109 protein-coding genes, 2 tRNA genes, 2 pseudogenes and 1 riboswitch (1 of these 114 running past the window's edge) are annotated in these 112,999 nt (G+C 68.8%); of the genes and pseudogenes, 74 read left to right on the top strand and 39 right to left on the bottom strand.

What is annotated here, in order from left to right; translation table 11 throughout:
- Window positions 1–39: 39 nt before the first annotated feature.
- Genes ACIRG5_RS18855 through ACIRG5_RS18835 form a run of 5 tightly spaced genes read right to left on the bottom strand, consistent with a single transcriptional unit; the run spans window position 40 to window position 4,523 of the window.
- Window positions 40–1,287, bottom strand: coding sequence for a glycosyltransferase family 4 protein (locus tag ACIRG5_RS18855; protein WP_402906103.1), 1,248 nt, complete (start codon window positions 1,285–1,287; stop codon window positions 40–42).
- A gap of 4 nt (window positions 1,288–1,291) precedes the next feature.
- Entirely contained in the window at window positions 1,292–2,767 is a 1,476-nt protein-coding gene (locus ACIRG5_RS18850; RefSeq protein WP_402906101.1) for a 1,4-alpha-glucan branching protein domain-containing protein, read from the bottom strand.
- Window positions 2,764–3,492 carry a class I SAM-dependent methyltransferase gene (locus ACIRG5_RS18845; RefSeq protein ID WP_402906099.1) on the bottom strand — a complete coding sequence of 243 codons (729 nt, stop codon included), beginning with the start codon at window positions 3,490–3,492 and terminating at the stop codon, window positions 2,764–2,766. The genes ACIRG5_RS18850 and ACIRG5_RS18845 overlap by 4 nt, the downstream gene beginning before the upstream one ends.
- 10 nt (window positions 3,493–3,502) lie before the next feature.
- A complete protein-coding gene (locus tag ACIRG5_RS18840) occupies window positions 3,503–3,850 on the bottom strand; it encodes a hypothetical protein (RefSeq protein ID WP_402906098.1) in 348 nt (115 codons plus the stop codon).
- 34 nt (window positions 3,851–3,884) lie between these two features.
- Window positions 3,885–4,523, bottom strand: coding sequence for an SRPBCC family protein (locus ACIRG5_RS18835; RefSeq protein ID WP_402906096.1), 639 nt, complete (start codon window positions 4,521–4,523; stop codon window positions 3,885–3,887).
- Between the two features lie 122 nt (window positions 4,524–4,645).
- Between ACIRG5_RS18835 and ACIRG5_RS18830 the strand changes: the two genes are divergently transcribed.
- A complete protein-coding gene (locus ACIRG5_RS18830) occupies window positions 4,646–5,281 on the top strand; it encodes a TetR/AcrR family transcriptional regulator (RefSeq protein ID WP_402906094.1) in 636 nt (211 codons plus the stop codon).
- On the opposite strand, the gene ACIRG5_RS18825 is transcribed toward ACIRG5_RS18830, so the two are convergent.
- Window positions 5,282–6,124 (bottom strand): DegV family protein, encoded by an 843-nt coding sequence (locus tag ACIRG5_RS18825; protein WP_402906092.1) that lies wholly within the window; start codon window positions 6,122–6,124, stop codon window positions 5,282–5,284.
- Between the two features lie 315 nt (window positions 6,125–6,439).
- Here ACIRG5_RS18825 and ACIRG5_RS18820 point away from each other — a divergent pair, with 315 nt between their 5' ends.
- From ACIRG5_RS18820 to ACIRG5_RS18805, 4 genes are all read left to right on the top strand, one after another.
- Entirely contained in the window at window positions 6,440–7,390 is a 951-nt protein-coding gene (locus tag ACIRG5_RS18820; protein ID WP_402906090.1) for a hypothetical protein, read from the top strand.
- The gene (locus ACIRG5_RS18815) at window positions 7,387–7,941 is read left to right on the top strand and encodes a hypothetical protein (RefSeq protein ID WP_402906088.1); all 555 of its coding nucleotides are present in this window, start codon (window positions 7,387–7,389) and stop codon (window positions 7,939–7,941) included. The genes ACIRG5_RS18820 and ACIRG5_RS18815 overlap by 4 nt, the downstream gene beginning before the upstream one ends.
- 11 nt (window positions 7,942–7,952) lie before the next feature.
- Window positions 7,953–8,681, top strand: a complete 729-nt coding sequence (locus ACIRG5_RS18810; protein WP_402906086.1) for a hypothetical protein — start codon at window positions 7,953–7,955, stop codon at window positions 8,679–8,681.
- A gap of 107 nt (window positions 8,682–8,788) precedes the next feature.
- A complete protein-coding gene (locus ACIRG5_RS18805; RefSeq protein WP_402906084.1) occupies window positions 8,789–9,595 on the top strand; it encodes an isocitrate lyase/phosphoenolpyruvate mutase family protein in 807 nt (268 codons plus the stop codon).
- Here ACIRG5_RS18805 and ACIRG5_RS18800 read toward each other — a convergent pair.
- A complete protein-coding gene (locus tag ACIRG5_RS18800; RefSeq protein WP_177320432.1) occupies window positions 9,592–9,744 on the bottom strand; it encodes a hypothetical protein in 153 nt (50 codons plus the stop codon). The genes ACIRG5_RS18805 and ACIRG5_RS18800 overlap by 4 nt on opposite strands.
- A gap of 64 nt (window positions 9,745–9,808) precedes the next feature.
- Window positions 9,809–10,651, bottom strand: a complete 843-nt coding sequence (locus ACIRG5_RS18795) for a DegV family protein (RefSeq protein WP_319977707.1) — start codon at window positions 10,649–10,651, stop codon at window positions 9,809–9,811.
- A gap of 217 nt (window positions 10,652–10,868) precedes the next feature.
- Between ACIRG5_RS18795 and ACIRG5_RS18790 the strand changes: the two genes are divergently transcribed.
- The 7 genes from ACIRG5_RS18790 (at window position 10,869) to mnmA (ending at window position 17,953) form a co-directional block, all read left to right on the top strand.
- Window positions 10,869–11,651 (top strand): electron transfer flavoprotein subunit beta/FixA family protein, encoded by a 783-nt coding sequence (locus ACIRG5_RS18790; RefSeq protein WP_319977706.1) that lies wholly within the window; start codon window positions 10,869–10,871, stop codon window positions 11,649–11,651.
- 13 nt (window positions 11,652–11,664) lie between these two features.
- Window positions 11,665–12,618, top strand: coding sequence for an electron transfer flavoprotein subunit alpha/FixB family protein (locus ACIRG5_RS18785; protein WP_402906081.1), 954 nt, complete (start codon window positions 11,665–11,667; stop codon window positions 12,616–12,618).
- Between the two features lie 144 nt (window positions 12,619–12,762).
- On the top strand, window positions 12,763–13,536 hold the full coding sequence (locus ACIRG5_RS18780; RefSeq protein WP_402906079.1) for a GNAT family N-acetyltransferase: 774 nt from the start codon (window positions 12,763–12,765) through the stop codon (window positions 13,534–13,536).
- On the top strand, window positions 13,533–14,405 hold the full coding sequence (locus ACIRG5_RS18775) for a lysophospholipid acyltransferase family protein (protein ID WP_402906077.1): 873 nt from the start codon (window positions 13,533–13,535) through the stop codon (window positions 14,403–14,405). The genes ACIRG5_RS18780 and ACIRG5_RS18775 overlap by 4 nt, the downstream gene beginning before the upstream one ends.
- Entirely contained in the window at window positions 14,362–15,705 is a 1,344-nt protein-coding gene (locus ACIRG5_RS18770) for an MFS transporter (protein ID WP_402906075.1), read from the top strand. Before ACIRG5_RS18775 ends, ACIRG5_RS18770 begins: the two co-directional genes overlap by 44 nt.
- The gene (locus tag ACIRG5_RS18765; protein ID WP_402906073.1) at window positions 15,705–16,874 is read left to right on the top strand and encodes a cysteine desulfurase family protein; all 1,170 of its coding nucleotides are present in this window, start codon (window positions 15,705–15,707) and stop codon (window positions 16,872–16,874) included. The genes ACIRG5_RS18770 and ACIRG5_RS18765 overlap by 1 nt, the downstream gene beginning before the upstream one ends.
- On the top strand, window positions 16,871–17,953 hold the full coding sequence (gene mnmA / locus ACIRG5_RS18760) for a tRNA 2-thiouridine(34) synthase MnmA (protein ID WP_319977699.1): 1,083 nt from the start codon (window positions 16,871–16,873) through the stop codon (window positions 17,951–17,953). The genes ACIRG5_RS18765 and mnmA overlap by 4 nt, the downstream gene beginning before the upstream one ends.
- 225 nt (window positions 17,954–18,178) lie before the next feature.
- Here the strand turns inward: mnmA and ACIRG5_RS18755 are convergent, their stop codons facing one another.
- Together ACIRG5_RS18755 and ACIRG5_RS18750 are read right to left on the bottom strand one after the other, a co-directional pair.
- The gene (locus ACIRG5_RS18755) at window positions 18,179–19,030 is read right to left on the bottom strand and encodes a serine/threonine dehydratase (protein ID WP_402906071.1); all 852 of its coding nucleotides are present in this window, start codon (window positions 19,028–19,030) and stop codon (window positions 18,179–18,181) included.
- On the bottom strand, window positions 19,027–19,530 hold the full coding sequence (locus tag ACIRG5_RS18750; RefSeq protein ID WP_402906069.1) for a DUF6584 family protein: 504 nt from the start codon (window positions 19,528–19,530) through the stop codon (window positions 19,027–19,029). Before ACIRG5_RS18750 ends, ACIRG5_RS18755 begins: the two co-directional genes overlap by 4 nt.
- Window positions 19,531–19,566: 36 nt before the next feature.
- On the opposite strand from ACIRG5_RS18750, the gene ACIRG5_RS18745 reads away from it, so the two are divergent.
- A complete protein-coding gene (locus ACIRG5_RS18745) occupies window positions 19,567–20,709 on the top strand; it encodes a hypothetical protein (protein ID WP_402906067.1) in 1,143 nt (380 codons plus the stop codon).
- Between the two features lie 38 nt (window positions 20,710–20,747).
- The gene (locus ACIRG5_RS18740; protein ID WP_402906065.1) at window positions 20,748–21,146 is read left to right on the top strand and encodes a hypothetical protein; all 399 of its coding nucleotides are present in this window, start codon (window positions 20,748–20,750) and stop codon (window positions 21,144–21,146) included.
- On the opposite strand, the gene paaI is transcribed toward ACIRG5_RS18740, so the two are convergent.
- Together paaI and ACIRG5_RS18730 are read right to left on the bottom strand one after the other, a co-directional pair.
- Window positions 21,085–21,471: a hydroxyphenylacetyl-CoA thioesterase PaaI gene (gene paaI / locus ACIRG5_RS18735; RefSeq protein ID WP_402906063.1), complete on the bottom strand. Its 387-nt coding sequence runs from the start codon at window positions 21,469–21,471 to the stop codon at window positions 21,085–21,087. The two genes, ACIRG5_RS18740 and paaI, sit on opposite strands and share 62 nt — an antisense overlap.
- A gap of 238 nt (window positions 21,472–21,709) precedes the next feature.
- Window positions 21,710–23,047 (bottom strand): cellulose binding domain-containing protein, encoded by a 1,338-nt coding sequence (locus ACIRG5_RS18730; RefSeq protein ID WP_402906061.1) that lies wholly within the window; start codon window positions 23,045–23,047, stop codon window positions 21,710–21,712.
- Window positions 23,048–23,187: 140 nt separating this feature from the next.
- Between ACIRG5_RS18730 and ACIRG5_RS18725 the strand changes: the two genes are divergently transcribed.
- From ACIRG5_RS18725 to ACIRG5_RS18715, 3 genes are all read left to right on the top strand, one after another.
- The gene (locus ACIRG5_RS18725; RefSeq protein WP_402906059.1) at window positions 23,188–24,237 is read left to right on the top strand and encodes a methionine synthase; all 1,050 of its coding nucleotides are present in this window, start codon (window positions 23,188–23,190) and stop codon (window positions 24,235–24,237) included.
- 90 nt (window positions 24,238–24,327) lie between these two features.
- The gene (locus ACIRG5_RS18720) at window positions 24,328–26,181 is read left to right on the top strand and encodes a glycoside hydrolase family 9 protein (RefSeq protein ID WP_402906057.1); all 1,854 of its coding nucleotides are present in this window, start codon (window positions 24,328–24,330) and stop codon (window positions 26,179–26,181) included.
- 38 nt (window positions 26,182–26,219) lie between these two features.
- Window positions 26,220–27,410, top strand: a complete 1,191-nt coding sequence (locus tag ACIRG5_RS18715; protein ID WP_402906055.1) for a hypothetical protein — start codon at window positions 26,220–26,222, stop codon at window positions 27,408–27,410.
- Here the strand turns inward: ACIRG5_RS18715 and ACIRG5_RS18710 are convergent.
- On the bottom strand, window positions 27,397–27,876 hold the full coding sequence (locus tag ACIRG5_RS18710; RefSeq protein WP_402906053.1) for a GNAT family N-acetyltransferase: 480 nt from the start codon (window positions 27,874–27,876) through the stop codon (window positions 27,397–27,399). The two genes, ACIRG5_RS18715 and ACIRG5_RS18710, sit on opposite strands and share 14 nt — an antisense overlap.
- A 64-nt stretch (window positions 27,877–27,940) precedes the next feature.
- Between ACIRG5_RS18710 and ACIRG5_RS18705 the strand changes: the two genes are divergently transcribed.
- The 6 genes from ACIRG5_RS18705 to ACIRG5_RS18680 all read left to right on the top strand — a co-directional run bounded on the left by ACIRG5_RS18705 (window position 27,941) and on the right by ACIRG5_RS18680 (window position 32,962).
- Window positions 27,941–28,462 (top strand): hypothetical protein, encoded by a 522-nt coding sequence (locus ACIRG5_RS18705; RefSeq protein WP_402906051.1) that lies wholly within the window; start codon window positions 27,941–27,943, stop codon window positions 28,460–28,462.
- Window positions 28,459–29,016: a YdeI family protein gene (locus ACIRG5_RS18700; RefSeq protein WP_402906049.1), complete on the top strand. Its 558-nt coding sequence runs from the start codon at window positions 28,459–28,461 to the stop codon at window positions 29,014–29,016. Before ACIRG5_RS18705 ends, ACIRG5_RS18700 begins: the two co-directional genes overlap by 4 nt.
- Window positions 29,017–29,021: 5 nt before the next feature.
- A complete protein-coding gene (locus ACIRG5_RS18695) occupies window positions 29,022–29,675 on the top strand; it encodes a hypothetical protein (protein WP_402906047.1) in 654 nt (217 codons plus the stop codon).
- Between the two features lie 33 nt (window positions 29,676–29,708).
- The gene (gene ligA, locus ACIRG5_RS18690; protein WP_402906045.1) at window positions 29,709–31,835 is read left to right on the top strand and encodes an NAD-dependent DNA ligase LigA; all 2,127 of its coding nucleotides are present in this window, start codon (window positions 29,709–29,711) and stop codon (window positions 31,833–31,835) included.
- The gene (locus ACIRG5_RS18685) at window positions 31,828–32,328 is read left to right on the top strand and encodes a GNAT family N-acetyltransferase (protein WP_402906043.1); all 501 of its coding nucleotides are present in this window, start codon (window positions 31,828–31,830) and stop codon (window positions 32,326–32,328) included. Before ligA ends, ACIRG5_RS18685 begins: the two co-directional genes overlap by 8 nt.
- A gap of 112 nt (window positions 32,329–32,440) precedes the next feature.
- Window positions 32,441–32,962 carry a hypothetical protein gene (locus ACIRG5_RS18680; protein WP_402906041.1) on the top strand — a complete coding sequence of 174 codons (522 nt, stop codon included), beginning with the start codon at window positions 32,441–32,443 and terminating at the stop codon, window positions 32,960–32,962.
- Here ACIRG5_RS18680 and ACIRG5_RS18675 read toward each other — a convergent pair.
- Complete coding sequence (locus ACIRG5_RS18675) at window positions 32,951–33,376, bottom strand: SWIM zinc finger domain-containing protein (protein WP_402906039.1); 426 nt, start codon at window positions 33,374–33,376, stop codon at window positions 32,951–32,953. The two genes, ACIRG5_RS18680 and ACIRG5_RS18675, sit on opposite strands and share 12 nt — an antisense overlap.
- Before the next feature lie 29 nt (window positions 33,377–33,405).
- Between ACIRG5_RS18675 and ACIRG5_RS18670 the strand changes: the two genes are divergently transcribed.
- Entirely contained in the window at window positions 33,406–33,840 is a 435-nt protein-coding gene (locus ACIRG5_RS18670) for a GNAT family N-acetyltransferase (protein ID WP_402906037.1), read from the top strand.
- Here ACIRG5_RS18670 and ACIRG5_RS18665 read toward each other — a convergent pair.
- Together ACIRG5_RS18665 and ACIRG5_RS18660 are read right to left on the bottom strand one after the other, a co-directional pair.
- Window positions 33,837–34,061, bottom strand: coding sequence for a hypothetical protein (locus tag ACIRG5_RS18665; protein ID WP_402906035.1), 225 nt, complete (start codon window positions 34,059–34,061; stop codon window positions 33,837–33,839). The genes ACIRG5_RS18670 and ACIRG5_RS18665 overlap by 4 nt on opposite strands.
- A gap of 72 nt (window positions 34,062–34,133) precedes the next feature.
- A complete protein-coding gene (locus tag ACIRG5_RS18660; protein WP_402906033.1) occupies window positions 34,134–34,256 on the bottom strand; it encodes a hypothetical protein in 123 nt (40 codons plus the stop codon).
- 60 nt (window positions 34,257–34,316) lie between these two features.
- On the opposite strand from ACIRG5_RS18660, the gene ACIRG5_RS18655 reads away from it, so the two are divergent.
- On the top strand, window positions 34,317–35,000 hold the full coding sequence (locus ACIRG5_RS18655) for a 3-keto-5-aminohexanoate cleavage protein (RefSeq protein ID WP_402906031.1): 684 nt from the start codon (window positions 34,317–34,319) through the stop codon (window positions 34,998–35,000).
- Here the strand turns inward: ACIRG5_RS18655 and ACIRG5_RS18650 are convergent.
- Window positions 34,997–35,650, bottom strand: a complete 654-nt coding sequence (locus ACIRG5_RS18650) for an ACT domain-containing protein (RefSeq protein WP_177320452.1) — start codon at window positions 35,648–35,650, stop codon at window positions 34,997–34,999. The two genes, ACIRG5_RS18655 and ACIRG5_RS18650, sit on opposite strands and share 4 nt — an antisense overlap.
- 230 nt (window positions 35,651–35,880) lie before the next feature.
- Between ACIRG5_RS18650 and gatC the strand changes: the two genes are divergently transcribed.
- The 7 genes from gatC (at window position 35,881) to ACIRG5_RS18615 (ending at window position 45,166) form a co-directional block, all read left to right on the top strand.
- Window positions 35,881–36,180, top strand: a complete 300-nt coding sequence (gatC, locus tag ACIRG5_RS18645; protein ID WP_030467875.1) for an Asp-tRNA(Asn)/Glu-tRNA(Gln) amidotransferase subunit GatC — start codon at window positions 35,881–35,883, stop codon at window positions 36,178–36,180.
- Entirely contained in the window at window positions 36,177–37,661 is a 1,485-nt protein-coding gene (gatA, locus tag ACIRG5_RS18640) for an Asp-tRNA(Asn)/Glu-tRNA(Gln) amidotransferase subunit GatA (RefSeq protein ID WP_402906029.1), read from the top strand. The genes gatC and gatA overlap by 4 nt, the downstream gene beginning before the upstream one ends.
- Window positions 37,658–37,855 carry a hypothetical protein gene (locus ACIRG5_RS18635; protein ID WP_319977675.1) on the top strand — a complete coding sequence of 66 codons (198 nt, stop codon included), beginning with the start codon at window positions 37,658–37,660 and terminating at the stop codon, window positions 37,853–37,855. The genes gatA and ACIRG5_RS18635 overlap by 4 nt, the downstream gene beginning before the upstream one ends.
- Window positions 37,852–39,354: an Asp-tRNA(Asn)/Glu-tRNA(Gln) amidotransferase subunit GatB gene (gene gatB / locus ACIRG5_RS18630; protein ID WP_402906027.1), complete on the top strand. Its 1,503-nt coding sequence runs from the start codon at window positions 37,852–37,854 to the stop codon at window positions 39,352–39,354. The genes ACIRG5_RS18635 and gatB overlap by 4 nt, the downstream gene beginning before the upstream one ends.
- 184 nt (window positions 39,355–39,538) lie before the next feature.
- The gene (locus tag ACIRG5_RS18625) at window positions 39,539–39,835 is read left to right on the top strand and encodes a hypothetical protein (protein ID WP_402906025.1); all 297 of its coding nucleotides are present in this window, start codon (window positions 39,539–39,541) and stop codon (window positions 39,833–39,835) included.
- An 84-nt stretch (window positions 39,836–39,919) separates the two neighbouring features.
- Window positions 39,920–42,502 (top strand): CHAT domain-containing protein, encoded by a 2,583-nt coding sequence (locus ACIRG5_RS18620; protein ID WP_402906023.1) that lies wholly within the window; start codon window positions 39,920–39,922, stop codon window positions 42,500–42,502.
- Window positions 42,503–42,679: 177 nt separating this feature from the next.
- Complete coding sequence (locus ACIRG5_RS18615) at window positions 42,680–45,166, top strand: M14 family zinc carboxypeptidase (RefSeq protein ID WP_402906021.1); 2,487 nt, start codon at window positions 42,680–42,682, stop codon at window positions 45,164–45,166.
- 95 nt (window positions 45,167–45,261) lie between these two features.
- On the opposite strand, the gene ACIRG5_RS18610 is transcribed toward ACIRG5_RS18615, so the two are convergent.
- From ACIRG5_RS18610 to ACIRG5_RS18600, 3 genes are read right to left on the bottom strand one after another with little or no spacing between them, the layout of a single operon-like run.
- A complete protein-coding gene (locus tag ACIRG5_RS18610; protein ID WP_360049085.1) occupies window positions 45,262–45,624 on the bottom strand; it encodes a VOC family protein in 363 nt (120 codons plus the stop codon).
- A complete protein-coding gene (locus ACIRG5_RS18605) occupies window positions 45,621–45,989 on the bottom strand; it encodes an SgcJ/EcaC family oxidoreductase (RefSeq protein ID WP_402906019.1) in 369 nt (122 codons plus the stop codon). The genes ACIRG5_RS18610 and ACIRG5_RS18605 overlap by 4 nt, the downstream gene beginning before the upstream one ends.
- The gene (locus tag ACIRG5_RS18600) at window positions 45,986–46,510 is read right to left on the bottom strand and encodes a hypothetical protein (protein WP_402906018.1); all 525 of its coding nucleotides are present in this window, start codon (window positions 46,508–46,510) and stop codon (window positions 45,986–45,988) included. The genes ACIRG5_RS18605 and ACIRG5_RS18600 overlap by 4 nt, the downstream gene beginning before the upstream one ends.
- A 146-nt stretch (window positions 46,511–46,656) precedes the next feature.
- Here ACIRG5_RS18600 and ACIRG5_RS18595 point away from each other — a divergent pair, with 146 nt between their 5' ends.
- Complete coding sequence (locus ACIRG5_RS18595; protein ID WP_402906016.1) at window positions 46,657–47,604, top strand: LysR family transcriptional regulator; 948 nt, start codon at window positions 46,657–46,659, stop codon at window positions 47,602–47,604.
- Here the strand turns inward: ACIRG5_RS18595 and ACIRG5_RS18590 are convergent.
- Both ACIRG5_RS18590 and ACIRG5_RS18585 read right to left on the bottom strand, forming a co-directional pair.
- Window positions 47,594–48,754: a PQQ-dependent sugar dehydrogenase gene (locus ACIRG5_RS18590; RefSeq protein ID WP_402906014.1), complete on the bottom strand. Its 1,161-nt coding sequence runs from the start codon at window positions 48,752–48,754 to the stop codon at window positions 47,594–47,596. The two genes, ACIRG5_RS18595 and ACIRG5_RS18590, sit on opposite strands and share 11 nt — an antisense overlap.
- A gap of 10 nt (window positions 48,755–48,764) precedes the next feature.
- The gene (locus ACIRG5_RS18585; RefSeq protein ID WP_402906012.1) at window positions 48,765–49,667 is read right to left on the bottom strand and encodes an alpha/beta fold hydrolase; all 903 of its coding nucleotides are present in this window, start codon (window positions 49,665–49,667) and stop codon (window positions 48,765–48,767) included.
- On the opposite strand from ACIRG5_RS18585, the gene ACIRG5_RS18580 reads away from it, so the two are divergent.
- From ACIRG5_RS18580 to ACIRG5_RS18570, 3 genes are all read left to right on the top strand, one after another.
- The gene (locus tag ACIRG5_RS18580) at window positions 49,666–50,610 is read left to right on the top strand and encodes a 2-hydroxyacid dehydrogenase (RefSeq protein ID WP_402906010.1); all 945 of its coding nucleotides are present in this window, start codon (window positions 49,666–49,668) and stop codon (window positions 50,608–50,610) included. The genes ACIRG5_RS18585 and ACIRG5_RS18580 overlap by 2 nt on opposite strands.
- 81 nt (window positions 50,611–50,691) lie before the next feature.
- The gene (locus ACIRG5_RS18575) at window positions 50,692–51,420 is read left to right on the top strand and encodes a DoxX family protein (RefSeq protein WP_402906009.1); all 729 of its coding nucleotides are present in this window, start codon (window positions 50,692–50,694) and stop codon (window positions 51,418–51,420) included.
- A 9-nt stretch (window positions 51,421–51,429) separates the two neighbouring features.
- Window positions 51,430–51,672, top strand: a complete 243-nt coding sequence (locus ACIRG5_RS18570) for a hypothetical protein (RefSeq protein WP_402906007.1) — start codon at window positions 51,430–51,432, stop codon at window positions 51,670–51,672.
- Here ACIRG5_RS18570 and ilvD read toward each other — a convergent pair.
- The 3 genes from ilvD to ACIRG5_RS18555 form a co-directional block, all read right to left on the bottom strand.
- Window positions 51,669–53,513 (bottom strand): dihydroxy-acid dehydratase, encoded by a 1,845-nt coding sequence (gene ilvD / locus ACIRG5_RS18565; protein ID WP_402906005.1) that lies wholly within the window; start codon window positions 53,511–53,513, stop codon window positions 51,669–51,671. The two genes, ACIRG5_RS18570 and ilvD, sit on opposite strands and share 4 nt — an antisense overlap.
- A gap of 77 nt (window positions 53,514–53,590) precedes the next feature.
- Entirely contained in the window at window positions 53,591–54,016 is a 426-nt protein-coding gene (locus tag ACIRG5_RS18560; protein ID WP_402906003.1) for a vitamin K epoxide reductase family protein, read from the bottom strand.
- On the bottom strand, window positions 54,013–54,450 hold the full coding sequence (locus ACIRG5_RS18555) for a PH domain-containing protein (protein WP_402906001.1): 438 nt from the start codon (window positions 54,448–54,450) through the stop codon (window positions 54,013–54,015). The genes ACIRG5_RS18560 and ACIRG5_RS18555 overlap by 4 nt, the downstream gene beginning before the upstream one ends.
- A gap of 232 nt (window positions 54,451–54,682) precedes the next feature.
- Between ACIRG5_RS18555 and ACIRG5_RS18550 the strand changes: the two genes are divergently transcribed.
- From ACIRG5_RS18550 to ACIRG5_RS18535, 4 genes are all read left to right on the top strand, one after another.
- Entirely contained in the window at window positions 54,683–56,515 is a 1,833-nt protein-coding gene (locus tag ACIRG5_RS18550; RefSeq protein WP_090066480.1) for an acetolactate synthase large subunit, read from the top strand.
- A complete protein-coding gene (gene ilvN / locus ACIRG5_RS18545) occupies window positions 56,515–57,021 on the top strand; it encodes an acetolactate synthase small subunit (protein WP_030479767.1) in 507 nt (168 codons plus the stop codon). Before ACIRG5_RS18550 ends, ilvN begins: the two co-directional genes overlap by 1 nt.
- 22 nt (window positions 57,022–57,043) lie before the next feature.
- Window positions 57,044–58,057, top strand: coding sequence for a ketol-acid reductoisomerase (gene ilvC / locus ACIRG5_RS18540; RefSeq protein ID WP_319982524.1), 1,014 nt, complete (start codon window positions 57,044–57,046; stop codon window positions 58,055–58,057).
- Window positions 58,058–58,160: 103 nt separating this feature from the next.
- The gene (locus ACIRG5_RS18535) at window positions 58,161–58,424 is read left to right on the top strand and encodes a DUF397 domain-containing protein (protein WP_402905998.1); all 264 of its coding nucleotides are present in this window, start codon (window positions 58,161–58,163) and stop codon (window positions 58,422–58,424) included.
- Here ACIRG5_RS18535 and ACIRG5_RS18530 read toward each other — a convergent pair.
- Entirely contained in the window at window positions 58,357–58,923 is a 567-nt protein-coding gene (locus ACIRG5_RS18530; protein ID WP_402905996.1) for an AAA family ATPase, read from the bottom strand. The two genes, ACIRG5_RS18535 and ACIRG5_RS18530, sit on opposite strands and share 68 nt — an antisense overlap.
- Window positions 58,924–59,680: 757 nt before the next feature.
- Between ACIRG5_RS18530 and serA the strand changes: the two genes are divergently transcribed.
- The 3 genes from serA (at window position 59,681) to ACIRG5_RS18515 (ending at window position 66,102) form a co-directional block, all read left to right on the top strand.
- Window positions 59,681–61,270, top strand: coding sequence for a phosphoglycerate dehydrogenase (gene serA, locus ACIRG5_RS18525; RefSeq protein ID WP_402905994.1), 1,590 nt, complete (start codon window positions 59,681–59,683; stop codon window positions 61,268–61,270).
- Between the two features lie 242 nt (window positions 61,271–61,512).
- Window positions 61,513–64,788, top strand: coding sequence for a S8 family peptidase (locus tag ACIRG5_RS18520; RefSeq protein ID WP_402906219.1), 3,276 nt, complete (start codon window positions 61,513–61,515; stop codon window positions 64,786–64,788).
- Between the two features lie 276 nt (window positions 64,789–65,064).
- Window positions 65,065–66,102 carry a 3-isopropylmalate dehydrogenase gene (locus ACIRG5_RS18515; protein ID WP_191301032.1) on the top strand — a complete coding sequence of 346 codons (1,038 nt, stop codon included), beginning with the start codon at window positions 65,065–65,067 and terminating at the stop codon, window positions 66,100–66,102.
- Between the two features lie 72 nt (window positions 66,103–66,174).
- Here the strand turns inward: ACIRG5_RS18515 and ACIRG5_RS18510 are convergent, their stop codons facing one another.
- A complete protein-coding gene (locus ACIRG5_RS18510) occupies window positions 66,175–66,594 on the bottom strand; it encodes a YciI family protein (protein ID WP_402905992.1) in 420 nt (139 codons plus the stop codon).
- 104 nt (window positions 66,595–66,698) lie between these two features.
- Window positions 66,699–66,818, top strand: a riboswitch (cobalamin riboswitch).
- Between the two features lie 32 nt (window positions 66,819–66,850).
- Here ACIRG5_RS18510 and ACIRG5_RS18505 point away from each other — a divergent pair.
- The 6 genes from ACIRG5_RS18505 (at window position 66,851) to ACIRG5_RS18480 (ending at window position 72,963) form a co-directional block, all read left to right on the top strand.
- Window positions 66,851–67,873, top strand: coding sequence for a FecCD family ABC transporter permease (locus ACIRG5_RS18505; RefSeq protein ID WP_402905990.1), 1,023 nt, complete (start codon window positions 66,851–66,853; stop codon window positions 67,871–67,873).
- Complete coding sequence (locus ACIRG5_RS18500; protein WP_402905988.1) at window positions 67,873–68,613, top strand: ABC transporter ATP-binding protein; 741 nt, start codon at window positions 67,873–67,875, stop codon at window positions 68,611–68,613. Before ACIRG5_RS18505 ends, ACIRG5_RS18500 begins: the two co-directional genes overlap by 1 nt.
- Window positions 68,610–69,587 (top strand): ABC transporter substrate-binding protein, encoded by a 978-nt coding sequence (locus tag ACIRG5_RS18495; RefSeq protein ID WP_402905986.1) that lies wholly within the window; start codon window positions 68,610–68,612, stop codon window positions 69,585–69,587. Before ACIRG5_RS18500 ends, ACIRG5_RS18495 begins: the two co-directional genes overlap by 4 nt.
- Before the next feature lie 289 nt (window positions 69,588–69,876).
- Window positions 69,877–71,460, top strand: a complete 1,584-nt coding sequence (gene cimA, locus ACIRG5_RS18490) for a citramalate synthase (RefSeq protein ID WP_402905984.1) — start codon at window positions 69,877–69,879, stop codon at window positions 71,458–71,460.
- 17 nt (window positions 71,461–71,477) lie between these two features.
- Window positions 71,478–72,236, top strand: a complete 759-nt coding sequence (locus tag ACIRG5_RS18485; RefSeq protein ID WP_319977648.1) for a fumarylacetoacetate hydrolase family protein — start codon at window positions 71,478–71,480, stop codon at window positions 72,234–72,236.
- Window positions 72,237–72,303: 67 nt separating this feature from the next.
- Window positions 72,304–72,963, top strand: coding sequence for a response regulator transcription factor (locus ACIRG5_RS18480; RefSeq protein ID WP_319977647.1), 660 nt, complete (start codon window positions 72,304–72,306; stop codon window positions 72,961–72,963).
- Here the strand turns inward: ACIRG5_RS18480 and ACIRG5_RS18475 are convergent.
- Window positions 72,953–74,209, bottom strand: coding sequence for an FAD-dependent oxidoreductase (locus ACIRG5_RS18475; protein ID WP_402905982.1), 1,257 nt, complete (start codon window positions 74,207–74,209; stop codon window positions 72,953–72,955). The genes ACIRG5_RS18480 and ACIRG5_RS18475 overlap by 11 nt on opposite strands.
- Before the next feature lie 379 nt (window positions 74,210–74,588).
- Here ACIRG5_RS18475 and ACIRG5_RS18470 point away from each other — a divergent pair, with 379 nt between their 5' ends.
- The 3 genes from ACIRG5_RS18470 (at window position 74,589) to ACIRG5_RS18460 (ending at window position 75,739) form a co-directional block, all read left to right on the top strand.
- Complete coding sequence (locus tag ACIRG5_RS18470; protein WP_402905980.1) at window positions 74,589–75,326, top strand: HAD family hydrolase; 738 nt, start codon at window positions 74,589–74,591, stop codon at window positions 75,324–75,326.
- Window positions 75,327–75,476: 150 nt separating this feature from the next.
- A tRNA-Gln gene (locus ACIRG5_RS18465) sits at window positions 75,477–75,548 on the top strand.
- Window positions 75,549–75,666: 118 nt separating this feature from the next.
- Window positions 75,667–75,739, top strand: a tRNA-Glu gene (locus ACIRG5_RS18460).
- Between the two features lie 593 nt (window positions 75,740–76,332).
- Here the strand turns inward: ACIRG5_RS18460 and ACIRG5_RS18455 are convergent.
- On the bottom strand, window positions 76,333–77,034 hold the full coding sequence (locus ACIRG5_RS18455; RefSeq protein ID WP_053736944.1) for an IclR family transcriptional regulator: 702 nt from the start codon (window positions 77,032–77,034) through the stop codon (window positions 76,333–76,335).
- A 73-nt stretch (window positions 77,035–77,107) separates the two neighbouring features.
- Between ACIRG5_RS18455 and leuC the strand changes: the two genes are divergently transcribed.
- The 3 genes from leuC to ACIRG5_RS18440 all read left to right on the top strand — a co-directional run bounded on the left by leuC (window position 77,108) and on the right by ACIRG5_RS18440 (window position 79,978).
- Window positions 77,108–78,514: a 3-isopropylmalate dehydratase large subunit gene (leuC, locus tag ACIRG5_RS18450; protein WP_402905978.1), complete on the top strand. Its 1,407-nt coding sequence runs from the start codon at window positions 77,108–77,110 to the stop codon at window positions 78,512–78,514.
- Window positions 78,515–78,516: 2 nt separating this feature from the next.
- Window positions 78,517–79,119 (top strand): 3-isopropylmalate dehydratase small subunit, encoded by a 603-nt coding sequence (gene leuD / locus ACIRG5_RS18445; RefSeq protein ID WP_093593157.1) that lies wholly within the window; start codon window positions 78,517–78,519, stop codon window positions 79,117–79,119.
- Window positions 79,120–79,306: 187 nt separating this feature from the next.
- On the top strand, window positions 79,307–79,978 hold the full coding sequence (locus tag ACIRG5_RS18440) for an HU family DNA-binding protein (protein ID WP_402905976.1): 672 nt from the start codon (window positions 79,307–79,309) through the stop codon (window positions 79,976–79,978).
- Window positions 79,979–80,543: 565 nt separating this feature from the next.
- Here ACIRG5_RS18440 and ACIRG5_RS18435 read toward each other — a convergent pair.
- Together ACIRG5_RS18435 and ACIRG5_RS18430 are read right to left on the bottom strand one after the other, a co-directional pair.
- Complete coding sequence (locus ACIRG5_RS18435) at window positions 80,544–81,461, bottom strand: NUDIX domain-containing protein (RefSeq protein ID WP_402906217.1); 918 nt, start codon at window positions 81,459–81,461, stop codon at window positions 80,544–80,546.
- The gene (locus ACIRG5_RS18430; protein ID WP_402905974.1) at window positions 81,461–83,743 is read right to left on the bottom strand and encodes an RNA degradosome polyphosphate kinase; all 2,283 of its coding nucleotides are present in this window, start codon (window positions 83,741–83,743) and stop codon (window positions 81,461–81,463) included. Before ACIRG5_RS18430 ends, ACIRG5_RS18435 begins: the two co-directional genes overlap by 1 nt.
- A gap of 409 nt (window positions 83,744–84,152) precedes the next feature.
- On the opposite strand from ACIRG5_RS18430, the gene ACIRG5_RS18425 reads away from it, so the two are divergent.
- Complete coding sequence (locus ACIRG5_RS18425) at window positions 84,153–85,589, top strand: LVIVD repeat-containing protein (RefSeq protein WP_402905972.1); 1,437 nt, start codon at window positions 84,153–84,155, stop codon at window positions 85,587–85,589.
- Here the strand turns inward: ACIRG5_RS18425 and ACIRG5_RS18420 are convergent.
- The 3 genes from ACIRG5_RS18420 to cofC form a co-directional block, all read right to left on the bottom strand.
- Window positions 85,511–86,677, bottom strand: coding sequence for an acyltransferase family protein (locus tag ACIRG5_RS18420; protein WP_402905971.1), 1,167 nt, complete (start codon window positions 86,675–86,677; stop codon window positions 85,511–85,513). The genes ACIRG5_RS18425 and ACIRG5_RS18420 overlap by 79 nt on opposite strands.
- Window positions 86,678–86,815: 138 nt before the next feature.
- A complete protein-coding gene (locus ACIRG5_RS18415) occupies window positions 86,816–87,790 on the bottom strand; it encodes a hypothetical protein (protein ID WP_402905969.1) in 975 nt (324 codons plus the stop codon).
- Window positions 87,791–87,843: 53 nt separating this feature from the next.
- The gene (gene cofC / locus ACIRG5_RS18410; protein ID WP_402905968.1) at window positions 87,844–88,467 is read right to left on the bottom strand and encodes a 2-phospho-L-lactate guanylyltransferase; all 624 of its coding nucleotides are present in this window, start codon (window positions 88,465–88,467) and stop codon (window positions 87,844–87,846) included.
- Window positions 88,468–88,537: 70 nt separating this feature from the next.
- Between cofC and ACIRG5_RS18405 the strand changes: the two genes are divergently transcribed.
- The 4 genes from ACIRG5_RS18405 (at window position 88,538) to ACIRG5_RS18390 (ending at window position 91,902) form a co-directional block, all read left to right on the top strand.
- The gene (locus ACIRG5_RS18405) at window positions 88,538–89,245 is read left to right on the top strand and encodes a lysophospholipid acyltransferase family protein (protein WP_402905966.1); all 708 of its coding nucleotides are present in this window, start codon (window positions 88,538–88,540) and stop codon (window positions 89,243–89,245) included.
- A 5-nt stretch (window positions 89,246–89,250) separates the two neighbouring features.
- Window positions 89,251–90,261 carry an NAD(P)H-dependent glycerol-3-phosphate dehydrogenase gene (locus ACIRG5_RS18400; protein ID WP_319977635.1) on the top strand — a complete coding sequence of 337 codons (1,011 nt, stop codon included), beginning with the start codon at window positions 89,251–89,253 and terminating at the stop codon, window positions 90,259–90,261.
- The gene (locus tag ACIRG5_RS18395; protein WP_402905964.1) at window positions 90,258–91,325 is read left to right on the top strand and encodes a cystathionine gamma-lyase; all 1,068 of its coding nucleotides are present in this window, start codon (window positions 90,258–90,260) and stop codon (window positions 91,323–91,325) included. The genes ACIRG5_RS18400 and ACIRG5_RS18395 overlap by 4 nt, the downstream gene beginning before the upstream one ends.
- 118 nt (window positions 91,326–91,443) lie before the next feature.
- Window positions 91,444–91,902: a cysteine dioxygenase gene (locus ACIRG5_RS18390; protein ID WP_402905962.1), complete on the top strand. Its 459-nt coding sequence runs from the start codon at window positions 91,444–91,446 to the stop codon at window positions 91,900–91,902.
- Here the strand turns inward: ACIRG5_RS18390 and ACIRG5_RS18385 are convergent.
- Entirely contained in the window at window positions 91,883–92,527 is a 645-nt protein-coding gene (locus ACIRG5_RS18385) for a pyridoxamine 5'-phosphate oxidase family protein (protein ID WP_402905960.1), read from the bottom strand. The two genes, ACIRG5_RS18390 and ACIRG5_RS18385, sit on opposite strands and share 20 nt — an antisense overlap.
- 67 nt (window positions 92,528–92,594) lie before the next feature.
- Here ACIRG5_RS18385 and ACIRG5_RS18380 point away from each other — a divergent pair, with 67 nt between their 5' ends.
- Together ACIRG5_RS18380 and ACIRG5_RS18375 are read left to right on the top strand one after the other, a co-directional pair.
- Window positions 92,595–93,965 carry a PLP-dependent aminotransferase family protein gene (locus ACIRG5_RS18380; RefSeq protein WP_402905958.1) on the top strand — a complete coding sequence of 457 codons (1,371 nt, stop codon included), beginning with the start codon at window positions 92,595–92,597 and terminating at the stop codon, window positions 93,963–93,965.
- A gap of 133 nt (window positions 93,966–94,098) precedes the next feature.
- A complete protein-coding gene (locus tag ACIRG5_RS18375; protein ID WP_402905956.1) occupies window positions 94,099–95,148 on the top strand; it encodes a D-alanine--D-alanine ligase family protein in 1,050 nt (349 codons plus the stop codon).
- On the opposite strand, the gene ACIRG5_RS18370 is transcribed toward ACIRG5_RS18375, so the two are convergent.
- Window positions 95,145–95,708, bottom strand: coding sequence for a DUF3515 domain-containing protein (locus tag ACIRG5_RS18370; RefSeq protein ID WP_402905955.1), 564 nt, complete (start codon window positions 95,706–95,708; stop codon window positions 95,145–95,147). The two genes, ACIRG5_RS18375 and ACIRG5_RS18370, sit on opposite strands and share 4 nt — an antisense overlap.
- Window positions 95,709–95,727: 19 nt before the next feature.
- Complete coding sequence (locus tag ACIRG5_RS18365; RefSeq protein ID WP_030467939.1) at window positions 95,728–95,961, bottom strand: Lrp/AsnC ligand binding domain-containing protein; 234 nt, start codon at window positions 95,959–95,961, stop codon at window positions 95,728–95,730.
- A 97-nt stretch (window positions 95,962–96,058) separates the two neighbouring features.
- On the opposite strand from ACIRG5_RS18365, the gene ACIRG5_RS18360 reads away from it, so the two are divergent.
- The 5 genes from ACIRG5_RS18360 to ACIRG5_RS18340 are packed head-to-tail and all read left to right on the top strand — an operon-like array spanning window position 96,059 to window position 99,922.
- On the top strand, window positions 96,059–97,027 hold the full coding sequence (locus ACIRG5_RS18360) for a thiamine-phosphate kinase (RefSeq protein ID WP_319977627.1): 969 nt from the start codon (window positions 96,059–96,061) through the stop codon (window positions 97,025–97,027).
- Between the two features lie 55 nt (window positions 97,028–97,082).
- Complete coding sequence (locus tag ACIRG5_RS18355) at window positions 97,083–97,493, top strand: GNAT family N-acetyltransferase (protein ID WP_319977626.1); 411 nt, start codon at window positions 97,083–97,085, stop codon at window positions 97,491–97,493.
- 10 nt (window positions 97,494–97,503) lie between these two features.
- Window positions 97,504–98,025 carry a gamma carbonic anhydrase family protein gene (locus ACIRG5_RS18350; RefSeq protein WP_402905952.1) on the top strand — a complete coding sequence of 174 codons (522 nt, stop codon included), beginning with the start codon at window positions 97,504–97,506 and terminating at the stop codon, window positions 98,023–98,025.
- Between the two features lie 20 nt (window positions 98,026–98,045).
- On the top strand, window positions 98,046–98,720 hold the full coding sequence (locus ACIRG5_RS18345) for a uracil-DNA glycosylase (protein WP_319977624.1): 675 nt from the start codon (window positions 98,046–98,048) through the stop codon (window positions 98,718–98,720).
- Entirely contained in the window at window positions 98,705–99,922 is a 1,218-nt protein-coding gene (locus ACIRG5_RS18340) for an MFS transporter (protein WP_402906215.1), read from the top strand. The genes ACIRG5_RS18345 and ACIRG5_RS18340 overlap by 16 nt, the downstream gene beginning before the upstream one ends.
- A gap of 19 nt (window positions 99,923–99,941) precedes the next feature.
- On the opposite strand, the gene rpmB is transcribed toward ACIRG5_RS18340, so the two are convergent.
- Complete coding sequence (gene rpmB / locus ACIRG5_RS18335) at window positions 99,942–100,133, bottom strand: 50S ribosomal protein L28 (RefSeq protein ID WP_030467945.1); 192 nt, start codon at window positions 100,131–100,133, stop codon at window positions 99,942–99,944.
- Window positions 100,134–100,281: 148 nt separating this feature from the next.
- Here rpmB and ACIRG5_RS18330 point away from each other — a divergent pair, with 148 nt between their 5' ends.
- The 4 genes and pseudogenes from ACIRG5_RS18330 to ACIRG5_RS18315 all read left to right on the top strand — a co-directional run bounded on the left by ACIRG5_RS18330 (window position 100,282) and on the right by ACIRG5_RS18315 (window position 106,735).
- Window positions 100,282–101,892, top strand: a complete 1,611-nt coding sequence (locus ACIRG5_RS18330; RefSeq protein ID WP_402905950.1) for a DAK2 domain-containing protein — start codon at window positions 100,282–100,284, stop codon at window positions 101,890–101,892.
- A 14-nt stretch (window positions 101,893–101,906) separates the two neighbouring features.
- Window positions 101,907–102,404, top strand: a pseudogene (locus ACIRG5_RS18325) (OB-fold nucleic acid binding domain-containing protein); the annotation flags it as partial.
- 1,020 nt (window positions 102,405–103,424) lie between these two features.
- Window positions 103,425–105,089 (top strand): annotated as a pseudogene (locus tag ACIRG5_RS18320) (helicase-related protein); the annotation flags it as partial.
- Window positions 105,090–105,604: 515 nt separating this feature from the next.
- Window positions 105,605–106,735 carry an exo-alpha-sialidase gene (locus ACIRG5_RS18315; RefSeq protein ID WP_402905949.1) on the top strand — a complete coding sequence of 377 codons (1,131 nt, stop codon included), beginning with the start codon at window positions 105,605–105,607 and terminating at the stop codon, window positions 106,733–106,735.
- A gap of 5 nt (window positions 106,736–106,740) precedes the next feature.
- Here the strand turns inward: ACIRG5_RS18315 and ACIRG5_RS18310 are convergent, their stop codons facing one another.
- Window positions 106,741–108,015: a hypothetical protein gene (locus ACIRG5_RS18310; protein ID WP_402905947.1), complete on the bottom strand. Its 1,275-nt coding sequence runs from the start codon at window positions 108,013–108,015 to the stop codon at window positions 106,741–106,743.
- Between the two features lie 319 nt (window positions 108,016–108,334).
- Here ACIRG5_RS18310 and ACIRG5_RS18305 point away from each other — a divergent pair, with 319 nt between their 5' ends.
- The 3 genes from ACIRG5_RS18305 to rsmD form a co-directional block, all read left to right on the top strand.
- Window positions 108,335–111,712, top strand: coding sequence for a pyruvate carboxylase (locus ACIRG5_RS18305; protein WP_402905945.1), 3,378 nt, complete (start codon window positions 108,335–108,337; stop codon window positions 111,710–111,712).
- Between the two features lie 125 nt (window positions 111,713–111,837).
- The gene (locus ACIRG5_RS18300) at window positions 111,838–112,911 is read left to right on the top strand and encodes an MBL fold metallo-hydrolase (protein WP_402905943.1); all 1,074 of its coding nucleotides are present in this window, start codon (window positions 111,838–111,840) and stop codon (window positions 112,909–112,911) included.
- A 25-nt stretch (window positions 112,912–112,936) separates the two neighbouring features.
- A protein-coding gene (rsmD, locus tag ACIRG5_RS18295; protein ID WP_402905942.1) for a 16S rRNA (guanine(966)-N(2))-methyltransferase RsmD crosses the window boundary here: on the top strand, window positions 112,937–112,999 show its 5' end (the start). The gene runs 492 nt beyond the window's last position; 63 of the gene's 555 nt are visible here — the first part of the coding sequence; the start codon lies at window positions 112,937–112,939; its stop codon lies beyond the right edge, outside the window.

Raw genomic sequence — 112,999 nt, 5'->3', positions numbered from 1 at the left:
GGTCACCTTTTGTTAACGGGACCGGCGACTGTAGCTGACCTAGGTGAACAGATTGCCCGTCGCGATCTTGGGGCGGCCCAGGACGCGTGGTTCGCGCACCAAAGCCTTGGCGTAGACCGAAGCCGTGTCGGTGGCGATCGTGGCCCAGTTGAAGTCGGAGACCAGACGAGCCTTCGCGGCGCGGGCACGGGAGGCGGCTGAGGCGGGATCGGACAGCACGTCACGCACGGCGCGCGTGAGTCCGTCCACGTCACCGGGGGTGAACGACAGGCCCGTCACCCCGTCCAGCACGACCTCGCCGAGTCCGCCGGCGGTCGACGCGACCAGAGGCGTTCCGGCGGCCGCCGCTTCCAGGGCCACGATGCCGAAAGGTTCGTAACGGGAGGGCAGCACGACGGCGTCGGCCGCGGTGAGCAACGCCGCCAAAGACCTGTCCGACAGATGGCCGACGAACTCCACGGCCCGCAGCACGCGGTGCTTGCGCGCCTGGTCCTGCAACCACTCCGTCTGCGAACCGCCACCGGCGACGACCACGCGCGTGCCCCGGTGGACACGGCGGATCCGGGGGAGGGCGGCGATCAGGTCCTGGATGCCCTTCTCCCACTCGATCCGGCCGAAGAACAGCAGCAGCGGATCACCGTGCGGCGAGTACGTGCGCCGGGCAGCGCCGACGTCCTTCGCCCGCACCTTCCAGCCGCCCGGCTCGATGCCGTTGTGCAGCACGGAAACGTCAGCGGTGTCCACTTCGAACAGATGCGCGACCTCGCCGCGCATCGCCGACGAGCAGGTGATCAGCGAGTCGGCGCGGTTCGCCAGCCACCACTCCACCGAGTGCACCTGCTGGTTCAGCGAGTGCGACAGCCAGCCCGAGTGCCGACCGGCCTCGGTCGCGTGGATCGTCGCCACCAATGGCACGCCGAACGCCTCGGCGAGCGCCACGGCCGGGTGCGCGACCAACCAGTCGTGCGCGTGCACGACGTCGGGACGCCACGAGTCCAACGCCAGCCCAGCGCGCGTCATCGCGTGACCCATCGCGAGTGTCCACGCCAACAGGTCCTTCTCGAACACGAAGTGCGCCGGGTCCTCGGCGACGCGGACCAGACGCACGCCCTCGCTCACCACGTCCACGGTGGGATGCGTGATCGCATCGGTGCCCGAAGGTTGACGGCACAGCACGACGACGTCGTGCCCCTGCGCGGCCAACTGTGTCGCGAGCGCGTGGACGTGCCTGCCCAGCCCGCCGACCACCACCGGCGGGTACTCCCACGACAACATCAGCACGCGCATCCCGCTACCCCATTCCTCGCGCGTCCAGGTGCCCGAACGGGCCGTCTGCCGCGCGGAGCTCCGTTGCTCTCGCCTGTCCACGACCGTTTCGGGTCAACGCCGCGAGCTCGCTGAAACGATCGCTGTGAATCTTCGCGCGGTAACGGGCGTAGTCGGCGGCCGAGTCCTTGGTGACCATGAACGCCCAGTCGCTCGACAACGCCAGCAGCGCCTCGCGCACCGCCTGGTCCAGCACCGGATTCCGCACGTCGGAGGAGAAGTCCAGCCCCAGCAGTTCCTTCTGCACCGACTCGTTCAACGACACGATGTCCGACACCTGAGCGCCGTCCCACACGCGCCAGTCCTTGCCGCTGCCCCACGACGACGCCGGCAGCTCGACCGGAGCGCCCACGTGCCCGGCCTCAACGGCGCCACGCAACGTCGTCACGCGCACGCCCGCTTCCGGCAGCGCGCGTAGCACGGCTTCCAGCCACAACGGACCCTCGTGCCACCAATGCCCGTACAGCTCGGTGTCGTAGGCCGCCACGACGAGACCGCCGTCGATCGCGCGCAACCGCCGCACGACCGTCTCCACGAAGTCGGCGACGTGCCTGTCGAGAGCCTCGCGCGCCAGCAACGGGTCGTACGGCCGCTTGTCCTCCGGCGCCACGTTCTTGCCCGTCACCCGCGACGGCTTGAGGCCCGTCGGGTGATCGTAGGTGTGAAAATCCCGGTACGCGGCATCGCCCGGATAGCCGACCTTCGGCGACCAGACGCGGTACGAGACCTCCAGATCACGCCCGAACGCCAGCACGTCGGACGAACCGACCGGATGCGCGGCCGACGTGTCGCCGTGCAGCGCGGGTCCGTCGACCATGAACCGCCGCACGCCCGCCGCCGCGTACCCCGCCTCCATGCCGGGCGAGTAACCGCACTCCGGCGCCCAGATCCCTTCCGGCGCACGGCCGACGCGCAACGCGGTGTCGTCCAGACCGGTTCGCAGCGCGAAGGCCCGCACCTGCGGATCCAGCAACGGCTGGAAGGGATGCGTGGCGGGCCCGCCGAGCAGCTCGATCGTCGAAGAGTCCACAAGGGACCTCAGGACGGGCGAGAACCCGTGCCGCCACTGGCTTTCGAACCGGTCCAGTGCCCAGGAGGACGCGCGGTGCTCGTACGCCGACAGTTCTGGCAGCCGTTCCCCGGCGAAGTGCGAGCGCAGGTGCCAGTTGCCGAGCCAGTCGTGCATGCCGCGCAGGCAGTACGGATCGTCCAGTTGCGCGGCCAGGATCGGGGTGACGCCGAGCGTCAGGACGTCGGAACGGCCCTCGTCGGCGAAGCGGCGCAGCATGTCCACGATGGGCAGGTACGAGTGCGCCCACGCCTGGTAGAGCCACTCCTCGCCGACCGGCCACGCGCCGTGGTGGGCGAGCCACGGCAGATGGCTGTGCAGGACGAGGCAGAACGTGCCCTCGGAAGCCTTGGACGTGTTGCTCGACGTCACGGACGCACCGCCACGGCCACGAGATCGAGGCAGCCGTCCATGTCGTCAGGGGTGATGTCGAAGTCCTCCACCGTCACCGACTCCACAGCCTCCTTGAGCTCGACCGGCCACGGCGCACCGGACAGCGCGACTTCGACCTGTGCGTTGATGATCTGTCCGTTCAGGAGCGTGTCAAGCCTCTGTCCGTGACGCAGTCCCGTCAGTTCGTCAACGCGGAAACCAGCCTCGCGCAGCATCTCGTCCAGTTCGGACGGTGCGAGTTCCCTGGTGTGGAACGGGTTCAGCGGCGTGTCCTGGCCGGGCGAGAACGTCAGCCTGTTCGGCGTCGTCACGATGAGCCTCCCACCTGGACGCAGCACCCGCAGGCATTCCGCCAGGAACCCCTCCTGGTCCCACAGGTGCTCGATGACCTGCAGGTTCGCCACGACGTCGACGCTCCCGTCGCGCAACGGCAGCGCCGCCAGGTTCCCGCGGAGCACGTTGAGCTGCGGGTACGCGCGCGACACGTGCTGCGACGTCAGCTCGTCGTAGTCGAGCGCGATCACCCGGCGCGCGACCGTGCGGATCAGCTGGGCGCCGTAGCCCTCGCCGCAGCCCGCCTCCAGCACGACGGCGTCCGCACAGTGGCCGATGAGGTGGAGATATGCGGCCTCATGGCGCCTGAACCAGTAATTCTCTTCCGCGATACCGGGCACGGTGCGTTCGCCGGTCAGGGGGAGGGTCACGCCCGCCAGGTTACTTGCCAGTAGACCGCCTGCGAACTACCTGGTGCGCGATGGCGGTCGCGATGCCCGCCGCGGCGAGTGCCGCCGTCGTCGTGGAGTCCATGTACTTGGACAGGCTGGGCGCCTGACTCGGCCCGGCCAGCCACATCGTCAACGGGGTGGCGTAGGCCAGCGTGAGAGCTCCTGACCACCAGCGCAGGGCCTGGGGGCGGCCCTTGCGCAGACTCGCGACGAGCACGACGGCGATCGGGATCCCGGAGAGCAGGCCGAACTTGCCGATCACCATGACGGGCACGGCCCAGGCCGCGACGAGGACGGACTTCGACGGGTGGACGGCGGCGCGGGTGCTGGTGGACATGATCTTCTCCTTCTGGGTTGCGGGGGTCTGAACGTCAGTTCTGGGCGGGACGGGCTTCGGCCGCGGCCTTGAGGTCGGCCAGCCAGAAGTCGAGGCCGGGGCCGAGGAGCTTGATGGCCGTGGCCGGGTCGGCCTCCACCTGGGCGCCGGTCCAGCTCTCCTCGGTGCGGACCAGGACGCCGCCGTCGACCTCGGTGAAGGTCCAGACGTGGACGCCCTCGTCGATGCCCAGGCCCTCGCCGACGGCGGGCCCGCTCCAGCGCACGCACTCGCCGGTCTTCACGCCGAGAACGGTCGAGGTGATGTTCAGCGTGGTGGCGGGCGTCGTCGGCGTCGCGGGTGCCGGGGTCGTCCACTCGAACTTCGAACCCGCCTTCAGCTCGCCCTGATCCAGCCGCTTCGCGGTGGTGACGGCCTTCTGCCAGGCGGGCCAGCCCTCCACCTCGGTCTGCACCTTCCAGACCGTGCTCAGCGGCGCGTTGATGCGGGTCTCGGTCCGGTGGTGCAGCTGGGCGGCGGGGTTGATGCCCTGGCCCTCGCAGGTCACCGAACCCGTCGGGGCTGCGCTGCTGCTCGGGGCGGGAGCGCTGGACGGCGCGCTCTGGCACGCGGTGATGGCGAGCAGTCCGGCGCTGAGCGAGAGGGCGGTCAGGGCGATGCGCGTGCGGGTCATGTGACTTCTCCTTCAGTTCGTTAGCGGCAGTCGCGGTAGTTAGATGCTCTAACTCTTGTGACATGCAGAAGCTAAGCTGAAGTCTGCGTGACTGTCAATAACGAATGTGAGAGGGTCTAACCATGACGGAGCCGGCAGGGAACCCCCGAGAGCGCTACCGGGCCCAGGTTCGTGACGAGGTCAAGCGGCACGCGTGGGACCAGATCGCCACGGCCGGGGTGACGGCGTTGTCGCTCAACGCCATCGCCAAGGAGATGGGCATGAGCGGGCCCGCGCTGTACCGGTACTTCGCCGGTCGCGACGAGTTGATCACCGCGCTCATCCGGGACGCCTACCGCAGCCTCGCCGACACCGTCCGCGCCGCCCACGCGGCCGGCACCACCGCGGTGGCCCTCGCCGCGGTCATCAGGGAGTGGGCCCTGAGCGACCCGCAGCGCTATCTGCTCATCTACGGCACGCCCGTGCCCGGCTATCACGCGCCCGACGACGTCACCGCGATCTCGGACGAGATCCTGACGGTGTTGCTGGAGGTCTGCGCGGGAGAGCCGGACGAGGAGCCGAAGACCCCGTTCGACGTCGTCCTGGGGATGAGCCGGGGATGGGCGGGCGCGCTGCCCGCGTCGTCGCCGACGGTGCACCGCGCGCTGGCCTTCTGGACGCGCCTGCAGGGCGTGCTCTCACTGGAGCTCGCCGGCCACCTCGCGCCGCTCGGGTTCGATCCGGGGCTGCTCCTCGCGGAGGAAGTGGCCGAACTCTGATCAGAACGGCGAGACGGTGACGGCCAGCGCTCCCGGCCCCACGTTCGCGCCGATCGCCGCGCTGACCTGCGTCAGGACGACGTCGCGGGCGTGTGGGATCCGCTTCTGCAGCATCCCGAGCAGCTCGTGGCCCTCCTTCTCGGCCGCGAAGTGCTCGACCGCGAGGTCCACGTTGCGTCCGTAGGCGAGCGCCACCGCCTTGTCCGCGAGTTTCGCCAGCGCCCGGTCGCGGCCGACGACCTTGTCGAACGGCTCCACCTCGCCGTTCACGACCGTGAGCAGCGGCTTCACCGAGAGCGCGTCACCGAAGAGCTTCGCCGCCGCGCTCACCCTGCCCGCCTGGCGCAGGTAGTGCAGCGTGTCGACGTAGATCAGCACGTTGGCGTCCCGGCCGCGCTGCTCGGCGACACCGCGCGCGTTCTGGACGTTGCCGCCGCTCTGCACGATCCGCGCGGCCGCGAGCGCGGCGAACCCGAGCGTCATGCCCGACGAGTGCGAGTCCACGATGAACACCGGCACGCGCGACTTGGCCGCGGCCACCTTCGCCGCGTCCGTCGCGGGGGAGAGCTTCGGCGTCACGTGCACCGAGATGATCGTCTCCGCGCCCTTCGCCCACGCGTCCTGGTAGGCCCAGAAGAACGCGTCCGGCGCCGGCGGCTGCGTCGTGATCGGGATCTGCGCCTCCATCGCCTGCAGCAGCCTGTCGGTCGGCACGTACGCCTCGTCGATCAGTTCCGACCCGATCTTGAGCTGCATCGGGACCGTGATGATGTTGAACCGGTCCGCCAGACGGGCCGGAAGCGACGCGGTCGAGTCGGTGACGACGGCTACTCGTGAGGACACGAACGAGAAGGCTAACGAAGCGTGATCGAAGTAGCCACGACCGATGGAAGGCAATTCGTGTGATCTCGACCTTGACGGTCGCTTTCCGTGCACGGCGAACGCGCGGAGTGAACACCTCGAAAAGGAGCCCTGCTTGACACAATCGGGTGACTGCGAGCCGTTTGGTGTTGATCTACAGATGTCGCGTTTGCCCAGTAAGGACGGCTTATTCCACGTGTTACATCAACTCCGTCCGTCCATTGTCGACGCTGGTTGGGGTCACCGCCCGTGGGTAAGCTCGCACAATCTTCAGCCCGGTTGAGTGAGTAGGTGACCATGGGTGCAAAAGAGCAGGAACTAGTTCCGCTGCACGCCGGTTTCGACGTTGTCTACCGAGGTTTTCATCGACGTCAGGTCATCGACCACATCGAGAATCTCGAGGAGCAGCTGCGCTTCACGAGCCTCGATCGGGCCGAGGCGCTGGCGCAGGCGGCCGATCTGCGCAAGCTGCTGGAAATGACGCGGCAGGACCTGGAGGAGGCGCGCGCCAGGATCGAGCGCCTCGAATCCACTTCGGGTACGCACGCGAGCGCCACCGAACGGATGCACCGCATGCTCCGCCTCGCTGAGGACGAGACGGCGGAGATGCACCTGCAGGCCGAACGCGAGTGCGCCGATCTCCGTGCGCGCACCGACGTCGAGGTCGCCGAGCTGCGCGCCGACGCCGAACGCGAATCCGCGGCCATGCGCGCCGAGGCCGAGTCCGAGCTCTACGCCTCGCGCCAGGACTGCGCCACCCGCGCCGCCGCCATGGAACGCCGCGAGCTGGAGATGGAACGCCGCTGCACCGACCTCGAGGCCCAGCACCGCCAGCGCGCCGACGAGGTGGAGCGCGAGTGCACCGAGGCCGTCGCCCAGGCGCAGGCCGACGCGGACATGCTGCTGCGGGAGACCGCTCTGCAGTGCAACTCGCTGGAGGCCGACTCCGAACGCAAGCGCGAGAAGGCCCAGCAGTTCTTCGAACTCACGATGACCCGGCGCCGCAACGAGGCCGCGCAGCACCTGCAGGAGCAGGAGGCGCTGGCGCGGGCACGTTCGGAGTTCATGGTGAAGGTGGCGTGCCGCGAAGCCCAGCGCCGCCTGGCCGAGGTCGCCGACCGGACCGACGAACTGCACGAGCTGAAGCGGGTCGTCCACTCGCAGCTGTCCGCCGCCCGCGCCGCCCTGTCGGTGGCCGCCGATCGCGTCACCCCGCTCCACATTCCCGAACAGGTGGCCGCGTCATGAAGCGCTGGGTTCCGTTGCTCGTCGGCGCGTTGATGGTGCCCGCGTCGGTCACGGTGTTCGGTTTCTCCGTGTACGGCGACGAGCTGGAGACGGCGCTGTCGTCGTCGCCCGCCGTGCCTGCCGTTCTCGCGGGCCCGGTGCCGGTCGCCGACTTCGTCGCGCCGCTGCGGATGGAGCCTCCCGCGCCCGTGACGCTGCCCGCGGCGGTGGCGCAGGAGGCGGTGCGGAACCTGTTCACGTCGCACGCGGTCAAGGGCATCACGTTCGCACCGGGCACCGCGTCGTTGGTGGGCCGCGGTGAGGACGTGCGGCGTTCTCTGGCCAGTGTGCTGCGCAACGTCACCGGCTCGGTGACGTTGGTGGCGCACGCGTGGAACGGCGAGACGGCGTCGCACCGCTGTGACGTGCTCGCGATGGAGAGGGCCGGCCTGCTGCGGCAGTACCTGGCCGAGCAAGGGGTGGACAGCGAGATCACCACTCGCGTGATCGTGGACCCCGTGTGGGGCCCGCCCTCGGACTTCGGACCTCAGATCGACGTCCTCGTCAACTAGGAGCCTTCGCAATGGCAGGGGCAGTCGGGATCGTCTTCGGACTGTGCGTGCTGTCCTTCACGTTGGGGGCAGCCCTCATGTACGTGCTGGTGCGGCGCCGCGAGGACTCGGCTCCGGACGTTTCCTCGCCGTCGGAGGCGCCGGCCGAGCGGACGTGGGTGGAGAAGCCCGTGACCGTCGAGCCGGTGGACGACGAGTACGACACGAGGCCGATTCACCGCAATCCGGTGATGGGACTGCGGCAGTTGGAGCCGCGGCTCGGACCGGCGCTCGCGTCGCTGGCCGAGCCGGTCGCGGAGTCGGTCGCCGAACCGGAGCCTGTCGCGGAACCGGAGCCTGTCGCCGAAGTGGTCGCCGGACCGGAGCCCGACGCTGTCGCCGTGCCCGAAACTGTCGGTGCCGCTGGATATGATCGGGATGGGGACCTCGATCCCCCCGTGGGGAATTTCGAAGCCCCCGAATCAACCGTAGCGCCGAGCACCGACAGTCCCGAGGCCGTCGAAGCGGTCGCCCAGGTGGTCGCCGAGGAGCCTGTCGCGGAACTGGTCGAGGAACCCCAGCCGGAACCCGAGCCCGAAGCCGAACCGGAGCCCGCCCCGCCGCCCGCGGTGCAGACCGCGCTGCCCCCGCCCGCCTCACCCCAGCCCGCCGAGCACACGACGTGGGTGGAGCGCGAGGACTTCCGCCAGCGCTACCTCCGGACGTTCGAAGAGGTGCGCCGCAAGGCGGGCAGCAACTGAGCGCGGCAACCGAGCGCGGCACCCGAGTGAGGGCTGTGTCGGAACGTCGTCGGTTCATGTCCGAAACTCGCCGGAAAAATGTCGGTGCCTGCTGATATCAATCGATCATGACTTCCGCCGCTGATCGCACGAAGCTCTTCCACGCCCTCCACCGGTCCGGTCCGCTCGCCCTCCCCAACGCCTGGGACGTCGCCTCGGCCCTGATCGTCGAGGCGGCCGGGGCCAAGGCCGTCGCCACCACGAGCGCCGGCGTGGCGTGGAGTCTCGGTGCCCCGGACGGTGACGCGATCGACCGCGATCTGGCCATCGACCTCGTCGCCAGGATCGCGAAGGCGGTCAGGGTGCCGGTGACCGCGGACATCGAGTCCGGCTTCGGCAAGGACGCGAAGGAGGTCGGCGAGACGGCGAGAGCCGTCGCCGAGGCGGGCGCGTCCGGCGTCAACATCGAGGACGCCCACGGCGCGGGACTCCGCGACGTGCCGGAGCAGCAGGAGCGGCTGAAGGCGGCACGCGAGGCGGCGCCGGACCTCTACATCAACGCGAGGATCGACGTGTACCTGCGCGGCGTCGGTGAGCCGCAGGACCGTCTTCAGCACACGCTGGACCGCGCGAAGGCTTATCTGGAGGCGGGGGCGAGCGGCATCTTCGTGCCGGGCGTGACCGACCTCGCCACCGTCGGGGAACTGGCCGGGAAGATCGACGCGCCGCTCAACGTGCTGGCGGGTCCTGGTGCACCCGCGGTCCACGAGCTGGGGACCGCGGGCGCTGCCAGGATCAGCGTCGGCACCGCGCTGGCGTCAGCGGCTTACGCGACGGCCAGGAAGGCGGCCGAAGAGCTGCTGTCGAAGGGCACGTACGACAGCACCGAAGAGGGGCTGGGCTACGGCGAGCTGAACGCGCTCTTCAGGGGCTAGTGCTTCTTGCCGCCGCGGAGCTTGCGCAGCAGCTGCTCGGCCTGCGCGCGCTTGCGCGGGTCCTGAGCCATCTGCCGTGCCTTGGCTTGGAGCTTGTGGCCCTGCGGACTGCGCAGGAACCTGGTGATCTTGTCCATGAAACCGGCCATCGGTCCTCCAGGTGTCCGTTACGTCCACTTCAACGGACGGAACAGCACCCGGAGTTCCCGAGGGTCATACCGGCGAAACTGTGATGCCCAGCGCGCCGGGGCCCACGTGGGCGCCGATGGCCGAGCTGACCTGCGTCAACATGAACTGGCGGACGTTGGGCACGCCGGTCCGGAGCTTGCGCAGCAGGCGGGCCGCCTTCTCCGGGGCGTCGAAGTGTTCGACGGCCACGTCCACGGTGTCGGTGCCCGCGCGCTTGATCGCGATGTCCAGCATCCGGTTGAGCGCGCGGTCGGCGCCGATCACCTTGTCGAGCGGCGTGATCTGGCCGTCGGCCATCGTCAGCAGCGGCTTCATCGACAGCACGCCGCCGACCAGTGCGGCGGCGGCGCCGATCCGGCCGCCGCGGCGCAGGTACTCGAGCGTGTCGACGTAGATCAGCTCGGTGGATCTGTCGAAGCGCCGCTGGGCGGTCGCGAGCACTTTCTCCACGTTGCCACCCGCCTCCGCCACCTTCGCGGCGGCCTGGACCGCGTAGCCGATGCTCATCCCGCAGGTGTGGGTGTCGACGACGTGCACGGGCACGCGGACCTTGGCGGCGGCTTCCCTGGCTGCTTCCACGGTCGCGGACTGGCGGCTCGACACGTGCACGGACACGATCGAGCGAACGCCCGACGCGGCCAGTTCGTTGTACGTCCAGAAGAACGCGCCCGGATCGGGGGGAATCGTCGCGACGGGCACGTTCGAACGCATGGCCGAAACCAGGTCCGGGACCGGGATGCGGGACTCGTCGTCGGTGTGGTCGCCGATTCGCACCTGAATCTGCACCACTTCGATGCCGAGTCGATCAGTCAGCTGCGCCGGGAGACAGGCCGTGGAGTCGGTCACGATAGCTACTCGCCGGTACATGTCAGCGCAGCCTAGACCCCCGAATGGGTTACGTCTCAAAAGGTGGCGCGACCGGGTGAGAACCATCACGCTTGCGGGGTGCTTGCTGGCGTTTGCAGGGGTGCTACTGGCGGGTAACATCCGGTTTGATGGCAGGGTCGTGAACACTCGGCGGCGCAGTCCCTAGAGTCCTCCGCGCAAGCGTCGCCGCCCGTCCGCAGGAGGTCGAAGAGGACCTATGAACATTGTTGTCCTGGTCAAGCAGGTGCCTGACACCTGGTCCGAGCGCAAGCTCACCGACGCCGACCACACCCTTGACCGCGAATCCGCGGATGCCGTGCTCGACGAGATCAACGAGCGCGCCGTCGAAGAGGCCCTGCTGCTGCAGGAGGCCCACGGTGGCGAGGTGACCGTGATCGCGATGGGTCCCGACCGCGCTACCGACGCCATTCGCAAGGCGCTGTCGATGGGTGCCGACAAGGCGATCCACGTGAGCGACGAGGCGTTGCACGGCTCGGACGTGCTGGCGACGGCGAAGGTCCTCGCGAAGGCGATCGGCACGGTCGAGAACGTCGACCTGGTCATCGCGGGCAACGAGGCGACCGACGGCCGCGCGGGCGCTGTCCCGGCCATCCTCGCCGAGCTGCTCGGCCTGCCGCAGGTCACCCAGCTGCGCAAGGTCACGGTCGAGGGCACGACGATCAAGGGCGAGCGCGAGACCGACGAGGGCGTCGCGTTCCTCGAGGCGTCGCTCCCGGCCGTGGTCTCCGTGACCGAGAAGATCAACGAGCCGCGTTACCCGTCCTTCAAGGGCATCATGGCCGCGAAGAAGAAGCCCGTCTCCACGCTTTCGGTGGCGGACCTCGGCTTCGACGCGTCCGAGGTCGGCCTGTCCGGCGCGTGGACCCAGGTGCTGGAGGCGGCCCCCAAGCCGCCGCGCAGCGCGGGTCAGCGCGTCGAGGACGGTGGCGACGGCGGATCCAAGATCGCCGAGTTCCTCGTCGGCCAGAAGCTCATCTGAGGGAGGGGAAATCATGTCTGAAGTTCTGGTTCTGGTCGACCACGTCGACGGCGAGGTCAAGAAGGTCAGCTACGAGCTGCTGACGGCCGCCGGTCGCCTGGGCACCCCGGCCGCGGTGGTCGTGGGCGCACCCGGCACCGCGTCGAAGATCCGCGAGTCGCTGGGCAAGTACGGCGCCGCCAAGGTCTACGCCGTCGAGTCCGACGACGCCGCCGGCTTCCTGGTGACCCCCAAGGTCGACGCGCTGGCCGCTCTCGCCCCGAACGCGTCCGCGGTGCTCGTCTCCGCGACGGTCGAGGGCAAGGAGGTCGCGGGCCGTCTCGCCGTGCGCCTCGGCTCCGGCCTGCTCGTGGACGTCGTCGACATCGAGGCGGACGGCACCGGCGTGCAGTCCATCTTCGGTGGCGCGTTCGTCGTCAAGTCCAAGGTCGGCACCGGCACCCCGGTCATCACCGTCCGCCCCGGCGGCGTCGAGGCCGAGGAGTCCGCCGCGGACGCCGTGCTGGACGAGTCGGTCTCGATCTCCGTGGACACCGCCAAGTCCGCCCGCGTGACCTCGCGCGAGGCCATCACCGGCGGCGACCGCCCGGAGCTGACCGAGGCCTCGGTCGTCGTCTCCGGTGGCCGGGGCGTCGGCTCGGCCGAGAAGTTCTCGACCGTCGAGGAGCTCGCGGACTCGCTGGGCGCCGCCGTCGGTGCCTCGCGCGCCGCCGTCGACTCCGGCTACTACCCGCACCAGTTCCAGGTGGGCCAGACCGGCAAGACGGTCTCGCCGCAGCTGTACGTGGCGCTGGGCATCTCCGGTGCCATCCAGCACCGCGCGGGCATGCAGACCTCGAAGACGATCGTCGCGGTCAACAAGGACCCCGAGGCCCCGATCTTCGAGATCGCCGACTTCGGTGTCGTGGGCGACCTGTTCAACGTCGCGCCGCAGCTGACCGAAGAGGTCAAGAAGCGCAAGGGCTGAGCACTCCAGCTCATGAAAGGGCCGTCCCGTTCACGGGGCGGCCCTTTGGCGTTCACGGCACTACCTCGGGTTAACCCGACTGCCACTGACCGGACATCGTTCTGACCTGCTGCGATTAGCCAACCCGGCTTCACCCTGGTGCGCATGACGCAGCCGGAACTGCTTGTCAGCACCCCCGCCCAGCAGGGCGCGGACGCTCCCCGCTACTCCCTCCTCGTCGCCCGTGACAGCGCGGAGGTCGTCGCCGCGCAGAGACTGCGCTACGAGGTGTTCGCCGGTGAGATGGGGGCGACGCTGCACACCGGCGTGCCCGGCCACGACGTCGACGAGTTCGACGAGTACTGCGACCACCTCGTGGTGCGCGACGACCGCACCGGCGAGATCGTCGGCGGGTACCGGATGCTGCCGCCGGAGCGCGCCAGGGAAGCCGGGCGGCTGTACGGCGACGGCGAGTTCGACCTGACCAACCTGAACGACATCCGCAGCTCCACGGTCGAGACCGGCCGTTCGTGCGTGCACCCCGACCACCGCAACGGCGCCGTCGTCAGCCTCGTGTGGGCGGGCATCGCGCGGTACATGCTGCTCAGCGGCCACAAGTGGCTCGTCGGGTGCGCGTCGATTCCGCTGCAGGACGGTGGCAGCCTCGCGGCCGGGGTGTGGGACACGGTGCACGCCAAGCACTACGCGCCCGAGCAGTACCGGGTCACGCCGCACAACCCGTGGGACGTCGACGCGATCGCACGGCCGGACAAGACCGTGCTGCCGCCGCTGCTCAAGGGCTACCTGCGGCTCGGCGCCAAGATCTGCGGACGGCCAGCGCTCGACGCGGACTTCGGCGTCGCCGACCTCTTCATCCTGCTCGGCATGGACCACGTGGATCAGCGCTACCTGAAGTTCTTCCTGGGGGAGACGTCATGAGCCACGCCTGGATGCCTGCGTCGCCGTGCGGTGACGGGTGCGTCGGCAGCACACCGCGGGAAGTCGCCAAGCTCAGGCAGGTCTGGCGGGCCGTCACGGCCGTCACCGCGATCCTGTGCGGCGCGTGGATCGCCCTGGCGTTGCTCCTGCCGGGCAAGCAGCGCGAAAGCGTCGTCCGGCTGTGGTTCCACGCCATCCTGCGGGCGTTCGGCGTGAGGCTGGAGGTCCACGGCGCCAGGAAGTTCCAGGAGATCCCGAAGCGCGGCGTGCTCGTCGCGAGCAACCACGTGTCGTGGCTCGACGAGCTCGCGATCGACTCGGTGCAGCCGGTCAAGATCGTGGCGAAGAAGGACATCAAGAGCTGGCCCGTGCTCGGCCCGATCATCACGGCGGTGGGCACGGTCTACCTCGACCGCGAGAAGCTGCGCGACCTGCCGCGGACCGTGAACGAACTGGCCACCACCCTGCGCAACGGCAGCGCGGTCGCCATCCACGCCGAGGGCACGACGTGGTGCGGGCTCGCGTCCGGGCACTACAAGCCGGCGCTGTTCCAGGCCGCGCTCGACGCCGGTGTGCCGGTGCGGCCGATCGTGCTGCGCTACCGGATCGGCGGCCACCTGACGACGCAGCCGGCGTTCGTCGGCAGCGACACCCTGGTCGACTCGATCCGCCGGGTGCTCAAGGCCCGCGATCTGGTCGTCGAGGTCCACGTGCTGGACGAGATCGCTCCCGGACGCGCCGGAACCCGCCGGGAGCTGGCGAAACTTGCCGAAGAGCAATCAAACCGCTTGACCTCGACCGAACTGGAGATTGCACCATCTACAGGTGACTCTCACCGCGCGCGAACCATCACGCCTCTGGTCGCCTGAACGCCGCTGGCCCACGACGGGCATTCTCCTGCTGGTCACCCTCCTCGCGTTCGAGGCGATGGGTGTCGGCACGGCGATGCCCACCATGGTCCGCGAGCTGCACGGCGAGGCGCTGTACGCGTGGCCGTTCCTCGCGAACCTGGCGGCGAGCGTCATCGCGACGGTCTTCTCCGGACGGCTCTCGGACCGCCGCGGACCCAAGCCCGCCGTCCTGATCGGCGTGGTGCTGTTCCTCGCCGGGCTCGTGGTCGCGGGCATCGCCGAGACCATGACGGTGTTGCTCGCCGGCCGGGTGCTGCAGGGCTTCGGCGCGGGATTCCTCATCGTCGCGGTCTACGTGCTGATCGCGGTCGCCTACCCCGAGGACACCCGGCCCGCCGTGTTCGGCGCGCTGTCCGCGGCCTGGGTGATCCCGTCGCTGGTGGGGCCGGCCGTCGCGGGCTGGGCGACCGAACACCTGAGCTGGCGGTGGGTGTTCCTCGCGATCATCCCGCTGGTGCTGGTCGGCAGCGTGCTGCTCGTTCCGGTGCTGCGGAAGCTGCCGCCGCACACCGAGGCTCCGCCGACGCGCAAGTACCTGCCGCTCGCCGCGGTCGCCGTCGGTCTCGGCGTGGCCGGGCTGAGCTGGGGCCTGCAGCACCGCACGTGGTGGCTGATCGCCGTGGCGTTGCTGCTGCTCGCGCCCGCACTGCGCATCCTGCTGCCCAAGGGCACGCTCGTCGCCCGCCGCGGCCTCCCCGTCACGATCCTCGCGCGCGGTCTGCTCGCGGGCACGTTCTTCGCGGTCGAGGGCTTCATCCCGCTGACGCTCTCCGTCGTGCACGGCTACTCGCCCCTGGAGGCGGGGATTCCGCTGACGCTGAGCGCGCTCGGCTGGGCCAGCGCGTCGATGTGGGCGTCGAGGCACCCCGAGATCGAGCGCCACACGCTGGTTCGCGTCGGGTTCCTGTTCGTCGCGACCGGTATCGGAGCCGTGACGCTCATCGCACCGACATGGGGTCCGGCCTTCCTCACACCGGTCCTGTGGGCCGTGGCGGGCGCCGGCATGGGCATGGCCACGTCGAGCGTCGGTGTGCTGATGATGGCCGCATCACCCGAGGCCGACCGGGGTTTCAACTCGGCCGCGCTGCAGATCTGCGACATGCTCTTCTCCGCGACCATGATCGGACTCGGCGGTGTGCTCGTCGTGGCGACGGCGCCGACCGCGGGCGTGGTGGTGCTCAACCTGTCGATGGCGGCGTTGGCGGTGGTGGGAGCGATTCTGACCGGGCCCCGCATGCGGGCTACCCTTGAGACCTGATGGCTTATCTCGACCACGCGGCCACGACCCCCATGCACCCGCAGGCGGTCGCGGCCATGACCGAGGCGTTGTCCACCACGGGCAACGCCTCGTCGCTGCACACCTCCGGCAGGCGGGCGCGGCGGGCGATCGAAGAGGCCCGCGAGAACATCGCCGACGCCCTGGGCGCCCGGCCGTCCGAGGTGCTGTTCACCGGCGGCGGCACGGAGAGCGACAACCTCGCGGTCAAGGGCATCTACTGGGCGAGCGGCCGTCGCCGTGTGCTGGCATCGGCCGTGGAACACCACGCCGTGCTGGACGCCGTCGAGTGGCTTGAGCAGCAGGGCGCCGAGGTCACCTGGCTGCCCACCGACCGCTTCGGGCGGGTTTCCCCGGAGTCGGTCGCCGAGGCGCTGGACGACGACGTCGCGCTCGTCACCACGATGTGGGCGAACAACGAGGTCGGCACCATCAACCCCGTGCACGACATCGCCGCCGTGTGCGCCGCACGCGGTGTGCCGTTCCACACGGACGCGGTGCAGGCCGTGGGCGCGGTCCCGGTCGATTTCGCCGCTTCCGGTGCCTCCGCGCTGACCATGACCGGCCACAAGGTCGGCGGGCCCTACGGCATCGGCGTGCTGCTGCTCGCACGAGACGTGAAGTGCACTCCGTTGATGCACGGCGGCGGCCAGGAGCGCGACGTCCGGTCCGGCACCCTCGACGTGCCGTCGATCGTCGGCCTGGCGCGCGCGGTGCGGATCTCGGTGGAGGAACAGGCTTCCCGCGCCGTCGAGATCGCGGCGTTGCGGGACGAACTGATCGCGTCGGTGCGCGCGGTCGTGCCGGACGTGATCGTGAACGGCGACCCGGCGGACCGGCTGCCCGGCAACGCGCACCTGACGTTCCCCGGCTGCGAGGGCGACAGCCTGCTGATGCTGCTCGACGCGCGCGGCGTCGAGTGCTCGACGGGCTCCGCGTGCACAGCCGGCGTCGCGCAACCGAGCCACGTGCTGCTCGCGATGGGCGTCGAACCGGCGTTGGCGCGCGGATCGCTGAGGTTCTCGCTCGGGCATACGTCGACGCGAGCGGACGTTGAGAAGCTGGTGTCGGTCATCGGACCGGTGGTGGAGAGGGCCCGCACGGCGGGCCTGGCAGGTATGAGGCGGTCTCGGAAGGTGGTCAAGCAGTGAAGGTCCTCGCGGCGATGAGCGGTGGTGTCGATTCCGCGGTGGCGGCGGCACGCGCCGTCGAAGCGGGACACGACGTGACGGGCGTGCACCTGGCGTTGTCGGCGAAGCCCGGCACCCTGCGCACGGGCGCACGCGGCTGCTGCACGATCGAAGACGCCCACGACGCCCGCCGTGCCGCGGACCTGATGGGCATCCCGTTCTACGTCTGGGACTTCGCCGAGCGCTTCACCGAAGAGGTCGTGGAGGACTTCGTCGCGGAGTACGCGGCGGGCCGCACGCCGAACCCGTGCCTGCGCTGCAACGAGCGGATCAAGTTCGAGGCGTTGCTGGACAAGGCGATCGCCCTCGGCTTCGACGCCGTCTGCACCGGCCACTACGCGCGCCTGGAGATGGTCGACGGCCGTCCCGAGCTGCGCCGTTCCGCCGACATGGGCAAGGACCAGTCGTACGTGCTGGCGTCGCTGACCGCGGACCAGCTCGCGCACGCGATGTTCCCGTTGGGGGACACGCAGAAGGACGACGTGCGCGTCGAGGCGGCGTCGCGCGGGCTTTCCGTCGCGAAGAAGCCGGACAGCCACGACATCTGCTTCATCCCGGACGGCGACACGCAGAAGTTCCTGGCGGGCCGCATGGAGACCAAGCCGGGCCTGCTGATCGACGACGCGACCGGCGCGGTGCTGGGCCGGCACGCGGGCGTGCACGAGTTCACCGTCGGGCAGCGCAAGGGCCTCGGGATCGACGGTCCCGCCGCCGACGGCCGGCCGCGGTACGTGCTGGCGCTGGAGCCCGTCTCCGGGAACGTGCGGGTCGGCGCGGTCGAAAAGCTCGCGGTGACCGGGATTTCCGCTTCGTCGCCGGTCTCGCACGTCGAGCTGGACGGACCCGTCGAGTGCGTCGCGCAGGTGCGCGCGCACGGTGGCACGGCTCCGGCCGTCGCCGAGCTGGTCGACGGCGTGCTGCGGGTGCAGTTGCGGGAGCCGTTGAAGGGCGTGGCGCCCGGTCAGGCCGTCGCGATCTACCGCGAGGACGCGGCTGGCGACATCGTGCTGGCCAGCGCGACGATCGACGCGACCAGCTAATTCGCTTGTAGGGCTGGGAAAGCGGATCTAGCGTTCGCTGCGTGACGTTCATCGACACGGCGTTCGCCGACACGCAGGACCTCGCTACGCGTGCTCGCAGCGCGTTCCGGTGCTTCGTCAGCCCCGCGGACCGGCGGAAGCTGACCAGTCGTGCCCGGCGCAACGACGAACCGGTGTGGGTGGTGTCGCCGTTGCGCCGCCTCGGGGCTCGCCGGTTCCGCCGGACTAGCTGGGACGCCACTCCGAGTTCGCTCCGCACAGGAGCACGCAGGGCAGCTCACTCGACACATCGCCCCTGAGGAACGAGGCGAACGCCGCCGCACCGGCGGGTTCGACCGCGATCCTGAACTCCTCCCACAGCCGGTCGCGCGCCGAGAGAATCTCCGCGTCGGTGACCAGCGCCGAGGAAACGTTGTGCTGCTTCAGGATTTCCAGCGACAACGAACCCGCGCGCGTGGCGCCGAGCGCGTCGGCGGCGATGGAGTTCACCACGGAGTCGACGGGCTCACCGGCCTCCAGCGCGTTGTGCATCGCGCAGCAGTTCTCGGGTTCGACGGCGACGACGTGCCGTCCGCCGGACGCCAGCGCGGCACCCGCGACGAGTCCGCCGCCGCCGACCGCGACGAAGATCGTGTCGACGTCCGGGGCGTCCTCGACGATCTCCTGCGTGACCGTGGCCTGGCCCTCGATCACCGTCCGGTCGTTGTACGCCTCGATGTACGGCAGATCGAGCTCACGGGCGGCCGCGGCGGCCTCGGCGTAGGTGTTGCCGTGACGGATCAGCTTGGCGCCCAACGCTTCGATGCGCCTGGTCTTGGTCTCGGGCGCGGTCACCGGGACGAACACGGTGGCGTGCGCGCCGAGCAACTGGGCGGCCTGAGCGACGGCGATGCCGTGGTTGCCGCCGGACGCGGTGACGACCTCGGAGACGTTGAGCGACAGCAGGGTGTTGACCGCGCCGCGGAGCTTGAACGAGCCGGTGAGCTGGAGGTGCTCCAGTTTGAGCACGAGCGGTCGCCCGTCCACGGACACGTGCATGATCGGGGTGCGGCGGACGTACTGCGACAGCGTTCTCATGACACCAGCTTCCACAAGAACTGCACGAGAGTCACGAGGCCCAGCAGGAAACACACCAGGACGAACGTGCCGCCGGCCATGACGACCAGGCAGGCACCCCAGGACGTCTCCTCGTTCGGCGTCGCGTCGAGTTCGTGCTGCAGTTCGACCCGCGCCTCCAGGTACAACGCGGCGAGGCGGGTGCGGGCGGTCTCGGTCGGCGCCTCGTCGACGCGGCCCTGCCATGAGAGCGCGACCAGACGGGCGTCCGCGCGGCGGTAGGCGCGTTCGAAGGCCAGGAGTTCCCCGGGGTCGCGGTCCTCGGAGAGATAGGTCCAGCGACCTGCCTGTGCCGGCTGGCCGAGCACCCGGTAGACCTCGGCGAGACGTTCCCTGAGGTCGAGCCGTCGCGGGTAGGTGCCGACGAGTCCGGCGACGCGCTGACGTGCACTGAGCACGCTCGCGAGGTCGCCTCTTCGTAGCTCCTCGGCCGCTTTGTGGAGCGTCAGCTCTACCGGCATGAAGATTAGTTTTGCAGGTAGGGCTAGCTTTGACCCGTGTTCGGCCTATCGCTGCTGGTCTCCGGCCTCGCCTGGTGGCTGGGTCTATACCTGCTCGCCCGCGACCCGCGCAAACCGCTGCTGTGGTGGGCGGGCGCGGGGATGATCGGCTATTCGGCGGCCGTCGTGGTGCCACATCCCGTGGTCATCGGGGTACCGGCGCTGGCCTGGACGGGTGCGGTCCTGTTGCTCTGCCGGCCAGAGTTGATCAGGTGGTGGCTGCTCGCACTGCTGCCGTTCTTCGCCGCGTCCTTCTTCGTGCCGTGGATCGTATTGCTTCCCATGGCCGTGGCCACGGGTCTAGCCATAAGGAAACGTGCTTACTTTTCACTCGTTGGGGTGATGTTCGGCCTTTCCGCGGGTGCGTTCCTGCTGGGCCTGCTGCCCGACGCGATCACGCTGCCGTCGCTCGGGTTCGACGTGGTGGTGTTCGGCGTGCTGGTCGCCGTCACCGACGCGGTCGAGGAGGGCGAGTCGATCCGCGCGGACATGCTGCGGTCGCTCGTGATCTCAGCTTTCACGGCGGTGCTGTTCGGGTCGCAGGTGATCTTCTTCGGCGGCCCGGAGTTGCTCGTCTTCACCACCGTGGCGGCAGCGATCGCGGTCCAGGTGCTGGCGAACCCGCTCGCTTTGATGGTCGACCGTCTTGCCGTGCCCGCGGTCGCGGCAGAACGTGCCGAGCTCCGTGACGCCGCCGAGTCGTTGCCGAAGCGCCGGCCGCTGGTGACCGAGGACGAGGCGGAGTTCACCCGGCTCACCCGCAAGGCCCTGAGCCATTACGGCGATCTCGGAAAGCTCGTCGCGAGCCCGTTGATCGCGCTGACCGAAGAAGGCCCGCCGCTGGATCGTGCCGCGCAGTTGAAAAGCATGCTGCTGGCTTCCATTCAACGGCTCAAGCCTCTTGGCGGCGATTTCGGCACGAGCGACGAATGGCGTTACTACAACGCCGTGTACTTCTACTACGTCAAGGGAATCCGCCCCTATTCGGTCCGGACCAAGCGCGAGGACCTCGACGCGGAGGACCGCCGCGCCCTGCAGTGGTTCGTGACACAGGTCCCCGAACGCACGCTCCACAACTGGCAGAACGCCGCCGCACGCCTGGTCGCGGCGGACCTGATGGCAGGAGTTGGCAGCGCTTGACGTGGTCTTGGCAGCGTTGGGCGGGCCATCGTCGGGCCATGTTGAAATTCGCCTTGAAACTCGACGGTGTCGCTTCGTTCGCACTCGGCCTGCTGACACTGCTGATCCGCCCGGAGGTCGGAATGCCGGTGGGCTGGCAGATCGGGCTCGGTTCTTTCTGCGTGGTCTACGGCGTGGGCGTGTTCTTCCTGGGAACCCGCGCCACCCCTGACCGCCGAATCGTGCTGCTGGTCATCATCGGAAACCTGGTCTGGGCCGCCGACAGCATTCTGACCGCGGAAATGAGCTGGTTCCCGCTCACCGGTACCGGCGTCGCGCTCGTGCTGGCTCAGGGCCTCGCGGTGCTCGGCTTCGCGGTGCTGCAGTTCATCGGCCTCAGGAGCGCAGGGTCCGCGACCGACCGCGGAACTCAGCCACGATCTCGCTCCCACGCCTGACCGTGATGTCGTAGATCCCACTCCGGCCGAACCGGGTCCGTTCCACCGCCTCCGCCACCAGTTCGTCGCCCTCGTGCACGGGCCGGATGAAGTCGATCTCGGCCGTGGCGGCGACGGTGACGGACCCGGCCCTGTTGCAGGCGCAGGCGAACGCGCTGTCCGCCAGCAGGAACACATAACCGCCGTGCGCGATGCCGTGGCCGTTGATCATGTTTTCCGCGACCGTCATCCGCAGCAACGCGTAACCGTCGCGCAGCTCGACGGGCTCGATGCCCAGGGCGGTGGACGCCTTGTCGGCGGCGAGCATCTCGGCAGGACCATTCATTCGTGGCAGCGTAATCACTCTGAAGGTGGTGTCACGCAGCGTTGGAGCCGCCTTACTGTCCGACAGGCTTGATCGCTCAACATCGGAGGTGGGCACCATGGGTGGTTGTTCTTGCTGTGGCGGTTGCACGGGTCCGGGCTGCGGTTGCTGCAGCTCTTGCTGAGCGCTTCAACGGAATGAGGAAGGCCGTTGCGGGGACGGAAGTTCCCGCAACGGCCTTCGCTCCGCAGGGGCGAAATCAGCCCGTGTAGGCCTTGAACATGTTCGTGAATTCCCAGTTGGCCTGCGAGATTCCACTGCACGTGGGCGAAACTCCGCCGCCGGGGCACGAACCGTTGTCGCGGCCGGCCGACCAGAACGCGATCCGTCCGACGTGGTTGGCCTTCGCGTAGTCGACGACCTTGCGTGCGTCGGCCTGGGTGGTCGTCGGGCCCGTGTCGTTGCGTCCGATCATCGGCGTGAGGCCCAGCAGCGCCTTCAACTGCGCGTCGGACTTCGACGGCCAGATGGCGCGCATCTGCCCGAGGGTGGCGTTGGCGGCGTTGACCATCGCGTCGCCCCAGTTGCCCGTGTAGCCGAAGTTCATCAGCATCGGGTTCACGAGGACGTTGACGCCCTTGGCGGCCGCGTCCTTCAGCACGTCCACCGAGTACGGGTCCATGCCGTAGTCCTGGCCCTGGATGCGCATCGTGTAGCTGACGGTGGTGCCGCGGGCGTCCTGCAGCTTCTTCAGCGCCGCGTTCACGGTGGCCTGCGGGATCGTGGCTTCCACGTCGACGTCGATGCTGTTCGACCCCACGGCGTCGAGCACGGCCACGTAGGCGTTGTACAGCGAGTCGACCGACGTGCAGACGTGCTCCAGGTACGGGCCCATGGCGCCGCCGGTCGCGACGATGACGCTGCCGCCTTGGGCCTTCAGAGCCTTCGCCTCGTTCACGATGCGGCTGTCGTTCAACGGCACCGTGCCGCCCCATGCGGGCGCACAGCCAGAGGACGAGCCCAGCGCGAACGCGAGCGTGAAGTGCTTCTGGCCGGTCGCGTTGGCCACGTCGACAAGTGACGGCGTCGGCATGGTGATGTCGATGTACGGGGCGACGAGCGCGCTACCGGGCGTGGGCGGCACATCGGACGTCGTGGTGGTGGTCGGCCCGGTCGTTGTCGTGGTCGTCGTGGTGGTCGTAGTGCCACCACCGCCGCCGCACGGAACGCCGTTGAGCTTGCAGTTCGTGGGCAACGCCGAGCCGCTCACCAGGAAGCCGAAGCCGGTCGAGGCCCCCGCGGCGATGTTGCCGTTGTACTCGCGGTGGGTGAACGTGTGGTGGTTGCCGCTGCTGGTCGCCGTGGCGTCCCAGTACGAGCCGAGGGTCGCGCCGGCGAGGTCGAACTCGAGCTTCCAGCCGGCCAGCGCGGTCGTGCCCGCGGTGATCGTGAACTTGCCCTGGTAGCCGGAGCCCCAGTTCGAGTCCTGGCTGAACGCGGCGGATTCACCGGCCGCGGAGGCGGTGGGAGCCATGGCGACGAGTCCGGCCACCAGCGCGGTGGCGGCCCCGGCGGCGAAGAGCGCAAAGCGGGCCATCGGGTGTGGTCCTTCCGGCAGGGGAGGAAGGGAGTGGCGCAGGACCACGGGGCGCGTCGCGGTCCTGCACCACGTACAGGGAGGCGCTCGTACGTTCAGCGCCTGCTCAATCACGGTAAGTGGCCTAGACCACAGCGTCAATGGGTCTAGACCTCTTCTGTCTGCCGGACAGTGGAACAATTCGGCGGGTGCGTGGAGCAACTGGAATCGGATCGCTGCCCGGAACCGACATCGACGAGGCGGCGCGTGTCGTCGTCGGAGAACTGCCTGAGCTGCCGCACGTCCCGGAGCTGCCTGGCCGGGGAGTAGGCGCGGACATGATCGGGCGCACCGCCGGCCTGCTCGTCGACCTCGCGATCGAGGTCGTCACCTCCGGCTACCGGGTGACCCCGCGCCCCGGCCGTGACCACCGCCGTGCCGTCGACCTGCTGCGAGGCGACCTGGACGCGTTCGACGAGGCGTTGGAACGTGCCGGTGCGCAGCCCGAGACGGTCAAGGTGCAGGCCGTCGGGCCGTGGACGTTGATGTCGAACATCGAACTGATGCGCGGCCATCGGGTGCTCACGGACCCAGGTGCGGTGAAGGAGTTCGCCGCGTCGCTCGCCGAGGGCCTCCAGCAGCACGCGGCCGAGGTCGCCAAGCGCACCAAGGCGAAGGTCGTCGTGCAGATCGACGAACCGGGCCTGCCGGCCGTGCTGCAGGGCCTGCTGCCGACGCCGTCCAAGCTCGGCACCGTGCCCGCGGTGCCGGGGCCGGACGCGCGCAACGTGCTCGCCGTGGTGATCGAGGCCTTGAAGGACCACGAGGTGATCGTGCACTGCTGCGCGCCGCACCCGCCGTTCACGCTGCTGCGCGAGGCGGGCGCGACGGCCATCTCGTTCGACGCGACGCTGATCAAGGGTGCAGAGGCGCTCGACGAGATCGGCGAGACGTGGGAGGCGGGCACGACGCTGGCGCTCGGTCTGGTGCCGAGCCTCGACCCCGGCGTGCCGGTCGCGTTGAAGGACGTCGGGCAGCGGGCGTTCACGCTGGTGGACCGTCTCGGCTTCCCGAGGTCGATCCTCGCCGAGAAGGCGCTGCCCACTCCGACGTGCGGTCTAGCGGGTGCTACGTCCACTTGGGTCAAACGCGCGCTGGCTTTGACCCGTGACCTCTCCTCGTCGTTCTTGGAGCCGCCTGAGGGCTGGTGATGTCCGGTTTGTGCGGCTAGTCTGCTGCGAACTATTAGGAAACTTTCTTAACCGAAGGCCATCGCCGGGCCTGGACCGGGAGTTCCCCACATGCGCATCAGACTCGCGGCACTCGTCGCCGCAGTGCTCACAGGCGTGGTCGTGGCGCCTGCACAGGCCGCGCCCACCGGCCAGATCCGGCTGGATCAGGTCGGGTTCGGCACCTCCGAGCAGAAACACGCCTACGTGCTCGGAGGCGCCGCGAACACCAGGTTCTCCGTTGTGGACAGTCGCGGCCGCACCGTGCTGACCGGTAGGACGGGCGCCTCGACGGGCTCGTGGAGCGAGAAGTTCCCCGCGGTGCACCCGATCGACTTCTCCAAGGTCAGGGCCCCGGGGACGTACCGGATCAAGGTCGGCACGACGACCTCGCCGGTGTTCAAGGTCGACTCGCTGAAGAAGCTGTTCTCGCCGGTCGCGCACAACACCGTCGAGTTCTTCCAGGCACAGCGCGACGGCGCCGACGTCGTCCCCGGCCGGCTGAACCGCAAGCCCGCCCACCTCACCGACCGCGAGGCGCTCGTCTACGAGACGCCGGTGTTCGCGGGCGAGGGCGGCGACCAGATCGCGGCGCCGTTGAAGCCGACGGGCGCAAAGGTCGACCTCGAAGGCGGCTGGTTCGACGCGGGTGACTTCGTGAAGTTCACGCACGCCTCGTCGTACTCGACCGCGTCGATGCTGCTGGCGTTGCGCAACAAGCACAACGCCGCCCTCTACGACGAGGCCAGGTTCGGCCTCAAGTGGCTCGACAAGGCGTTCGACGAGAAGACCGGCACGCTCTACGCGCAGGTCGGCATCGGCACCGGCTCCGAGGAGTTCGGCTTCGTCGGCGACCACGACGTGTGGCGGCTGCCCGAGGCCGACGACAAGCTGAACGTGAAGCCGGGCGACAGCGAGTACTTCATCAAGTACCGCCCGGTGTTCCGCGCGAACGCCGCCGGCGAGAAGATCAGCCCGAACCTCGTCGGCCGCGTGGCCGGGTCGTTCGCGCTGGCCGCGCAGATCGAGGCCGACCGCAACCCGCGCGTCGCCCGTTCGTACCTGGACAAGGCCGCGCAGCTCTTCGCCCTCGCCAAGACCTCGGACGTCGGCGAGCTCGTGACGGCGTTCCCGCACGCGTACTACCCGGAAGAGTCGTGGACCGACGACATGGAGTTCGGCGCCACCCAGCTCGCCCTGGCCGCGAAGGCGTTGCACGACAAGCGCTACAGCCAGTTCGCGAAGGCCGCCACGCACTGGGCCAAGGAGTTCCTGGCGACGCAGGACCCCGACACGTTGAACGTCTACAACATCTCCGCGCTCGGCCACGCCGACCTCGCCCCGTTGCTGAAGAAGGGCATCCCGGGGGCCGAGGTGACCGAGAAGCAGATCGTGGGCGACATCCAACGCCAGCTGCAGAAGGGCGCGGACGCGGCCAGGACGTCGCCGTTCCGCACCGCCGCCAACGTCGAGACCTGGGACGTCGGCTCGCGCACGTTCGGGTACATCACCACCGCCGCGCTGTACGAGAAGGTCACCGGCGACAAGTCGTACGAGACCTTCGGCACCCAGCAGCGGGGCTTCGCCCTCGGCACCAACGCCTGGGGCACGTCGCTGATCGTCGGCGTCGGCACGAAGTTCCCCGAGTGCCCGCACCACCAGGCCGCGAACCTCTCGGGTTCGCCCAACGGCGGCTCGAAGGTGCTGGTCGGCGCCGTGATCAACGGCCCGAACGACGCCACCCTGTTCGGCGACCTCGGTGACATGCCGGCGGGTTCCGTCGACTGCACCAAGCCGTACACGCTCGAGTTCAACTCCGCGAAGTCCGTGTTCGCCGACGACCTGCGCTCGTGGCCGAGCTCCGAACCGGCCATCGACTTCACGGCGACGGGCGTGCTCGGGTTCTCGCTGATCGCGAACTCCTGAGTGGCGCCGGCGCGGGCCTGGGTGTCCAATTCGGACTTGTGCTCAGGCTCGCGCTGGTCTTCTTGCTGCTCACGGCCGGTACGGCGCATGCGCTGCCGGTGAAGGTCTCCTGCCGAGTTCCCGGCGTGCACGACGCGGACGTCATCCGTGTCGTGCACGCCGTCGGTCTATCTCGGGGCGTGAGCGACAAGGTGATGCTCGCCGGGTTCGAGGCCGGGTGGGTCGAGTCGCACATGAACAACCTGGACTGCGGCGACGGCGACTCGCTGGGCGTGTTCCAGCAGCGGCCGTCGATGGGCTGGGGCGCGCCCGAGCAGATCATGGACGTCTCCTATGCCGCGGGGCGGTTCTTCGAGTACGCGGTGCGCGTCGACCGGCCTGATCTCTCGGCCGGGTTGCTGGCCGATGCCGTGCAACGGTCCTGCTGTCCGGAGCGGTACGACCAGGCGGAGGCGCGTGCGGGTTCGATGCTGCGGCAGGCCTGGCAGGGCGGTCCTGAGGTGGTTGCCGGCGTCCTGCACGTCGTGGAGGACGGCGACGTCTGGGCCGACGGCGCGCGGCTGAGCACGTCGGGTGTCTTCGTCGGACGTCCTTCGGTGGCCGGCCGGTTCGTGTTCGCGCGGACCGCCCGTGGTGAGGTCATGGCGCTGGCGGACGGGGCGTGGCTGCCGGTGGCGTCGGGTGTGGCGGGTGATCCGGAGGCCGTGGTCCGTCCTGATGGGACGGTCGACCTGTACGCGGTGCTGGCCGACGGCGGCGTCGCGAAACTGTCAGACCCGCTTGGGATGATTGGGATGGGGGGCGGTTCCCCCCAGGGGGCCCGCGAATCGGGATCGATTCCGAGCTCGCAGGCAGTGAGTCCGGCCTCATCGGCCGTGAGCCCCGGCTGGCAGGCGCTGAGCCCGGCCGGGTTCGCCGGCGGCAAGCCGTCCGTGATCGCCTATCCGGACGGGTCCACGGCCGTCTACGTCCGCTCCGGCACCAAGCTCATGGCCGGCGCCGCCGGCACGTGGCGCGAGATCGCCCAGGGCGTCGACGCCTCACCCGAAGCGGTGCTCCGTCCAGACGGAACGATCGGCGTCCACACCCTGATCGACGGACGCCCGCACCGCCTCACCACGACCTGGGAACCGTTGGGCGAAGGCCGTTTCATCGACACCGTGTCCGCACAGGCAGATGGCACGGTTTACGCGCGCACGGCCGAAGGCAAGGTGCTCAAAGTCGGTTGAACGGCTCCGCGTACCGGAACGCCCCGGCAGGCACGTCACCGAACAGCCGAGCCTGGAAGTGCGGCGCCCACTCGGGAACCGGCGGCGTGATCCCGAACTCCGCGGCGAGCCGGAACCCGAACCGCGAGTAGTACCTGGGGTCACCCAACAGGATGACCGCGCGCTCACCCCGAGCCTCCGCCGCACCCAGAACCGCGTGCACCAACGCCGAACCGATACCTGCCCGCTGGTGCGAAGGATGCACGGCGATCGGCCCGAGCCCGAGCGCGGGTACCTCGTCGACGTACCCGCGCGTGCACACGACATGGCCCAGAACCTCGTCCTCCACCAGCGAGAACTCCGGGATCCAGCCCTCGTCCGCGCGCAGCCGGTCGATCAGAGGGGCCTCGGGCCCGTTCTTGAACGCGAGATCGGTGACGGCGCGAATGGCGTCGATGTCTGCGGGCGTCTCCCGCCGGATCAGCATGACGCGCACTGTGGCTAAACCGGTCGCCGCGCGCCACTCGGTTTTCGCCCCCATACTCCGCAGCGTGGTCGTGAGACAGACCTTGATGGTGTGCGTACTTGCCGTGCTGGCCTATCTCGGCGTGTGGTGGGCGTTCAGCGGAACCGACGAACCCGCCCGGACGGCACCGGAGTCCCTGTTCCTCACCGACTACTCCAAGGCGGAGAAGGGCAGTTGCGTGAGGTTCAACGGCCCAGGCGAGAACGATCTGGGCCTCACCGTCGTCGACTGCGGCGGCGACCGGGCCGCGCTGAAGATCGGCACCGTGCTGACCGAGACCAGCGCGGAGTGCCCGCGCGGTGACTACAAGGTGTTGCGCGACACCAGGCACGACGCCGCCCTGTGCCTGATGCCCAACGCCGCGCGGGGCGACTGCTTCGAGCTCGACACCGACGATCTGCAGAGGTCCGTCGTGTCCAAGTTCGACTGCGCGGCGCCGCGGGTGAACGTGCAGGTCGTCGACGTGGCGGAAGAAAGTTGCCCCGAAGAGGCCGAACTCGGTGTTCCCTATGAGGACATGACGCTCTGCCTGAGGAGGGTGCGTTGATCGTCTTCGAGGGTCCCGCCGAGTTCGACGCGTGGCTGCACGAGAACGGCGCGAACGAGACCGAGCTGTGGCTCAAGTACGCCAAGAAGGGCTCGGGGATCAAGACGATCACCTACGGCGAGGCGCTGGACGTCGCCTTGTGCCACGGGTGGATCGATGGACTCACCCGGTCCGTGGACGAGACCTGGTACTCGCAGCGGTGGACGCCTCGACGTCCGAAGAGCAAGTGGTCCAAGCGCAACTGCGGCAAGGTCGAGGAGCTGATCGCGGCGGGCAAGATGCTGCCGGCCGGGCTCAACGAGATCGAGAAGGCCAAAGCGGACGGGCGCTGGGACGCGGCCTACGCGGGTCCGGCGACGATCGAGGTGCCGGACGACCTCACCGCGGCGCTCGACGCCAATCCCAAGGCGGCCGAGTTCTTCAAGACGCTCAACAGCCAGAACAGGTATGCCGTGCTGCTGCGCATCCACGACGCGAAGAGGCCGGAGACGCGGCAGAAGCGCATCGCCCAGTTCGTTGACATGCTGGCGGAGGGGCGCAAGCTCTACTCTTGAACATCATGAAGTGGTTCCGCCGCCGCAAAGCCGAGGACGTCGTCCCCGCCCACCTGCCGAACGCCGAGGAAGCCGCACAACGGTTCTGGGAACGGTGGTTCGAGCTGGTACCGGTGGTCAGCGCGGCGCTCGGGGACGGCGAGCCGCACCGGGTCGAGGACGAGTTGCGGGACCTCGTGAACTCGTTGCACCCGGACCTCATGTTCTCTCTCGAGCAGGGCCACATGGCGATGTACGCGCTGGTGATCACCGGTCAGGAAGACCCGAGGCTGCGCCCGTACACCGACGCGTGGATCGACGCCGCGCCGCCGTCGGACATGGTGTGGGAGTTCCACGACTCGGTGCCGCCGGTGCCGGACCCGACCGAGGTGATCGTGAACCTCGGCCAGGTGAAGATGCGGCTGGGTGACTACCGGGTGGTGGCCCAGGTGGACGGTGACGTCGTGGACGTCGCGGTCTACCACCCGGCGCTCGCGGACCTGAGCGACCAGCACCGGCGGACGATGACGTTCCTGCCGCTGGACGTCACTCTCGGCGAGCGGCTGGCGGGGGAGCGGTTGCGGCGCGTGGAGACCGCGGAACTGGAGCCGCAGGGCACGATCAGCCTGCTGGAGCTGCGTTCTCTGGTCAGGGAACTCGCCGGGCGAACCGAGCGCTGAAAACTGTCAGACCTGGTCACTAAGCTGTGGGACGTGACCAGCGAGAGCCTTGAAGACGTCCCGGCAGAGGTCCGCGAGCGGCATGCCGTGCTCGCGGAAGAGGTGCGCTCGCACCAGTTCCGCTACTACGTGCTGGACGATCCGATCGTCACCGATGGTGAGTTCGACGGTCTGCTGGGGCAGCTGGAGGCGTTGGAGGCCGAACATCCCGGCCTCGCGACGCCCGAGTCGCCGACGCAGCTGGTCGGCGGCACGTTCTCGACCGAGTTCAAGGCGGTCGACCACCTGGAGCGCATGCTCAGCCTGGACAACGTCTTCGCCCAGGACGAGCTGACGGGCTGGTTCGAGCGCGTCCAGAAGGAGATCGGCTCCGGCACGCACTTCCTGTGCGAGCTGAAGATCGACGGCCTCGCGATCAACCTGCTCTACGAGAAGGGGCGGCTGACGCGGGCGCTCACCCGTGGCGACGGGCGCACCGGCGAGGACGTCACGCTGAACGTCCGCACGATCGCAGACGTTCCGGTGGTGCTGAAGGGTTCCGCCGAGTACCCGGTGCCGGAGCTCGTCGAGGTGCGCGGTGAGGTCTTCTTCGCGGTGGAGGACTTCCTGGCCCTGAACGCCTCGCTGGTCGAGCAGGGCAAGCCGCCGTTCGCGAACCCGCGCAACACGGCCGCGGGGTCGTTGCGGCAGAAGGACCCGAAGGTCACCGCGTCGCGCAAGCTGCGGATGATCTGCCACGGCATCGGCAAGACGGAGGGCTTCGAGGTCGCCAGCCAGTCGCTGGCCTACGAGGCGTTGAAGGCGTGGGGCCTGCCGACGTCGCCGCACACCGAGGTGCTCACCGACCCGGCGGACGTCCGCAAGAAGGTCGAGTACTGGGGCGAGCACCGGCACGACGCGGTCCACGAGATCGACGGTCTCGTGATCAAGGTCGACGAGGTCTCGCTGCAACGGCGCCTCGGCACGACGTCGCGGGCGCCGAGGTGGGCCATCGCCTACAAGTACCCGCCGGAAGAGGCCACCACCACGCTGCTGGACATCCAGGTCCAGGTCGGCCGCACGGGCCGCGTGACGCCGTTCGCGCTGATGGAGCCGGTGAAGGTGGCCGGCTCGACGGTCGCGCGGGCCACGCTGCACAACGGGTCCGAGGTCAAGCGCAAGGGCGTGCTGATCGGCGACCGCATCGTCATCCGCAAGGCGGGCGACGTGATCCCCGAGGTGCTCGGCCCGGTGCTGGCCGCGCGCCCGGCCGACGCGCGCGAGTTCGAGATGCCGACCCGCTGCCCCGAGTGCAACTCGGTGCTGCGCGCCATGAAGGAGGGCGACGTCGACATCCGCTGCCCCAACGCGGAGACGTGCCCCGGCCAGCTGCGCGAACGCCTGGCGTACCTGGCTTCCCGTGCCGCGCTCGACATCGAGGTGCTCGGCTACGAGGCGGCCGCCGCGATCACCGAGTCCACGATCTACACGAACGAAGCCGACCTGTTCGACCTCGACGCCGAGGCGTTGCGGCAGGTCGAGCGCTTCACGACCAAGAAGGCCGGAGAGCTGTCCGCGAACGCGGTGAAGCTGCTGGACAACCTGGAGGCGGCCAAGGAACGTCCTCTGTGGAGGGTGCTGGTCGCGTTGTCGATTCGCCACGTCGGCCCGACGGCCGCCCGCGCGCTGGCGCAGCAGTTCGGCTCGATGGACGCGATCATCGAGGCTCCCGAAGAGGCGCTGGCCGGCGCCGAGGGAGTCGGCCAGACCATCGCGACGGCCGTGGTCGAGTGGCGCGAAACGGAGTGGCGCCAAGGCGTCGTCGAACGCTGGCGGGCCGCGGGCGTGCGGATGGAGGACGAGCGCGACGCGTCCATCGTCCGCAACCTCGAAGGTCTGTCCATCGTGGTCACCGGCTCGCTGACGGAGTACTCGCGCGACTCGGCCAAGGAGTCGATCCTCGCCCGCGGCGGCAAGGCGGCGGGCTCGGTCTCCAAGAAAACCGCTTTCGTCGTGGTCGGCGACTCGCCAGGATCCAAGTACGACAAGGCCGTCTCGCTGAAGGTCCCGGTCCTCGACGAGGCGGGCTTCCGCGTCCTGCTGGAGCAGGGCCCGGACGCGGCGAGGGAGGTGGCCCTCCCCGTCGACGAAGGCTCAGTGGAAGAAGGCGCAGATGGCTGATCTCATCATCCGTCCGGCAACGGAGGCCGACCTGCCCGCGGTCGGCTCCGTGACGGTCGAGGCGTACCGCGCGGAAGGCTTCGTGAGCGACCACGACGACTACGCGTCCACCCTCGCCGACGCCGCCTCCCGCTTCCGCGACGCCGAACTGCTCGTCGCCCAGGACGAGTCGGGCACCGTCCTGGGCTCGGTGACGGTCGTGCGCCCCGGCACGCCCTACGCAGAGGTCTCCAGACCGGGCGAGTTGGAGTTCCGCATGCTGGCCGTGACGGCGGCAGCACGCGGCCGCGGCGTTGGCGAGACGCTCGTGCGTGCGGTGATCGACAAGGCACGCGAGGCCGGCGCGACCCACGTCGTCCTGTCGTCGTCGGAGAAGATGCTGGCGGCGCACCGGTTGTACGAGCGGCTGGGCTTCACGCGGCTGCCGGAGCGCGACTGGTCGCCGCTGCCGGGCGTGGACCTGAGGGCGTACGCGTACGGAATCTCGCTCTGACCAGGGAATTCAGGTAGCTCGTCGATCTTGCCGGACCACCTGAGTACGTTGAGATGCAGGGGTTCCCAGCTCGGGGGTACTCCTGCGAAAGCACGCGGATGGGGGTTTGCGAATGAGATCGGCCGTCGTCCTGCTCCTGTCCGCGCTGCTACCGGCCGCCTCAGCGGCACCGGCGCACGTCCTCGACCAGGACCGCCGGCAGATCGAGGACCTGACCCAGCGCTACTTCGAACACCGCGCGGCCAAGGTCACCAACCGCGAACAGACACCAGGCTTCGGCGTGCCCACGACCGAAGCCTTCGCCGTGCGACTCCAGTTCGACGAGGCCAGGCTGGCCGACCGCCGCGAACGGCTCGGCGCGCTCCCGTTCGGCGGCTATTCCCGCGCCAAGGTCGGCACCGGACTGACGCGGGTGGTGGTGTCCGCGGACGGCAGCGCGGTCGTGCACGTCCAGGAAGTGACCGACCTCTACTTCGAGGAGTCCGACGGCGTCACGCACACCAGCTTCGCCATGCCCCACGTGCTGATCTTCGACCACAAGCCGTCCGGCTGGGTGCTCGCGGCGGCCACCAGGCCACCCGGCTCCGTGTGCAAGGTCCCGCCGGAAACGCAGTTCTGCGGCTCAGAGCGATGAGATGATCCGCGCCCGCAGCTTGGGGTCGCCCGCCGCCTGCTCGTACAACAGCTCCCGCAGGACCTCCGCGGGCAGCGATCTCAGCGCGTCCTTGAGTTCCAGGTCCTCGGCGTCCGGTGGCGGCACCGTCTCGCCCCGGTCGAGCAGCACCAGCCCGACGGCCACGCAGTGCTTGCAGAAGAAGCCCTCAGACCCGTGCGGACAGGTGCACGCCCCCACCAGATGTGTCCCCGACCAGGACAGTTCCACCACGTACGCCGCGTCGTCACCGCCCCGCACCCGCGCCGCCACGTGCCGGCTGTGCACCCGCAGGGACAGCACCGACTCGCGGTAGGTCAGGCCGCGCCAGTACGACTTGGTGCCCGCGCGGTGCAGCAGCAGCTCGGTGGTGAGGGTCGTCGACACGAGGGTCATCCAACCGGGTGACCACAGAAAGGATCAACATGATCGCGATCGGCCCACTCGAACCCGCGGACCGCGCCACGTGGCAGGAGCTCTTCGAGGGCTACAACACCTTCTACGAACGCACGCTGCCAGCGGAAACGTACGACGAGAAGTGGCAAGCCTTCCAAGCCAACGAAAACATCCACGCCCTATGCGCCCGCGCCGACGACAAGGTCGTCGGCATCACGCACTTCTTCAAGCACCCCAGCACGTCCGGCCCGGACGTCTGCTACCTGCAGGACCTCTTCACCGCCCCCGAGGCGCGCGGCCGGGGCGTCGGCCGCGCGCTCATCGAAGCGGTGACGGAATGGGCGAAACTGCAGAACTGCTGCCGCGTCTACTGGCACACCAGCGAGTGGAACGACACCGCCCGCAGGCTCTACGACCAGGTCGCGGAGAAGACGCCGTTCGTCCACTACCGCATCGTGCTCTAACGAGCCGTCGCCTCCAGGTCGAGCAACGTCACGGCCGCGCGGAAGTACTTGTTGGTGCCCAGGTCACGCACGGTCTTGATGTTGAACGCGGCCTTCAGCTTCTCCGCGTCGCCGGGGCTCACGCCCTGCAGCGCGTCGACGGGGGCGTCCAGGATCTCGGTGAGCGGCTTGTCCTCGTAAGCCTTGTCGAGGAGCGCGTCGAGGTTCACGGTGATGGCCATGATCTTCATACCTCCAGAGGTGGGGCGATCACGGCAGATTCTGGAGTCAGATCCGGTATTCCGCAGTGCGAGTCATCGCTTCCTCTTGAGCGCGACCACGATGACGCCGGCCACCGCGAGCAACCCGGCCACCCCCAACGCCAGATCGCCCACAGCCAGCTCGTTCCCTTGGGCGAGCACTAGGGCCAGTCGCATGCCCCCAACCTAGCCCTTGGAGCAACGCCGCCAGAAGGATTGTGTGGGACCGTATGAGGTGTGCTGCAAGCCTGTCTGAACGGCTCCCGCACAGCCGAGGAGCACCCGGCCCTGCCGTTGTCGCCCGCGCGCCTCGCCGAGGACGCGGCCGATGTCGCCGCGCTCGGCGTCACGTCGGTGCACATCCATCCGAGAGACGTCATCGGCGCGCTCACGCTCGTGGGGGCGGAGGTGGCGACGACGATCGCCACCGTCCGTGCCGCCGTGCCCGGCATCGAGATCAGCGTGTCCACGAACGTGCCCGGTAACCGCGCCACGTTGATCGGCAGCTGGGCGCCGCTCGCGGCGGGGCGGCCGGACATCGCGAGCGTGCACGTGGACCAGCCCGGCTGGCGGGAGCTCGCGCAGGCTTTGCACCGGATCAACGTCAGGGTCGAGCTCGTCGTCGAAAGCCCGGTGAGCCTGAACGACCTGCCGGAAGGCGTCAGCCGGATCACGGTCGGCGCGACGCGCGAGACGGCGGAAAGCCTGCTGGCGCAAGTAGAACCACTCGGCCTGCCGGTCCTGTTGCACGGGCGCGACGCGAACGCGTGGTCCGTCCTCGACTACGGCGCGCTCCTCGAACACCACGTGCGCATGGGTCTGGAGGACACGCTCCAGATGCCCGACGGGCGAACAGCGAAGAACAACGCCGAGCTGATCGCCATGGCCCGCAAAAGGCAGAGGTCGAGGGCCCCGAGCTAGTCGGGGAGCACCACCGCGACGATGCCGGCCAGGTGCGCCAGTCTGGCCACCTCGGCAGCGCGGAACATCGGGCCGCCCGGACGTCCCACGACGAGCACGCGGTCCGGCTTGCCCAGTGGGGTCGCGGCGAGTTCGGTGCCCAGCTCGCGCCAGGTCTCCGGTACCCAGTCCTCCTCGCCGTCGAGCACGGTCGCGCGCTCCAGCGGGAACCACGGCACGTTCGCCATCCGGGTCTCCGGGGCGGCGGACGACGAGGTCAGCCGGTTGATGCCGGTGCCTTCGGGACCTACGACGACGGCCCAGCCGGCGCGGATGATCTTCGGGACGCCCTCGGTGAAGACCTCGAGGCCCTTGTGCGGGGCGTCGGCGATCTCCTCGACCAGTTCGAGCTCGCGGTGGGTGTCGAGGATGCCCGCGTACGGGCGCACCGCGTCGACCTCGACGCCCTCGATGGACTCCGCCGCGGTGATCAGGGTGTCCGGCAGGCGGCCGGACGGCAGTTCCACGACGAGGTCGTCGATGGCGATGCCGGAACCGCGTTCCACCACGTCGACGCTGAGTATGTCCGCCCCGATCTCGCCCAAAGCCGTTGCGACCGCGCCGAGGGTGCCGGGACGGTCCGGGAGCTGGACCCGGATCAGGAACGACAAGGTGAACGCCTCCATAGCTCGTGCGCGAGACCCCGCGTCTTGCGCCGTTGCCGGTCGGTGATTCTCGCAGACGCATCGTCAACGCATGACCCGCTGTCCGCGTTGCGGAACGGTTAAGTTGACGTGCCGGTCAACCACGGAGGCGGTAACCCGTTCGAAGGCGCGCCTGACCAGCCCATAGACTCACGGGGTTCCCGATTCGTATCCCGACCCTACGGGGGTTGACAGGAGTGCCCAGCATCTCCCGCGACGAGGTCGCGCACCTGGCGAAGCTCGCCAGGCTGGCTGTTACCGAGGACGAGCTCGACTTGTTCGCCGGCCAGCTCGACGTGATCCTCCAGTCGGTGGCCTCGGTTGGCGACATCGCCACGGCCGACATCCCGCCGACGTCGCACGCCGTTCCGCTGACCAACGTCTTCCGCGAGGACGTGGTCCGTCCGAGCCTCGGTCAGCAGCAGGCGCTCTCCGGCGCTCCTGAGGCCGAGGACGGCCGGTTCCGCGTGCCCCGCATCCTGGGTGAGGAAGCATGACCAAGGACCTGATCCACGCCACCGCGGCCGAACTCGCCGCGAAGATCCACAGCGGCGAGATCTCCAGTGTCGAGGTCACGCAGGCCCACCTGGACCGCATCGCCGAGACCGACGCGAAGGTCCACGCCTTCCTGCACGTCGACACAGAGGGCGCGCTCGCGCAGGCCCGCAAGGTCGACGAGGCCGTCAAGGCCGGTGAGCAGGTCTCCCCGCTCGCCGGCGTGCCGTTGGCGCTCAAGGACGTCATGACGACCGAGGGCGTGCCGACCACGGTCGGTTCCAAGATGCTCGAAGGGTGGATCCCGCCCTACGACGCCACGGTGACGCGCAAGCTCAAGGAAGCCGGCGTCGTCATCCTCGGCAAGACGAACATGGACGAGTTCGCCATGGGTTCGTCCACCGAGAACTCGGCGTACGGCCCCACGCACAACCCGTGGGACCTCGACCGCATCCCCGGCGGCTCCGGCGGTGGCTCGTCCGCGTCGCTCGCGGCGTTCCAGGCGCCGCTCGCGATCGGTACCGACACCGGTGGCTCGATCCGCCAGCCCGGCGCCGTGACGGGCACCGTCGGCGTGAAGCCCACCTACGGCGGTGTGTCGCGCTACGGCCTCGTCGCGTTCTCCAGCTCGTTGGACCAGGCCGGTCCGTGCGCGCGCACGGTGCTCGACGCCGCGTTGCTGCACGAGGTCATCGCGGGCTACGACCACATGGACTCCACGTCCATCAACGCCCCGGTGCCGCCGGTCGTCGCCGCTGCCCGCGAGGGCCTGAACGGCGACCTGTCCGGCCTGCGCATCGGTGTCGTCACGCAGTTCCGCGGTGACGGCTACCAGGCCGGTGTGGCGCGCAGCTTCGAGGCCGCCGTGTCGCAGCTCAAGGAGCTCGGCGCGGAGATCGCGGACGTGTCGTGCCCGAGCTTCGACTACGCGCTGCCGGCCTACTACCTCATCGCGCCGAGCGAGTGCTCGTCGAACCTCGCCCGGTTCGACGCCATGCGCTACGGCCTGCGCGTCGGCGACGACGGCACGCGCAGCACCGAGGAGGTCATGTCGCTGACCCGCGAGGCCGGCTTCGGCCCCGAGGTCAAGCGCCGCATCATGATCGGCACGTACGCGCTGTCGTCCGGTTACTACGACGCGTACTACGGCTCGGCCCAGAAGGTCCGCACGCTGATCACGCAGGACTTCGCGAAGGCGTTCGAGAAGTTCGACGTGCTCATCTCCCCGACCACGCCGACCACGGCGTTCAAGATCGGCGAGCGCGCGAACGACCCGATCGCCATGTACAAGGCCGACCTCTGCACGATTCCCGCGAACCTCGCGGGCACCCCGGCCATGAGCGTGCCGAGCGGTCTGTCCGATGAGGACGGTATGCCGGTCGGCCTGCAGATCATGGCTCCGGCGCTGCAGGACCACCGCATGTACCGGGTGGCCGCGGCCTACGAGGCCGCGCGCGGCGCGTTCGGAGGTCCGTCACTGTGAACATCAAGAAGGCACGGGGTCTCCTCGGTCTCGCCGGTGCCGTCGCGGGAGCCGTGGGAGCGTTCTCCGGCTTCCGGAACGCCCGTGCGAAGAACGACAAGCTGATGCTGGCGAACGCGATCGCCACCATCGCCGTGGCGGTCACCGGTGCGGCGCTGGCCGCGCGCGCTCTGCGGAAGGACGACTTGGCATGACCTCTCTTGTTGAGCTGATGGACTACGACGAGGTCATCGAGAAGTACGACCCCGTCCTGGGCCTGGAAGTGCACGTTGAGCTGCACACCAACACGAAGATGTTCTGCGGCTGCGCCAACGTCTTCGGCGGCGAGCCGAACACGAACACCTGCCCGATCTGCCTCGGCCTGCCGGGCGCGCTGCCGGTGGTCAACGCCAAGGCGATCGAGTCCGCGATGCGCATCGGCCTCGCGCTCAACTGCGAGATCGCCGAGTGGTGCCGGTTCGCGCGGAAGAACTACTTCTACCCGGACATGCCGAAGAACTTCCAGACGTCGCAGTACGACGAGCCGATCGCGTTCAACGGCTGGCTCGACGTGACGCTGGACGACGGCGAGGTCATCCGCGTCGAGATCGAGCGCGCGCACATGGAGGAGGACACCGGCAAGTCGCTGCACGTCGGCGGCGCCACCGGTCGCATCCACGGCGCCGAGCACTCGCTGCTCGACTACAACCGCGCCGGCGTGCCGTTGATCGAGATCGTCACGAAGATGATCCCCGGCACCGGAGAACGCGCCCCCGAGGTCGCCCGTGCGTACGTGACGGCCCTGCGCGACCTGCTCAAGGCTCTCGACGTGTCCGACGTCCGCATGGACCAGGGCTCGCTGCGCTGCGACGCGAACGTCTCGCTCTCGCCGAAGACCACCGGCGCGCTGGGCACCCGCACCGAGACCAAGAACGTCAACTCGCTGCGCAGCGTCGAACGCGCTGTCCGCTTCGAGATGACCCGTCAGGCCGCGGTGCTGGAGTCCGGCGGCGAGGTCACCCAGGAGACCCGTCACTTCGACGAATCCTCGGGCACCACGTCACCGGGCCGCAAGAAGGAGACGGCGGAGGACTACCGCTACTTCCCGGAGCCCGACCTGGTCCCGATCGCGCCGTCGCGCGAGTGGGTCGAGGAACTGCGCCTCACCCTGCCCGAGCTCCCCTGGGAGCGCCGCGCGCGCATCCAGAAGGACTGGAACCTCACCGACGAGGTCCTGCGCGACCTGGTCAACGCCAACGCGCTGGACGTCATCATCGCGACGGTCGAGGCGGGCGCGAAGCCGGACGAGGCCCGCTCCTGGTGGGTGTCGTACCTCGCGCAGCAGGCCAACTCGAAGGGCATCGAGGTCACCGACCTCGCCATCACCCCGGCCCAGGTCGCGAAGGTGATCGAGCTGGTGAACGCGGGCACGCTGACCAACAAGCTCGCCCGCGAGGTCGTCAACGGTGTCCTGGAGGGCGAAGGCTCCCCGGAAGACGTCATCGAGAAGCGCGGCCTCAAGGTCGTCTCGGACGACTCGGCACTGGAGAAGGCCGTCGACGAGGCCCTCGCCGCCCAGCCGGACGTCGCGCAGAAGATCCGCGACGGCAAGGTCCAGGCCGCCGGCGCCATCGTCGGCGCGGTCATGAAGGCCACCAAGGGCCAGGCCGACGCGGCCCGTGTGCGCGAGATCGTGCTCGCACGCTGCTCGTAGATACACATTCGCCATAAAAATCACAAAGGGTCACCTGTTTGTGCAGGTGGCCCTTTGTGATCTTAGGCCGTCTGAGTGGCTGTTAGCTAAATGAGACGTATGTCTGTAGCCGTGTGTGCCACTCTCTCGTTGCAACTCATCTGGGGGGATGAGACGTAATAGTCCAAACGAGGGGGGAATCCTCATGACTGTTCAGCGCGAGAACTTCGACGTGGCGGCGACCGAGGTCGTTCAGGAAGCCGAGTCCGTGCTCGAGGGCACGCCGGTCGTCGAACCGAACCCGATTCCGGCGCCGCCGACCGAGGTGCCGAAGCCGGACAAGAAGGAAGACCCGGAAGTCACGCCGATGTGCTGCGGCGGAACCACGGGATTCTTGGTCAGGCCGCGGACATTGCTCGCCGACGGCGACAGCGAGGGCTCGGGCGGCGACATCGAGCACACCGATGACTGCCCGAATCACCCGAACAACGTCGCGGTTTAGTAACTCAGCGTGTACTGCCCGCAACCAGGCCCAGTGCCTGGTTGGCGGGCAGCGCCGTGTGGACGAATGTGGTGTGATGATCACATGCCCGCTCGTTCCCTGGAGAGAGCGCGCGAGTTGTACGAGAGGGGCTGGGCCGAGCAGGCGAAGCTTCGCCTCCCCTCCGCCATCCGGTTGCTCCGACGTGCGCTCGTGCACCTTGAGCGTGCGGAACCGAGCGAGGAACGCGCGGCGACTCGCGCTCGTATCCTCTACACCCTGGGCCTGTGCCTGGGTGAGACCAGTGGCATGGACATCGCGGTGCAGGCGTTCGACGCCGCCCGCCACGAGATCGAGACCATCGAGGACTCCGCCACCAGGACGCTCCTGAACGCAGGGGTGGACCACAACCAGGGCCTCATGGTCATGCGGATGGGCCAGCCCGAGCGGGCGGTCGAGTGGTTCAACAGATTCATCGACGCGGTCGAGCACGACGTCGAGCAGAGCAGCCCCGGCGCGAACCGCGCCCTGGTGCAGGGTTTCGTCTCCACGTTGCTCAACCGCGGCTTCGCGCTGGCCGCGGTGCGCAAGAGGGAGCGAGCGGCCAGCGACCTCGAGCGCGCGATCCACCTCGCCCGTGAGCACGAACTCCACCACCTGTACCCGTTCGGCGTTCACGCCCTGGGGAACGTCCACAAGCAAAGTGGTGACCTCGCTGCGGCACTGCGCCGTTACGAGGAAGCCGAGGGCATCTTCCGGAAGAACGAACAACCCGGCCTGCTCGCCCGGCTTCAGCTCGACCAGGCCGAGGCCATGTTGATGATCGGATTGTCCGACGAGGCCGGCAAGCACCTCGACGAGGCGCTTCCGCTCATGCGCAAGGAGAAGCTCGGCCAGGAGATCGCCGAGGTCGAGATGTTCCGCGCGTCGGCGGCGTTGCTGGACGACCAGCTCGACCTGGCACGCCGCATGGCGAAGCGGTCCGAACGCAAGCTCATCCGGCGCGGCAGCACGTGGTGGATGATGGCCGGCCTGATCGAACTGTGGGCGCACGGCCGGCACGCGATGCACACCAAGAGGATCTCGAACGCCTTGGTGCAGAAGGCGTTGGCACTCTCCGAGGAGCTGGCGGCCAACCACCTCGTCGACGAGTCACGGCTCGCGTTGCTCCTCGCGACCCGGCTGGAGATCCGCAGGGGAAGGCTGGCCGACGCCGAAGAGCTGCTGAAGAAGGTGCCCGGACCCCGCGCGGTCACGCCGCTCGACCACCGCATGCAACGCCGGCTCGTGCTGGCGGAACTCGCGCTGGCCAAGGGAAGCCGTCGTGCCGCGCTGGTGCACGCCCGCAAGGCGCTGGACGAGCTCGGCCGGGTGCGCGACCAACTCGGTGGCCTGGAACTCGTTTCCGCCACCGCGGTGCACGGCAGGGAGCTGAGCGAGCTCGCGATCAAGCTCGCGCTGGAGGACGCGGACGCGCGACGGCTCTTCGCCTGGCTGGAACGCACGCGAGCGCAGACCTACAGGTACGAACCGCTGGAGGCGACCGACAACAACGAGGTCACCGAGCGGATCACCGAGGTGCGCAACCTCAGCTGGGCGATCCTGCGGCACGGTCTGTCCGGCCAGCCGACCGCGGAACTGCGCGGCAAACTCGTGAAGGCGCAGCGCGAGGCGAACCGGCTCGGCTGGCACTCGCAGCGGTGGGGCAGGCCCCGGCCCGTCGCCGGCATCAACGAGGTGATCGCGGAGCTCGGGCAACGGGCCATGGTCAGCTACGTCGTGTCCGGCGGGGAGATGGCTGCGGTCGTCGTCGCGGGTGACCGGGTCAGCCTCGTGCGGCTCGGTGCCGCGGCCGAGGCGCTGGAGAGCGCCCAGAAACTCCACTTCGACCTCAACGCTCTCGCGCCCGACCACCTGCCTCCACCGCTGGTGCAGGTCATCGGAGCGTCCGCGCGCAAGCAGGCCGACCGGCTCGACGCGTTGCTGATCAAGCCGCTCGCGCACCTCATCGGCGACCGCGAGCTCGTCATGGTGCCGACCGGCGAGCTGTACGCGGTGCCGTGGGGTGTGCTGCCGAGCCTGCACGGGCGGCCGGTCGCCACCGCGCCCTCGGCCACGGCCTGGCTCGCCGCGGCACAGGCCGGCAAGCCGAAAACCGACCGCGTGCTGGTGGTGCAGGGGCCCGGACTCCTCTTCGGGCACGGCGAGGTGGACAAGCTGGCGACCTATCACGCCAACGCCACGATGCTCTCCGGGAGCACGGCGACTGCCGCCGAGGTCATGGCGCACCTCGACGGCGCCGACCTCGTCCACGTCGCCGCCCACGGCGAGCACGAGACTGAGAACGCGCTGTTCTCCCGGCTCGAGCTGGTCGACGGGCCGTTGTTCGCGCACGAACTGGGCCGGCTGAGAAACCCGCCGGCGCACGTGGTGCTCGCGGCGTGCGAGCTGGCGTTGAACCGAATCAGGCCTGGTGACGAGGCGTTGGGCTTCGCCGGCGCGATGCTGGCCGGAGGTACGCGCACGGTGGTCGCCGCGGCCAGCAAGGTCGGGGACGAGGCCAGTGCCGCGGCGATGGCCGACTACCACCGGGCGTTGGTGGCCGGTGCCGCGCCGGCGGTGGCGCTGGCCGAGGCGATGGCGAAGGACCCGTTCCGCCGGCCGTTCCTCTGCCTCGGGTCGGGCTAGGCCGATCGAGTGGTCGTCCGGCGAGAAGCCGCTGGTCAGCGGTGACTTCCATGCTGGCTGCGAAGGTTCTTGGTGAACTTCTGTCGTCGTTGTGCCATCGTGGAATTGACCGAGGGGATGCAACGGCCCGCCTATCGGCTCTAGTCGATACGCGGGCCGTTGTGCGAGAACGAACGCATGCGCAGAACTCTGCTCGCTGTTCTCCTGGCGGCCGCCGCGGTGGTAGCGGCGCCCACGACCGGAACAGCGCAACCGTCGAGTCCGAACAGGGAGCCTGGCAACGGGCCTGAGCGCAACGAAGTCGCCACGCTGGACAACGCTTTCCAAGCGCAGTCCGTGCTGGCCCAGGGGGAGAACCAGGCCGACAGACACCAGGGTTACCCGCGCCGGACGACGCTGCGGACGTACCCCGAGAACACGGCCGACAAGTCCATCAAGCTCGGCCTCGCGCCGTACCACTCGCTCGCGCCGAAGCTGAACGCGTTGCAGCAGAAGAGCAACAGGATCTCCGTCGAGGTCGTCGGCCAGTCGGGACTGGGCCGCGACCTGTACCTGGTCACGCTGACCGCGCCGGAGAGCGCGACGGAGACCCGGATCCAGGAACGGTTCCGCGCCACCATCGAGGAAGGCCGCAACGTCCCGGCGGGGCTGTACAAGGCGCCGATCTGGATCAACAACAACATCCACGGCGACGAGTGGGAGGGCACGGACGGCGCGCTGCGCGTCATCGAGCACCTCGCCACGAGCAACGACGCCGAGACCCGCACCCTGTTGCAGCGCAGCAGGGTCTACTTCAACCTCACGGCGAACCCGGACGGCCGCGTCGCCGGCACGCGCGTGAACAACGCCGGGTTCGACCTCAACCGCGACTTCGTCACGAGCTCCCAGCCCGAGAACCGGGCCATGCAGTACATGGTGGAGCGCACGCAACCGTTGATGATGCTGGACGAGCACGGTTACGTGACGAACACGCTGATCGAGCCGACCACGCCGCCGCACGGCCAGAACTACGACTTCGACCTGTACATCAAGCACGGGTACGCCAACGGCCTGCTGATGGAAAAGGCCGTTCAGGCGCTCGGACATCCCGAGACGGCGAAGCCGGAGATCCCGTTCCGCGACTACCCGGTCGGCGAGTGGGACGGCTGGGCGCCCATCTACACCGCGCAGTACTCGATGTACCACGGTGCCGTCTCGTACACGATCGAGATCCCGCAGCAGGTCAACCGGCAGGCGTACGAGACCCTGCCCGTGACGGAGCTGCAGCGGCGTTCGAAGATCAACACCGACGTCGTCGAGGCCACCATCAAGACCACGCTCGACTACGTGGACGACAACCGGCGCAGCCTGATCGCGAACCAGACGGAGATGTTCCGCCGCGGTGCCGCCGGTGAGGCGCAGCGCTACATCCCGGACGGCTTCGTCCCCGGTTTCGGGCCGGAAGACCGCTTCAGCACCGAGTTCCCGCGCGCCTACGTGATCACCGCCGAACGGTCGGCACCCGCCGCCGCGCGGCTCGTCGACCAGCTGGTCCGGCACGACGTCCGGGTCGAACGGGCGGAAAAGCCGTTCACACTGGGCGGTAAGCGTTATCCGGCCGGGTCGTACGTCGTGGACATGCACCAGCCCAAGCGCGGCCTCGCGAACGTGATGCTGGAGCAGGGCAGCGACATCTCCGACAAGGCGCCGGTCATGTACGACATCTCCGGCTGGAGCCACCGCCTGCTCTGGGGCGCGTCGGTCGACATCTTCAAGAGCGGCCAGTTCCGGTTCGACGGCAAGCCGGTCGTGGCCGCCGCGCCGACCGGGAACGTCGACGCCGCACCGGGTGCCGACCTCGCCCTCGCGCTGACCGACCAGAAGGACGTCAGTGCCGTCAACGACCTGCTGTCGCGCGGTCTCGGCCTGCGCCGCCAGGACGATGGCACGATCGTCGTTCCGGCGAACGACAGGGCCGCCGCGCAGGAGGTCGCCGACCGCTACGGCGTGCGCTTCACCACCGCCAAGCCAGGTGGTCAGGCGTTGCAGCGCAAGGTGATCGCGGCCGCCGTGTCCGCCGACGAACTGCAGGTGCTGCGCGAGTCCGGGTTCGACGTCCGCACGATCTCCACGGCGGTGCTGAACGCGGGCTTCGACTGGTCGCGGATCGACGCGCTGTACGTGGGCGCGGGCCTGAACTACGCCCAGCTCAACGCCACCGCCAAGGCCGCGCTCGACGAGTTCCTCAAGCGCGGTGGTGTCGTCACGCGGGGCGCGACGGGCAGCAGGTTCAACACCGACGCCAAGCTCCTGCAGGCCACGCCGACAGCGGGCTGGGAGGACGCCAACGGCGTGGTGAACGTCGTCAACGGCACCGGTCCGATCGGCGCCAACGCGTTGCCGCACTCGTTCGTCTACGCACCGCAGTGGTTCACGAACCTCGGCACGGGCGTGACAGTCGAACAGCGCTACGGCAGCACGGTGATCGCCTCGGGCCACTGGCACGCACGTGACAACGGCACTGGCGGCCAGGACGCGGCCGCAGGTCAGGCGGCGGTCGTGTCGGGTACGGCGGCCAACGGGGCGAAGGTCGTCCTCTTCGGCACCGAACCGATGTTCCGCAACCACCCGAAGGGCCTGTACGCCCAGGTGGCGCGGGCGCTGTTCTGGACGAGCACCCGCTAGGGGAGAACGGGGCGGGGAGCCCCGACAAGACCTCCCCGCCCCACTCGCTGTACCCCACAGGAGGGTTCCCGCTCAGCGATCTCGGAAACCCCTGGTCAGGACACCCCGGGCGGCAGGAAGCCGTGCGCCGACAGGTCGAACCAGTTGCCCTCGGGATCGATCGCCCGGTACTCCGCGAACGGCCGGTCCCCGCCCCGCAGAGCAGGTCGCGGTTCCAGCGTCTCCAGGAACGGAGCCACGTCCTCGACCTGGAACCCGAAGTGGTTGAAGCCGGTCGGCACGTCGCCGTCGAGCCGCTGCTGGATCAACGCCAGGTTGAGGTACCCGTCGGTGACGAAGTGGCTGCCGTCGGGATCCGTGTGGAACAACGACATCCCGAACTTCGACGTGTAGAAGTCGGCCATTTCCTTCGCGTCCTGCACGACGAACGCGATGTGCCGCAACCGTGGCCTGGTCATGACAGTCCCTTCGGGATCATGTTGTGGAACGCGGCGATCTCCCACCCGTCCTCGCGCCGCACGACGACGGCCTGCGCGTGGGTGGTGATCCCCGCCGGGGCGATGGACGACGTGACGTGCACGACCGAGACGACCTCGGTCAACGGCCTGATCAGGCTGATCTCCGCGGTCAGCTTGGTGTCGCGGTACGGCCCCGCGAAGAGCTGGGAGTGCCCGAGAGCCACCGCGTGCCGCCCGAACAGCTCCTCACCGCGCACGGTCACGAAGTCGACGTCCTCGGCGAAGACGGACGCGAACGCGGCGCCGTCACCGACGGCCCAGCCCTGCTCCATGCGCTGCCACAACGAGTAGATCTGTTCGGTCATGAGTGGTTGGTCCTCAACGGCAGGCGCAGGCACTCGGAGTCCCATGCGGCAAGCGAGTAGTAGAGACCGCCATGGCGGCGTTCGAGGTAACAGACGACGTTCACGGGCCATCCGCTGTTGCGGAACATGTGTTCATCCATCGGCGTCGGGCTGTCGCTCAACGGCCGGTTCCGCTCGCACTCCGGCCCGAGCCGGTGCCAGTCCGGGTGCAGGTGGATCGAGCCGAGCACGTCCATGCCGGAGGCGTCGGCCTTCCGCGTGATCGTCAGCAGGTCGGCCGGATCCAGCCACCACGCCCGCACCGGGTTCTCGTACGCCGTGCCGAACCGCGGCACGATCGTCGACGCGAACTCCTCCCGCGCCGAGGGGTCCGTCAGCCGCGCGTTGCGGCCGAACGCCACCTCCGACACCACGGCCTCGGTGCCGGCGGACCGGCCGAGCAGCACCGCGAAACACGGTCTCGGTTCGTCCTCGGTGATGAACGAGTATTCGGCGGACGCGGCCTCCAAAAACGTTTTCACAGCGCGATCCGAAAACAACACCGCGTCGGTGCGCGTCGGGCGCTCGGCCAATTCCATCACGTGGGCGAACGTATCGAGACCGTGCCGTCTCACGCGAGATAGCGAAGCGTATTGGCCCTATTACATTGCGCGATAACATCGGGTGCATGCGTCTGGAAGTGCGGCATCTCGAACTGGTCGTGGCGATCGCCGACTGCGGCAGCCTGCGCAAGGCCGCCGCCCGCCTGCACCTCACCCAGCCCGCGGTGACGACGCAGCTCAAACGCATCGAGGACCATCTGGGCGGCACGTTGTTCCTGCGCACGGCCGATGGCGTCAAACTCACGCCGACCGGTCAGGACTTCGTGCAGGAGGCGCGGTCGATGCTCACTCAGCTCGTCACGCTCGAACGCGTAACGCGCCGTAACACGCAAAGCCCCAGCGCTCCCACCAGGCTCGCGGGAATCCCCGCCTATCACTTCGGACTACTGGTCGGCGCGTTAAAGGACAACGTCACCAGCCGCACCATCAAGGAGACGGGCACGCTCACCGCGTTGCTCACCACCGGCGAACTCGACATCGCGGTGATGCGTCGATTTCCCGGTACTCCGCTGACACTGCCGCCGAACGTCGGACATCGCCTGCTCACCCGCGAACCGCTGTTCGCCGGCGTGCCCGAACAGCATCCCGGAGCACACGAACCCGAGATCGGGCTGGAAGCGCTCGCCGAAGACAAGTGGGTCATGCCGGAGCCCGACGACAGCGGCATGAACGCCCACTTCGCCCGCGAGTGCGCGGCAGTCGGGTTCGAGCAACGGATCGCGCACTTCAGCAGTGAGGCGCACGTCGTGCTGACGCTGATCAGGGAGTCCGGCGCGGTGTGCCCGCTCTACCCGGTCGGCGGCACCCCGCCCGGCGTCGCCCGCCTGCCGATCACCGGGAACCCGCTGGTGCGCGAGGTAGTGCTGGCCTGGCGCACGGACGCGCCGGTCGCCGAAGAGATCGACGACCTGTGCGAGCAGGTCGCGACGGGGTACCTGAAGCTGGTCGAGGAGAGCGAGGTCTACGCGCGCTGGTGGCGTGCGGGAGGAGAGGCGTTCGCCCTCAGTCCTTAGTGCCGCCGCCGTTGTTCGGGCGCACGATGATGACGACCCGGTCGTCCGACGAGACGGGCTGGCCACCGTTCTTGTTGACCGTGCCGACCAGCGACGCCGACTCGTTCAGCATCTCCATCGGCCCGAGCAGGCCGAAGCCGTCCTCGGCCATCGCGATCTCCGGCTTTCCGGTGAAGGCGCCGGCGGCGTTCATCGACAACGACTGGTAGCCCGGCGTCTTGGACGTGGCGACGGACAACTGGTCCGAGAACGACGAGCACCCCATCACACCGGGCCGGTCCGGCCACGCCCACGCGACCTCGCCGAGCTTGCCGGGGACGACGCGGTAGACGACGTCGCCGCTCGCGGCCCAGTCCGTCACCCAGATCTTCGAGGTGTCGGCCGAGACGCACAGGCCGCCGGGCAGACGCAGCCCGGACGAGACGACGGTGCTGCCCGCCGTCGGGTTGCCCTGGGCGGGCTGGCCGGAGCCGTCGATGCGCAGCACCTTGCCGGCCAGGGAGTTCGGGTCGGCGGCCAGCGCGGGGTTTCCGGCGTCACCGGTCGCGACGAGGATCGCGCCCTTGCGGTCGCTCGCCAGCACACCACGGTTGCCGGAGGGCCCCTTCGGGATGCCGGTGAGGATCGGCTTGGGCGTGTCGCCGGGCGCGATGCGCAGCACGCGGTTGTCCGTCGCGGTCGTCACGTAGACGTACGCGAGCTGGTCCTCGGCGAACGTCGCCGACAACGCCAGCCCGGTCAGCCCGCCGTCGGTCGACGCGTCGACCTCCAGCTGGGCGATCACGACGGGGTCGACGTCCTTGGTGACCTTGACCAGGCGCCCGCCGCGTTCGGTCGCGTACGCCGCGACGCCACCCTGGGCATCGGCACCGATCGGGGCGACCCCCGTGACGGTGTTGAGGCACGTGGCCACGACGGCGGGGTGGTAGTCCTTGCAGCCCTGCGGCGGCGGCACGCTCTGCGGCGCCGGGTTGCGGCCGGGGTCGCCGGGCGTCGGGCGGTACTCGCCGGGGAGCTCGGGTTTCGGGCCTGCCTGCGGGGTCAGCTGTGGCTGGGCGCTCCACTGGGTGGGCGCCGGCTCGTCGGGGAAACTCGCACAGCCCCCTGCCAGCAGGCAGACGGCGGTCAGCAACGCGACGGAACGAACCACGGCTCCCAGGTTAGGTGCGCGGCCGTGAACCGGAAGTGAACGCCTCCGAAGTGGCGAAGTCGACCGACCGCACCCGGTCGAGCAGCAGATCGAGCTCGGCGGCGACCTCCTCGGGGGCCTCCAACGGCAGGTAATGGCTGCACGGCAGCACGCGCAGTCGCGCCTGGGGCAGCGCGCCGACGGGCCCGGACATGCTCTCCGTCGTCGCCAGCAGATCGTCGCGACCGGCCAGGAGTGTGACGGGGCACACGATCGGGGTGAGGTCCTGGCGCGGCGTCTCGCCCAGCGCGAGCGCCAGCGTGAAGTACCAGCGCCAGTCGTGCTGCAGGAACCGGCTCACCGCCTGCGTGACGGCCTTCTGGTCGCTGCTCGGCTTGATCACGCCGCTGTGCCGCAACAGGAACGTCGTCGCGTCCGTCACCGGGAGGCGGTGCAGCACCCTGTCCAGCACCGGACCGGCCTGCTGCAGCAGCTTCGCGCTGGTGAGCCCGACGAGCCGCCGGACGTTCTTCGGCACCAACGGCAGCATGGCGTCGAACGAGTCACCCGGCGCGCCCGCGACGAGCAGCAGGCCCGCCACGCGTTCCGGATGACGCAACGCCAGTTCGGCCGCGATCGTCACGCCCATCGACCAGCCCATGACGACGCACCGCTCGATGCCCGCCTCGTCCAGCACGGCGAGCGCGTCCGACACGTGGTCGTCCAGCGAGATGCTGCGCTCGTCGACGGGCCGGTCGGACCCCATCGTGCCGCGCATGTACCAGCTGAGCAGGCCGCCGCGATCGGCCAGCGACGGCCACGACTCGGGTCCGGAACCCACGCCGGGGCACAGCAGGACCGGTGTTCCCTCACCCGGTGCCTGCCACGCTCGGATCTTCGTGCCGTCCCACGCGATGACGTCGTGCTCCCGCATGAACGACATTCTGACGTACTTTGCTCTGGTGACGCTCACCGTGCTCGTGCCAGATGATTTCGGAGTTCAAGCGCTGTCCCAGGTGGACGGTGTCCGGCCGGTCCGCTACGTGCCGGGGGAGCCGCTGCCGTCCGGCGCGCGCGACGCCGAGGTCCTGATCCCCCGGTTCCTCGCCGGCACCGACCCGCGCGAGGTGTTCGCGCAGCTGCCCAACCTCAAGCTCGTGCAGTTGCTCAGTGCGGGCGCGGAGAACTTCGTCGGCAAGGTGCCGGACGGTGTGCTGCTCTCCACGTGCAGGGGCGCGCACGGCGGCAGCACCGCGGAGTGGGCCATCGGCGCGTTGCTCGCGATATACCGAGACTTCCTCGTTTTCGAACGCGCCCGCGCCGAGGGCCGCTGGGACTACCACCTGACGGACACGTTGCAGGACAAGAAGGTCCTGATCGTCGGAGCCGGTGACCTGGGCGAGCAGCTGAAGCGCCGCCTGGAGCCGTTCGACGCCACGGCGACCCTGGTCGGCCGCACCGCCAGGGACGGCGTGCACGGCCAGGACGAGCTGCCGCAGCTGCTGCCGGAGTTCGACGCGGTGGTCGTCTTCGTGCCGATGACGGAGGAGACCCGTCACCTCGTCGACGCCAAGTTCCTGGCCGCGATGAAGGACAACGCGATCCTGGTCAACGGCGCGCGCGGCCCCGTCGTCGACACCGACGCATTGCTCGCCGAACTGAATTCCGGGCGACTGCGCGCGGCCCTGGACGTGACCGATCCCGAACCGCTGCCGGCCGATCATCCACTGTGGACCGCGCCGGGCCTGCTGCTGACTCCGCACGTGGCCGGATCCTGCACGGGTCACACGCAGCGCGCCTACGCGATCGCCGCCTCGGAAATCTCCAGGTACGGTGCCGGAGAGAGCCCTCGCAATCTTGTGAACGGCTTGTACTAGGCGTGCATTAGTCCGTCTGGGTGAACCTGGGCTGCCGTTCGGCTCTCGCGCGCCCGCACGAGGTCTCACTAGCGTGCGGGCGTGGCTACTCACGACAAAGGCTCGACGAGTTCGAGCGCTTTCTCCGACGACTCGTTCTATTCGAGCAGCGGAGGGGGAGTGCACCACTTCGACGACGGCACGGCCAGAGTCGGCGGAGACACCGTCCAGTCGTACGACTCGTCGACGAAGGCGTTCGACAACTCGGGTTACACGCCGCTGGAGACGTCCACTGTGGACGACCGCGACGACGACCTGTTCGACGACGACCGCAAGAAGTTCGGCTGGACGGCCGGGCCCGACATCGGCCTGCTCGGCCTGCGCGCGGTCCTCGGCGGCATCTTCGTGCTGCACGGCCTGCAGAAGGTGTTCGGGCTCTTAGGCGGCCCCGGCATCAACGGCTTCGCGCAGTCGCTGGAGAAGATGGGCTACCGCGAGTCCACCGTCCTCGCCTGGGTCACCGGCATCACCGAGCTGGCCGGCGGTGGCCTGCTCGTGCTGGGCCTCTTCACGCCGCTGGCCGCGGCGGGCCTGCTCGCGGTGATGGCCAACGTCATCGCGCTGCAGTACAAGGGCGGTTTCTTCGGCCCCAACGGCGTGGAGCTCGAACTGGCGCTCGCGGGCATGGCGTTCGCGGCGTTGTTCGCCGGCCCCGGCCGGGCCGCGCTCGACTACAACCGCAGCTGGTTCCGCCACCCGCTGGCAGCTGGGTTCATCGCGCTGGTGATCGGCATCGGCGGCGCCGCGGTGACCTACTTCGTCTTCCGGTAGAACAGCCCTGTGCGGAAGAACGTGACGGGAGCGGTGCTCCAGCTCGCCCTGCTGGTGATCGGGATCCCGGTCGTCTACCTGGTGGCGTTCCCGTTCGGCCTCACCGCGAAGTCCCTGCTCCCGCCACTCGGCCTGCTCGCGGGCCTCGTCGTCGGCGGCGTCCTGGTCAAGAGAACGGAGCAGCCCGTCAGCGGACCGCTGACGGGCTGGCTCGTTTTCGGCGCCGCTATGACGCTCGCACTGGCTCTTTAGAGGTCCGGGTTGCGCACCGCGCCCGTAGACGCGTCCGTCGCCATCCGCGCGTAGGCCCGCAGCGCCGCCGTCACCGGACGGATCCGGTCCACCGGCTGCCACGGCCGTTCGGAGGCCTCCATCTTGGCGCGGCGCTCGGCCAGCACGTCGGCGTCCACCAGCAGCTCAAGACGCCGCTCGTGCACGTCGATCAGGATCCGGTCGCCGTTCTGGACGAGACCGATCGTGCCGCCGCCCGCCGCCTCCGGCGAGATGTGCCCGATCGACAGGCCCGACGAACCGCCGGAGAACCGGCCGTCCGTGATCAGCGCGCACTTCTTGCCGAGACCGGAGCCCTTGAGGAACGCGGTCGGGTGCAGCATCTCCTGCATGCCGGGACCGCCGGACGGACCCTCGTAGCGCACGACCAGGACCTCGCCCGCCTGGATCTCCTTGTTCAGGATCGCCGAGACTGCCTGTTCCTGGGACTCGACGACGCGCGCCGGGCCCTCGAAGTGCCACAGCTCCTCGTCGATGCCCGCGGACTTGATGATCGCGCCGCGCTCGGCCAGGTTGCCGCGCAGCACGTTCAGGCCGCCGTCACGGGTGTAGGCGTGCTCGTCGTCGCGGATGCAGCCACCGGCCGCGTCGGTGTCCAAAGAGGACCAGCGGTTCGACGTCGAGAACGCCTCGGTCGTCCGCACGCCACCGGGAGCGGCGTGGAACAGTTCGATGGCCTCCGGCGACGGGTTCTCCGCGCGGATGTCCCACTTGCCGAGCCACTCCGCCAGCGTCGGCGTGTGCACCGACGTGACGTCGTCGTTCAGCAGGCCGGCGCGGTAGAGCTCGCCCAGCAGCGCGGGGATTCCGCCCGCCCGGTGCACGTCCTCCATGTGGTAGTCGGAGTTCGGCGACACCTTGGACAGGCACGGCACGCGGCGGGACAGGTCGTCGATGTCCTGCAGCGTGAAGTCGATCTCGCCCTCCTGTGCGGCGGCGAGGATGTGCAGCACGGTGTTCGTCGAGCCGCCCATGGCCATGTCGAGCGCCATCGCGTTCTCGAACGCCTTGCGGTTCGCGATCGACCGCGGCAGCGCCGACTCGTCGTCCTCGCCGTACCAGCGCTTGCACAGCTCCACGACCACACGGCCGGCCTCGGAGAACAGCTCGCGGCGCGCGGCGTGCGTGGCCAGCGTCGAGCCGTTGCCCGGCAGCGACAGGCCGAGGGCTTCCGTGAGGCAGTTCATGGAGTTCGCGGTGAACATGCCGGAGCAGGAACCGCACGTCGGGCACGCGGAGCGTTCGACCTCCGACAGTCCGTCCTCGCTCACGGCGGGGGAAGCCGAGGCGGAGATCGCGGTGATCAGGTCCGTCGGCGCGACGGCGACACCCTCGACGACGACGGCCTTGCCGGCCTCCATCGGGCCGCCGGACACGAACACGACGGGGATGTTGAGCCGCATCGCCGCGTTGAGCATGCCGGGCGTGATCTTGTCGCAGTTGGAGATGCAGACGATCGCGTCGGCCTGGTGGGCGTTGACCATGTACTCGACGGAGTCGGCGATGATCTCGCGGCTGGGCAGCGAGTAGAGCATCCCGCTGTGGCCCATGGCGATGCCGTCGTCGACGGCGATGGTGTGGAACTCGCGTGCGACACCGCCCGCCTCGCGCACCGCCTCGGCCACGATGTCCCCGAGATCGCGCAGGTGCACGTGGCCCGGCACGAACTGCGTGTAGGAGTTGGCGATCGCGATGATCGGCTTGCCGAAGTCGCTGTCGGTCATGCCGGTCGCGCGCCACAGGGCGCGGGCTCCGGCGGCGTTGCGACCGTGGGTGGTGGTGCGAGAGCGGAGCTGAGGCACTGCTCCTCCAGATTCAGTTCAAGAAAAAGGCGCGCGGGACGCGGGGGTGAGGCGTCCATCAGTCTGGGAGCGGTGCCTCAAAGGTTACTTGTGCGCAGACTCGCCGAGACCAGCAGACAGGCGAGTGCGAGCGTGATCACGTGCACGACGGTGCACCACAGGCAGATCTTGCCGATGATCAGGAACTCGGCCGCCACCAGGTAGACCACCATCAGCACGCCGACGCCGACCGCGCCGAGACGCACCCATTTCAGCGCGTCGATCCGCCACGCGAACGGGAGGCAGATCACGGTCAGGAACGCGAAGAAGGCCAGGCCGAGGAACGCGACGGGGATGCCCAGGAGCTCCGACTGCTCGCTCGTGGTCACGGTCTCGCAGTCGATGACCGCGTCCGCCGAGCACAGCAGCGCGTTCGAGTTGAAGTGCGTGTACGTCAGATAGGCCGAGGTCAGCAGGCCCGCGACGGACAGCAGCAGGCTCAGCGGCGGAACTCGTTTGATCACTTCTCCGACTCCGCGACCTCTGCCGTCGGCTCCTCCGCGACGGCTTCCTCCTCGACCGCTTCTTCCTTGATCGTCGGGTCGGGCACGCGACCGCCACTGACCAGGGACAGCGCCGGCAGGTGCATGAACCGCACCGCGGGCAGGGTCACCTCGGAGTCGTCGTCCTTCACGGCCTTGAGCCAGCCCTTCTGGACCAGCCGGAGCGACTTCACCTCGGACCACTTCACCGTCGTCGTGCCGAACACGCCGCGGGCCACGAGTTCGTCCTCGGTGACCGTCGTGCGGTTGCGGACGACCCAGTACGCGTAGCCGAGCGGGAGAACGTAGAGCGCTTGCAGCCCCGGAGCGAGCCACGCCACAGGGGTGACGCAGATGGCGATCAAACCCGCTGCGAGCAGGGCCGTTGCCGGGATGCGAAAGACCAGCTTCTTCACTCGGACGATTGTTCCACGTCCACGATCCGGGAATTCCATCCCGCAGAGTTGACGCACTCTTGCGCGAGGCGATAACGTCCGCTTCATGCAGCGCACGCTCGTTCTCGTACTTCTCAGGCGCGTCGACGCCTGAGCCGAACAGCCTGCGTCGACGCGCGACCCTCGCACGACCCATCTCCGGGTTGTCGAGGGTTTTTTCGTGTCCGGACCCCGATACCCACGAGGCAAACCAATGACCAGCGCACCATCGCGACAGGCTTCCGAGCCCTCGTCGCCACGTCCAGGTCCGCGGCCCAAACCGGCTCCGCCCACTGGCGCGCCGATTCGAGTGACCGGGGCTCAGTCCCTCGTCCGCTCGCTTGAGGCGGTCGGGTGCGAAGTGGTGTTCGGCATTCCCGGCGGGACGATCCTTCCCGCGTACGACCCGCTGCTGGACTCCACGAAGGTCCGGCACATCCTCGTCCGCCACGAGCAGGGCGCAGGACACGCGGCGACCGGATACGCGCAGGCCACCGGCAAGGTCGGGGTCTGCATGGCGACCTCGGGTCCGGGTGCGACCAACCTCGTCACCCCGATCGCGGACGCGAACATGGACTCCGTCCCCATCGTCGCGATCACCGGCCAGCAGTCGCGGCCGCTGATCGGCACGGACGCCTTCCAGGAGGCGGACATCTGCGGCATCACGATGCCGATCACCAAGCACAACGTGCTCGTGACCGACCCGGCGGACATCCCGCGGGCGATCGCGGAGGCGTTCCACATCGCGTCGACCGGCAGGCCTGGCCCCGTTCTCGTCGACATCCCCAAGGACGTGCTGCAGGAGCAGACCAGCTTCTCGTGGCCGCCCGAGATGCGCCTGCCCGGTTACCGGCCGACGACCCGGCCGCACGGCAAGCAGGTCCGCGAGGCCGCCAAGCTGATCGTGGCCGCGAGCAAGCCCGTTCTGTACGTCGGTGGCGGCGTCATCAAGGCCGACGCGCACGCCGAACTGCTGCGCCTGGCCGAGGACACCGGCATCCCGGTCGTCACGACGCTGATGGCGCGCGGCGCGTTCCCCGACTCGCACGAGCAGCACATGGGCATGCCCGGCATGCACGGCACCGTCGGGGCCGTCGCGGCGATGCAGAAGTCGGACCTGCTGATCGCCCTCGGCGCCCGGTTCGACGACCGCGTCACCGGTCAGCTGAACTCCTTCGCGCCGGACGCGCAGATCATCCACGCCGACATCGACCCGGCGGAGATCTCCAAGAACCGCCGCGCGGACGTCCCGATCGTGGGCGACTGCAAGGAGATCATCACCGAGCTGATCGACGCCGTCCGCACCGAGCGCGAGACGGCCAAGGCCGTCGACCTCGCCCCGTGGTGGGAGACGCTGAACTCGATCCGCGAGACGTTCCCGCTGGGCTACGACTGGCCGGAGGACGGCACGCTGTCCCCGCAGTACGTCATCGAACGGATCGGCAAGCTGTCGCCGGCCGACACGATCTACACCGCGGGCGTCGGCCAGCACCAGATGTGGGCCGCGCAGTTCGTGAAGTACGAGCACCCGCGCACGTGGATCAACTCCGGTGGCCTCGGCACGATGGGCTTCGCCGTTCCCGCCGCGATGGGCATCAAGGCCGGTGAGCCGGGCCGCACGGTGTGGGCCATCGACGGCGACGGCTGCTTCCAGATGACCAACCAGGAACTCGCCACCTGCGCCATCGAGGGCCTGCCGGTGAAGATCGCCGTGATCAACAACGGCAACCTGGGCATGGTCCGCCAGTGGCAGACGCTGTTCTACGGCGAGCGGTACTCCAACACGGATCTGGGGACGCACAAGCACCGCATCCCAGACTTCAAGCTCCTGGCGGAAGCCCTCGGTTGTGCGGGCCTGCGCGCCGAGTCCCGCGAGGAGGTGGACGAGGTGATCGGAAAGGCGTTGGAGATCAACGACCGCCCGGTCGTCGTCGACTTCGTCGTCGGCAAGGACGCCCAGGTGTGGCCGATGGTCGCGGCCGGCACCGGCAACTCCGAGATCATGGCCGCCCGCGGCATCCGCCCCCTGTTCGATGAGGACCTGTGATGACCAGGCACACGCTGAGCGTTTTGGTCGAGGACAAGCCCGGTGTGCTCGCACGCGTCGCCGGCCTGTTCTCCCGCCGCGGCTTCAACATCGAGTCGCTCGCGGTCGGCCGCACCGAGTACCCCGACATCTCGCGCATGACGATCGTGGTGTCGGTCGACGAGCTGCCGCTGGAGCAGGTGACCAAGCAGCTCAACAAGCTCATCAACGTCATCAAGATCGTGGAGCTGGAGCCCAGTGCTTCCGTTCAGCGGCAACTGGTGCTGATCAAGGTTCGCGCGGACGCGACGGTGCGGTCGCAGGTCCTCGAAACCGTTCAGCTCTTCCGCGCGAAGGTCGTCGACGTGTCACCGGAGGCCGTCACCATCGAGGCCACCGGCACGTCTGAAAAACTCGACGCGTTGCTGCGCATGCTGGAGCCCTACGGGCTTCGCGAGATCGTCCAGTCCGGCATGGTCGCCATCGGCCGTGGCGCTCGTTCCATCACCGCCACCGCGGTTCGTTAGAACTAGAAAGTAGGGAATTACTGTGAGCGTCGAGATCTTCTACGACGACGATGCCGACCTGAGCATCATCCAGGGCCGCAAGGTGGCCGTGATCGGCTACGGCAGCCAGGGCCACGCCCACGCCCTGTCGCTGCGCGACTCCGGCGTGGAGGTCCGCATCGGCCTGCAGGAGGGCTCCAAGTCCCGCGCCAAGGCGGAAGAAGAGGGCCTCGAGGTCGGCACCCCGGCCGAGGTCTCCGCGTGGGCCGACGTGATCATGATCCTGGCGCCGGACACCGCGCAGCGCCACATCTACGCCAACGAGATCGCCGCGAACCTCAACGAGGGCGACGCGATCTTCTTCGGCCACGGCTTCAACATCCGCTACGGCCTCATCACGGTCCCGTCCGGTGTGGACGTCGCCATGGTCGCGCCGAAGGGCCCCGGCCACCTGGTCCGCCGCCAGTTCGTCGACGGCAAGGGCGTCCCCGCGCTCATCGCGGTCGAGCAGGACGCCTCCGGCAACGCGCAGGCTCTCGCCCTGTCCTACGCCAAGGGCATCGGCGGCACGCGCGCCGGCGTCATCAAGACGACGTTCAAGGAAGAGACCGAGACCGACCTCTTCGGCGAGCAGGCCGTCCTCTGCGGTGGCGCCTCCGCGCTCGTCCAGGCGGGCTTCGAGGTCCTCACCGAGGCGGGCTACGCCCCCGAGGTCGCGTACTTCGAGTGCCTGCACGAGCTCAAGCTGATCGTCGACCTCATGTACGAGGGCGGCATCGCCCGCATGCGCTACTCGATCTCCGACACCGCCGAGTTCGGCGACCTGACCCGCGGCCCGCGCGTCATCACTCCTGCCGTCAAGGAGGAGATGAAGAAGATCCTGGGCGAGATCCAGGACGGCACCTTCGCCAACGAGTGGGTGGCCGAGGACGACAACGGCCGCGCGAACTACAAGAAGCTGCAGCAGGAGGGTGAGAACCACCCGATCGAGGCAACCGGCAAGAAGCTCCGCGACATGATGTCGTGGGTGGACCGGCCGATCACCGAGACCGCCTGAGTCTTCTCACCAGGTCTTTCCCCCAGGGAGGCCCGTGGAGCGTGTGTGACGCTCCGCGGGCCTTTCCGCTTTTCGTTCGCGCCCATCCGCTAGCTTGGCTCTCATGTCTGAAAGTGCGCCGATCTACGACGACAAGGCCCACGTGCGCGGCAAGCTCGACCTCCGCAACGCGCAGTGGAAGCGCCCACCGGAGCCGGAACCGGAAGACGGCCACGTCGAGATCGCCTTCATCGAGCACACCGACGGCGCCACGTACGTCGCCATGCGCAACTCCAAGCAGCTCGAACCCGTCCTCACCTTCACGATGGCCGAGTGGGACGCGTTCGTGCTGGGAGCGAAGGACGGCGAGTTCGACGAGCCCTGGTGATCGCCTCGGCGACCTCCTCCAGCGGCCGCGTGCCATCGACGATCACGGCACCGAGACCCCGATACATGGCCTCCATGTGCACGTTGTGGCTCAACGCCGCCGCAAGCTCCTCCGGATGCTTGCCGAACGAGTTGCTCGTGCGCGTCCGCAACCGCTCGCGCATCGTCGCGTCGTCGATCACCAGGCACACCACCACGTCGAACAGGTCCCACACCTCCGCCTCGTTCTCGACGCAGCCGCAGAGGAACGCATCCCGCTCCCCGGCCTCCACAACAAGACCTTCAACCCGAGCACGGCTGATCCGCCACCCGAACCGATCGAGCCACCCCTGCGGCACCGGGTCGGGCGGGTCGGCGACGACCTGCCCGCTCACCCGGTCCACCCACTGGTTGAAGCCCTCCCAGTCGGCATCGACCGCCAGCTCTCCCTTGCTCTTGAGCAGCGAGCAGACCGTCGACTTACCGGCCCCCGACGCCCCGGTGATCCACACGAGCGGCATCTTCGAAGCGTCCCACGGCAGACGATCCAACGAGGCCGAGCCGCATGTCCGGTGCCATCCGCACTCGCCAACGCAAGGCGCCCACTTACGCAGGTCCGGCGCGCGGTGCCAACCGGTGCCCGCCTTCGCAAAACAACCACGTACGAAGCCTGGCGTGGCGATGCGAAGCGAGCCGTCCGAACCTAGGGCGCCGGGTTGCGGTGAGCCCCGCTCATGGCGATTGGGGCTTGACCTTGAGGGGCTGGGTGCCACCCTGTCTGGGCTCGGCCGGGGCGCTTTTCACCCCGGCTTTGAGGCCGACTACGCGCCCAGCTAGAGGCTCAAGGTCAAGCCCCAATCGCAACCCCGCACTTCGTCACGACCCGAGGGACCACCCTCGCAAGGCGACCGAACGTCAGGAACGCGACCAACCCCGCTGGAACGCGACAAACGCCCGCAAACCGACCCGCAAGGCCCCGCAAGGCCCCCCACGCCAGCCCACACCCCCGCCCTGCCCTCCACCCGCACTACGTCAACGCCCCACCCGTTCCCAGGGCGTGGACCTCACACTGTCGGGTGAACACCACGTCCACCCATGCTTCGTCCCATACTGCAAGACGCGGGCGGTGACCTGAGCCACCCGGCGGAATGCGGGCGCAAGGCCGGTGTCTATGCTCGTTAACAGTCCGGACACATTGCGGTGCTCCGGTCGGCGCGGGCCAGCCGCCCCCGACCACGCCCGCGCCCCACGATCCGACCCTTCCTGGGAGCGATGTCCGTGAGCAACACGAGCCGACCTGTTGTCCTCATCGCCGAGAAGCTCGCGCCGTCCGTTCTGGACGCTCTCGGTGACGGCGTCGAAGTGCGCCACGTAGACGGCACCGACCGCGAAGCCCTCCTCACCGCCGTCGCCGACGCGGACGCTCTGCTCGTCCGGTCCGCCACCCAGGTGAACGCCGAGGTCTTCGCGGCCACGCGCAAGCTGAAGGTCGTGGCCCGCGCGGGTGTCGGCCTGGACAACGTCGAGGTCCCGGCCGCCACGCAGAACGGCGTGATGGTCGTCAACGCGCCGACGTCCAACATCGTCAGCGCCGCCGAGCACGCCGTCGCGCTTCTCCTCAGCGTCGCGCGCCAGATCCCGGCCGCGCACGAGACGCTGCAGAACCACGAGTGGAAGCGCTCCAAGTTCAACGGCGTCGAGCTCAACGGCAAGACGGTCGGCGTCGTCGGCCTCGGCAAGATCGGTCAGCTGTTCGCGCAGCGCATCGCCGCGTTCGGCGTCGAGCTCATCGCCTACGACCCGTACGTGAGCGCCGCCCGCGCCGCCCAGCTCGGCATCGAGCTCGTCAGCCTCGAGGAACTGCTCGAGCGTGCCGACGCGATCAGCATCCACCTGCCGAAGACGCCGGAGACCAAGGGCCTCATCGGCGCCGAGCAGCTGGCGAAGGCCAAGCGCGGCGTCATCATCGTCAACGCGGCCCGCGGTGGCCTCATCGACGAGGAAGCCCTCGCGGAGGCCGTCAGGGAAGGCCAGGTCGGCGGCGCCGGCATCGACGTCTTCTCCACCGAGCCCACGACCGAGAGCCCGCTGTTCAACGTGCCGGGCATCGTCGTCACCCCGCACCTCGGCGCTTCCACGGCCGAGGCGCAGGACCGCGCGGGCACCGACGTCGCGAAGAGCACCATCCTCGCGCTCGCCGGCGAGTTCGTGCCGGACGCCGTCAACGTCCAGGGCGGTGCGGTCGGCGAAGAGGTCCGCCCGTACCTGCCGCTGGTGCAGAAGCTCGGCACCGTCCTCAGTGCACTGTCGCCCAAGGCCCCGACCAGCGTCACCGTCGAGGTCCGCGGCGAACTGTCCAATGAGGACGTCGCGATCCTGCCGCTCGCCGCGCTGCGCGGGGTGTTCTCCAAGGTCGTCGAGTCGCAGGTGACGTTCGTGAACGCGCCGAGCCTCGCCGCGGACCTGGGCGTCAGCGTGGAGCTCGTCAAGGAGACCGAGAGCCCGAACCACCGCAGCCTCGTCACGGTGAAGGCCGTGTACGCGGACGGCACGACGAACACCGTGTCCGGCACGGTCAGCGGCATCGCGCAGGTCGAGAAGCTGGTGAACATCAACGGCCGCAACTTCGACCTGAGGGCCGAAGGCACCGTCCTGCTGCTGGAGTACCCGGATCGTCCGGGTGTCATGGGCACCGTCGGCACGCTGCTCGGCGAGGCCGGCGTGAACATCGAGGCCGCGCAGATCAGCCAGACCGGCGACGACGCGGTCATGGTGCTGCGCGTCGACCGCCCGGTCGACACCCAGGTGCTCGACCCGATCGGTGCCTCCGTCGGTGCGCGCACCGTCAGGTCTGTCGACTTCGGATAGTCACGACAAACGGGAAGGGGACGGGCAAAGTCCCCTTCCCGTGTTCGTCGTCGTTCACAACGAAGTCGTAACAGGCAACTATCTGTAGACCACATTCATACTTTCGGGGCAGTCGCAGACACACGATCAGCGATTAGCGTCCCCACGAGGTTGACCCGGTGCCGTAGAGGGCACGGCACTGTCTTTTCGGGTCGAAGGCACACACCTCGGTTGGGGCAAACGTTGTGAAGAGACGATCGAGTCTGGTGGTGTTCTCTGCCATCACCACACTGCTGATCGCACCTGCCACGGCACAGGCGCAGAGCGAACCGCTCGCGCAGCCGGTCAAGGGTGCGCACGGGTTGGACGCGAAAGCGTTGCACCTCAAGGTTTCTCCCAGGCTGAACGCCGCGGGCTCGGTCACCGCGTTCGTCGCGCTGGACCGCAAGCCGGCCGTCGACGCGTTCGACGAGAAGAAGAGCCAGGGCAAAGAGGTCGCGAAGCAGGCCGCCAAGCAGGCCAAGAACGACACGTCGGCCACGGTCGACCAGGTCGTCGGCCAGCTCAAGAGCGCTGACACGCAGACCAAGGAGCTTTACCGCACCTCCAACGGCGTCCCCGGCGTCGTCGTGAAGGCCGACGCGCAGAAGGTCCGCGAACTGGCCCAGCGCCAGGACGTTCTCGCCGTCTACCCGGTCGTGCCGAAGAAGCGCCAGAACTCGAACGCCGTCCAGCTCACCAGGACGCTCAACGTCTGGCAGCAGTACGGCAAGCTCGGCGACGACGTCCGCGTCGGCATCATCGACACCGGTGTCGACTACACGCACGCGAACTTCGGCGGCCCCGGCACGGTCGAGGCGTTCAAGGCCGTCGACCCGCGCGTGAAGGACCCGAACTTCCCGACCGCGAAGGTCGTCGGCGGGTACGACTTCGTCGGCGAGGACTACGACGGGGAGAGCACCGACCCGGCGATCAACACGCCGAAGCCGGACCCGAACCCCATCGACTGCAACGGCCACGGCTCGCACGTCGCGGGCACCACGGCCGGCTTCGGCGAGAACGCCGACGGCAGCACGTTCAAGGGTGACTACACCAAGCTGGACGCCGCGAAGCTCAACGAGATGAAGATCGGCCCCGGCACCGCGCCGAAGGCCCAGATCTTCGCGCTGAAGGTCTTCGGCTGCGAGGGCTCGACCAACGTCACCTCGCAGGCGCTCGACTGGTCGCTCGACCCCGACGGTGACGGCGACTTCTCCGACCACCTCGACGTGGTCAACCTGTCGCTCGGCTCCGACTACGGCGCCCCGGACGACCCCGACAGCCTCTTCGTGAAGAAGCTGTACAAGGTCGGCGTCATGCCGGTCTTCTCCGCGGGCAACGGCGGCGACCTCTACGACATCGGCGGCTCGCCGGGCAACACGCCCGAGGCGCTGACCGTCGCGTCCGTGCGCGACTCGTCCGTGCTTCGTGACGGCGCCGTGGTCACCGGACAGGGCGCGAAGCCCGGCCAGTACAGCCAGAACTTCACCGGCTACCTGGACTACGACAAGACCCTGCCGGTCGTGAAGCTGACCCAGGCCGGCAACCTCGACGGCTGCCAGCCGATCACCGAGGCCCTCGCGGGCAAGTACGTGTGGCTCGAGTGGGACGACAACGACGCGACGCGCCGTTGTGGTTCCGGTGGCCGCACCAACAACGCGCAGGCCGCCGGTGCCGCGGGCGTGGTGCTGTCGTCCACTTTGAACAACTTCAACGCGGGCATCGCGGGCAACGCGACCATCCCGGTCTTCCAGTTCACCGGTGACGCCACCAGCCAGGTGCGCCCGCTGCTGGACGCGGGCACGCTGACCGTTCGCCTGGCAGGCGTCCTGCGCACCACGGTGCCGACGTACGACCAGTCCATTTCGGACACCCCGAGCGCGTTCACCAGCCGTGGCACCCGCGGCCAGTCCATCAAGCCGGACGTCGCGGCCCCCGGTGACACGATCTCGTCCACCGCCGTCGGTTCCGGCAACGACCGCCTGGTGATCTCGGGTACGTCGATGGCGTCCCCGCACGTCGCCGGCATCGCCGCCCTGGTCCGCCAGGCGCACCCGGACTGGACGCTGGAAGAGGTCAAGGCCTCGATCATGAACACCGCCGGTGCGGACGTGAAGGAGGACGGCAAGACCTTCGCGCCCAACCGGGTCGGTACCGGCCGCGTGGACGGCAAGTCCGCGATCGACAACCAGGTCCTCGCGTACGTCGAGGAGGACAACGGTTACGTCAGCGCGAACTTCGGCGTCGTCGAGGTCGCCAAGGCCGTCTCCAAGTCCAAGACCATCAAGCTGGTCAACAAGTCCACGAAGGCCGTGGAGTACAAGGTCGGCTACACCGCGGCCACGACGATCCCCGGCGTGAGCTACGTGCTCTCGCAGGACAAGGTGAAGCTGAGCCCGCGCGGAGTCGCGCGCGTCAAGGTGACCCTGAAGATCGACGACCCGAAGGCGCTGCGCAAGACGGTCGACTCGACCGTCGAGGCCAACCAGCTCGACGTGCCGCGCCAGTTCCTCGCGGACGCCTCCGGTCGCGTGACCTTCACGCCGACCGCCGGTGCCACCGTGCCGCTGCGCCTGTCGGTCTACTCGGCGCCGAAGCCGGTCGCGGACATCAAGACCGCGTCCAGCCTCAAGTTCTCGGGCAACAGCAAGCAGGCCGTCCTGAACGTGTCCGGCAAGGGCATCGACCAGGGCACCGGCTCGCAGGCCTACCGCTCGCTGATCAGCGTTCTCGAGCTGCAGGCCCAGTCGCCGAAGCTGCGCGACTGCAAGCGCAACGTCACCGAGAACTGCGCGCTCAACGAGACCGCCAAGGGCGGCGACCTCCGCTACGTCGGCGCGGCCTCCACGGCCCCGCTGGCCAAGGCGCAGGGCAAGCCTGAGGAGGCGCTGCTCGCGTTCGGTGTCGCGACCTGGGGCAACTGGTACAACCTGGGCAAGAACACCATCCCGTTCGTCGACATCGACACCAACGGTGACGGCACGGCGGACTTCGAGGTGTTCGCGACCCGTCTGACCGACACCGACCTGCTGGTCGCGTCCACCGTGGACCTGAAGACGGGCGAGACCGTCGACATCCAGGGCGTGAACGGCCTGTTCGGCGACGTCGACGCGAACGTCCAGGACACCAACGTCGTCGTCCTGCCGGTGCTGCTGAGCGCACTGGGCATCGACGCGACGAAGGACACGGCTCGCCTCTCGTACGTCGTGGGCGTCGGTGGCTACTACGCCGCGCCGGGCAACGCGAACAAGCTCGTCGACGTCATCGACCGCAACCTGTCCTACGACCCGCTCAAGCCGGGTCTGTGGGCGCAGGGCGGCGGCGACGCGGCGCTCTCGTACCTCGCGAAGCCGGGCACCGCGCTCGTCGTCAACAAGAACGAGGCCTCGCTGAAGGCCGACAAGTCCGACGGGCTGCTGGTCCTCAACCACCACAACGCCAACGGTGACCGCGCGTCGGTCGTCCTGGTGAAGTCGAGTGGCCGGGGCGGCGCCTACTAGATCGGATGTTTCACGAGAGGCCCGGTTCCTCGTTGGGAACCGGGCCTCTCGGCACGTCACGGCCAGGAACTGCCTGCCGTCACCCCTTGACGCGACCCCGTTCCTGCGGTCGAGTGACACTCGAAAGTGGGATATGGGCCGTGTGGGTGTCCCGCAGTACGGGAGATAACACCCCGATGGGGTGTCCGGCATGCGGCGGGCGGCCTGGATGCCGGTAGCCTTTCGCGAAGGAAAGTAGTCCCACCAATTGGGGACTGACACCTGGGAGGTGTGTGGATGCGGCTCGCAGTGATCCCAGGAGACGGGATCGGGCCCGAGGTCATCGCTGAGGCCCTGAAGGTCCTCGGAGAGGTCGTTCCGGCGGCCGAGATCACTCGCTACGACCTCGGCGCGGCGCGCTGGCACGCCACGGGAGAGTTGTTGCCCGAGTCGGTGCTGGGAGAGCTTCGCCAGCACGACGCGATCCTGCTCGGCGCGGTGGGCGACCCGTCGGTGCCGAGCGGAATTCTGGAGCGGGGCCTGCTTCTGAGGCTGCGCTTCGAACTCGACCACCACGTGAACCTCCGCCCGGCTCGTCTCTACCCCGGTGTCCGCAGCCCGCTCGCGGACCCGCCGGAGATCGACATGGTGGTGGTCCGCGAGGGCACGGAAGGCCCGTACGCGGGCAACGGCGGCCTGCTCCGCAAGGACACGCCGCACGAGATCGCCACCGAGGTCTCGCTGAACACCTCGTTCGGCGTCGAGCGCGTGGTTCGGGACGCCTTCGCGCGTGCGTCGAACCGTCAGCGCCGGCACCTGACCTTGGTGCACAAGACGAACGTCCTCACGCACGCCGGCTCGTTGTGGTCGCGCGTCGTGGAGGAGGTCTCGCTGCAGCACCCGGACGTCACCGTGGCCTACCAGCACGTGGACGCGGCGACCATTCACATGGTCACCGACCCGGGCCGTTACGACGTGATCGTCACCGACAACCTGTTCGGCGACATCCTGACCGACCTCGCCGCCGCCGTCACGGGTGGCATCGGCCTGGCCGCGTCGGGAAACATGGACGTGACCCGCCGCAACCCGTCGATGTTCGAGCCGGTGCACGGTTCGGCGCCGGACATCGCGGGCCAGGGCATCGCGGACCCGACGGCCGCCGTGCTGTCGGTCGCGCTGCTGCTCGACCACCTCGGCGAGCACGAGTCGGCCCGCCGGATCGAGGCCTCCGTGGCCTTTGATCTCGCTACCAGGGACCACCAGTCGCCTGGGGCCACCTACGCCATCGGCGACCGTCTCGCGGCACTCGTGTCGTCGAACGTCCGCACTGGCTGAGGTTCATCCGCTTGACGTTTTGAAGCCCCGGCCGGATCTTCCGGCCGGGGCTTCGGCGTTTCCGCGCGTCGGTCAGAGCTGGCCGTTGGCCTCACGCCACGCGCGCTCCTTCTTGATCCACTCGTTGTCCTGCGGGAACTCGTCGATCGTCGGCACGCGCCGGATCTCGGTCTTGAACCCCGGGCCGATCAGCGGCATGCGCTTGGCCCACTCGATCGCCTCCTCCTTCGAGGACACGTTGAGCAGGTAGAAGCCGTTGAACAGCTCCTTGGTCTCGCCGTACGGGCCGTCCGTGACGACCGGCGGTTCGGCGGAGTAGTCGACGACGACGCCCTCGGACGGTTCGGAGAGACCCTCGGCGGCCAGCAGCACACCGGCGCGGATCAGTTCCTCGTTGAACGCGCCGACGATCTCCAGCATCTTGTCGAAGTCGAACTCGCCCATGTTCGCGTAGGCCTCGTCGGTGGCGCGCATGATCAGCATGTACTTCACGGTGGATCTCCTCGCTCGGTGTCTTCCTCGGTGACGTCCACAGGTCGAACGGGCCGCGGACCGGATCGACATCACACCCGGAGAATTTTCGAACTTTCTGTTTTCGCAGGTAGGGTCGGGTCAGTCGTGCGTGGGGGAAGACCGGTCGAAGTCCGGCGCTGACCCGCAACGGTAGGTCCCACCTGGGACGAGCCCGAACACCCGCTCACGGTGCCCGAGAACTTCCGACTCCGCCGTGGACTGCGGGAAGGACCCAGTGCTCTCCAAGATCAGCACGCTCGTCGGCGTGCTCGCCGTCAGCCTCGTCGCGGGCGTCGCGCTCGGCCCGGTCTCCGTTCCGTTCGACCTCACGCTCGAACTGCTGTGGGCGGCGCTGACCGGTGGCACGATCCCCGCCGATCTCGCCGGGCAGTACCACATCGTCTGGGACATCCGGCTTCCCCGCGTGCTGCTGGCCGCGGTCGTGGGAGCGGGTCTGAGCACCGTCGGCGTCGCGATCCAGGCGATGGTGCGCAACGCGTTGGCAGACCCGTACGTGCTCGGCATCTCGTCGGGCGCGAGCGTGGGGGCGACGGCCGTGGCGACGCTCGGAATCCTGTCCGGCCTCGGCGTCTACGCGTTGTCGGTGGGGGCGTTCCTGACCGGTCTCGGCGCCACGGCCCTGGTCTACATCACCGCGCGCACGAGCCGAGGGCTCACACCGTTGCGGCTGGTGCTGACCGGGACTGCGCTCGCGTACGGGTTCTCCGCCGTGGCGATGCTGCTGGTGTTCCAGGCGCCGCGCGGTGAGGCGGCGCGGGCCGCGATGTTCTGGTTGCTCGGCAGCCTCGGCGGGGCGAACTGGCAGTCGCTGCCCGTCGCCGCCGTCGTGACCGCGGCCGGAATCGTCTACCTGGCGACCAAGGCGCGGCAGCTCAACGCGCTGGCGATGGGCGACGAGACCGCGACCACGCTCGGCGTCGCGGTCGACCGGTTCCGCACGCACCTGTTCATCGTCACCGCCGCCATGACCGGCGTGCTGGTGGCGGTCAGCGGTGCCGTCGGGTTCGTCGGGCTGATGCTGCCGCACCTGACGCGCATGGTCGTCGGCGCCGATCACCGCAAGGTCCTGGCCCTCGCACCGCTGGCCGGAGCGTCGTTCCTGGTCTGGGTCGACGTGGCCGCGCGGATGCTCGCGGCGCCGGAGGAACTGCCGCTGGGCGTCATCACGGCCGCACTCGGCGTGCCGTGCTTCATCTTCCTGATGCGCCGCAGGTCCTACGTCTTCGGAGGCCGCTGATGCGCGTCGAGCTGCACGACGTCACCGTCCGGAACATCATCTCCGGCATTTCGCTGACCGCCTCTGGTGAGGTCGTCGGCATCGTCGGCCCCAACGGCAGCGGCAAGTCGACGACCTTGCGCTGCGTGTACCGGGCGCTCAAGCCCGACGCCGGCACCGTCCTGCTCGACGGCGAGAACGTCCACAAACGACACGACGTCGCCCGCCACCTAGCCGCACTGACCCAGGAGTCGCAGGTCGAGTTCGACTTCACGGTCGCCGAGGTCGTGGAGATGGGCAGGCTGCCGCACGACCGCGATCCCGCGCGTGATTCCCGGGTGGTTTCCGAGGCACTGTCCACCGTGGACGTTTCGCATCTCGCTTCGCGCAGCTTCCTCAGTCTGTCCGGTGGGGAGCGTCAGCGCGTTCTCATCGCTCGCGCGATCGCCCAGGAGCCGCGCGTGCTCGTGCTGGACGAGCCCACCAACCACCTCGACATCCGGCATCAGCTCGACGTGTTGAGGCTCACGCGTGGGCTGGGCGTCACGGTTCTGACGGTTCTGCACGATCTGAACCTCGCCGCTTCCTTCTGCGATCGGCTGTACGTGCTGGACGAAGGACGGATCGTCGCGTCGGGCACGCCTGTGGACGTTCTCGTACCTGAACTGATCGCCAAGGTTTTCCACGTCACCGCGCACGTCGTGCGGCATCCGACCACGGGAGTTCCCCAGCTCCTGTTCGACCAGGAGGTCACCCCTTGAGAACTGTTGTGTGCGCGGCTGTGCTGTTGATCTCCGGCTGCGGCGCCACGGTCGCCCAGGACACCTCCGCGTCCGACCCGGTGACCGTCACGAACTGCGGTCAGCAGGTCACGTTCGACAGGATTCCGTCCAAAGTGGTCACCAACGACACCGGCATCACCGAGTTGATGTTCGCGCTGGGGTTGAAGGACCGGATGGCGGGTTACGTCGTGTCCGGTGTCGACACCGTCGACGTGCGGACCTCGCCGTGGAAGGCCGAGTTCGGCAGCGTGAAACACCTGTCCGACAAGATCTCCAAGGAGGTCGTGCAGGGGGTCAACGCCGATCTGGTGTTCGCCGGGTGGAACTACGGGTTCAGCGAGAGCACCGGGTTCACGCCGGACTCGTTGAAGGCTCTGGGGATCGGGACGTACCAGCTGACCGAGGCCTGCCGGAACGGGGTGGGGAAGCAGCGCGGGATCATGCCCGCGCTGGACGCGCTGTACACGGACCTGCGCAACCTCGGGAAGATCTTCCGGGTCGAGGCGAAGGCCGAGGAGCTCGTGAAGGGGTACCAGGAGCAGATCGCCGCCGCCGGACGGTTGATGGAGGGCAAGCCTCGGCCGAAGGTGTTCCTCTACGACAGCGGGCAGGACCAGCCGTTCACGTCCGGGAAGAACGCCGCGCCTCAGGACGTGATCTCGAAGGCCGGCGGGGACAACATCTTCGGGTATCTCAACGACAGTTGGACGACGGTCAACTGGGAGACCGTCGTGCAGCGGGACCCGGATGTCGTGTTGATCGTGGACTACGCGGACGGGGAGGCGAACACCCCTGAGCAGAAGCAGGCGTTCCTGGAGGGCTTCGCCCCGCTCGCCAACTCGCCCGCGGTTCGGGGGAAGCGGTTCTTCTCGCTGCCGTATGCGGCGTTGGTGGAGTCGCCTCGCAACGCGGCTTCGATCGAGGCGTTCGCGAAGTTCCTGTCCCAGGGGTGAGGCGTCGCGCGGCACCGCGCGGGGCGGGTGCGGCGGCCGGTTCCTGTTCCAGCGGAAGGGCGCTTCGCGTTCAGTCACAGGCGTGAACCCGTGACCAGATAGTGGGAGATTTCCTCCCGTCGCTTGGTACACCGCGCCGGGCTGTGGCAGCATCGCCGACATGCTTCAGCACGTTGCCATCATTATTGACGAGCGCGTCGGGTAGTTGCCGCCCCTGGCACCCGACGCGCAGACCTCTCGCATCCCGCGGGGGGTCTTTTTGTTTGCCCGGATGAGGAGATGAACCCCGATGGCCGGCCCGACCGACGAGTTCCACGTCTACGACACGACGTTGCGCGATGGCGCACAACGTGAGGGCATTTCGTACTCCGTCACGGACAAGCTCGCGGTCGCGCGGCTGCTGGACGGGCTCGGCGTCGGGTTCATCGAGGGCGGCTGGCCTGGCGCACTGCCCAAGGACACGGAGTTCTTCGCTCGTGCCGCGGCCGGGGACCTGGAGTTGAAGCACGCCAAGCTGGTCGCGTTCGGGGCCACGCGCAAGGCCGGCGTCAAGGTCGAGGAAGACCCGCAGGTCAAGGCGCTGCTCGACAGTCAGGCGCCGGTGGTCACGCTGGTGGCCAAGTCGGACCTCAGGCACATCGAGCGCGCACTGCGCACGGACGCCGGCGAGAACCTGAAGATGGTGCGCGACACCGTCCGGTTCCTGAAGGACCACGGAAGGCGCGTTTTTCTCGACGCCGAGCACTTCTTCGACGGGTACGCGTTCTCGCCGGACACGTCGTTGCGCGTGCTGGAGTCCGCTGTGGAGGGTGGCGCGGACGTCGTCGTGCTGTGCGACACCAACGGCGGGCAGTTGCCGTTGGGGCTCGCGGAGACGGTCGCGGAGGTCGTCGAGAAGACCGGTTTCCGGGTAGGAATCCACTGCCAGGACGACACGTCCTGCGCGGTGGCGAACACACTCGCGGCCGTTCAGGCGGGCGCGACGCACGTTCAGTGCACCGCCAACGGATATGGCGAGCGGGCAGGCAATGCGGACCTGTTCGCCGTCGTGGGAAACCTCGTGACCAAGCTCGGCATGGAGGTGCTCCCGATCGGAGCGCTGGCCGAGCTCACCCGTGTCTCCCATGCGTTGGCCGAGATCGCGAACATCGCACCCGACACCCACCAGGCCTATGTCGGGTCGTCAGCATTCGCTCACAAGGCGGGTCTGCACGCGAGCGCGATCAAGGTGGATCCGGAGCTGTACAACCACATCGATCCGGACACCGTCGGCAACGACATGCGGGTGCTGGTCACCGAGATGGCCGGTCGGGCGAGCATCGAACTCAAGGGACGTGAGTTCGGGCTCGACCTGGCCGGCCGGGGGACCGAGGTCGGCAGCGCGTTGAAGCGCGTGAAGGAGTTGGAGGCGAAGGGCTGGTCGTTCGAGGCCGCCGACGCCTCGATGGAGCTCCTGCTGCGCACCGAGCTGTCCGAACTGGACACTCCACCCTTCACCTTGGAGTCCTACCGGGTCGTGCTCGATCACCGCTCGGACGGCGAGATCGTGTCCGAGGCCACGGTCAAGGTGCACGTGGCGGGGGAGCGGGTCATCGCGACGGCCGAGGGCATCGGGCCCGTGCACGCTCTGGACGCGGCGTTGCGCAAGGCGTTGTTGCCGCACCTGTCCTGGTTGGACACTGTGGAGCTGGCCGACTACAAGGTGCGCATCCTGACCGAACATCCCGGTACCGATGCCGTGACCCGTGTTCTGGTGGAGTCCACCGACGGTGAGCGGGAGTGGACGACGGTGGGTGTGCACGGGAACATCGTCGAGGCGAGTTGGCTGGCGTTGTGTGACGCGCTGGTGCACAAATCCATGCGAAGCGGCTGACCTCGTAAACTGGGGCCGTGCGCATCGCCCGAATTGCTCATCCCCAAGGCGTGGCCTTCGTCGCCGTTCATGGCGACGAGGCCGCGGAAATCGCCGAACACCCCTTCGGCACGCCCACGTTCACCGGCCGGAAGTGGCCGCTGGCGGACGTGAGGCTGCTCGCGCCGATCCTGCCCACCAAGATCATTGGTGTGGGGCGGAACTACGCCGACCACGCCAAGGAACTCGGAAACGAGGTTCCCGCGGAGCCGTTGCTGTTCTTCAAGCCCAACACGTCGGTGGTCGGCCCGAACGTGGAGATCAAGCTCCCGGCCGTGTCCGAGCGCGTCGACTTCGAGGGCGAACTGGCGGTCATCATCGGCCAGCCGTGCCGCGACGTGCCGAAGGCCAAGGCCGCCAGTGTGATCATGGGTTACACGATCGCCAACGACGTCACGGCGCGCGACCTGCAGAAGAAGGACGTGCAGTTCACGCGTGCCAAGGGTTTTGACACGTTCTGTCCGTTGGGTCCGTTCATCGAGACCGAGTTCGACCCCTCCGACGTCCGCGTCGTCACCGAAGTCGACGGGGAAGTCAAACAGGACGGCCGTACTTCGTTGATGGTGCACGACATTCCGTCACTCGTGGAGTACGTCTCCGGCATCATGACGCTGCTGCCGGGCGACCTGATCCTGACCGGTACGCCGGCCGGCGTCGGGCCGATGAGGGCCGGACAGACGGTCTCCGTGACTGTGGACGGCCTCGGCACGCTCACCAATCCGGTCGCAAATAGGTAGCCGTACGGAGCAATCCGGCGTCCGGCAGGTTACGCATCCGGGTACCCGCGAGTAACTTCCCGGTGTCATGACGGACCTGGCGTCCACCCGTGTGTTGCTGGTCGACGGATCGCAGCTCATCACCGAAGGGCTGCGGCTTTCGCTGCACCGCACGCACTGCTTCCGCGTTGTGGGCATCGCCCACACCGTGGCCGAGGCTGCGCGCAGCCTGCGCGGCACTGTGGTGGACCTGGTCGTCACGGACTTCGACGTGCCGGGCGCCGGACCGCTGCGCACCGTGCGGGACACGGCGCAATACAGACCGAGCGCCCGCGTCGTCGTGCTGTCCAATGCGGACAGTCCGAGCTGGGCCCGCGCCGCTCTCGACGCCGGCGCGGTGGCCTACCTGCTGAAGACCTCGCCGGTGGCCGAGCTGTTACCGCTGATCGCGGCCGCGGTGCGGGGTGCTCCCGCCACGATCGACGCGCGGGTGGGATCGCTCGCGCGCCTGCCGTCGCGGATGCCTCCACCCGCGTCACTCGGCCGGCTGTCGGCACGGGAGTTCGACGTGCTGGCCGAGATGGCGAAGGGGATGGACAACGCGCGCATCGCCCAGCGGCTCTTCATCAGCAACGACACCGTGAAGACCCACGTGAAGGCGATCCTGCGCAAGCTGGGCGCCCGTGACCGCGCCCATGCCGTGGCGTTGGTGCTCGGCGAGAGCTCCGAGGCCTTCGTCACGACCTAGCGATGGTCTGCGGTGCCCTGCGCGCGAAGTCCGGCGCGTGCTCGGGACGCGGCCCGATCGCGATCATGTAGGCCGGCACCGCCTGCAGGAACGGCAGCTTCCGCGCGACCTTGAGCATGAACGGCGTGCCGGTGTTCGAGACCGTCGCCGTGCTGTCGAGCTTGCGGCCCAGGAACAGCCGGTGGATGACCCGCTGCATCGTCTGGATCACCACGGTCGGGAACAGCCTGCGCCCGCGCACCTTCGCGAGCGTCGCGCTCGTGACCCCGCCGTCCCGCAACGGGCGCGCGAGCACGGTGGCCGCGGCGACCGCGTCCTGCACGGCGAGGTTGATGCCCACTCCGCCGACCGGTGACATCGCGTGCGCTGCGTCACCGATGCACAGCAGCCCGTCGACGTGCCAGTGCCGCAACCGGTCCAGCTTCACGTCGAGCAGCTTCGGGTCGTCGATGGTCCTGATGTGCTCGACCCGGTCCGCGAGCCACGGGACGAGCGTGACGACCCGTTCGCGGAACTTCTCGACACCCTCGGCGCGCACGGCTTCGTCCGTTCCCTTGCGGATCAGGAAAGCGCACTGGAAGTACTCGCCGCGTGGAATGAGCACGAGTCCACTGCCGGCGCTGAACCTGCCGCCCCCACCCTTGACCGGGTCGCTTTCGTTGCGAGGCAGGCGGAACCACCACACGTCCATCGGCGCGCCGAAGCTGTAGACCGGCAGTTCCACGGCCGCGCGCAGGATCGAGCTCCGCCCGTCCGCCGCCACGACGAGGTCCGCTGTGATCTCACCCTCGTGCCCGTCGACGCGGTCCCGGTACTTCACTCCCGTGACCCTGTTGCCGCTCTTGGTGATCGCGGTGACCTCGGTGTTCATCCGCAGCGTGAACGTCGGTTCGAGCTTGCCCGCGTCCGCCAGCAGGTCCAGGAAGTCCCACTGAGGCACCATCGCGATGCGCTTGTTCGGGCCGGGAAGCCGCGACAGGTCGGCGATCGTGGCCTTGGCGCCGCCGTCGAGCAGGGCCTCGATCTTGTCGACGTCCTGGTGCGGCACCTGCTCGAACGCCGGACCGAGCCCCAGTTCGTCCAGCAGGTTGAGCGTCGACGCGTGCACCGTGTCGCCGCGGAAGTCGCGCAGGAAGTCACCGTGCTTCTCCAGCACCGTGACCTCGACGCCACCGCGTGCCAGGAGCAGTCCCAGCACCATTCCGGCAGGTCCGCCGCCGACGACGAGACAGGTCGTCCTCTCCATGTCGATCCCCTCTTTTCAACCAGTGTTGAATTAACTCCAGCATGCTCTTGATCGCGAGGTGCGTCAAGCGGAGTTCCAGTGGCGCGGCTCTCGTCCGGGTCGGTCCAATGTGGACAGTCTGAGAACCCAGGCATCGAAAAGGTTGCGGCTGGTGCGGGATGTCGTTGTGCGAGCTAGGGTGTCGCGCTCGCGGAACCGCCCGTTCGGGCAGGGATCGTTGCACCGCCGAATAACACTCGACCGGGTGATTGCATTCGGCGCTCGGAGGAGTGTCACTGGTTCGTTCGGGGCCTCGAGGTCCGCTGGATCGTGCAAGGACCTATAGGAATCACCTCGTTAGCCGAATCGGACGAGGCCCCCTCGCACCTAACCTTCCGGAGTGACAACTGCGTCCCCGACTTTCACGCGTAAGAGAACCGGCGAGATCCGCGCTGTCTGCCTGGACGTCGACGACACACTTGTCGACTACAGCAGTTCATCGCGAGCCGCGTTGGCCTCGATGGTCGGTAACGCCGACGCCTGGTCGTTGTGGCAGCGAATCACCGACGACCACGTCTCCCGTCAGCTCGCCGGTGAGCTCCAGTACGAGGCGATGCGCAACATCCGCACCCAGGCCTTCTTCGCCGCACTCGGCGAGGACCTCGAGCTGGAGGAAGCCACCCGCCGCGAGATCGGCCGCCAGGAGGTCCTCAGCTCCGGCTGGTGCCTGTTCCCGGACGTCATCCCGATGCTCGACTGGCTGCGGGCCACCGGCCTGCCCATCGCCGCGATCAGCAACGCGTCCGGCCGTCACCAGCGCGTCAAGATCGCCCAGCTCGGTCTCTCCGAGTACTTCGACGCTGTCCTCATCGCCGGCGAGGTGGGCTGCGCCAAGCCGGACCGCGTGATCTTCCACACCGCGTGCCTCGCCCTGGGGGTCTCGCCCGGCGACACCGTCCACGTGGGAGACCGCCTGCACGCCGACGCCATCGGTGCGCGCGACGCCGGAATGCACGGCGTCTGGATCAACCGCACCGGCCCCACCGGCGGCACACTGCCCGCGGGTCTGTCGTCCATCACGACGCTCGCGGAACTGCCGGAGCTCCTCGTCTGCGAGCTCTCCACCGCCAGCGCCTGAGATGTGCTCTGAGACCGGCCCCTACCTGCGTGTATGCGTTCAGGTGGGGGCCGATTTCACTTCTGGTGGGGGCGTGGTCTAGTATTTCTCACGGCAGCAACGAGGACCTCGGAACTCCTTCGGGACAACGAAGTCGATCGTGAAAGCCAATGGGGTATGGTGTAATTGGCAGCACGACTGATTCTGGTTCAGTTAGTCTAGGTTCGAGTCCTGGTACCCCAGCTGCTGCGGAAGAACTGCCCTCGGGTAAGCTTTCGGAGCTGCTGAAAATAGAATTGAATAGCCGGATTTGGACCGGCCAGAGCGATCTGATAAGGTTCAAACCAGCAAGAAGTTCTAGGGCCCCGTCGTCTAGCGGCCTAGGACGCCGCCCTCTCAAGGCGGTAGCGAGGGTTCGAATCCCTTCGGGGCTACAGAGGTGTCAGAGGCCTGTCTGCGGAGTGCGCAGACAGGCCTCTTTCGCATGCGTCCTCTGGGGGCCGAGCCCCCAGACCCCCAGCCGGCGGGCTCCGCCCCCGGACCCCCGGCGTGGGTGTTGCCCGGACCATTCGGTCAGCGCTTCGCTGCGCTCGCGAATGGGTTGGGCCTCGCTTCGCTCGTCCTGTTGATTTGCGTGACGGTGATCACCCAATTTGTGGGCGTGCATTCCTGGCGGTCTGTGGGGTCTTATCCCTTGGCGTCTAGCAAACTCAGCCACTGCGACATCGCCGTCTATCCATCAGGTTGCCGCCCGTAATCGCTGCGCCCCGCTTCGCTTGCCAGGCCTGCCCGCTGCCCTTCCGGCTCGTTTCTCGCCGCGGCACCTTCGCCTCCTCGGCCTTGCCTCTCGCCTCTCCTGACTTCCGCTTGCGTGGGGCCCTTCTTCGGGTGGCGTTGGGCCGGATGGCCCTGGGGGCTGTTGAGGGGTGGTTGCCGCGTGTCGTTTGGGATGGGCGGCGTGTCGGGGGTGGGAAAGGTGCCGGCCGCCCTCCCTGGGGGAGAGCGGCCGGGGGTGTGCGTTGGTGCTTTAGAGGCGGCTTTGTAGCGCTTCGGCTGCGGCCAGTAGGTCCGCTGCCCAGCGGGCGCCTGGGCGGCGGCCCATTCGGTCAATTGGGCCGCTTACCGAGACTGCGGCCACTACGGCGCCTGAGGAGTCTCGTACTGGGGCTGAGACTGAAGCTACGCCTGGTTCTCGTTCTGCCACGCTTTGTGCCCAGCCTCGGCGGCGGACTTCCAGCAGGGTGCGTTCGCCGTAGACGGCGTCGGCCAGGACTGCGCGTTGGGTGCCCGGGTCTGACCACGCGGCCAGGACCTTGGCGCCTGAGCCCGCTGTCATCGGGAGCCTGGCGCCGATGGGAACTGTGTCGCGCAGGCCTGAAGGCGGTTCTGCCGAGGAGACGCAGACTCGTTGCATGCCGTCGCGGCGGTAGAGCTGCACGCTCTCGCCGGTGATGTCGCGCAGGCGCGGCAGTACTGAGGAAGCGGCGTCCAGCAACGGGTCTGTCGCGCCGCCCGCGAGTTCGGCCAGAGCGGCGCCGGGGCGCCAGCGGCCGTCGGAGCCTCGGCGCAGCAACCTGTGCACCTCAAGGCCTACGGCCAGGCGGTGCGCGGTCGCTCGCGGGAGGCCGGTGCGGTTGCACAACTCGGCCAGGCCACAAGGATCTTTTGCTACGGCGTTCAACACGGCCACTGCCTTGTCCAGCACGCCGATCCCGCTATGCTGTCCCACAAGCCGATACTAACTTCCCAGACAGTGAGAAGTCCAGATCTGTCGGCGCGTCCATAATGTGGGAGATGTCGCGATGAGCCGCACGCTCGCGGAGAAGGTGTGGGAGGCACACGTTGTGCGCCACGGAAGTGGCGCGGAGCCGGACCTGCTTTACATCGACCTCCATCTGCTGCACGAAGTCACCAGCCCCCAGGCGTTCGACGGGCTGCGCCTTGCGAACCGCAAGCTGCGCAGGGCCGATCTCACGATCGCCACCGAGGATCACAACGTTCCGACCGTCGACATCGACAAGCCGATCGCGGATCTGGTGTCGCGCACGCAGGTTGAGACGCTCCGGCGCAACTGCGCGGAGTTCGGGGTGCGGCTGCACCCGATGGGGGACTTCGAGCAGGGCATCGTCCACGTGGTGGGCCCGCAGCTCGGCCTCACGCAGCCGGGAATGACGGTGGTGTGCGGCGACAGTCACACGAGCACCCACGGTGCGTTCGGCGCGCTGGCGTTCGGCATCGGCACGTCCGAGGTGGAGCACGTGATGGCGACGCAGACGTTGCCGTTGCGTCCGTTCAAGACGATGGCCATCAACGTCAACGGCCCGCTCGGCGAAGGCGTCACGGCGAAGGACATCATCCTCGCCGTCATCGCGAAGATCGGAACCGGTGGCGGACAGGGCTATGTGCTCGAGTACCGCGGCGACGCCATCGAGGCGCTGTCGATGGAAGCGCGCATGACGGTCTGCAACATGTCGATCGAGGCGGGCGCGCGCGCCGGCATGATCGCACCGGACGACACGACTTTCGACTACATCTTCGGTCGTCCGCACGCGCCGTCCGGCGCGGACTGGGACGCGGCCGTCGAGTACTGGAAGACGCTGCGCACCGACGACGACGCGACTTTCGACGCGGAGGTCCACATCTCCGCGGCCGAGCTCACTCCGTTCGTCACGTGGGGCACGAACCCCGGCCAGGGCCTGCCTCTGAGCGCGAACGTCCCCGACCCCGAGAAGATCGTGGACGAGAACGAGCGCGTGGCCGCGGAGAAGGCGCTGACGTACATGGGCCTCGAGCCCGGCACGCCGCTGCGCGACATCCACGTGGACACGGTGTTCCTCGGCTCCTGCACCAACGGGCGCATCGAGGACCTGCGCGCCGCGGCGGACGTCATCAAGGGGAAGCACGTCGCTTCAGGAGTACGGATGCTGGTCGTCCCCGGTTCGATGCGGGTGCGCAAGCAGGCCGAGGACGAGGGCCTGGACAAGGTCTTCCTCGACGCGGGCGCCGAGTGGCGGCAGGCCGGCTGCTCGATGTGCCTTGGCATGAACCCGGATCAGCTCGCGCCCGGCGAGCGCAGCGCGTCGACCTCCAACCGCAACTTCGAGGGCAGGCAGGGCAAGGGCGGCAGGACGCACCTCGTCTCCCCGCTCGTCGCCGCCGCCACGGCCGTGCGCGGCACCCTCTCCGCCCCCGCAGACCTGGAGGTCTGACCATGGACGCCTTCACCACCCACACGGGCGTCGGTGTGCCGCTGCGCAGGTCCAACGTGGACACCGACCAGATCATCCCGGCCGTCTACCTCAAGCGCGTGACCCGCACCGGGTTCGAGGACGGGCTCTTCGCCGCCTGGCGCGGCGACGAGCACTTCATCCTCAACCAGGAGCCGTTCAAGGCGGGCAGCGTCCTCGTTGCGGGCCCTGACTTCGGCACCGGGTCCTCTCGGGAACACGCCGTCTGGGCGTTGATGGACTACGGCTTCCGCGTCGTCATCTCGTCCCGGTTCGCGGACATCTTCCGGGGCAACTCCGGCAAGCAGGGGCTCGTGGCGGCGCAGTGCAGCCAGTCCGATGTCGAGCTGCTGTGGAAGTTGCTGGAGTCCGAACCCGGCACGGCGGTCACGGTGGACCTCACCGACAAGACCGTTCGCGCCAAGGACTTGGTTGCCCCGTTCGAGATCGACGACTACACCCGCTGGCGCCTTCTCGAAGGCCTCGACGACATCGCTTTGACGCTGCGCCACGAGCCTGAGATCAGCGCATTCGAGGGCAATCGCCAGACTTGGCTGCCCACAACGGATCCGCTTCCGGCGGTCTGAGAGGGGGCCGGATTCTCCCCTTGAGAGGGGCGAATCCGGCGCCTCCTGTCCCTCGAAGGGGCGCAATTAGCCACGCCACAACGAAAAATCTGGCGTGGCGATTGGTATTTCTCGCGTTTTGGGCCTACCGTTGCGTTCTAGTCGGCCCGCTCTCTTAGGGCCGTGAGCGTCCTGGGAGGGACTGACGGTGAATAAGGCCCAGCTCATCGAGGCGCTCGCCGAGCGCCTTGGAGACAAGAAGACCGCCGGCGCTGCTGTTGACGGCCTCGTGGACGTGATCGTCCGCAGCGTCAACAAGGGCGAGAAGGTCAACATCACGGGCTTCGGCGTCTTCGAGAAGCGCGCCCGTGCGGCTCGCACCGCGCGTAACCCGCGCACGGGCGAGACCGTGAAGGTCAAGAAGACCAACGTGCCCGCGTTCCGCCCCGGCTCGACGTTCAAGGACGTCATCAGCGGTGCGAAGAAGCTGCCGAAGGCCGTTGCCGCCAAGGCTGCCGCGAAGCCCGCGGCCGCTGCCGCCGCGAAGCCCGCTGCTGCCAAGGCTCCGGCGACCAAGGCCGCGACGACTCGCGCGACGACCACGACGCGCACCCGCACGGCCGCGGCCGCCACCAAGGCGCCCGCGACCCGTCGCACCACCACGGCCGCGGCGAAGCCCGCTGCTGCCAAGGCGCCTGCGAAGGCGACCGCCACGAAGGCGGCTGCCAAGCCGGCCGCGGCTGCGAAGGCCCCCGCGGTCCGCAAGACCGCTGCTGCCAAGACGACTGCTGCCGCCAAGACGACGGCTGCGGCCAAGCCCGCTGCGAAGACCGCGGCTGCGAAGCCGGCTGCTCGCAAGACGGCTGCCAAGAAGAAGTGAGACGGGCCTCCTGAGGGAGGCTGCGTCACTTCAGGAACCACGCGGAAGGCCCCGGTGTGCGCACACCGGGGCCTTCGTGTTTTTTGGCCGCTGCTCCGCAGACGGCGGCGAGTTCGCCGGGAAGTCGCGAACTCGCGAAAGGCGGTGGGGGAGTCGCCTGGGGCGTCCGGGAAGTCGCAGCAGGCGTGGAGGAGCTGCCTGGCACGCCTGGAACACGGCTGAGGCGGCGTGGGGGCCGAGGTGATTGACATGCCTGGAGAGCCGTCCGCATTCGTGGCAAGGCAGGAGAGAAGCCTGTGCCGAGGCTCCGGAAACGTTCCGCCGAGCCAGAGTCAGCCCGCCCGCGGCACGACTGTGAGACGCCACTCAGAATTCCGGAACCCGGCCTGGAGGATTGCCCGGCGCGGTTCCTCCGAACCGCCGGTCCGCCAATAGAAATAACGCCGCCACGCCTGCTAACGCCCCCGGTGCAAGCGAAACCGCCGCCTTCCGGCCCGACTTGGTTGCCACAGGCGAACTTTCGTCAGAGCGGGAAGACGGCGGCTGAAAACGTCTGCAGCAGCGACTAGGGACGCGGCAGCGGCGAGGCCAGGTAGTGCGCCGACACCAGGGTTGGCCAGCTCGAAGGCGAGTCCGAAGTGGACCACGTGCCGAACGGCCTGGTGAAGGCCAACACCCACGCGCTGCCCTTCTTGCAGGGGATTTCGTCGAGCCGCAGCCCGCCCATCTCCGCCAGCGACTGCACGACGGACGGAATCACCCCGCCCTGCGAGGAGACGACGGCCCGGCCTTCGTCGGCCGCGACCTCCAGCAGGCGCACCAGACCGGCGTCCGGGTCGGGCCAGTAGCCCTCCTCCGACAGCCGGTGCTCCTCGACCATCTCCACGGACAGGTCGGTTGCCACGGCCCGCACGGTGTCCGCGCAACGCACCCTGGGCGCGGTGTGGACGCGCACCGGTGCCCACAGGGGCAACAACGTGCGCAGTGCGGCGGCCTGACGCCAGCCCGCGTCCGAGAGCGGGCGCAGGTCGTCGTCGCCGTCCCACTCGGAACGCTTCCCTGCCTTCGCGTGCCGCACCAGCACGACCAGCAGCAGGTCCGCGGGCAGGCGCGCGAACTCCGCCAGCACGTCCCGGTCCGGTGCGTAGGTGAGCAACTCCGACGCCTCGGCGACCGGCAGCCACCGCAGAACGTCGACCTCTTCGTTGGCGACGAAGGAACCGGAAACGGCCTGAGCGGCGTAGTAGTCGACGGTCTTCGGCACGCCCTTCACCGAATACGACACCTGCCGGAGATGGCGGCCGAGCACGCAGGAGAAGCCCGTCTCCTCCTCGATCTCCCGCACGGCGCAGGCGGGAATCGTCTCTCCGGAGTCGAGTTTGCCCTTCGGCAACGACCAGTCGTCATAACGCTGACGGTGCACGACCGCGACTTCGACGTTTCCGTCCGCATCGCGCCAGAGCACCGCCCCAGCAGCTTTGATCACCCAAGAGCTCCGTGCCTGTGCAGCAGTTCCATCTGATGGTCCCGCACGGACGAGCCGTCCGACGGCGAGGCTTCCCATTCTCCGTCAGCGCGCAGAACCCAGCAGCGCGTGTGCGGGTCGAGCGCCGACTCGAACATGTCGGCCAGTTGCTTGGTCAGCCGCGGGTCGGCCACGCGCAGGGCGACCTCGACGCGGCGGTCCAGGTTGCGGTGCATCATGTCCGCGCTGCCGATCCAGTACTCGTCGCAGGCGACGAAGTGGAAGACGCGCGAGTGCTCCAGGAACCGGCCCAGGATCGACCGCACCTGGATGTTCTCCGACAGTCCCTTGATGCCCGGCTTCAGGCCGCAGATGCCGCGCACGACCACGTCGACGGGCACGCCGGCCTGCGACGCCCGGTACAGCGCGTCGATGACCTGCTCGTCCACGAGCGAGTTCACCTTGATGCGGACACCGGAGGGTTCGCCCGCCTGCGCGCGCTCGATCTCCATGTTGATCCGGTCGACGATTCCCTTGCGGACGCCGTAGGGCGCGACGAGCAACGAGCGGTACTCGTCCTGGCGCGCATAACCGGTCAGCACGTTGAAGAGGTCGGTGAGATCCGCGCCGATCGTCGGCTCGGCCGTCAGGATGCCGACGTCCTCGTACAACCGCGCGGTCTTCGGGTTGTAGTTGCCGGTGCCGATGTGGCAGTAACGGCGGATCGTCGAGCCTTCCTGACGGACGACCAACGACGTCTTGCAGTGCGTCTTCAGGCCCACCAGGCCGTAGACGACGTGCACGCCAGCCTTTTCCAGCGCCCGCGCCCACTTGATGTTCGCCTGCTCGTCGAAGCGCGCCTTCAGCTCCACCAGCGCCACGACCTGCTTGCCCGCCTCGGCCGCGTCGATCAGCGCGTCGACGATCGGCGAGTCGCCTGAGGTGCGGTACAGCGTCTGCTTGATGGCGAGCACGTGCGGGTCGGCCGCGGCCTGCTCGATGAAGCGCTGCACGGACGTGGAGAACGAGTCGTACGGGTGGTGCACGAGAACATCACCCTCGCGCAGCGTCGCGAAAACGCTCTTCGGCGTCTCGCGTTCCCCGAACGCCGGGTGCGTCGCCGGCACGAACGCCGGGTCCTTCAACGTCTTGCGGTCGATGCCGTAGAGCTGCCACAGGCACGACAGATCGAGCAGGCCGGGCACGGTCACGACATCGTGCGGGTCGACCTCCATCTCCCGCAGCAGCAGTTCGAGCATGTGCTCGGTCATGTCGTCGGCGACTTCCAGCCGCACCGGCGGGCCGAACCGGCGCCGCGCGAGCTCGCGTTCCAGCGCCTGCAACAGGTCCTCGTCGCGGTCCTCCTCGACCTCGAGGTCCGCGTTGCGCGTCACCCGGAACGCGTGGCACTCGATGACCTCCATGCCGGTGAACAGCTCGCCCAGATGCGCGGCGATGAGTTCCTCCAGCGGCAGGAAGGTCGCGGAAGTGGACGACCGGTCCCCCTCCACCCGCACCAGGCGCGGCACGTTGTCCGGCACCTTCACGCGGGCGAACCGCTCGCCGCCGCCCTCGGGATCGCGCACGGTCACGGCGAGGTTCAGCGACAGCCCCGAGATGTAGGGGAACGGGTGCGCCGGGTCGACCGCCAGCGGCGTCAGGACCGGGAACACCTGCTCGCTGAAGTAGTTGGAGAGCCTCAACCGGTCGTAGTCCGTGAGGTCGCCCCACGTCACGATGCTGATCCGGTGCTCTTCCAGGCCCGGCCGGATGTGGTCGAGGAACGTGCGGGCGTGCTGCTCCACGAGTTCCTGCGTGCGCTTGGAGATCGACACGAGCTGCTCTTGCGGGGTGAGCCCGTCCGCGCTGCGCACCGAGAGACCGGTCTCCGCGCGGCGCTTCAGGCCCGCGACCCGGACCATGTAGAACTCGTCCAGGTTCGAGGCGAAGATCGCGAGGAACTTCGCGCGCTCCAGCAACGGCTGCGAGGAGTCCTCGGCCAGGGCGAGCACGCGGGCGTTGAAGTCCAACCAGGACAGTTCACGGTTGAAATACCGGTCGTCCGGCAGGTCGGTCGGTATCGCGCTGGGCGTCACGGCAGGCGGCGCGGAAGGCACGCCGCGCAACGGAGCGGCGGCCGTGGGGCCCCGTTCGACCTTCGCCCGCGTCGTGGACACCCGCCGGGTCGCCGCGCGAGGAGGCTTGCGCGGGGTCGCCGCTGCCGCTTTCGCACCGGAGGTGCGGCGTCGCGAGGGGGTCGCCTTACCGTCGTTGTCGTCGTCCTTGCTCACGTCACGCATTGTGGCGCACTATCGTCGTGAGCGCCCCTAAGCAGAACGTCCGTTCGGTGAACTCCTCGTCACAGAACAGGCATGCGAAGAGCGGTAACGGCCCCGCCGGGACTACGTTCGAGGGTCACCCGCTGCCCCGGACGCAGCATTCGCCAGCCACCCGCCGTGACGGCTTCGGCACTCACGTCGACGAGAACGCCGTCATCACGCAGAACGACGGCAGAGCCGTCACTGTTAAAAGTAGACACGGTCGCCTGCACGGACCAGAACCCTAGACGTTCGGACCTACACGGGTTGTTCGGCGCGCTGCCAGGGTCGATTCATGAAGGTTATGGCCACGATCACCGCGGCGACCCTGTTGGCCTTCACCACGGCAGGACTGGCTTCGGCTGCCTCAGCCGAAGCCAGGATTCCGAAGGTGGACAAACCACGACTGCAGGCGGCGGCGAAGAACGTCCGCCTGAAAGCCTCACTTCCCGGTACGGAACGGGCCATCTCGATCGCGTTCGCCCAGTACGGCAAGCGTGACGTGGCGTTCGTGAGCATGGAGACCGGGCTCAAGACGTTCGACGTCACCGACCTTGACCAGCCCAAGCTCCTCGACCACCTCACCAAGGAGGAGATGGCGCTGCCGGGCGACGACCCGACGAAGCGCTTCTGGGAGAACGAGGACATCAACGTCGACCCGAAGCGCAAGCTCGCGTTCCTGGCGCGCGAGGTCAACTCGTTCGGGCGCGCACTGCCCGGCGACCGGCCGACCGGCAACTACATCGTGTCCGCTGTGGACCCCGCCGACCTCAAGATCCTCAGCTTTCACCGGCAGAACACCGGTCACACGAGCACCTGCGTCAACGACTGCCAGTTCCTCTGGACGGCAGGACTGGACAGGTCGGATGCCAAGACCGGGCGGATCTTCGTCACCGACATCCGTGATCCGAAGACCCCGAAGGAACTGCCGGTCTCCGTCGACGTCCGCGGCAAGGCAGGCGAGGGGAAGATCACGCACGACGTCCAGGTCGACGCGCAGGGAATCGCGTGGGTCGCGGGCGACGACGGCACCCGCGGCTACTACACGCAGGGCTGGCACCGCGACCCGTTGAGCGGCAAGTACCGCGAGGCGAAGGCGTGGGATCCCGTCGCGTACGCGGGCGGCACGGTGCCGAAGGCGGACATGCCGACCTCGTTCACGCACAACTCGTTCCGCCCGATCGGCCGCACGCTGCTCGACGGTCCGTTGCCCACGCGCGAGAACCCGCCGGGCTCGTTGCTGCTGCACACCGAGGAGGCGTTCGGTTCGCCCACCTGCAAGACCGAGGGCCGGTTCGTCATCTCCTCGCTGCAGGGCACGCACAACGGTGAGGGCTGGGGCGAGCAGCCCAAGGAGATGAGGACCGTCGGCATCTGGAGCCCGGACGACCAGGAGGGCACGATCCCCGGCGACGTCACGTGTTCCGCGCACTACTTCGACGTGCAGAAGAGGATCGTGGCCTACTCCTGGTACAACCAGGGCACGCGGTTCCTCGACATCTCCAACCCCGCCAGGCCGATCCAGATCGGGTACTGGCGGCCGGACACCGCGACCTCGTGGGCGCCGTACTGGCACCGGAACACCGTGTTCGTGGCGGACATCTCGCGCGGCGTCGAGATCCTGCAGCTGGAGAAGGGCGCCTACGAGGCGCAGGCGAGCGGCACGCCCGTGACGCTGACCGCCCACCACGCCAGGGAACTGGCCAGGGAGAGCGACCGGGAACCCGTGCCGCTCGCCCCGAACCCGTTCTACGGCTGGGCCTGTCCGATGGTCGCGAGCCGCGACGACTCGGACTGCGGCGTGGGAGCCTGCGGCGCACCCTGCTGAGCGAGCCCTGCCCTGACGGCGGCTTTCGCGCGCTGGCGGGTGATCACGCGCCGGCCGAGGTTGATCATCGGGATCTCCACGGTCACGTAGAGGACACTCGCCAGCGCCAGCCCCAGCGCCGTGACCACGACGGACTGGCCTAGACCGGACAACGCGGGCCAGAAGAACGCGATGATCGTCGCGGCGATCGTCTGCACCAGGTAGAGCGAGTACGAACGCTCGCCGACGAACTGCATCGGCTTGGTGGACAGGAAGGTCGTGGCCGGTCCCGGCGCGATCATCGCGGTCAGCAGCACCGCCGTCGCGAGCGCGTACACCGGGATGACCAGCACGTGACCGGGAATTCCGTTGATCCCGTCGAGGAAAGCGGCGATCGGCTTCACGCTGAGGTGCACCGCGACGAATCCCGCGGCGACGACCACCTGCGCGGGCCGGTTCGTCAGTGGGCGCAGCAGGGCGAATCCACGCGGGCTGTGCAACGCGATCGCGAGCAGCACGCCGGTCAGGATCGAGAAGTAGTGCAGCGGCCAGCCGGGGTTGCTGTGCGACGCCGTGAAGTTCACGACCACCAGCGCGAGCAGCATGCCCAGGACGGCGGCACCGGCGCGGCGCCGCAGCACGACGGTGCCCAGCGCGATCGCCACCAGCGGCCAGACCAGGTAGAACTTCTGCTCGATGCCCAGCGACCAGGACTGTCCGTACGGGCTGGCGCCGGCGAACTCGTTGGTGAACGTGAGGAAGTACTTGAGCGCGGAGCCGATCCCGTTGCTGACGAACGTGCCGAAGAGCACCGAGCCGGCGACCGTCACGAGCAGGACCACGAAGTAGACCGGCAGAATCCGGAACGCCCGCCGCAGGTAGAACTCACCGAGCGAGATCTCGCCGGTCCTGGTCTCCTCGCGCAGCATCAGCGTGGTGATCAGGAATCCGCTGAGGACGAAGAACATCTGGACACCGGCCCAGCCCTGGAGCCAGTCGGGGCCGCCGTAGTGGAAGAAGACGACGAGCACCGCGGCAATGGCACGCAGGCCGTCGAGGGCGGGAAAGCGGCGCAACGCCAGGTAGTCGGCGTGCGTCAATGAACTCATGCAGGTACACCTCAGGACAACGCGTCGGGGAACGACGTCGGGGGATGCGTCGTTTGCAGCAGGGGATACGGATGTAAAGGTGCCGGGGTTCCCTGTTGCGTTGCCTGAACCAACACTTTCGTGTCGTTCGTCACGGCATCAACACCTGCTCAGCGGTGAAAGCTCCGACAGCGGGGCGGCCGCCGCGACGCGCCAGCCCTGCTGTGTCAACGCTCCGCCGTGGACTTCCAGCCAGTACGCGCCTTCGGTCGTGTGCATGGTCGCGCCGCTGCGGATGTCCGTGACGTAGGACGACTCCGACTGCCACGACACGAAGTCGCCGCTGACCCGCGGGAACACGATGCCCTCCGTCCTCGGCACCGACTTGATCCCGGCCAGCTCACGCGGTTCGGTCCAGCCTTCACGCCAGCCGCGCAGCTCGTCGTCCTGCGTCCACACCACCGTGCTGCCGTCGGACGCCACGCTGCCGATCGGTGCCGCGTTCTTCAGCTGCTCGGGCAACGCCGCCTCGGCGCGGAACCTCCCGTCCTGCAGCCAGACGACCGCGTCGCCGAGGAACACGGGTTCCTCGCCCTGGCCGACGATCCTGTCCTTCTTCTTGGCGAGGTCGTAGAGGTGCACGCCCCTGCTGTCCGACCAGGCGGCTTTGCCGTTGTGCACCACGGCCCCGCTGCCGCCGATCGGCACGGGCGCGCCGTCGTTGCGCGAGTCCCACGCGTAGGTCGTCGTGGTGTGGTCGGCAGGGCTCGGCGTCGTGGAGAACGTCACCCAGCGTCCGTCGAACTCGACGCCGAAGAGCTGCGCGTCGTTCTGCACCGCCATGACCTGCTGGCGTTTCCCGTGGTCGCGCAGCACGAGCTCGGTGGTCCTGTTGCGAGTGGTCTTCACCAGCGTCGTGCCGGCGTCCTCGTTCGCGGCGACGACGGTGACCTTCTCGTGCGAGCCCGCCTCTGTCCTGTTGCGCGACAGCCTGTCTTTCCAGTCCTGGGGCAACTCCGCCCTGCACGTGCTGAGCTTGCTCTCCGCCGTGTAGTCGGATGGACGGTCGATCGGAAAGGCGGCCACACAGCCCGCGAGGGCCGTGACACCCGCCAGCGCGATGAGCGCTCGCATCAGTCTCCCAAGTCGTGATCACCCCGGTGACCCGGAAGACGCGTGACGACTGCTCAGGTTGTCCAGGCGGGGAAGGCGTTCGCGGTGTGCGTGCCGAGGCCGAGCATGAGCGCGAGCCGCAGGTCTTCTTCCGTGTCCACGTCACAGCGCAACGACGGCCACGCGCCGATCAGCGCGACCGCACCGGAAACGCGGTGGTGCCCGGCCGATCCGACGCCGAACCTCGGGTCGAGTTCTCCACCGGGCGCGGCGAGGAGCAGTGTCGTGCCGGTGCCCTGACGGTCCGGCACGAACGCACGCCGTCCGGCCGAGGCTCCGAGCGCGGCCTGCAACTCGTCAGGTTTGAGCGCCGGCAGGTCGGCTTGGAGCGCGCCGATGCGGGACGACCGGAGCGTGCGCGCGCCGTGCCGCAAAGCCGCGTTGAGTCCGGGCTCGGCGGGCTCCGGCAGCGACTCGACGCCGAGAGCGGCCATTTCGGACGCGACGGCCGGATCCGATGTGATCGTGACCACTCGGCGGACGCCGGGGGTGGCGACGGCGGCGCTCACCGTGTCGAGGGCGAGCGCGAGCGCCAGCGCCGCGTGTGAGACCGGATCTCCGCCGGTCGCGCTGGTCAGCCTGGTCTTGGCCCTGTCGAGGGTCTTGACCGGGACCACTAGGTCAATCTCATCCCGCACCTCGCCATAGTCCACGATTTGCCGACTACTGTGCTGTCGGGCGCAGATCTAGCAGGTGAGGAGAGGCCTCGTGGCCAAAAGGGAGAAGGGCGGCTTTTGGGTCGGGGTCGCCGCGGCGATCGTCTACCCGATGTCGTTCGTGCTGGGCAGGCACCGGACGGTGCACGGTGAGCGCATCCCGCGCGAAGGTGCCGCACTGCTTGTCATGAACCACATCTCGCACCTCGACCCGTGCTACGACGCCATGTTCGTGCACAAGCACTACCGGGTGCCGCGCTTCCTCGGGAAGCACAGCCTGTGGAACGTGCCGATCATGGGCGCGATCCTGAAGGGCGCGGAGCAGATCCCGGTCTACCGGGGCACGGCGGACGCGCAGCAGAGCCTGCGTGCGGCGCACGAGGCGCTGGCGACCGGCAAGCTCGTGGTGATCTACCCGGAGGGGACGATCACCAAGGACCCCGACGGCTGGCCCGCGAACTCCCGCACGGGCGTGGCCCGGCTCGCGCTGCAGCACGACGGCCCGGTCATCCCCGTCGCCCGCTGGGGCACGCTCGACCTCTACAACCACTACGCGAAGAAGTTCCGGCCGTTCCCGCGCAAGACGATCACGCACTTCGTCGGCGAACCGGTCGACCTCTCCGCCTACCGCGGCAGGGAGGAGACGCTCCCGATGCTGCGTGAGGTCACCGACCTGCTGATGGGCGCGGTCAAGGAGCACCTGGCCGAGGTGCGTCAGGAGCCGGCCCCCGAGGGCTTCTACGGACCCAGGAAGGCCTGAACACCATGGCGATCGAACGTGTTGCGGTGCTCGGCTCCGGTTCGTGGGGCACGGCGTTCGCGAAGGTCATCGCGGACTCCGGTCCCGAGGTCGTGCTGTGGGCGCGGCGTCAGGACGTCGCCTCGGAGGTCACCGAGACCCGCGTGAACTCCGGCTACCTGCCCGGCATCTCGTTGCCGGCCAACCTCACGGCCACCTCCGATCCGGCGAAGGCGCTGGACGGGGCGGACGCGGTGGTGCTGGCCGTGCCGTCGCAGACGCTGCGGGTGAACCTGTCGGCGTGGAAGGAACTGCTGCCGCCGGACGCGACGCTGGTGTCGCTGTCCAAGGGCGTCGAGCTCGGCACGCTCAAGCGGATGAGCGAGGTGATCCGCGAGGTCGCCGGCGTCGACGAGTCGCAGGTCGCCGTGGTGTCCGGGCCGAACCTGGCCAAGGAGATCGCCGTCGAGCAGCCGACCGCGACCGTCATCGCGTGCACGGACCACGACCGCGCGGTCGACCTGCAGCACGCGTGCTCGAACTCGTACTTCCGCCCGTACACCAACACCGACGTGGTCGGCTGCGAGCTGGGCGGGGCGTGCAAGAACGTCATCGCGCTGGCGTGCGGCATGGCGGCGGGCATGGGCTACGGCGACAACACGATGGCGTCGATCATCACCCGCGGCCTGGCCGAGACGGCACGGCTGGGCGCGGCGCTGGGTGCCGACCCGCTGACGTTCGCGGGCCTGGCCGGACTGGGCGACCTGGTGGCGACGTGCGCGTCGCCGTTGTCGCGCAACCGGTCCTTCGGCGAACGGCTCGGGCGTGGCGACACTCTCGCGCAGGCGCAGGAAGCCGCGCACGGACAGGTCGCCGAGGGCGTGAAGTCCTGCTCGTCGATCCGCGAACTCGCGGCGGCGAACGGCGTCGACATGCCGATCACCGAAGGCATCCACCAGGTCTGCCACGACGGACTGAGCGTGCGGGACCTCGGTGCCGCGCTGCTGGGCCGCGACCGGAAGCACGAACGCCAGTGACCCCCGAACTCGGTGACGGCACACGGGTCGTCCACGCGGTTTCAGGCGAGCCGGGAGATCCTTTCGGTGCACAGCCGGTGTTCGCGTCGGCGTACCACCTGGGCGGCGAGGACTACTACGGCCGCGCCGGCAACCCGACGTGGCGGGCCCTCGAATCCGCCCTGGGGTCGCTGGAAGGCGGTGAGTGCGTCGTCTTCCCGTCCGGGATGGCGGCCATCTCGACGTTGCTGCGGACGGTGCTGTCCGCTGGGGACACCCTGGTCGTCCCGTCGGACGGCTACTTCCTGACCAGGAAGTTCGTGTCCGAAATGGACGTGAACGTGGTCGAGGTGCCGACGGCCGGGCCGTACCCGTCCTTCGAGGGGGTTGCGCTGGTCCTCCTGGAGACGCCGTCGAACCCCGGTCTGGACGTCTGCGACATCGCGGAGTTGGCCTCACAGGTGCACGCCGCGGGCGCGTTGCTGGCCGTGGACAACACGACGGCGACGCCGTTGGGGCAGCGGCCGCTGGAGCTGGGCGCGGACATCGTGGTGGCCTCGGACACCAAGGCGGTCGCGGGGCACAGCGACGTCCTTTTCGGACACGTGACGCTGGCCTCTCCCGAGCTGGCGGCGAAGGTGCGGGACGCGCGGACGTTGAACGGCGCGATTCCCGGGCCGTTCGAGACGTGGCTCGCGTTGCGCGGCCTGGGAACCCTGGACCTGCGGCTCGCGCGGCAGGCGGAGAACGCGGCCGCGATCCACGCGTTGCTGAAGGGCCGGGTGGCCAACCTGCGCTGGCCGGGCGCGTCGGGCGATCCCTCGTACCTCGTGGCGGCGCAGCAGATGCGGCGGTTCAACGGCGTGCTGACGTTCGAACTGCCGGACGTGGCCGCCGTGGAGAGGTTCCTGTCGCGTTCGAAGCTCGTGTCGGCGGCGACGTCGTTCGGTGGCCTGCACTCGACCGCGGACCGGCGGGCCCAGTTCGGCGACCCGGTGCCCGAAGGCCTGGTGCGCTTCTCGGCCGGCTGTGAGGACACTCGAGACCTGGTCGCGGACGTGTCCCACGCTTTGGGACTGGATTGACGGAGGGTCCCGATTTCGGGACCCTCTGCTCCATGTCCTTCAACGCATGTTGCTGTTGTACCTGGCGATAGTCCCGCGTCCTCTTTTCGCGCACTCGCCTGGTTAGGACTTTTCCCCGATGTTCGCCGTTCCCGAGAACAGCGTCGTTCTGCCTGAAAACACCCAGCTGCTGCACCCCGTGCGGGTCGCTTTGGCGTGGGCGGCCGACCGCGACCGCTGGAAGCACCTGCTCCGGTACGACCCGGAAGAGCGCTTCTCGGCGTTGGTCGACAAGACCGGTGACCAGGAGATCTGGCTGATGAGCTGGCTCCCCGGTCAGGTCGCGTCGCTGCACGACCACGACCACACGTCGGGCGCTTTCACCGTGGTCAACGGCCTGCTGACCGAGGTCGTGACCACGAAGATCCAGGTCGTGCACACGCTTCACGCCGGTCAGTCGCGCGTGTGGGGCCCCGGCTACGTGCACCAGGTGCGCAACGACGGTGTGGATCCGGCCGTGTCGATCCACGTGTACCGCCACGGCACACGCGCCATGACCCAGTACCGCTACGACCCGATCAACGGGCCCGTTCGCTGACGTGCGGCGGGATGGCCCTGTCCGTCTCGTGCGGCACCGGTGCGCCCCACGACTGGATGAGCGGCATGTGCCCGGCCCACACGAGGTTCGCTTCGAGGTCGGACGGCTCCTCGCCAGGCCCGCCGTCGCGCACCTTGACGCTCGCCTCGGTGAGGTCGATCTCCAGCGCGGCGGTCTGCGCGAGTTCCTTCTTGGACGGCCGGCGCGCGTAGTCCCAGCTGCCCGGCGTGACGTGTTCGACGATCGTGCGCAGGGCGTGCTCGGTGTCCTCGGCGATCTTCGCGGTGCCGTGGACGATCGCCGACCGGTAGTTCATCGAGTGGTGGAACACCGACCGCGAGTAGACGACGCCGTCCACCAGCGTGACCGCGACGCAGACCTGCTTGCCTTCGAGCATGCTCCTGATGGACCGTGAGCCCGTCGACCCGTGCAGGAAGATGGTGTTGCCGTCCCGCCCGTAGGCGGTGGGGATGAGGAACGGCGCCCCGTCGACCTCCACGGAGAGATGGCACACCATGCCCGCGTCGAGGATGTCGTAGAGCACCTGGCGGTCTTCGACGGCTCGCTTCTTGCCGCGGATCACGGTGCTGCGCGGGGTGGGGGAGAGCTGCACGTCAGAGGTCATGTCTCTACTGTGCGCGCGGAAGTGGCATCATTGAAGCGCCATTTCTGATTGATCTGAGAAGGCCACTTTGGCTGAGACCGCACTGCCCGTCGCGCTGGACCGCGAGTCCGCCGAACCGCTCGCCGTCCAACTCGCCGACGCACTCCGCTCGGCGGCGTCGGAAGGACGGCTTCGCGCGGGCGACCGATTGCCGTCCACGCGCGCGTTGGCCGACAGTCTCGGAGTCTCCCGCACGGTCACTGCCGCCGCCTACGAACAGTTGCACGCGGAAGGCTGGATCGCCGGTCGGCACGGCTCCGGCACGTACGTCACCACGACGCCGCCCGGCCCGTTGCGCAAACGTTCGCGCAAGCCGGTCGCGCCCGCCATCACCGACTTCGTGGACCTCGGCACCGGCGCGCCCTGGGCCGGTGGCCTCGACCGCGCGGCCTGGCGCAGGGCGTGGCGCGCGGCGGCGGACGCACCCCCGTTGTCCCGTCCCGAACGCGCGGGCCTGCCGGAATACCGCGAGGCCATTGCCGAGCACCTGCTGCGCCACCGGGGCCTGGCCGTCAACGCCGACCCGGTGCTGGCGACCGGCGGCACCACCGCCGTGCTCACCGAGATCGCGGTCGCGGTGCTCCAGCGCGGAGACGCCGTGGCCGTCGAGGAGCCCGGCTACCAGCGGGCGGTGGGCGTCTTCCGCGCCAACGGCCTGAAGGTCGTCCAGGCGGCGGTCGACGCTGAAGGACTGCTGCCGGACGCCGTGCCGGCGGGCGTGAGGGCCGTCTACTGCTCGCCTGCCCACCAGTACCCGCTGGGTGGCCGCATGTCGGCGGGGCGCAGGGTCGCGCTGGTCGAACGGGCCCGGCGCGACGGCTGGCTCGTCATCGAGGACGACTACGACGGCGAACTCCGCTACGACGTCGCCCCGCTGCCGTCACTGGCCGCGCTGGCTCCTGACGTCGTGGTCCACCTCGGCACCACGAGCAAGATCCTCACGCCCACCCTGGGCGCGGGCTGGATGGTCGCGCCCGAACACATCGCGACGACCGTGCTGGAACATCGCGACCTGACCGGCACCAGCCCGTCCGCCGCGGGCCAGCGGGTCGTCGTCGAACTGGCCCGCATGGGCGACCTCGGCCGGCACCTGCGCAAGCTGCGCCGTGAGCTGTCGGAACGCCGTGCGCTCATCATCGACACGTTCGCGGAGGCCGGTATCGAGGTGCTCGGCGACGACGCGGGCGCGCACGTCGTGGTGCTGCTGCCTGGTGCCGAACGGGAACGTGAACTCACGCGGCAGGCGCTCGAACGCGGCCTGCGGGTGGACGGCCTGGCCCGGCACTACGTGAACAGGGCCAAGCTGCACGGGCTCGTCATCGGGTACAGCGCGTGCTCGCGGGAACAGCTGGTGAACGCCCTGCCGGTGCTGACTGAGCTGCTCACGGCGAACGACTGACCACGACCACCGTGCTTCCCCAGCGCACGTGCGCCGAGTCGCCGGGCCGCAGTGGAACGCCGGCCAGCGCGACCACGTGATCGAGGCCAACTGGCAGGTGGGCACAATCGCCCAAACGGGTAGGGTCGCCCGCATGACGCAGCGCAAGACGAGGGTGGCCGTGGTCTTCGGCGGCCGCAGTTCCGAGCACGAGGTCTCCTGCCAGTCCGCCAAGAGCGTCCTGCCCTACCTGGACGCGGACCGGTTCGAGGTGGTGCCGGTCGGCATCACGCCGCAGGGGCAGTGGGCACTCGGCACGGACCCGACCGCGCTGGAGGCAGGCGCCGGCAACCTCCCCACGCTGCGCAACCAGACCGTCGCCGCGATCGAACCCGGCCAGGCGCTCAAGGACGTCGACGTCGTCTTCCCGCTGCTGCACGGCGCGTGGGGTGAGGACGGCACGATCCAGGGGCTGCTCGAACTCGGCGGCGTCCCGTACGTCGGGCCCGGTGTGTTCGCCAGCGCCGCCGCGATGGACAAGGTCTTCGCCAAGAAGATCCTCCAGGCCGAGGGCCTCGACGTCGGCAGGTTCGTCGCGCTGGACCGCGCCGCGACCACGCTCACCCTCGACGAGCGCGAGCACCTCGGGCTGCCCGTGTTCGTGAAGCCCTCGCGCGCCGGATCGTCCGTCGGCATCTCGAAGGTGTCCGACTGGAACGACCTCGACGCCGCGATCTTCGAGGCACGGCAGCACGACCCCAAGGTCATCATCGAGGCCGCCGTGCCGAACGTCCGCGAGATCGAGCTCGCGGTGCTGGAGTTCCCGGACGGCCGCGTCGAGGCCTCGCTGCCCGCCGAGCTGCGTCCGGTCGGCGAGAGCGTCGAGTGGTACGACTTCAACGCCAAGTACGTCGACGACTCCTACGAGGCCGACATCCCGGCGAAGCTCGACGACGACGTCACCGCGCGGCTGCGCGAGCTCGCCGTCACCGCGTTCAAGGCGCTCGACTGCCAGGGTCTGTCCAGGGTGGACTTCTTCCTGACCGAGCAGAACGAGCTGATCATCAACGAGCTCAACACGATGCCCGGTTTCACGCCGATCTCCATGTACCCCAAGGCGTGGGATGCGACCGGCATCGACTTCTCGACGCTGCTGACCACGTTGATCGAGACGGCGATCGCCCGCGGCTCGGGACTGCGTTAAGGCGCGGTCTTGACCGGCTGCTTGGGCAGGAGGTCGCGCACCGTCGTGGAGATGTCCTGCAACGGTCCGGTGCCCGCTTCGTCGGGCACCGTCAGCGCCACGTACGCGCCGCGGTCCACGATCACCCACGTGGAGCTGCCGGAACCGGGTAGCTGCAGCCACTGCACGTCGGAGATCACCCGCAGCTGCGAGGTCGCCGACAGTTCGTTCGGTCGCGGCAGGCCACAGCGCAGGACCACCGGATCGTGTTTGGCGTCACCCCACGCCACCGTCGCGAGAGGTGCGGGGGAGGCGAGGTCCCGGCGCGGCAGCATGTCCTTCCCGGACGGCAGCCCCACCGGCAGCTTCTCGGTCAGGGTCACGCACGTCGGTGAGCCCGCGTCGGGGGCGTCGATCGAGACCAGCGCGAGAGGGCCCGTGCGACCGGGTACGTCCTCCGTCTGGTTTCCGGTGCCCAGCACCAGACCGAGTCCGGCGACACCGATGGCGAGCACGACAGCGAGCCCGACCGCCGCGAGCAGCGGCCGGGACAGCGCCGACGTGGATTCCTGCTGAGTCACCCGGTTATGACAACACGGGCTAGAGATGTACCACCGGGCAGGTCAACGTACGAGTGATGCCCTCGACGTTCTGGATGCGCGCGACCACGAGCTGGCCGAGCTGGTCGACGGTCTCCGCCTCGGCGCGCACGATGACGTCGTACGGCCCGGTGACGTCTTCCGCGGTGGCTACTCCGGCGATCCCGGAAATCTCGGAGGCGACTGCGGCGGCCTTGCCGACCTCGGTCTGGATGAGGATGTATGCATGCACCACGGCGTGCCCCTTCGTCGCGACAGGTTGGGTCGAGGTAGGAACGTGTCACGCAACGTACCCCAGTTGGGGTTCCGAATGCTCAGATTGGGAGGCAACTTTGCGTCCGGAGCCGCCGCGCGACGCGGAGACGGTCGCCGATGTGGGTGAGTTCACTCTCATCCACCGGGTGACGGCCGGTCGGGCGCAGCCGGAGACGACCATCCTCGGTCCGGGTGACGACGCGGCCGTCGTCGCCGTCCCGGACGGACGGGTCGTCGCCTCGATGGACGTGCTCGTCGAGGGTGTCCACTTCAGACTCGACTGGTCCAGTCCCGAGCAGGTGGGCCGAAAAGCGGCCGCGGTGAACCTCGCCGACGTCGTCGCCATGGGCGCGCTGCCGTCCGCCCTGCTCGTCGGCATCGCCTGCCCCGCCGACACCCCCGCGTCCGTCGTCGAGGGGATCATGTCGGGACTCTGGCAGGAGGCGGCGACGGCCGGCGCGGGCATCGTCGGGGGCGACATGGTCAGTTCCGGAACGCTCGTGATCTCCATCACCGCCATGGGAGACATGAACGGACTCGAGCCGATCACGAGGTCGGGAGCTCTCGTCGGGGACGTCGTGGCGGTCGCCGGAAGGCTCGGCTGGGCCGCCGCGGGACTGGCCGTGCTCGGCCGCGGATTCCGTTCGCCGGTCGGCATCGTGAACGCCCAGCGCACCCCGGAACCGCCGTACGAGGAAGGCCCCAGGGCCGCGGAGGCGGGTGCCACCTCGATGATCGACGTCTCGGATGGACTGCTGCAGGACCTGGGGCACATCGCGGACTCCTCCGGCGTCGCGATCGACATCCGCACCGAACTGCTGCCGTTGCACCCGCGCCTGCTCGACGTCGCGTCGGCGCTCGGCGGGGACGCGCGGCACTGGGCGCTCACCGGAGGCGAGGACCACGCCCTCGCGGCGACGTTCCCCGGCCCCAAGTCGGTTCCGCCGAACTGGACGACCATCGGCACGGTCCGCGCGGGAGAAGGTGTGACGGTCGACGGCAGGAACTACGAAAAACCTCCTGGCTGGGAGCACTGGCGGGCGTAGGATTCAATCCGTGGAACTATGCACGCGCGCGTATGACCATCCAGACTCGGTCAAGATGATCGCCGACCTCCAGCAGGTCTACGTCGAGCGCTACGGCGACGTCGACGTCACGCCGGTCGATCCGGCGCAGTTCGCCGCGCCCCTGGGCTACTTCGTCATCGGGTACCTGGACGGCGTTCCCGTCGCCTGCGGCGGCTGGCGCGTGAACGACGAACTCGACGGCGCCGCCGAGATCAAGCGGATGTACGTCGTCGACTCCGCACGCGGCAAGGGCCTCTCACGGCTCGTGCTCGCGCACCTGGAAGCCACGGCGCGCGAGGCGGGGCTGCTGCGGATGGTGCTGGAGACCGGATTGCGTCAACCCGAGGCGATCGCCCTGTACACGTCCAGCGGTTACGAGCGGATCGACAACTTCGGCGTGTACCGGGACCACCCGGAGAGTCGCTGCTTCGGGAAGTCGTTGTAGGTTCGGGCGCATGGCCATCTATGCGCTGGGGGACTACACGCCGCAGATCCACCCGGAGGCGTACGTGCACCCGGACGCGACGGTGATCGGCGACGTCCGCATCGGCGCGTACTCGTCGGTGTGGCCGCAAGCCGTGCTGCGCGGCGACTACGGGCGCATCGTCGTGGACGAGCGCACGTCGATCCAGGACAGCACGGTCATCCACTGCACCGAGGTCCACCCCGTGCACATCGGCTCGTCGTGCGTCATCGGCCACAACGTCCACATCGAGGGCGCGACGGTCGCGGACGACTGCCTGATCGCCTCGGGTTCAGTGGTGCTCAACGGTTCCATCGTGGAAAAGGGCGCGATCGTCGGCGCCGGCGCGGTGGTCTCGTTCGACGGCCACGTCCGCGAACGCACGATGGTGCTGGGAGTTCCTGCTCGCGAACGTGCCGGACACGTTGTGCCAGAACAGGCCTGGGCATTCATCGTCGAGAAATACGTTCAGAACATCGCTTTGTACCGCGAGAAGCTCCGTCGGCTCGATTGAGTGAGATAGGGTTCACAGCCGTGGCTCGTCCCCTCAACGAAGTTGTCGAAGCCGGTTGGGCTGAAGCTCTCGCCCCCGTCGCTGACCAGATCGCCGCCATGGGTGAGTTCCTGCGCGCGGAGGTGTCCGCCGGTCGCACCTACCTTCCCGCGGGCGAGAACGTGCTGCGTGCTTTCCAGCAGCCGTTCCACCAGGTGAAGGTGCTGATCGTCGGCCAGGACCCGTACCCGACGCCCGGCCACGCGGTCGGCCTGTCGTTCTCGGTGGCCCCCGATGTGCGGCCCATTCCGAAGTCATTGGTGAACATCTACAAGGAATACGCCGAAGACCTCGGGCACCCGTTGCCGTCCAACGGCGACCTGACCCCGTGGTCCGAGCGCGGTGTTCTGCTGCTCAACAGGGCGCTGACCGTGCAGCCCGGCAAGGCGAACTCCCATCAGGGCAAGGGCTGGGAGAAGGTGACCGAGCAGGCGATCAAGGCTCTCGCGGCTCGCGACGCACCTCTGGTTTCCATCCTGTGGGGCCGCAACGCGCGCAACCTGCGCCCGTTGCTGGAACCGTTGCCCGCCATTGAATCCGCGCACCCGTCGCCTTTGTCGGCGCACGCCGGGTTCTTCGGCTCCAAGCCGTTCAGCCGCGCCAACGAACTGCTGGAGAAGCAGGGCGCCGACCCGATCGACTGGAAGCTCCCGTAGTTGTCCGGGCCAGACGTGATCTGACGCTGACGGCCGCGGGTGCGGCCGTCAGCGAGTTCGGCAACGCGTTGTCGTTGCTCGTGCTCGTCTTCTGGGCGACGCCGATCAGCCCGCTGCTGGTCGCCGCCATCCTCATCGCCGAGCTGCTGCCGTTCGTGCTCGGCGCCCCGCTCGCCGGTGTGCTCGTCGACCGCTTTCCCAACCGCCGCCTGCTGATCATCGCGCTGGTGTTCCAGGGCATCGCCATCTCGGCCATCGTGCCGCTGATGGGGCAGCCCGTGTTCGTGGTGGCGCTGGTGTTGCTCTCCGGTTGCGGCCGCGCGATCGCCCAGCCCTGCATTTCCGCACTGGTGCCGCACATCGCCGGCGAGGAGCAGGCGACTCGTGGTTACGCGTGGCTCAGCACGGGGCGCAGTCTCGGCAGCATGGCGGGCGTCACAGGCGGCGCGTTGCTCGCCGGGATCTTCGGCCACCCCGCCGCGTTGCTCATCGACGGCGGCACGTTCCTCGCCTACGCGGCGCTGCTCGCGTTCGTGCGATCGGAACGCAGGCCCTCGGCAGCGCACGAGGCGCGTCCCAGTGCGCTCGCGGGCATCCGGCACGTGCGGCGGGACGCCGTGCTGTTCACGGCGGTCATCGGACTGTCGTTCTGCGTGGGAGCGGTGGTGGTGGTCAACGTCGCCGACCCTGCGTTCGTGCGGTACGTGCTGCACGGTGACGAGTTCGTGCTGGGCGCGATGCAGGCCTGCTGGATGACCGGGATCCTGGTCGGAAACAGGATCGCCGCGCGGCTCGAGACCGTGTCCTGGGTGGCGTACGCGATCGCGGTCGCCGCCGTCACCACGGGCGTCGGGGTGCTGATCCCGGCCACGTTCCCGTTCCTCGTGACAGCGGGGATCGGCTGGCTCGTCGGTGGTGTGTCGAACGGCGTGCACAACGTGGCCTTGAACGCCGTCGTGCGGTTGCGCACGCCTGATGAGATGCGGGGGCGGGCGTTCGCCGCGGTCGGGTCGATGGTGATCGGCGCGAACCTGGCCGGGACGGCTGCCGCGGGTGGGTTGTTGCTGTTCATCGGGCCTCGGGCGGTGTTCGCGCTCGGGGGCACCGGGGCGTTGCTCAGCGGCGTCGCCTGCCTGGTGTTCGTGCGCCGGGCCCTGAAACGCGAAGAGAGCCCGGCCGAAGCCGAGCTCTCCTCGAACTAAAAACGAACTGTGGCGGTGATCAGCCGCGCACGACCTTGCCGGCCTTCAGGCAGGACGTGCACACGTTGATCCGCTGGCGCTGCGAGGCCGAAACCTTGGCGCGCACAGACTGGATGTTCGGGTTCCAGCGGCGGTTCGTCTTCCGCTGGGAGTGCGAAACCGAATGGCCGAAGCCCGGCCCCTTGCCACAGACGTCGCACACGGCAGCCACGTCAGCCACTCCTTCAGGTTCCTCAAGCGGTAAGTCTCGCGTCCCGGTGGGCGCGCAAGCGTGCACAAGCCTCAACCGGGCACGGCAACTCAACGAGGGTAACCGGTGGCATCACCTGCGACCAAACCGGGTGGATACTCTCGCCGCCATGCAGGTCATGGATGCGGTCGCGGTGCGCAGATGGGCAGACGCCTGCGTGCGGTCGTTGGACGCCAATCGGGAGTCGATCGACCAGATCAACGTCTTTCCCGTGCCGGATGGTGACACAGGGACGAACCTGCTGCACACGATGCAGTCGGCGCTCGACGCGCTGCTGCGCTCGCCCATGTCGACGGTGGGGGACGCGCTCTCGGCGCTGGCCCGCGGCGCGCTGGCCGGGGCGCGCGGGAACTCGGGCGTGATCCTGTCTCAGGTGCTCAGAGGCCTGGCGGAGACCGTGCAGGAGGTGTCGCTGGTCACCGGCACGGCGTTGCGCAAGGGCCTGCACCGGGCCGATGAACTGGCCACGGCCGCTGTGTCCAAGCCCGTTGCCGGCACGGTTCTGTCCGTGCTGCACGCCGCGTCCGAGGCGGCTCGTGACTGCGAGTCGGACGAACTGGACGACGTGGTGATGGCGGCGTCGCGCGCGGGTGCCGTCGCACTGGCCGATACGCCCCGTCAGTTGGCCGTGCTGGCCAAGGCCGGCGTGGTCGACGCGGGTGGACGAGGGCTCGTTGTGTTGTTGGACACACTGGCCGCGGTGATCACCGGCCAGAGCGTGGAAACGCCGATGGACGCTCCCTTGCTGCCGCGCACGCCGGAGTCGCTGACGACCGAGCGCGAGAGCGGGTCGTCGGAGTTCGAGTACGAGGTCATGTACCTGCTCGACGACACCTCGGACGAGGCGGTGGCCGAGGTGCGCGCCACGCTGAACGGGCTGGGCGACTGCGTGTCGGTCGTGGGAGACGGGGCCTCGCTGTGGACCGTTCACGTGCACTGCAACGACATCGGCGCGGCCGTCGAAGCGGGTGTGCGCGCTGGGCGTCCGCACCGCATCACGGTGGCGCGGTTCGCTGACCAGATCACCGCGCAGGCTTCTCGGTTCGTGCGCGATCGGGCGATCGTGGTGGTGGTGAGCGGCGCCGTGGAACTGTTCCGTGCGGAAGGTGCCGCGGTGTTCGACCTCGCTTCTACTACTGCGACGCCCACGGACCTGTTGTCGGCCATCGTGTCGACGCGCGCGCGTCACGTCGCGGTGCTGCCGGGCGATCCGGACATCCGTGAGGCTCTGGAAGAGGCCGTGGCGTACGCACAGGCCGCAGGGCAGGACGTAGTGGTGGTGCCGACGTTCTCGCCCGTGCAGGCCCTCGCGGCGTTGGCGGTGCACGATTCCTCTCGGCGCGCCGGTGACGACGTTGTCGCCATGGCCGAGGCCGCCGCCGCCACCCGCCGTGGCGAGCTCGCGATCGCCGCGGACGAGGCCCTCACGTGGGTGGGCCGCTGTCAGCCGGGCGATCTGCTGGGCATGCTGGACGGCGAGGTCGTGCTGATCGAGCCTGGTCCAGCGGCGCCGGAGTCGTTGATGGACCTGTCCTGCCGCCTGGTCGACCGCATGCTGGCGGGCGGTGGCGAACTGGTGACGGTGATCCTGGGCGCCGACGCGCCCGACGGCCTGACCGACGTGCTGGAGGACCACCTGAGGGTCACCCATCCGGAGGTCGAGCTGACCGCGTATCCGGGCGGACAGCCGGACGCCGTGATTTTCGTCGGTGTCGAGTAGTTCAATAGGACGCGATGATCTCCTTCGACGACAAGCTGCAGCCGTTGCTCGGCAAGAAGACCGCCGACGCACTGGAGACCGGCCTCGGCCTCACGACGGTCGGTGACCTGCTGCGCCACTACCCGCGCCGCTACGACGAGCGCGGGAAGCTGACCGACATCAGGTCGCTGGAAATCGACGAGCACGTCACGGTGCAGGCCGAGGTCCGCAAGTGCCAGAAGCGCCAGATGAAGGCGCGTCGCGGCCAGATGACCGAGGCCGTCATCACCGACGGCACCTCGGAGCTGCACCTGGTGTTCTTCGGCAAGCCCGCGTTCGTCGCAGAGCAGGAACTCCTGCCGGGCACGCGCGCGTTGTTCGCCGGCAAGGTCGGCCGCTACCGGCAGAACCTGCAGCTGGTGCACCCGGCGTTCGAGGTCCTCACCGCGGAGCAGGACGGATCGTCGTTCCTGCAGGCCTTCCTGCCCGTCTATCCGGCGTCGCAGCACATCAACACGTGGAACATCGCGAACTGCGTGAAGCAACTCCTGGAGATCTGGGACGGCGTGCCGGAGGACCCGCTGCCCGCCGACTTCCGCGAGGAGCAGGGCCTGATCGGCCTGGAGGACGCGCTGCGGTCGATCCACCGGCCGGACAGCTGGGCGCAGATCTCCGTGGCGCAGCTGCGGTTGAAGTGGGACGAGGCGCTGGCCGTGCAGCTGGCCCTGGCGCAGCGCCGCAAGGCTTCCACGGCCCGTCCGGCGCCCGCCTGTGCGCGCAGGTCCGGCGGCATCCTGGACGCGTTCGACGCGCGGCTGCCGTTCACGCTGACCGCAGGCCAGGTGGAGGTGGGTTCGCAGGTCTCCGCTGATCTCGAGTCGACCGTGCCCATGAACCGCCTCCTGCAAGGAGAGGTGGGTTCCGGAAAGGCCCAACCGCTCGACTCGCTGGTCCTCACACCGACCGGCTTCATCAAGATGGGCGAGGTTCGCGTTGGGGACGAGGCGATCGCGCCCACTGGCGAGATCACCACCGTGACCGGCGTCTTTCCCCAAGGTGACCGAGATGTCTACCGCGTAGTGCTCTCCGACGGGCGCAGCGTGGAGTCTGATCTCGAGCACTTGTGGGCCGTGAACACGACCGTGCGCCGGGATCGAGGGAATCCGCTCAAAGTGTTGACGTTGCGTGAGATCCGCGACGACCTGACGACGGCGAACGGGGCGTCGAAGTGGCACCTGCCCGTGGTGGAAGCACCTGAGCTGGACTGTCTGACCGAACGGCCGCTGGATCCGTACGCGCTGGGGCTGCTGATCGGTGACGGCTCGCTGCTCAACGGCAGAGTAATGTTCACCAGCGCTGATCCGGAGCTGCTCGTAGAACTGACGGCGGCTCTCCCCAAGGGCGCACACCTCGCCAAGCCTGTTCGGGCGAACAAGTACGACTGGTTTGTGAACGGATGCCGCAAGGGTACGAACCCTGTCCTCAACGCGCTGAGGACGCTTGGCGTTTACGGCCACCGCGCCAAGGAGAAGTTCCTGCCGGAGAACTACTTGATCGCTCCCGTGAAGGTCCGGCATGCGCTGTTGCAGGGCCTGCTCGACGCCGACGGCACGCTGGATCGTGACCGTGGTTCGAACGTGACCTTCTTGTCGGCGTCGCCACGACTCGCTGACCAGGTGTCCTGGCTGGCGGAGTCGCTGGGTGGCACAGGCAGAGTCCGCCCTGTCGAGAAGATGGGAAACACGTACCACCTGGTCAGCCTTCACCTGCCGAACGAGTTCCCGCCGTTCCGGCTCACGCGGAAGGCTGAGCTCGTCAAGGAGCGCACCAAGTACGAGAAGCCTGTACGGGCGATTCGTGCGGTCGAGTTCGTCGGTCGCAAACCGGTGCAGTGCATCTCTGTGGCACACGCCGACCAGCTCTACGTAACTGATCACTTCGTGGTCACTCACAACACGATGGTCGCGTTGCGGGCGATGCTCCAGGCCGTGGACGCGGGCCGTCAGTCCGCGATGCTCGCCCCCACGGAAGTCCTTGCGGCACAACACGCCCGCTCGTTGACCGAGATGCTCGGCGACCTCGCCCAGGCGGGCCAGCTCGGCGGCGCGGAGGACGCGACGCGCGTGACGCTGCTGACGGGTTCGATGAACACGGCCCAGCGCCGTCAGGCGTTGCTCGACATCGTGACCGGCGAGGCGGGCATCGTCGTCGGCACGCACGCGATCATCCAGGAGAAGGTGGAGTTCCACTCCCTGGGCCTCGTCGTGGTCGACGAACAACACCGCTTCGGCGTGGAACAACGAGCAGCGCTCTCGGCGCGCGGCGAACGCGAGAACCCGCACGTGCTCGTGATGACGGCGACCCCGATCCCGCGCACGGTCGCCATGACGGTCTACGGCGACCTGGAAGTCTCGGCCCTGCGCGAACTGCCCGGCGGCCGTTCGCCGATCAAGACCTCGGTCGTCCCCGTCCGCGAAAAGCCGGCGTGGCTCGACCGCGCCTTCGCCCGAGTGCGCGAGGAGGTGGCGAAGGGCCACCAGGCGTACTTCGTCTGCCCGCGCATCGGCGACGAGGAACCGGCGAAGTCCGAAGACGAGGACAAGCGCCCAGCCCTGTCCGTGATCGACGTGGCCACCATGCTCGCGCAGGGTCCGTTGCGCGGCCTGCGAATCGAGATCCTGCACGGCCGCATGCCCCCGGACGAGAAGGACGCGGTGATGCGCGCCTTCGCGGCCAACGAGGTCCACGTCCTGGTGGCCACCACCGTCATCGAGGTGGGCGTCAACGTCCCGAACGCCACCGTCATGGCCATCATGGACGCGGATCGCTTCGGCGTCTCCCAGCTGCACCAGCTCCGCGGCCGCGTAGGCCGAGGCAGCGCCCCGGGCCTGTGCCTGCTGGTGACCGAAATGCCGGAGATGACGGCCACGATGGAACGCCTGCGAGCCGTCGAGTCCACACTGGACGGCTTCGAACTGGCCCAGCTCGACCTCGAACTGCGCCGCGAGGGCGACATCCTGGGCGCCGCCCAGTCAGGTCGCCGCTCGGGCCTGAAGATGCTGTCCCTGCTGCGCGACGAGGACATCATCGCGGACGCCCGCACGGCAGCGCAGCAGGTCGTGGACGCCGACCCGGACCTGGCAGAGCATCCAGGGCTGGCGGGGATGGTGGCGACGCTGCTGACGGAGGAGCGCGCCGACTTCCTGGAGAAGACCTAGCCGCCGCCACCGCACCGCCCGGCTGGCGCCGCGGCCGAGGCACGGAGTCTGTGCGGCGGAGTTCGGGCTGCGTGTGGGGGTGAGGCGCGAGGTTCGTGCGGTGGAGGTCGAGCCGCGTGTGCGCGGCCGAGGCGCGGGGGCATGCTGCAGGGTGTGCGCCGCGGGGTTCTTCCCGCGTGTGGGAGGAGTGCGGAGCGAGTGCGTGCCCCGCTTACCTGGCCGCCACCCTGCTCGGTCTGCGATCCCGCACGGCTCGCTACTCCGCACGGCTCGCTACTCCGCACGGCTCGCTACTCCGCACGGCTCGCTACTCCGCACGGGTCGCTACCTCGCGCGGCTCGCCGCCCGCAGGCTCGCCACCTACGTGCCTCGCCACCCCCCACCTGGCCTGGCCGCGACCGTCCCTCATCTGGCCTGGCGCGTCCGTCTCCGCCATCCACCCCCGTTCACATCACCTGAAGGTGTGCGCGTGCCAGGTGCCGGAATTGTCCGGTGACCTCGGTACGTTCCCACCCGTGCGTCGCATGATCATCACCGCGCTGGCCGCCGCCCTCACCGTCCTCTCCAGCCCGAGCCCGGCCCTGGCGAGCCCCGTCGTGCTGACCGGCGAGGAGTCCCGCTACCCGCACGCGATCCGCCTCGAACACGGGCCGCAGCGCGGCTCGATCCTGGTGGCGCTGCACGGGGACCACGTCGTGGACGTGCTCAAAGCGAGCCGCAACGGCAAGAGGTTCAAGAAGATCGCCGCGTTCACCGACGACGCCGGCTCGACCGCTACCTGCTGCGGGCACCTCTACGAGCTGCCCCAACGGGTGGGCGACATGCCCGCGGGCACGGTGTTGTGGGCTGGCTCGGCCGGGTTCAAGGCGGAGACCCTCAAGGCGCGGATCTGGCGCAGCGACGACGCGGGAGCGTCGTGGCGGTACCTGTCCGAGTGCGCGCGAGCGAAGCCAGGGGGCGGGCTGTGGGAGCCGGACCTGTCGGTCGACGCCGAGGGCAGGCTGAACTGCTACTTCTCCGACGAGTCCGACAAAGGACACAGCCAGTACATCGGGCGGACCGTCTCCAACGACGGTGTCATCTGGTCGGCCAAGCAGAAGGTCGTCGCGGTCGAGCCCGGCTGGCTGCGGCCCGGAATGCAGCAGGTCAAGCGGTTGCCGACGGGCGAGTACTACATGATGTACGAGATCTGCTCGCAGCCGAACCAGTACTTCTGCGAGGCGTACCACCGCACGTCACCGGACGGCGTGAACTGGGGCGATCCGAAGTGGCACGGCAAGCGGCCGACGACGAAGGACGGCAAGTACTTCGCGCACACGCCGTCGATCGTGCTCGCGCCCAACGGCACCGCCACCGGACGTGTGCTGCTCATGGGGCAGATGCTGATGTCCGCGAACGGCAAGGTCGATCCCGGCAACGGCAGGACGATCTTCGTCTCCGAGAACGGCGGCCGGGACGGCTGGTACGAGATCCCCGCGCCCGTTCCGGTGCCGGGGGCGCGCGACAACTACTGCCCGAACTACCACCCGACCGGCGTGCCGTCGCTCGACGGCAGGGAGTTCATCGGGTTCGCGAGCGACTTCGCGGCGAACGGCAGCTGCCACACGAGCTGGGCCACGAGCAGCCTGCCGCCGTTCCCCGGATGAACCCTCTAGTCCTGCTGCCGCGGCTTCGGCAGCTGCTCGGTCTTCTGCTCACGAGCCGGGGCAGGGGCCGCGTCGGCCTCGTCCGCCGAGCCGTCCTCCAGGGGCTTGAGCACCGACATCGCCGCCTCCACCGCTGCCTGCGCGGCGTGGAACTGCGTGGCGAGGTTGTCGTGCGCCGAACGCAACGACGACTCCTTCTCGGACGCGGCGGCCGCGCGCTGGTCGGCCTCGGCGACGGCCGCGGCTGACCTCTCCTCGGCCTCGCGCACCAGTGCCGACGTCCTGGCCTCGGCGTCGCGGACGAGCGCGACGGCCTTCTCGTCGGCCTCGCGCACGGTGGTCGCGGCCTTCTGCTCGGCCTCCGCGACGGTGGTCGTCGCCTTGTCCTCGGAGACGCGCAAGGTGGTCGCCGCCTTCTCCTCCGCCGCGCTGACCAGGGCGATCGCCTGTGCGGACGCCTCGGAGGAGATCTTCTCGGCCTTCGCCAGCGACTCGGCCTCGAGTTCGGCGAGGGCCTTCTCCGCCTCCGCCTGCCTGGCCTTGAGCTCGTCGTCGAGCCTCTGCAGCGTCTCGACGCGCTTGACCTCGGCCTCGGCGGAGATCCGCTCGGCCTCGGACCGCGCGTCCGCCAGCACCTTCTGGTGCTCGGCGGTCAGCGTCGCCTTGAGTCCGTCGTACTCCTTGTCCAGTTCGTCGTGGTACGCCTTGTACTTCGCGTCGAGCTCGGCGCGGTGGGCGTCCAGGTCCGCGGACTTCTTCTCGAACTCGGCGGTGACGCGCTCACCGTTCGCGCGCACCTCCGCGACCAGCGCCTCGTGCTCGGCGGCGAGCTTCGCCTGCAACGCCGAGTGCTCGGCCTCCAGCTCGGACCTGCGGCCGGCGGTCTGCTGGTCCAGCTCGGCGTGGCGCTGCTGGTAGTTCATCTCGAGCTGCTTGCGGCGCGCCTCGGTCTCGGCGAGCAGGCGCTGGTGGGCGTCGCGCTGTTCCGCGGCCCACCTCTCGGCCTCGCCGCGCGTCGCGGCGGCCTTGTCGAGGGCGTCCTTGCGGATGTCCGCGATCTCTTCCTCGGCCAGGCTCATCATCACGCGCACACGCTCGGTGACGTTCGACGCGCTCACGGGACTGCTGGCGAGGTTCTGGAGCTGGATCTTGGTCTTGTCGAGATCGGCGCGCATCGAGTTGAGGAGCTTGGTGAGCTCCCCCACCTGCGCGGCGGCCGCGTCACGGGAGCGGTTCGAGTTCTTGAGGTCGAACTCCAAGCGGGTGACTCGTTCGTTCACCTGTCGCTGGTTGTAACCACGAAGGACAACGTCGAAATGCGGTGTGCGGGCAGTAGGCTGCCCGGCTCCATCAGCCCCGGCCATATGGCTCACCCTACCGAGATAGTCGCGAAGATCGTCACTCGATCTGGTTAAACCCACTACCGGCCGCAGTCTGACCGGGTGGTGGGTATCCACTTTGCTCTCATCACGCGAGAATTGGTGTGAGCAAGACCGATCAGGATGACACCCATCACGTGGGACAGTCCTCCCAACAGGCAAGAGTCGCACGGTAACGTGCCACGACTGATGACTGCCGAGTAACACCGGGAGGGCACGGATGTTCCGCAAGGTTCTTGTCGCCAACCGCGGCGAGATCGCGATTCGCGCGTTCCGCGCCGCCTACGAACTGGGCGCGGGAACGGTCGCCGTCTTCCCACACGAGGACCGGAACTCGCTGCACCGGTTGAAGGCGGACGAGTCCTACGAGATCGGTGAGCCCGGGCATCCCGTCCGCGCCTACCTCTCCGTCGAGGAGATCATCAAGGCCGCCCGCAAGGCCGGCGCCGACGCGATCTACCCCGGTTACGGCTTCCTGTCGGAGAACCCGGAACTCGCGATGGCGTGCCGTGAGGCAGGTCTCACCTTCATCGGCCCCGTGGCCGAGGTGCTGGAGCTGACGGGCAACAAGGCGCGCGCCATCGCCGCCGCCCGCGAGGCCGGGCTGCCGGTGCTGGAGTCGAGCCCGCCGTCCTCCGACATCGACGCGCTGCTCGAGGCGTCGAAGACGATGCGCTTCCCGGTCTTCGTGAAGGCCGTCGCCGGTGGTGGTGGCCGCGGCATGCGCAAGGTCGACGACCCGGCCGCGCTGCGCGAGTCCCTCGAAGCCGCGTCCCGCGAGGCGGAGTCCGCGTTCGGCGACCCGACTGTGTTCCTCGAACAGGCCGTGGTCGAACCGCGCCACATCGAGGTGCAGATCCTCGCCGACGGCCAGGGCAACGTGATCCACCTCTTCGAGCGCGACTGCTCCGTGCAGCGGCGCCACCAGAAGGTCATCGAGATCGCGCCCGCGCCGAACCTCGCGCCCGAGCTGCGCGACCGCATCTGCGCCGACGCGGTGAAGTTCGCGAGGCACATCGGCTACCGCAACGCCGGCACCGTCGAGTTCCTGCTCGACCCGCAGGGCCACTACGTCTTCATCGAGATGAACCCGCGCATCCAGGTCGAGCACACGGTCACCGAAGAGGTGACCGACGTCGACCTGGTGCAGTCGCAGATGCGCATCGCGTCCGGCGAGACGCTGGACGACCTGGGCCTGTCCCAGGAGACCGTGCAGCTGCGCGGCGCGGCGCTGCAGTGCCGCATCACGACGGAGGACCCCGCCAACGGGTTCCGCCCGGACACCGGCACGATCAGCGCCTACCGCTCGCCCGGTGGTTCCGGCATCCGCCTCGACGGCGGTACGGCGGGCGCCGGCATGGCCATCAGCCCGCACTTCGACTCGATGCTCGTGAAGCTCACCTGCCGCGGCCGCACCTTCGAACTCGCCGTCGCCCGTGCACGCCGTGCGATCGCGGAGTTCCGCATCCGCGGTGTGTCCACGAACATCCCGTTCATCCAGGCCGTGCTGGACGACCCGGACTTCTACGAGGGCCGCGTCACCACGTCATTCATCGAGAAGCGCCCGCACCTGCTGACGGCGCGCCACTCGGCCGACCGCGGCACGCGCCTGCTGACCTACCTCGCGGACGTCACGGTCAACCACCCGAACGGCCCCCGCCCGACCGCGGTCGACCCGCGCGAGAAGCTGCCGGTCATCGACCTGAACGCCGAGCCCGCCCCCGGCTCCAAGCAGAAGCTGGTCGAGCTCGGCCCCGAGGGCTTCGCGCGGTGGATGCGGGAGAGCAAGGCCGTCGGCGTCACGGACACGACGTTCCGCGACGCCCACCAGTCGCTGCTCGCCACCCGAGTGCGCACCAAGGACCTGCTCGCCGTCGCGCCGCACGTCGCGCGCATGACGCCGGAGCTGCTGTCCCTGGAGTGCTGGGGCGGCGCTACCTACGACGTGGCGCTGCGGTTCCTCGCGGAGGACCCGTGGGAGCGCCTCGCGTCGTTGCGCGAAGCGGTGCCGAACATCAACCTGCAGATGCTGCTGCGCGGCCGCAACACGGTCGGATACACGCCGTATCCCGAGGCGGTCACCAAGGCGTTCGTGCAGGAGGCGACGGACACCGGCATCGACATCTTCCGGATCTTCGACGCGCTGAACGACGTCGAGCAGATGCGCCCGGCGATCGAGGCCGTGCGCGAGACCGGGACGGCGATCGCCGAGGTCGCGCTCTGCTACACGAGCGACCTGTCCAATCCGGACGAACGTCTGTACACACTGGACTACTACCTCAAGCTCGCCGAGCAGATCGTCGGCGCGGGCGCCCACGTGCTGTGCGTCAAGGACATGGCCGGCCTGCTGCGGGCACCCGCCGCGTCGCGCCTGATCACCGCGCTGCGCAAGGAGTTCGACCTCCCGGTCCACCTCCACACGCACGACACGGCCGGTGGCCAGCTCGCGACCTACCTGGCCGCGATCCAGGCGGGTGTGGACGCGATCGACGGCGCGACCGCGTCGATGGCGGGCACGACCTCGCAGCCGCCGCTGTCGTCGATCGTGGCGCTGACCGACCACACCGAGCGCTCCACGGGGCTGAACCTCCAGAACGTCTGCGACCTGGAGCCGTACTGGGAGTCCGTGCGCAAGATCTACGCGCCGTTCGAGTCCGGCATCCCCGGCCCGACCGGCCGCGTCTACCACCACGAGATCCCCGGTGGTCAGCTCTCGAACCTGCGCACGCAGGCCGTCGCTCTCGGTCTCGGCGAGAAGTTCGAGGAGATCGAGTCGATGTACGCGGCCGCCGACCGCATGCTCGGCCACCTCGTGAAGGTGACGCCGTCGTCCAAGGTCGTCGGTGACCTCGCACTGCACCTCGTGGGCGCGGGCGTCGCACCGAAGGACTTCGAGGCGGACCCCGGCAAGTTCGACATCCCGGCCTCGGTGATCGGCTTCCTGCACGGTGAGCTGGGCGACCCGCCCGGCGGCTGGCCGGAGCCGTTCCGCAGCAAGGCACTCGTTGGCCGTCCCGCCCCGAAGCCGGTCGAGGAGCTGTCCGCAGAGGACGAGGCGGGCCTCGCCGACGACCGGCGGGCGACGTTGAACAGGCTGCTGTTCCCGGCGCCCACCAAGGAGTTCCGCACGCACCGCGACGCCTACGGCGACACGTCGGTGTTGCGCTCCAAGGACTTCTTCTACGGCCTGCGTCCCGGCGAGGAGTACTCCGTCGACCTGGAGCCGGGCGTCCGGCTGCTGATCGGCCTGGAGGCGATCTCCGAGGCCGACGCGCGGGGCATCCGCACGGTCATGGCGACCATGAACGGCCAGCTGCGCCCGATCCAGGTCCGCGACCGTTCGGTGGACGCCGACATCCCGGCCGCCGAGAAGGCCGACCGCTCGAACCCGAACCACGTGGCGGCCCCGTTCGCCGGCGTGGTGACGGCGGCGGTGGCCGAGGGCGACCGCGTCGACGCCGGCCAGACCGTCGCGACGATCGAGGCCATGAAGATGGAGGCCGCGATCACCGCCCCGAAGGCGGGTGTCGTCGGGCGCCTGGCGTTGCGCGGCGCCCAGCAGGTCGAGGGCGGCGACCTCCTGATCGTCCTGGAGTAACCCCGTCTCGTGAAGGGCCCGGTCTCGTCGAGGCCGGGCCCTTTCGCTGTGCGGGGCACGCGGAACTCCACGACGATTCCCTGCGTTGCACCGGGCACGGGAGTCAGGGGAAGAGGGTTTCGCACATGAAGAAGGCGTTGGCCGGACTGCTCGGCCTGGCGGGCGTGGCGTGGGCGTTGAAGGACGTGCCCCGGCAGCTCGGCGGGAAGCCGGATCCGGTCCACATGTCGCGCTCGCCGCGCTACCGCGACGGGAAGTTCCACAACGACAAGGAAGTCCGCACGATCCCGGACCGGGACTCGTTCTCGATCAGCGACTTCGTGCGCGGTGGACAGGACCGCAAGCCGGCGGTGGCGGTACCGCTGGTGGGACCCGCCACGCCGGTCACCGACGGACTGCACGTCACCTGGTACGGCCACGCGTCCGCGCTGATCGAGATCGACGGCGCCGCCGTGCTCCTCGATCCTGTGTGGAGCGACCGCGTCTCGCCGTCCGCACACGTCGGTCCCAAGCGACTGCACCCGGTTCCGCACGAGTTGTCGGATTTGCCCGACATCGCTGCCGTCGTGATCTCGCACGACCACTACGACCACCTCGACATGGAGACCGTGCAGGCGCTGACCGCCCGGACGTCCGCGGTGTTCGTGGTGCCGCTCGGGCTCGGCGCCCACCTGGCCCGCTGGGACGTGCCGGCCGACCGCGTCGTGGAACTGGACTGGGACGAGTCGCACACCGTCGCCGGGTTCACGCTCACTTGCACTGCGGCGCAACACTTCTCCGGCCGTTCGGTGCAGCGCAACGTGACGCTGTGGGCGTCCTGGGTGATCAAGCGCGGTGAGCGTGCCGTGTTCTACAGCGGCGACACCGGCTACTTCCCGGGGTACGCGGCCATCGGTGCGGAGCACGGGCCGTTCGACGTGGTGCTGATGCAGGTCGGCGCCTACAACGACGCGTGGGCGGACATCCACATGACGCCGGAGGAAGGCGTGCAGGCGTTCAAGGATCTCGGTGGCGAGCTGCTGATCCCGGTGCACTGGGCGACGTTCAACCTCGCGCTGCACCCGTGGGGCGAGCCGATCGACCGCGTGTGGCGGGAGATCAAGGCGAGCGGGCTGAAGCTCGCGGTGCCGAGGCCCGGTGAACGGGTGGACGTGGACAAGCCGGCCGAGGTCGACGGCTGGTGGCAGGCGCTCGCCTGAGAGGCGCACCTGGGACGATGGACCGGTGACACGAATCGTTGCCGGGACCGCGGGAGGCCGCAGGCTCAAGGTCCCGCCCAAGGGCACG

The organism is Lentzea sp. NPDC102401 (assembly GCF_044765805.1).
Lineage (GTDB): Bacteria > Actinomycetota > Actinomycetes > Mycobacteriales > Pseudonocardiaceae > Lentzea > Lentzea sokolovensis.
Note: the sequence above shows the minus strand (reverse complement) of the source record. Positions and strands in the feature narration are given on the sequence as shown.

Coding starts and splice junctions, on each gene's coding strand:
- ACIRG5_RS18855 (WP_402906103.1), bottom strand. CDS start 1,287: ATGCGCGTGCTGATGTTGTCGTGGGAGTACCCGCCGGTGGTGGTCGGC.
- ACIRG5_RS18840 (WP_402906098.1), bottom strand. CDS start 3,850: ATGTCCACCAGCACCCGCGCCGCCGTCCACCCGTCGAAGTCCGTCCTC.
- ACIRG5_RS18835 (WP_402906096.1), bottom strand. CDS start 4,523: ATGACCCGCACGCGCATCGCCCTGACCGCCCTCTCGCTCAGCGCCGGA.
- ACIRG5_RS18830 (WP_402906094.1), top strand. CDS start 4,646: ATGACGGAGCCGGCAGGGAACCCCCGAGAGCGCTACCGGGCCCAGGTT.
- ACIRG5_RS18820 (WP_402906090.1), top strand. CDS start 6,440: ATGGGTGCAAAAGAGCAGGAACTAGTTCCGCTGCACGCCGGTTTCGAC.
- ACIRG5_RS18815 (WP_402906088.1), top strand. CDS start 7,387: ATGAAGCGCTGGGTTCCGTTGCTCGTCGGCGCGTTGATGGTGCCCGCG.
- ACIRG5_RS18810 (WP_402906086.1), top strand. CDS start 7,953: ATGGCAGGGGCAGTCGGGATCGTCTTCGGACTGTGCGTGCTGTCCTTC.
- ACIRG5_RS18805 (WP_402906084.1), top strand. CDS start 8,789: ATGACTTCCGCCGCTGATCGCACGAAGCTCTTCCACGCCCTCCACCGG.
- ACIRG5_RS18800 (WP_177320432.1), bottom strand. CDS start 9,744: ATGGCCGGTTTCATGGACAAGATCACCAGGTTCCTGCGCAGTCCGCAG.
- ACIRG5_RS18795 (WP_319977707.1), bottom strand. CDS start 10,651: ATGTACCGGCGAGTAGCTATCGTGACCGACTCCACGGCCTGTCTCCCG.
- ACIRG5_RS18790 (WP_319977706.1), top strand. CDS start 10,869: ATGAACATTGTTGTCCTGGTCAAGCAGGTGCCTGACACCTGGTCCGAG.
- ACIRG5_RS18785 (WP_402906081.1), top strand. CDS start 11,665: ATGTCTGAAGTTCTGGTTCTGGTCGACCACGTCGACGGCGAGGTCAAG.
- ACIRG5_RS18780 (WP_402906079.1), top strand. CDS start 12,763: ATGACGCAGCCGGAACTGCTTGTCAGCACCCCCGCCCAGCAGGGCGCG.
- ACIRG5_RS18775 (WP_402906077.1), top strand. CDS start 13,533: ATGAGCCACGCCTGGATGCCTGCGTCGCCGTGCGGTGACGGGTGCGTC.
- ACIRG5_RS18765 (WP_402906073.1), top strand. CDS start 15,705: ATGGCTTATCTCGACCACGCGGCCACGACCCCCATGCACCCGCAGGCG.
- ACIRG5_RS18755 (WP_402906071.1), bottom strand. CDS start 19,030: ATGAGAACGCTGTCGCAGTACGTCCGCCGCACCCCGATCATGCACGTG.
- ACIRG5_RS18750 (WP_402906069.1), bottom strand. CDS start 19,530: ATGCCGGTAGAGCTGACGCTCCACAAAGCGGCCGAGGAGCTACGAAGA.
- ACIRG5_RS18740 (WP_402906065.1), top strand. CDS start 20,748: ATGTTGAAATTCGCCTTGAAACTCGACGGTGTCGCTTCGTTCGCACTC.
- paaI (WP_402906063.1), bottom strand. CDS start 21,471: ATGAATGGTCCTGCCGAGATGCTCGCCGCCGACAAGGCGTCCACCGCC.
- ACIRG5_RS18730 (WP_402906061.1), bottom strand. CDS start 23,047: ATGGCCCGCTTTGCGCTCTTCGCCGCCGGGGCCGCCACCGCGCTGGTG.
- ACIRG5_RS18725 (WP_402906059.1), top strand. CDS start 23,188: ATGGGTCTAGACCTCTTCTGTCTGCCGGACAGTGGAACAATTCGGCGG.
- ACIRG5_RS18720 (WP_402906057.1), top strand. CDS start 24,328: ATGCGCATCAGACTCGCGGCACTCGTCGCCGCAGTGCTCACAGGCGTG.
- ACIRG5_RS18710 (WP_402906053.1), bottom strand. CDS start 27,876: ATGCTGATCCGGCGGGAGACGCCCGCAGACATCGACGCCATTCGCGCC.
- ACIRG5_RS18695 (WP_402906047.1), top strand. CDS start 29,022: ATGAAGTGGTTCCGCCGCCGCAAAGCCGAGGACGTCGTCCCCGCCCAC.
- ACIRG5_RS18685 (WP_402906043.1), top strand. CDS start 31,828: ATGGCTGATCTCATCATCCGTCCGGCAACGGAGGCCGACCTGCCCGCG.
- ACIRG5_RS18680 (WP_402906041.1), top strand. CDS start 32,441: ATGAGATCGGCCGTCGTCCTGCTCCTGTCCGCGCTGCTACCGGCCGCC.
- ACIRG5_RS18675 (WP_402906039.1), bottom strand. CDS start 33,376: ATGACCCTCGTGTCGACGACCCTCACCACCGAGCTGCTGCTGCACCGC.
- ACIRG5_RS18670 (WP_402906037.1), top strand. CDS start 33,406: ATGATCGCGATCGGCCCACTCGAACCCGCGGACCGCGCCACGTGGCAG.
- ACIRG5_RS18665 (WP_402906035.1), bottom strand. CDS start 34,061: ATGGCCATCACCGTGAACCTCGACGCGCTCCTCGACAAGGCTTACGAG.
- ACIRG5_RS18660 (WP_402906033.1), bottom strand. CDS start 34,256: ATGCGACTGGCCCTAGTGCTCGCCCAAGGGAACGAGCTGGCTGTGGGC.
- gatA (WP_402906029.1), top strand. CDS start 36,177: ATGACCAAGGACCTGATCCACGCCACCGCGGCCGAACTCGCCGCGAAG.
- gatB (WP_402906027.1), top strand. CDS start 37,852: ATGACCTCTCTTGTTGAGCTGATGGACTACGACGAGGTCATCGAGAAG.
- ACIRG5_RS18625 (WP_402906025.1), top strand. CDS start 39,539: ATGACTGTTCAGCGCGAGAACTTCGACGTGGCGGCGACCGAGGTCGTT.
- ACIRG5_RS18620 (WP_402906023.1), top strand. CDS start 39,920: ATGCCCGCTCGTTCCCTGGAGAGAGCGCGCGAGTTGTACGAGAGGGGC.
- ACIRG5_RS18615 (WP_402906021.1), top strand. CDS start 42,680: ATGCGCAGAACTCTGCTCGCTGTTCTCCTGGCGGCCGCCGCGGTGGTA.
- ACIRG5_RS18610 (WP_360049085.1), bottom strand. CDS start 45,624: ATGACCAGGCCACGGTTGCGGCACATCGCGTTCGTCGTGCAGGACGCG.
- ACIRG5_RS18605 (WP_402906019.1), bottom strand. CDS start 45,989: ATGACCGAACAGATCTACTCGTTGTGGCAGCGCATGGAGCAGGGCTGG.
- ACIRG5_RS18595 (WP_402906016.1), top strand. CDS start 46,657: ATGCGTCTGGAAGTGCGGCATCTCGAACTGGTCGTGGCGATCGCCGAC.
- ACIRG5_RS18580 (WP_402906010.1), top strand. CDS start 49,666: ATGAACGACATTCTGACGTACTTTGCTCTGGTGACGCTCACCGTGCTC.
- ACIRG5_RS18585 (WP_402906012.1), bottom strand. CDS start 49,667: ATGCGGGAGCACGACGTCATCGCGTGGGACGGCACGAAGATCCGAGCG.
- ACIRG5_RS18550 (WP_090066480.1), top strand. CDS start 54,683: ATGACCAGCGCACCATCGCGACAGGCTTCCGAGCCCTCGTCGCCACGT.
- ilvN (WP_030479767.1), top strand. CDS start 56,515: ATGACCAGGCACACGCTGAGCGTTTTGGTCGAGGACAAGCCCGGTGTG.
- ACIRG5_RS18535 (WP_402905998.1), top strand. CDS start 58,161: ATGTCTGAAAGTGCGCCGATCTACGACGACAAGGCCCACGTGCGCGGC.
- ACIRG5_RS18530 (WP_402905996.1), bottom strand. CDS start 58,923: ATGCCGCTCGTGTGGATCACCGGGGCGTCGGGGGCCGGTAAGTCGACG.
- ACIRG5_RS18515 (WP_191301032.1), top strand. CDS start 65,065: ATGCGGCTCGCAGTGATCCCAGGAGACGGGATCGGGCCCGAGGTCATC.
- ACIRG5_RS18500 (WP_402905988.1), top strand. CDS start 67,873: ATGCGCGTCGAGCTGCACGACGTCACCGTCCGGAACATCATCTCCGGC.
- cimA (WP_402905984.1), top strand. CDS start 69,877: ATGGCCGGCCCGACCGACGAGTTCCACGTCTACGACACGACGTTGCGC.
- ACIRG5_RS18480 (WP_319977647.1), top strand. CDS start 72,304: ATGACGGACCTGGCGTCCACCCGTGTGTTGCTGGTCGACGGATCGCAG.
- ACIRG5_RS18475 (WP_402905982.1), bottom strand. CDS start 74,209: ATGGAGAGGACGACCTGTCTCGTCGTCGGCGGCGGACCTGCCGGAATG.
- leuC (WP_402905978.1), top strand. CDS start 77,108: ATGAGCCGCACGCTCGCGGAGAAGGTGTGGGAGGCACACGTTGTGCGC.
- leuD (WP_093593157.1), top strand. CDS start 78,517: ATGGACGCCTTCACCACCCACACGGGCGTCGGTGTGCCGCTGCGCAGG.
- ACIRG5_RS18430 (WP_402905974.1), bottom strand. CDS start 83,743: ATGCGTGACGTGAGCAAGGACGACGACAACGACGGTAAGGCGACCCCC.
- ACIRG5_RS18420 (WP_402905971.1), bottom strand. CDS start 86,677: ATGAGTTCATTGACGCACGCCGACTACCTGGCGTTGCGCCGCTTTCCC.
- ACIRG5_RS18415 (WP_402905969.1), bottom strand. CDS start 87,790: ATGCGAGCGCTCATCGCGCTGGCGGGTGTCACGGCCCTCGCGGGCTGT.
- ACIRG5_RS18400 (WP_319977635.1), top strand. CDS start 89,251: ATGGCGATCGAACGTGTTGCGGTGCTCGGCTCCGGTTCGTGGGGCACG.
- ACIRG5_RS18390 (WP_402905962.1), top strand. CDS start 91,444: ATGTTCGCCGTTCCCGAGAACAGCGTCGTTCTGCCTGAAAACACCCAG.
- ACIRG5_RS18385 (WP_402905960.1), bottom strand. CDS start 92,527: ATGACCTCTGACGTGCAGCTCTCCCCCACCCCGCGCAGCACCGTGATC.
- ACIRG5_RS18375 (WP_402905956.1), top strand. CDS start 94,099: ATGACGCAGCGCAAGACGAGGGTGGCCGTGGTCTTCGGCGGCCGCAGT.
- ACIRG5_RS18355 (WP_319977626.1), top strand. CDS start 97,083: ATGATCGCCGACCTCCAGCAGGTCTACGTCGAGCGCTACGGCGACGTC.
- ACIRG5_RS18350 (WP_402905952.1), top strand. CDS start 97,504: ATGGCCATCTATGCGCTGGGGGACTACACGCCGCAGATCCACCCGGAG.
- ACIRG5_RS18330 (WP_402905950.1), top strand. CDS start 100,282: ATGCAGGTCATGGATGCGGTCGCGGTGCGCAGATGGGCAGACGCCTGC.
- ACIRG5_RS18305 (WP_402905945.1), top strand. CDS start 108,335: ATGTTCCGCAAGGTTCTTGTCGCCAACCGCGGCGAGATCGCGATTCGC.
- ACIRG5_RS18300 (WP_402905943.1), top strand. CDS start 111,838: ATGAAGAAGGCGTTGGCCGGACTGCTCGGCCTGGCGGGCGTGGCGTGG.